Below are 88185 nucleotides of genomic sequence, written 5' to 3' on the forward strand. Positions count from 1 at the left end.
AGCCTTTTCTTTTTAATAATTCCAGCTAGCGCCGATAATAATTAACAAAATAAACAATACAACAATTAACGCAAATCCGCCGAAGCCAAAACCGCATCCACCTACAGGATACGCAGGATAACCACAGTGGCCATCAAATCCATAACCATAACCATGATACATAAACATTCACTCCTCAATTTTTTGTTTCTTTTCATAAGTACTTTATGAACTAGATACTTGACCTGTATGTGCATTCGCCTATATTATGAGAGACAGTGATATTTTTGTAGGTGATAGGATGAAATCAGTATTAAAGAATTTTATTAATGGCATTTTAACCATCGTGCCAATTATTCTCGTTATTTATGTTATTTACAAAACCTTTCTATTTTTGGACGGTATTCTTGGCAATTCATTAAGACCATATCTTAAAAATGATTACATTCCTGGATTTGGCCTTTTAACAACCATAATCCTAATTACCCTGTTAGGATGGATGTCTACTAAATATATAACCGGGAAAATTATTAAAATAATCGACCGCCTCCTTGAGAGAATTCCAGTTGTTAAAACCATCTATTCCGTTATTAAAGATACTGTACAATCCTTTCTTGGGGAGAAGAAAGCTTTTTCTAAAGTCGCGTTGGTGGTCATTCCAGGAACGGGGATGAGAAGCATTGGGTTTATTACATCCGAGGATTTAGAGGACTTTTATTGTCCTTTAAAAGAGCATGTAGCCGTCTATATTCCGCAAACCTTTCAAGTGGCGGGATTTACCTTCTTAATCCCTAAGGAACAGGTGGAAATTATTGATGTGAAGCCTGAAGATGCAATGAAATTTGTCCTTTCTGGCGGGATGACGTCTACTTCAAAACAAAAATCGAATGAAATTTAATGGTTTTAACATGAAAAGGGCGTCCATAGCTTGGACGTCCTTTTTATTTTTCATTAAAGAGCTTGTTAAATTCTCCGTAGCCTTCTTCTTCGAGCTTTTCTTTTGGAATAAACTTGAGTGCCGCTGAGTTGATACAATAGCGTAAGCCCGTTGGCATAGGGCCATCATTAAAGACATGTCCTAAATGAGAATTAGCCGTTTTACTTCTTACCTCCGTCCGAATCATAAAATGACTATAATCCTCTTTTTCCACTACTTCTTCCTCTTGAATCGGTTTGGTAAAGCTTGGCCAGCCGCAGCCTGCATCAAATTTATCTAGGGAGCTGAATAATGGCTTTCCAGATACAATATCAACGTATATTCCGTCTTTCTTTTCATTCCAATATTCATTTCTAAACGGCGGCTCTGTACCATTATTTTGAGTAACCTCATATTGTATAGGCGTTAATTCTTTTTTCAAATCCCTATTTTGCATGTTTGTCCCCCCAGTGTCTTTCAATAAACCCAGCACGGCCTGAACCTATATGGTATGACTCATAATGGGCACGATTTTTCTTATAATAGTGCTGATGATATTCTTCAGCAGGATAAAAGGCCTTCGCGGGGAGTATGGGTGTCACAATCGGTTTTGAAAAACGGCCGCTTTCCTCCAGAAAGTGTTTAGATTTTTCGGCAAGTTCTTTTTGTATTTCATTATGGTAAAAGATTGCCGTCTGGTACGATTGACCACGGTCGTAAAATTGGCCGCCGGGGTCGGTAGGATCAATTTGCTGCCAGAATAATTCCAATAATTTTTCATACGGAAATACCTCAGGGTCAAAAGTGATTTGGACGGCTTCATAATGTCCCGTGGTATCGGAGCATACTTGTTGATAGGTTGGATTCTCAACCGTTCCCCCTGTATATCCAGACACAACCCTTACTATACCTGGTTGTTCATCAAACGGCTTAACCATGCACCAGAAACAGCCGCCGGCAAAAGTTGCTAATTGATGTTTATTTTCCACGTTTCCACCCCTCTTTTATTTACATTAAAGTATACCGAATGTTTTTTCAAAAATAAACTTTATTGCCCCTCTCTTCTCATGGTCCTTCCTTCGTATGATTACGAACACTAGACACATACCTATATCCGTTTGAATAAATTAGGTTGTAAGGAGTTGATAAAAGTGTCTGAAAAAAGAAAACAAACGGATTATCTCCAAAAAGCAACCATGTATGATTTATTAGCTCAGCTTTATAAGTACACTAACCCCCACTTACACATACATTTCTACCTAAAACATTATAAATACATGAATAAAGCAATGAACCTAATGAGATCCCCTGCTCAAGCTGAAAAAGGAGAAGCACAAATACGAATTCTGCATACATCGCCTGATTCCCCGAACATTGATGTTTATATAAATGGGAACTCTGTTGTAAAGGATTTAGCTTTTAAACAAGTCAGCCAGATCCTACACTTAAAAGCTGGAAAATATCACATTGATATTTATCCGGCCGGAAATATGGTTGATAGTGTCTTAAATAAAAAAATAACCATCGAGGAAGGAAAATCATACACCTTAACCACTATTGATTCAGTTAACAAGATGCGGTTATTGGTGTTTCTAAACCAACCGGAAGTTCCTGAAAATGAAGCAAAGGTTCGTTTTATCCAGTTATCTCCGGATACAGCTGCACTTGATATTGCTGTTAAAGATCGGGACGTAATTTTCCCTAAGGTTTCATACAAACAAGCAACCGAGTATTTAGGATTAACTCCAATGACGGTCGATCTAGAAGTAAGAACAGCAGGAACTAAAGACATTCTATTACCGTTGCCAAAGGCAACTTTTAGACCTAATGAAAGTTACACCCTTATTTTATTAGGATTATCAAAGAATACACCCGAATTACAATATATTTATATTAAGGATTAAAAAATAGGTGTCCTAAATCGGACACCTATTTTACTGGGACTAATATTGTAAAAGCAATATCGTCCTTTTTTAAATTAAATTTATCAACCTTAATTTTCAAATCACTTTTAAGCTTTAACTGGGTCATATGAATATAGACTAGATGATCATTTGGTCTAATTTCAACACCTTTTGGAAGCTTATAGTTCTCACTTATAAAGTTTAAAACGTACGAAATGGGTAGATGCAACTTTCCGACTGACATCGACTTTTGTTTTAAGATTAAATCGCCATTTTTTTGTGCCGATGGCTCAAATGTTAATTTCAATTTTAATTTTTCACTAAAAAAAGGAAGTGTTCCATATAATTCCACCTCATCTCCCAATAGAACCCTATAATCTATAGGGGAATCGGCAGCTTCTTCTTTCAGATAATGATTAATAAGTCTATTTAAGTCATACTTATTTGATTTAACATGAAAGGATACATAGTCCTCGTTAGAAATGTTAGTTTTAATGGGTTCCGTCTCTTTTATTGGGGCCATAACTAACGAAAAAAGAATTATTGCAGCTATTACAATGATTCCTGTTAAAGTGAGAAATCCCAGTTTCCATTTATTCTTCATTTAATTCTCCTCAGTACTAACCGTATAAGCCTTTTTCACGAGATTAGGCAATACCTGTTCATCTAATGTCTCATTCAGCCTATGGGCAATTAGTTCATATCCTTTGTTATTAGGATGAAAATTATCAGTATACAAAATATCTTCTTTTGCATTAATAAAAAGATCTTCAATCGAAACAAAATAGGAATTTGAGTATTGGTTTACAACGCTTTGACCTGCTTGGTTCCACTCAGCAACAATTTGATCCATTTCTTTAATATCGGAAAAGTATTTCGAAAAGGGGTTATACACACCCACTAACACAATTGACACGTTGGGGTTTTCAGTAATAATCTCATTAAAAATTTGTGTTAAGTGCTTTCGATAGGATTCTTTTTCCTCAAGAAAATCAGATACCTGCAAGTTTGAGATATTTTCTTTCACAATTTTCATGATATCGTTTCCGCCAATAGTTAAAATCACCATATCAGCACTTTTTATAATGGGCTTAATTTCCTGTGTTTTGAGTCTTTTTAACAACTGTGTCGTACGATTTCCCTTTACACCAAAATTATAAAAATCAACCTCTTGAATGCCTTTATCATTTTCCAGCATACTTTTAAGATATGGCAGATAACCACCTTGGTCTGTACTATCCCCTACTCCTTGCGTTAGTGAATCACCTGCAGATAAAATGGTTATTTTTCGAGGAATAAAATCAGCAGGTATTGGTTCGAAAACTTGTGCAGCAACTTTCTTCTCCGGATGAAGCACTAATGGATTGGAAGGACGGCAAGAACATAATAGCACTATTGAAAGAATTAGAAGGGGGAAAAACTTTTTCAACTCCATTCACCTGCCTTCTAAGTAACTTATTTCCTCAGTTAGCAAACTAAGAGGGGCACTATACTGTTTCTTTATTATAACACGACAATAAATATTCAAAACAAATATGTACTTTAACCTTTTCTTGTAAAAAAAAATAGACCAATAAAGGTCTATTCCAATGTTTTAATATCATTAATAATCTCTTCATAAGGAACATTTTTAAAACCGCTGTATGTCTTTTTAATATGACCATCCTTGTCTACTAAGTAAAGAAAGGTTTGATGAATCACCTGATTTCCTTCCTCAGGTTTTTTGACAATAGTCTTGAAGTTTTGCCCAGCAAATTTCTCAATAAATTCTTGTGAGTATCCAGTCAGGAATGTCCAATTTTTAAAATTCACCCCAAATTGGTTGGCGTAGCGTGTTAAGACTTCAGGAGTATCGACAGTAGGGTCCACACTAAACGAAACTAATTCAACATCCTTCAGATTTTCTTCTTTTAATTTCGTTTGGAGCTTTACCATATTACTAGTCATTGGAGGGCATACATCCGCGCAGCTTGTAAAAATAAAAGCGGAAACCCAAACCTTTCCTTTTAAATCTTTTAGTCCTAATGGCTTGTTTTGCTGTGTAGTCGCTGTGAAATCATTAATTGGCCAATCTACAGCATTCTCAATTTCTTTTTTTCCGCATGCTGAAAGTATTAAAGTAAAAACAAGAACTAATAAAAGCAGTAAACGATTCTTCATCCAATCACCTACAATCTATTTCTTTACTATTTCGTACCTAGTTTAGCAAAGTTGTCGACAGGTTAAAAGTAAACAGCATTTATATTCACAGCTATCTCCTTCCTGCCAAGTAATTATTTAAATAGGAGGAACTTCACCTATTAATGATTTGAAAATTATGATATTATGAATGAGCATTCACTCGGTTTATTAAAATATATGCGAAATAAATGTGAGGTGAAAAAATGAACCGAATTGGTCCTATCATCATTTTAGAAGGCGTCAATTTGAGTAAAGTTCCTTATTCCAGAAGTCTTTATCTCGATTGTTCTGAAAAGGTCTTAATTGATACTGGTGCAGAGGATAAAGTTCTTAAAAGTATCGAGAAAGAGTATGGAGTCCAATTAATCTTAAATACCCATTACCATCCTGATCATACCTTGCATAACCACCTTTTCAAAGATATTACCAAATGGATTAACCCAATTGAGTATGAATCCTCGCTCACCATTGAAGGTGTTGCAAGTGTGAATGGAGTTTATCAGGAGTGGGGTCGAGAGGGTGTTGAAAGATGGAAAAAAACCCTTCCGCAAGAATGGGTGAAAAACCTCGGTGAAATTTCTGGAGCATACCATTATGATGAAGAATATCAATTCGGCAATGTAAAGGTACAATTTTTACACACACCAGGGCATACAAGCGGATTTTCATGTCCCTACTTTTCCGAATTAGGGGTAGTATTTACTGGTGATTATGACATGACCACGTTCGGACCATGGTACAATGGAACCGATGGAGATATTGATGATTTTATTGCCTCTGGTAAACGCCTGTTGACGCTAGATGCTGATACCTACATAACCGGGCACCAGAAAGGTATTTTTTCAAAAAAAGAATTTATTAAAGCAATGAATTTATTTCTGGCAAAGATTGAACAGCGTGATGAACTAATTGCAAAATATGTACAGCAAGGGATGAACTTCGAGGAATTATCTTGTATAGGTGTCTTTTATCCTAAAAAAAGCTTGGAAAACCCCATCCTAAAAACTTGGGAGCGAAGCGGTATTCGTAAACATTTAAATAGACTTGGCTTTCAAGTATTGGAATCCGATAAAGAGGTAGTAAGATTAAAATAAATGGATGACTCCCAAGAGGATCATCCATTTTCTATATACAAAAAGACCTTAAAAGCTAGCAGCCCTTAAGGTCATTACTTATTTATGCTTCTATAACTTCTTCCTTTTCATCGTCAAGTTCCTCATCATGCTGATTTTTCAATTTTTTCCGGTAAACGAACTTGGATAGATTAATGCTCACCTCATAAAGTAGTAATAATGGTAAAGTTACCACAAAATCAGACATAAAATCTGGAGGTGTAATAACAACTGCGATAATAATTAGTACAAAATAAGCGTATTTTCGAATTTTAGCTAAAACAAACGGGTTAATGATTCCAAGAGAGGTTAAAAACATAACCACTACAGGTAATTCAAACAAAACTCCGAATGGAAGGGTCATATTCAAGATAAAACTAAAATATCTTTCCGCAGTGAAATTTGTTACAAACATATCTTGACCAATGTTTACTAAAAAGTTAAGTACCATCGGAAAAATAACAAAATAACCAAATGCTAGGCCCAAAATAAATAGAATAAACAAGGCCGGAACATATGTAACTGTTATCTTCCGCTCATTTGGTCTCAATGCAGGCCTGACAAATAACCATATTTGTAAAGCTAAAACAGGGATTGTTCCAGCAACCGCTACAACACCAGCAAGCATGAAATAAATCCACATGATATCACTTGGTCCAAGAACAAGCAGTTTGGTACTCCCAACAAACCATTTATAGATATCGTCAACATAGATAAATCCAACCATAAAAAAAACGACAAAGGCCAAAGCCGAAATAATAATTCGCTTACGCAATTCTTCCAAATGATCTACTAAGTTCAATTCTTTATCTTCCATGGTACTTCCCCTGCCATTAACATGTTTTTACGCATCCATATAGGTATAAACTTCGTGAAGAAAAGGTGCAAGATAGAATCTTACACCTTATTTAGTCAAATTTTTCTTTTCATCTTTAATATCTTCCATTACATCATCCGTTAGCTCACGGGTTGATTTTTTAAATTCTTTTAAAGTTTGTCCAAAGGCTTTACCGATTTCAGGGAGTTTCTTTGGTCCAAAAATAATTAGTGCAAGCGTTAAAATCAAGATTAATCCGGGTACTCCGATATTAGAAAACATGGATTTACATCCCCTTCGAATGATGTTGTTTATTACTACTATGATTATAGTATTGAAAAAACTCTTTGCGTTAATTATCGTTAATAATTCATAGTTATTTCACAAAATTTGATAAAAATTCATTGAAAGTGATATTTAGCATTTTCACCAATTATAGTTAATCCTATAGACAATTTAACAATTACAACCGCTTAAGTCAATGTTCTAGTAATTAATTAAATATTTTAAATATTTTATATACTACTAAGTCTGCACTGTACAATAGAAAAAGTATCAGTAAAAACTGATACTTTTTCTACTATAGGTTATTTTTTCGGTCGTATATTCTAAATTCATAATCATATGGATTCTTTTCATCTTTAATTCCTTTTTCTATCGAAGTTAAAACCCAATCATCCTGATTAAAATGTGGAAAAAAGGTATCTCCATCAAAGGTTTCTTCAATATAAGTAATATATAATCGATCTGCAAAAGGGAATGTTTCCTGAAAAATCTCAGCCCCGCCAATGACAAAAATTTCATCATTCTTATTTTGACTATTCGTCACAAACTCATCGATCGAGTAAAATATGGTACATTCTTCACATTGATAGCCAGCCTGCCTAGTAATAACTATATTTTCCCGGCCTGGCAATACCCGGCCAATTGATTCATGAGTTTTTCTGCCCATTGCAATTGGATGTCCCATCGTTACTCTTTTAAAAAACTTTAAGTCTTCCGGTAAATGCCATGGGAGTTGATTGTCCTTACCAATCGCCCCATTTTGATCCATTGCCACGATAAATGAAATCATACACTGACAACTCCCTTAATGTGTGGGTGGGGGTCGTATCCCTCTAAGGTAAAGTCATCATATTGGAACGAAAAGATATCTTTCACGTTAGGATTGATTTTCAAGGTTGGCAAAGCCCTTGGCTCCCTTGCTAATTGCTGTTTTACCTGCTCGAGATGGTTCTGGTAAATATGGACATCTCCAAAAGTATGAATAAATTCCCCCGGTTTTAAATCACAGACTTGAGCAATCATTAACGTTAAAAGTGCATATGAGGCAATGTTAAATGGGACGCCGAGAAATACATCCGCAGAACGTTGATATAGTTGGCATGATAACTTTCCATCTGCTACATAAAATTGAAACAAGCAATGGCATGGTGGAAGTGCCATATCGTCAATTTCAGCGACATTCCAAGCATTTACTAGTAATCTGCGGGAATTAGGGTTAGTCTTAATCTGTTCAATTAATTCGCTAATTTGGTCTACTGTCCTTCCATTAGCCCCTGTCCAAGATCGCCATTGGTGGCCATAAACAGGTCCTAATTCACCATTTTCATCCGCCCATTCATTCCAAATCCGCACACCATGTTCCTGTAAGTAGCTTACATTTGTATCTCCTTTTAAAAACCAAAGCAATTCATGAATAATTGATTTAAGATGCAGCTTTTTCGTCGTAATAAGAGGGAAACCTTCCTCTAAATTAAATCTCATTTGATAGCCAAAAGTACTAATGGTCCCTGTACCGGTACGGTCACCTTTTATATTGCCATTAATAAGAATATGTTCGCACAATTGTAGATATTGTTTCAATTAAGACACTCCCTGTTATTCATATTTCTACATTGTAACATGAAAAGCTGCCAGTGATGATGGCAGCTTTCGAATTAATATGTTAAACTTCTAAACCGAAATTCCTGCAAAGAGCTGCTAAACCGCCAGCGAAACCACTTCCAACTGCATTGAATTTCCAATCACCATTGTGACGGTATAACTCGCAAAAGACAACAGCTGTTTCCACTGAAAAGTCTTCACCAAGATCAAACCTTAATACTTCACGTCCCGTTTCCTCGTCAACCAAGCGGACAAAAGCATTTGAAACTTGTCCAAAGTTCTGGTTTCTTGCTTCGGCATCATGGATTGTGACGGTAATGGCGATTCGCTGAATAGGAGAAGGTACTTTACTAAAATCAATTTTGATTTGCTCATCATCGCCCTCCCCTTCACCAGTACGATTATCGCCTGTATGTTCAACTGCTCCTGAAGGATGAATCAATTGATTATAAAAGATAAAATCACTTTCCTGGTTGACTCTGCTGTTAGCATCGGTTAAAAAAGCAGAGGCATCCAAGTCAAAATCAGACCCACCATGATAATGGTTCGTATCCCAGCCAAGACCGACAATCACCTTCGTTAATCCAGGATTCGTTTTCGTTAAGTCTATTCTTTGTCCTTTTGATAAGTTAATTCCCAAAAAAATCACCTCAAGCCAAGCTTTTTTAGATAAAAAGCCAAAAATATTCCGTTGAACATAACAGTCGCAGCGCCTAGGATAATGTTACATTTTTTAACTATAAGAACGAACGACTTCACTTAAGTTCGCTGCATTCGTTCCACTGCCGATAGCAGCAAACTTCCACTCATTACCATGTCGATAAATTTCACCTGTCACAAGACAAGTAAGCCCGCTATAGTTATCTGTTAAATTGTAGTGGAGCAATTCTTGGTTTGAATTAGGATTTACCACCCTGATAAACGCATTTTTAATCATACCAAAATGCTGTTTTCTTTTCACACAATCATATATATTGACTACGAAAACAAGTTTTTGAATGTTTGCTGGAACACGGCTAAGGTCGATCATAATTTGTTCATCATCCCCGTCTCCATCTCCAGTTAAGTTATCACCTGAGTGCTGGACACTGCCATCATTACTTCTTAAATTCCCAAAATAAATAACATCTTTATTGTTTTGTAATTTATCATTCGCCCCAAGCATAATGACGGAAGCATCACAGTCTACATTGGCATTACTAGCCCCGCCGCCAAATAAGCCTCCGAATAAGCCGCCTCCGCCGCTGCTTTGCACTGGATCCCAGCCTAAACCTACCATAATTTTAGTTAATCCCGGATTTCCTTTTGTTAAATCAACCCGTTGACCTTTTTGTAAATTAATTGCCATTTCAATCACCCCATTAAAATATTTGAAAAAGATTAAGATTGTTTTAATTTTTTAAAGTTCTCTTGTAACTGCTCCAGACGTTTCGTACCTTCTAAACGAAGACGTTTATTTTCTTCTTCAATGGCACGTGTTTCCTGCATCCCTTTGATGATAATATTCCAGGATTCCTCAATGGTCTCGATTTTAATGCTAGGTCCCCCCGCAAGTCTTGCGATATCAGTGCTTTGCTGAGAGATGTTCTGAGCATTTCTTAACAGCATTTCATTCGTCCTGCGATCAAGTTCGCTCATCGAATCGGCTACCAGCTTTTGCCTTTTTGCAGCAACAGCTTGGATTAAACCATTTTTAAAAATAGGAATGGTTGTCACAAAGGCAGAGTTAATCTTACCAATAAGCTTTGTATTTCCTCTTTGCAATAATCGAATTTGAGGTGCTGTCTGAAGTGCAACCATCTTGGCCATTTCTAAATCATATATTCGCTGTTCAAGCAGTTCAATTGAATTCTTTAGTGAATCCAACTGCATAGAGGAAAGCTGATCACCTTGAGAAACACGAGCCTCGAGCTGTGGAAGGTTGTTGGTCTTCAATTCTTCTGCTTTTAATTCGCCGGCAACAATGTATTTTTCAAGCGTTAAATAGTATTGATAATTTTGTTCATACATTTGTTCCAACATATTGGTGGCATCGACCATTTCGTGCTGATATTTAGAAATCTCCACATAAACCTTGTCGATTTCGGAGCCCATGGTCTGATACTTGCCAAACAACTTTTCGACCATTTTTTCGCCCTTTTTGAAAAGCTTGCCAAACAGCCCCCCTGAAGTCTTTTGGAAATCCTTTGCATCAAATTTATCCATTATGCGGCCCAGATGTTTCAATAGTTCACCTGAGTCTTCTACTTTCGTTGTCCGCATATTGCTTAGGATTTGATCGGAGAAACGGGATATTTGTACTGCCGGCTCTTTTCCAAACTCTAATATTTGAATTTGATCGCGCTCGTCAATGGTTCGGGCTAAATTTTGAATTTCCGGTTCTTTACGTAATGCCAGTTTTATATCTGATACTTTTGTGTCAGTTAGAACATCATCAGTTGAAACAGGTGTTAAACCATTTGATGGATTTGGTGGTAAGTTCACTGTTTAATCTCCCCTTAAATTTTTTAAGATTCCTTGAAAAAGCCCTTTTTTAAAAAGCGATGGTTCCTTAAACTCCAAATCAAACACCACTTCATCAAGCCAGTGCTTATCAAATAATCGTTCATCGACATAGTTTTCGATATCATTATGGCCCGGAGGATTGTACAAAATGAGATCAATCCCAAATTGATTAAGAAGCAAAAGCAGCGCTGCATCAGACCTTGATAGCGTTCCAGTCGATTCGTTATTGTAAATAATTAATTTAGGGACTGCTTGAGAATAATCAAATCTCTCCATTAACTGAATGACATTCTTAGGCATAAACATTGCCTGTGTAAACAGATATATTTTTACTTCTTCGCTGGTTTCCGCCGACATCGGCTTTAATCCTGGTATTTCACAAATTTTCCCAATGGCATGTGCAATCCCTTTTTGCAGTCCTGATGCTAAAAAGGAGTAGGGCCAATAATGTGATTGCATAACTTTCTCCCCACTTACAAGACCATCCCTGCCAAGAGCGTTCCGGTAATGGTAGCGAAAATCACTAGTACTCGGATTCGTGAATGGCAGCCTTTTTATAAGCAAGCAATGCTCTAAATGACTCATGGTTTGAAGCCGATCCCAATATTCTTTTCGATTTTTACTTACTCCTTGGATTTTAGCAAATATCGACGGGATTCTCACTTCACCGTCCCTCACCGAAAAATCCGGCCGAATCATAGCCCTTTCTTTTGCAAGTATAAACAACTCATCATACGTTGTTTTTAGAGTAATGGAAGATGGAGTATAGTCCCGTAATTGCCATGGCTTATAAAGTCCTGACCCTTCATTATTCAGGATGGACTCAATCTCCTTTGATGCCCTGTAAGCAACGGTTGTTTTCCTGCTGCGCTTTTCCTTAGGGAATGCCTCAGCCTGCTGCTTATTTGGATAATGATAGGTGAATATCTGGTCCTGACCAAGACCCGATAAAATATCGCTTCCTTCCGGATGGAAGATAATAAGATCACAACCTAGCATGATTAAATAAAATAAAAAGTATTGATGACTTTTTTTAAAGTCGCCATACCATAAAAATTTAGGCATAGCTACTTGAGGGTCAGCCTGTTTTAACAATGGTTGTAAATGGTTTTGCGACCATTTTACAAGATCTACAAGAACTCTTCTTAGATCATGATTTTTCAAACCATTTGTTTCGCGGGCAGAAAATAATTCAAGCGTGCTAATCATGGACTCTCTTAGTTTTCGGTGAATGACAGGCACTTTTGATTTTAATAAAAGCTTTTCACCATCAAGAAACGCAGTGAAACGGTTGATTGATAGCTTCTGTTCATTATTAATATTTATGACCTTTTGAATGGCTTGAAAGTGAGTATTTTCTATTGTTTTATCCAGCGAATCCTGACTTAAGAGTTCGAGTTTCCATTCCGGATTATGGACATAATCAAACAGCTGGTTATAATACTCATCCGCGTCTATTGGGACGCCTAAAAACTTTCCAATTACTTGTCCAATCTGAATCGCTCCATTTTCCACTGAATAATTAGGCCGTTCTGGCAGCGACTTTTTTAGCATGCCCTGCCAATTTTCGAATGAAAGGGAGACAGGATGGACGTTTAACTGATTTAATGTTGGATACATTCATAATCCCTTCCCTCTAAAAGCGAAGCTAGTGTCAACGTCTAGAAAATTATGTAAGGTTTCCATTTCATCATATCACAGTTATTTCATTGGTTCATTTGTTTATACGAAAGAGAACTAAATTTGTTTCATTTTTGATCATTTTCCCGCATTTTTCACGTTTTTTCATGTCCCTACATATTAATGGAGTACTCATACTAAGTAGGTGACTCAAATGAGATTTTTATATAAACGGCCAAGACTGGATCAGGTTTCTGAAGAATTAGAAACTTTAATGGAAGTCATGGTTTCTGATCTTTTTATCTATTTAGATTTATTTGTATTTAGCTTTATCTTTACGTTATTCCTTTCTCCAGTCATCCCATCATTAACCATGGTCATTCTGTTTTTTCTAGTATCCTATAGTTTCTTTAGCGCTCTCTATTATTTTATCATTAGTAAAATAATGATTAATAAATAGGATTAAAATGTAACAGCTTACAGACTTGTTGAATAATCTCTTCCCCGGCACTGACACCACTGTTTTTTGTAATAATTGAAGATTCATCTTCAAAGGCTACTGTCCCTAGATGTCTGGCGAGCTCACCATGGTTGGGTATAAAGCGATAATGACAATCCTTTAAGAAATCCCAATCAAGAAGGGAATCACCTGCTCCAACAACGGCTTTCCCCCCTTCTAGTTTACAAATATAATCTAGGGCATTTCCTTTACTAATCGCCTTAGGAACGAAATAGAGCTTTCTCCCTTGAAACGAAATCCTCCAGCCATTTTGGGAAGCTAATTGTTCTATTGATTTTCTTTCAGATTCAGATGGGAGGCAATTTAATATATAGTAGAAAAACCATTCCTCAGCTTGTTTTCTTTCCCCAGCTAAACGGATGCCTTCCCGGTACAAAATAGATAACAGTTCCACTTGCAAAACAGACTCTTGCTTGAGATGTTTTTGAATATGGTTTGACCACTCCATTATTGGCTGTCCTTGCAAAAGAATATTGGCTCCATTTGAGGTAATTGCATACTTTATTCGAATATCTTCAGGAAAAATAACAAACCGTTTGAACTGTGCGGTTGTCCTTGTTGTTACAGGTATGAACAAACTTGTACTTGATAGCTCTTTTAACTGGATATATGCGTTCTCGGTCATATAAGCTACCCAGTTGTTACCCTTTTTTTCAACTGGTGTCAATCTCCATCCTTCAGGCTTACCCAGCTCTTTAATTGCCCGTTCTGAATATATTAATGTTCGGTCAAGGTCTGATGCAAAAATCATAATTGCATCCCCTTGACCTTTTTAATTAGACCACAGCATAAATACTTCATATTTGGATAGACCTGAACTTCTACTCCTTTTTCTTTGGCTAGCATAAGGATATGTTTAACAAATGGGCTAGATGGGTCACGCATTAAAATTTTCCAAGGCACCCTTCGAAGCAGTACCCTTGTCGTTTCACCAACACCCGGTTTAATAAGATGAGTATGATCGATCGAAAATTCCGCTTGAATTTTTTTTACATCTTCCATTCCTAAATAGCCGGTTTCAATTTCTACATTTAACAGCCTAGAAGCCGAATCTTTTGCTTCCTTGGCTACAACAGCAAATTCATCCGAAATCAAATCTATAAATTCCTTTGAAACATCTGACTCTAGAAGATCTTGGTAAAATTTTGCACCGTGAAAATCATTCTTACCTATATATATTTCATTTAATACCGTCCTGCTAACTAATCCAGAAACAGTCGAATTTAAACAAGCACTTGGAATCAAAAAATCCTCCCTCGTACCAAATAATGTGGTACAGTATCCTGGATCAGCAAGTACTGCAAGAGTATCGTCAAGCTTCCACCCATACTTATTCTCATAGTCCTGGCATGCCTTTATTAATTCTAATGAAATAGCTCCTTTACCAGTCCAGCCGTCTACAAATTGAATGCTCCCATTGGGATGCTCTTGCTGAATATAGTGAAGTGCATTTTCATCTATTCCTTTATCACGAATTATAGAAATACTATAGTGCGGTAAGCTGATTCCGTAATGAAGCTCTATATATCGTTTAATTAATATCCCTACTGGTGTGCCGGCCCTCGCAAGTGAAACAAGAATGGTATTTGGTCCCTTTAAATGAACAATTTGCTCAGAGACAATTCCCACACACAAAGCAACTTTTCGTTTATATTGCTTTAATGTAGTCCAGAAGACATCTACATAGTCTTTAGGCGGCTGGTATTCAATCGGCAGCGACTCGCTATAATGACTGCCAGATTGTATCTTTGTCTCCCGATTAATAGCAGTGTCCTCCAGCACGATGTTACTTAAATCCTTTAATAGAAATAAAACATCATTCTCATGATAGGTTCCGATCTTTGCTGGCTTATGGATTATTTTTTGCATTCTATTCACCTCTGTCTTTTGAAAAGGCTCTTTTCGTAAACTTTGTTGCTTTAGGACTTTAATAAGGGGCATTTACTAAGTTTCTAGGCAATTTTCGCATATGTTCGCACGAAAAGATGCCACGAAGCATCTATATTATCGGGTTGAAGTACTTATACGAAATATAATAATCTATGCGAAAATAGCCCTTGAAAAAAAGACAATTTTTATAGTTTGAAAGGATAATTTTTTAAATTCTTCAAGCATTGGCCTTAACCTTTTTTCAGAAACTTCCCTTTCGAAAAAAATAAATAATTCATCATAATAGTTAGGAGGAATATTGTAAACAAAGTGAGTAATTTCCTCATCGTCCGGATTAGGAAAAGTTACCCCGAACCTAGCCCCATATCCATCTACATTTTTAATATAAATTGGACTTCTAGTCGTAGATTGATAATAGACATCTTTGCCGATTTCAGCAGCTAATTTCATTGGAAGATACATAAATTCTCCAGTTCCTATACATAGCGTTCGCTTCCCCGTTCTTTTTTGCCTTATAAATTCAGCAGCATCGGAAATTCTCTCATGAACTACTAAATTTTCAGTGCTCTTTAGACCAAAACGTCCTGTTTCTTTAATGAAAGAGACTCCATTCATTTGTTCTTTAGAAGAATAAGAGGAGGATGTAAAATAACGATCAAGCTGTAAAAATTCCATATAAACCTCATGCTTGGATGTCCAAGTCTTTTTCGAAAGGGTTTCCACCTTATTTAATACCTGGATTTGCACTTGCCCCGATACTAAGCTGACTACATTTATTTTTATTCCTAATTCTTGCTCTAAATTAATAAATTTTTGTTGATCTTCCTTGGAACGCCAATCCAAAATACTTACTACTGTATATACTTGTCTAGGAAACTTTTCATGTATGGATTTAATAATATTTAAGGCTGTATTGCCTGTAGTAATTTCATCATCTACTAATATGATTTCGCGCTGATGATTAATCATCTCTACTGGAATATAACAGCGATGGGATGTTGCGTGGGAATGCTCTTCCTCAAACGTAATCACTGGTATTTCCCCGCTAATGTCCTCTCTCGTTGTATGAAAAAACTCAGCCTCCCGGAAACAATCAAAAAACCCATGACCAAGGGCAGTGGCCGTTTCCGCAAAGCCGATTATGACAGGATTGATGCTTTCTGGAATAAAGGGCAGGCTGTTGAAAGTACCACCCATTAGGAATAATGACCTCAATCTCTCTTTTTCTTTGCATTCTACACCCTTAATTTCTACATATCTTGAACCTAGCAGAGCAGCTATTAAGAGGCCTCTATGCGGTTCGATGGGTAAATGTTTCCCAAGCACTTTACTTACAAATAAAAAAGAGCGCTTTTTATTGATTCTGGCTGCCATTGTAAACAAATCGTTTATGGGAATATGATAGGGATTTTCTAAACTCTCTATTTCCACCTTTATTGAATCAAGGATGTTAAACGTATACTTCTTTTCTGATAAGGTCAATGTTTGTGTATTCTTCATGTAACACCCCGTATATTTGTGATTTTAATAATATTTTCTTTGCCCAAAAATAATGAGGTTTAACTTCATTCATTTTATTCTCAAAATTACTTTTCAAAACCCCATTATTTTCATCGAAAGCTTTTACTATATTGCAAGCATCGATAAATTCTTCATAAGAAACAACATTTAGAGCCTGAACGACCTTAATATGCGAAGGATGGATAATTGTTTTTCCTGTTAATCCATTGCTAATATCCATCAGAATTTCGCGAATGAGTCCATCCATATTCTCATTAATTAGTTTTGCTCTCCATTTAACTCCCTCATCACCATAGCGTTCGCGGAACGGAGTTTGCCGTAACTGCGGCTTTAACATTCTTTTTTTTGATGAAAAATATTCCCATACAGGACCTGAAACAACATATGGATTATTAAATCTTTGAAAAACATTTATAATATCAGAAATGCAATCTCTTAATACAGCAATTTCATAAACAGTTGTATCCATACTTCTTCGTATTCCGTATAAACCACAGAAATCAGTCGCACCTATTCGAACATTCAGAATATAATCCCTATATTGATCTAGTAAGGACTTAATTTTCAATAATTCTTCCATTCTGGTTTCTTTCTGAATGACCATAGCTGATTCAAGAATTGGCATAGCATAAAAAGGATGAGTTTCCGTATGAATATCTCGAACCAAATTTAAAAAGTCCCTGCCATTTTCGGCACTGAACTTAGGAATGACTACTCCAGTTAGGAGATTCAATGCATCTCCTAATTGTTCCATTAGTTGTTTCAATTGGTCGATATGTCGAATTCGAATAAACATGAGAGGTAAATCCTCATACTTCAAAAACCCTTTTTGACATTCAACCTGTAATCTTAACATTTCTCTAACAAGGGAATGTTCTGCTAAATGTAGTTCATTGTCTCCCACAGCGTCCTCCAAATCAATGACTAGTGAGGTCAAACCTTCATGCTTCTTTGAAAGTATTTCTTGATGGATATTTGGACGGGTAGCTGGCATATAGAGGGTTGCCCCTAAACCATAGGACAAAAGTTCACGGTTTGTATATTTGGTAAATGTTCCTGGTCTTTGAAAGAAGTACCGTTTAATTTCATCTTCATAAAAGTATGTAAAAAATTCCATAACCAGTTTCTCCTCTATAAATGGTAAAAAAGAGAGGGAAACAGACTTTCGTCAGCTCCCCACCCTTTAATAAATATTATGAATTATGTTCCTTGCTGCCTTCTTTTTTCTTATTATTATAGTGAACGATAAAAGTAGCACCAAAGGTAAGTAATAAGATAATAAAGAATGTAATATGTCCCATTTCAATATGAAATACTGCAAGAAGCATTTTGATTGCAATAATTAGAATTAAGATATAAGCTGTTGTTTCAAGTTCTGGCACTCGGTCAATCAGTGTTAAGAATACGCCTGCAACCCCCCGCATCATTAGCACACCAAGCATACCGCCAATTAATAAAACCCAAACCTCTTCACTAACCCCAAAGGCAGCCAGAACACTATCAACGGAAAAGGCAATATCCATCAATTCAACTGCCGCAACGGTTCCCCAAAATGTTCCAAATAAGCGAATTAAGAGGCCTTTTTGATTGATACCTTCCTCGTGCTGTTCTTCCTCTTCAGCACCTTTTCGCTTATCCAAGAAGTACTTAATGGATAGCCATGCCAGGTATCCAGCACCTAATATCTTTACCCACCAGAGTTTGATCAAGAACACACCGATACCAATGGCTATAAAACGGAAAACATAAGCACCTAATAAGCCGTAAAAAAGGGCTTTTTTTCGTTTTTCGGGTGGTAAGTGTTTAACCATTACAGCTAAAACTAAAGCGTTGTCTGCAGAAAGCAAACCCTCTAATATCACCAGAGTACCAATCAATCCCCAACTAACAGGATTTGTTAACACCTCTCCCCACATTTCCCAGTTAAAAAACTGTGAGTATGTGTCTAATATATGTTGTAAAACTGACATTAAAAGAATTCCTCCTAGTTTATGAACAAGATTTTGTAAAAAGACCCATCGTCACTGGGTCTTTTTATCTTTTTAAAATTATTAACCAATGGATAAACCAAAATCAGTTGCCAATGCAGCTAGTCCGCCTTGATAACCGCTGCCAATTGCACTAAATTTCCATTCACCGTTGTGGCGATATAATTCACCTACTACAATAGCTGTTTCAATCGAAAAGTCTTCACCCAAATCATATCGAATTAATTCTTCTCCAGTAGCCTCGTTAAAAATACGAGCATATGAATTGCTAACCTGACCAAAGTTTTGGTTTCTGCTATCTGCATCATGTATAGTAATTGTAAATGCAATTCTCTGAATATTTGCTGGAACAGCTGCCAAATTAATATTCACCTGTTCATCATCACCATCACCATCACCCGTGCGGTTATCACCTGTATGTACCACAGCACCACCCGCGCCCTGCTTATTATTATAGAATACAAAATCTGATTCACTTGTTACCTTTCCGTTCTCCCCAAGAAGAAATACGGATGAATCTAAGTCAAAATCATGTCCGCCATCATATTTATTTGTGTCCCATCCTAGTCCAACAACAACACTTGTTAATCCAGGATTTGTTTTTGTTAAATCAACTTTTTGCCCCTTTGATAAACTCACTGCCATTTTACATTCCTCCATTTAAGGTAATAGTTTATTTACGAGTCTCTCTTAAAAAGGTTTCATTTCTTAAAAAAATTTTTTCGAAACCTACTAACTCATCCATTTGGGCGGGGTGTTTTTAGCCCAATAAATGGAGCCCAATTCATGATGACCTTGGAAATCATCGTGATAAGTATGATAATGAAAATTAAACCAGTATCCTGCCTGCGGCGGATTGTCACGTCTGACATGGAAACGTAAGATATCTTTCCCAGAAACACTATCTTTTATATTAAAAATTTTTTCCGAATGTCCAGCACCAGGGTGTTCGGTTATGGTAAGATTCCTTACATTATCTTCTGGAAACTGAGCAGTTGTTTCCTCTAAAGCCCTTTCAATATTTGGAAAAATAATTTCCCGGAATTCATTTTCGATTACTGGCTTAATTCTAGTCCCAAATTTTTGGTAAGACTGATTCTCTGCCTGCTTAATTAAATCTTGAATAAAACTTTCTCTATTAAACTCTGATTCTTCTAAAAATCCATTCGACTGGACGAAGTTTCTTTCGGGAGCTGCAGCTTCAAAACTATCACGGTCATTAATTTTTTCAGCATTCACTTGATTTATTAATTGTGATGGCGTAATTAGCCCAAATGTTAAAATGGATATAGTGACAAAAAGTGATTTACGAAGCCACTTGTTCATTCTTAATTCACACCCTTATTAAAAGAGATTCTTTTATATTAAAGTTTCTTATAAAATATTATACTTCATTTTTTAAAAAATGGAAAAATCAGTTTATCCTATTCTAAACATTACTGTTAAAAAAATAAAAAAACTGAAAGGACGGCTTTCAGTTTTTTTCAATCACTCCAAAATGAAATTTTGCGGTTTTTCTACGCAGGACTTGAAACCCATATTTTTCAAAGCGCTGACTTTTGTAATGGTCTTTGATGACTACTCTTAATTTTGCTACTCTACTTGCTTCATTAACCATTTCATCGTTCAAATCATCATGAATAGCAAAATGGCCTAAAGCTTTTATCCCATCTGATTCTAGAATGGTTTCTTCAAACATTGGATCCAAGTAGACGCAATCAACAGATGCATCTCCTTGTCTTATTAAATAATCAAGCGCTTCGGATTGTATAACGCTGACTCGATTCATTGCCTCATTCATTTCTGTAATTCCGGAATCCCATGATTGAAGCCCTCTTTCAACAATAAAAGCTAAGTATTTTTGACCTTCTAAACCAGTTACCTTACCTTCTTCGCCCACTAAGAAACTTGCAACAATCGTATCTGATGCTAGACCAAGTGTACAGTCAAGAACAGTCATTCCGTTAGTAAGTTTGGCCGCATCTACAAATGGGTCAGATTCTCCCTTTATCAGCCGTTTGATTCGAAACATAGCTGAATTCGGGTGAAAGAAAAAAGGCTCTGAACTGTTTTTCTCAAAAAGCTCCAATCGTTCTTTTCCTATTACGATGCAATCGCCGTCAGCTTGTTGCTGGATAAGTTTAATTGATTTTTTCTTTCTGGGAAGATAAGGGACATGTAAGTACCCAGCTATTTCCATCGCCTTCTTTATCATTTCCTCGCTTGTTCTACCGGCCGTTGTCACAAACATTTCATCATCTCTTCATATTTAATAAAAAAAGGACGTCTATTGACATCCCATTAGCAATGAGCTTCGAATGAGCTCAGCAGGTTTTGCATTACAGCTTCCATTGGCATGCCTTCAATATCATGTCTAGGAATAAAATGAACTACTTTTTTATCTTTTACTAATGCCATTGATGGTGATGAAGGCTCAATTCCTTCGAAGTATTCACGCATTTTAGCTGTCGCTTCTTTATCTTGTCCAGCAAAAACTGTTACTAGGTGCTCTGGTTTTTTCTCACTATTTAACACAGCCTGAGTAGCAGCAGGACGAGCTAAACCTGCGGCACAACCGCATACAGAATTAACAACCACAAGCGTTGTACCATTTGTTTTCTCCATAAAATCCTCAACTTCTTCAGAAGTTTTAAGCTCCTCGAAGCCAGCTCGTGTTAATTCTTCCCTCATTGGTAAAACCATTTGTCTCATATATTCTTCGTATGCATTTGACATTTATATCTTCACTCCATTTCTTCTATATTAGAATACTATAATCAAGTTTATTTTACAAAGTCATTGGTCCAACTTCCTAGATTCTGTCATTTGTTTCCAAACAGAACCTTTCGCTTCCTCGCCGCCCTCAATTCTTTCAATAGCCATTTTAATTTGCATACTGACTTCAAATTCGGGATCATTTTCAGCCTCTTTAAGAGCCGGAAGAGATTTCTCATCCCCCGCTTCAAATAAAAACATGGCTGCTCTCCATCTTACCAGCTTGCTGGTATCCTTTAGTGCTTTTGCCATTTCCTCTGCCGCATCAGGAAAGCCTAAATCTGATAAACAATCGCCTGCTGTTCTGCGGACTGTAACCGTTTTATCTCTTAAAGCCTTATATAAAAGCGGCAGAACTTCTTTATCTTTAATCATACCAAGATATACAGTTGCTAGTCGGCGAATGGAGGGTTTCTCATCTAATAACGCTTTTTCTAGCATAGGTAAATCTTCTAGTTCAGGGTCATCCATTTGTTCAAGCATCTGATAGCGAATTTGCCAGTCAGGATGGTTCAATTCTTCAATGGTGACCTTTTTACGGGCTCGCTTAACTTTTTGGGCAATTTGTGATGGAGTATCTTGAGCTTTTATAACTAAAGATTCTAAGCGTTCCTTTGGATAAGCAGCAATTAATTCCTCAACGACCTCTTGACCAATTTGATCAAAATCTCCATAGCGGACACCTTGATTATGCCATTTACGTAAAAGAATATAATTCTCGTCTGGCAGCTGTGCCTCTTCCCTAGCTTTTAAAAAGTATTCTGGCATTCCAAACCTTCGTTCCGCAGAACTATCGGTTAGTTTAACCTGAAGGGGAATGTCTTTAAACATTTGAATCTCTACCTTGATTTCACCAAAATGCTCATCTATTTTGTTTACTTTAACGATTTTATCTGTTTTTTCACCAAAAGCCTTTCGGACTTGAGGTAGTAATTCCTTCCAATCATATTTTGCATTTCGTTCAACAGCTAAAAAATCAGCGACATGGTATACACCCTTTATACCTTCAATTTTTAGTATAGATTGAATGATAGTAGGTGCATCTTGTGCAGTTTCTTTTTTATAATTACGGCTTTTGCCCATTGGAAGTTCTTGGTCTAAAATAATTTTCATCGTATTTGGACTTGGCGTTGGTTCAATTGCCTTTATTCTCAACAAAATCACCTGATTCTTATGGTTTTCTTTTTTTCAAGTTTAACATAATGTTAATATTCTATTCATTCGATTTGCTTTTAAAAAAAGTACGTCATTTAGACGCACCCTGCTAGTCCGCCTCAGCTATTTCAGCTAAATAAGACCATCGTTCAATTAAATATTCAAGCTTTTCGTTTAATTCCTTTTCCTGCTGCATTAATTCCTGCGCTTTTGTAAAATCACTGCCTGTCTCTGCCATTTCAGCTGCGATCTCTTCGAGTTTTACCTCTGTCTTGGCAATAACTTCATCAATTTCTTCCCACTCCTTCTTCTCCTTAAAGGTTAGCCGCTTCTTTTTTTCTTTTTCTGGTGCTTTAGATGGAGGAGTTGGCTTTACGGCTGTTTTTTGGACTTCAAGCGCTGTTTCTTTTTCAAGGTATTCACTATAATTTCCATAGAAAGAGTCTATTTTTCCTTCTCCGCGAAGAACTAGGAGCTGTTCCGCCACTTTATCTAGGAAGTATCGATCATGGGAAACCGTTATTACTACTCCTGGAAAATCTTCCAGATAGTCCTCCAGTACCGTTAAGGTTTGTGTATCTAAATCGTTAGTAGGCTCATCCAACAGGAGAACATTCGGTGCCGTCATTAGCAGCTTTAAAAGGTAGAGACGGCGTTTTTCCCCGCCAGATAATTTTCTAATAGGCGTGCCATGTGTAAACGGAGGGAATAGAAATCGTTCAAGCATTTGTGCAGCAGAAATTGTCTTACCATCCGATGTCTCTACAACCTCAGCTGTCTCTTTAATATATTCAATCATACGCTTATTCTCATCCATGTCTTCGCTTTCCTGTGTATAAAAGCTGAGTTTGACCGTTTGCCCTATAATAAATTCACCTTCATCAAGCGAGAGCTTTTGAGCTAAAATATTTAATAATGTTGATTTACCGGCTCCATTTTTACCAATGATTCCAATCCTGTCCCCCGGCTTTACCAATAAATTAAAATGCTCAAGAATGACTTTTCTTTCATAACGTTTTGAAGCATCTTTCAGTTCAAAAACCTGTTTTCCAAGACGGCTTCCATTTAAGGAAAGATCTAATTTTTCACTAGATGGCTTTCCACTTGAAAGTTTTTCATCGAGTTCTTCGAAACGTTGAATTCTAGCTTTTTGCTTTGTCGACCTCGCTTTGGCCCCCCGCCTAATCCATTCTAGCTCTCTACGGAATAAATTTTTATTTTTTTCAAATGATGCTGCTTCGTTTTCCTCACGAACTGCTTTCGCTTCCAAAAAGGCAGCATAGTTGCCCTTATAGCTGTATAGATTACCACCGTCTAATTCAAACATCCGATTAGCCACTTTGTCTAAGAAGTATCGGTCATGTGTAACAAGTAAAATGGAACCATTATACCGGCTTAAGTAATCTTCCAGCCACTTCACTGAATCAAAATCAAGATGGTTCGTTGGTTCGTCAAGGATTAATAAATCAGGCTCAGCAATCAATACTTGTGCCAGTGCAACACGCTTTTTTTGTCCGCCAGAAAGTTCACCAATTTTTTTTGTAAAATCTTCTATTCCCAGCTTCATTAAAATAGACTTTGCATTTGTGCTAGCGTCCCAGGCATTTAGCGCATCCATTTGCTTTTGTAATTGAAACATCTCTTCTTGTATCTTTGTATCACTTGGAGAGATATTCAACTTTAATAAAGTCTGCTCGTAACCGCGCATTAATTTTAAAATTGGAGCATCACCATGAAAGACTTGTTCAAGCACTGTTTTATCCAAATCTAACTCGGGCTGCTGGGCTAAATAGGAAATGGAATAGTCTTTAGCAGAGGTAATTTTCCCATCGTCAGGAGCATCCAAGCCTGCAATAATCTTTAATAAGGAAGACTTCCCTGTCCCATTGATGCCGATTAAACCGACACGCTCCTTTTCACTAATAGTAAAGGAAATTTGGTCAAAGAGTAACTTTTCCCCATATGTCTTTGAAACATTTTCAACTGTGAGCATCTTCATAAATCTTGTCCATCCCATTCTTGATAAAATTGATCCAAAAAGGTAAGCATCATTTGCTGTCGTTTTTCAGCCATTAATTTAGCTGTATCAGTGTTTAATAACTCTTTTAATTTTAATAGTTTTTCATAGAAATGGTGTATACTTGTTGACTTTCCTGTTCGATATTCTTCTGGGCTCATTTCTTCCCTAACATGAATATCAGGGTCATAGATTAGCTGTCCCTTTTTACCACCATAAGCAAAAGCTCTGGCAATACCAATGGCTCCAATTGCATCTAAACGATCCGCATCCTGTACAATTTTTGCTTCAACTGTTTGAAGGTCCGTTTTCCTTCCGCCTTTATATGAAATAGTTTCAATAATTTGGATGATATGATCTTTTTCATTATCGGCCATTTCATTTATTTTGAAAAAAGAGTCAAGTTTAGCTTTGCCCTGTTCAGTTGACTTATTTAGTTTTTCGTCAGGAATATCATGGAGAAGTGCTGCCATTTCAATAACAAACGGATCTCCTGCCATTTCACGTTTACATATATACAAAGCATTACGGCGAACACGGTCAACATGATACCAATCATGCCCCGTCGAGTCTTCGCCCAATTCATTACGAACAAATAATTCCGCTTGTTTCATTAAAAAATCCTTCATAAAAAAGCACCTGCCTTCACCCTAGTTATTTTAACATGAATGGCAAACAAAAAATAACCCCGATGTTTCGAGGTTATTTTTTGTTTGCCTGACGGCCGCTTTTTTTCTGGCTTTGTGACTTATTGTTACCTATTTGAAATTCACTGCCTAATTCAACATCATTACTTATATCTTGCTTTTCAATTTGTTCTCGGGTTTGATTGGCATTTTGTCTTCCTTGCTTACTCATGGTGGCACCCCCCTCATTCATACTGACTGACTTTTATAGTATATACAGTCAGAGGGCAAGTTATTTTAAGCCATTAAACCAACTAATCCCAAGGGTATTTTCTCCAGCATGAACGCCAATTACCGCTCCTAATGGGGAGCAAATAATCTTCACTTTCGGAAACTGTTCCTGTAGTTCAAGCTGCCATTCTTTGGTCTGTTCTTCATGCAAGCCGTACAATATATATACCTCTTTAAATTGGTTCTGTTCATAAGCTGTTCGAAAATAATCGAGGATTTTTTCTTTAGCTTTTTTCTCGCCTCTAACCTTTTCTTTTACATTGAGGGCTCCAGCCTCAATAGAAATAATAGGTTTGACATTAAGCATACTACCCAGAAAAAACTGCAATCCCGTCATTCTTCCTCCGCGGTGCAGCTGCTCCAGGCTTCCAACAAGAACATAGGTCTCACAAGTATCCCTTACTCGTTCTAAGTGTTCTATCATCAGTTCGATACTTAGACCATCTTCTAACAACTGCATTCCCTTTTTAATTAATGCGGACATAGGGTACGTAAGAATGTGAGAATCAAAAGTAGTAACCGGAATATCGACAAGAGAGGCTGCCTGTTTACTTGATGAAACCGTTCCGCTAAGCTTCCCTGAAATGAGAACGGTTACAATCCTGTCGTATTGTTTTGATAGCTTTTCATATAAAGATTGAAACGAACCTACGGAAGGCTGTGAGGTTAACGGAGGGTTCTTTATTTCCTTTAGTCTGGTAAATAGCTCTTTAGAAGTCAGGTCTACTCCATCAGAAAATTCCTCACCATCGAGTAAAACGGTTAATGGAATGGTATATAAATCCTGATGGTTGATTAGCTCTTTATCTAAATAGGCTGTACTATCGGTTACCCATGCGGTTTTAACCATGTGTCTCTCCCCTTATTTTTAGTATAAGGTACTAATATCTAACTAATTTAACTTTACCTTCAAAATTAAATATTGTAAACATTTTAACAATAAATAAAACCAGCTAAAAGAAGCTGGTCCATACTTAATCTTTTATAAATCTCATCTCAACATAAACGCTCAAGGGTTGTAATAATAAAATTAGTCATTTCAACCAAATCATCCATCTGGTCCTCAGTAATTAAACGGCCAAAATCAATGGTAAGAAGGGTTGATAAATTTTTGTCGCTTTCTAGTGGATTATAATGACTCGAAAGTGAAATGTCTCTATCTTCTCCCCATATATCCAAAAGAATATGCTTTACCTCTTGATAATTTAGCTCTTTTTCTTGTTTAAGAATAAATTCCAATCTAACAAACACACCTGCCTGCCGTTCATTCTTTATTGCCGGCAAAAGCTCTGCTGCTAAATTGATCATTTTTGAACTTATTTCCACTTTGGCAATAACTGTATCATATGGTAATCGGAAGGATATATCAAAAGAACGTGACATTTTAGCCATATTGAACAAATCATTTCGATCCGTAATAACAATATCACCCTTCAAGTCCAAATCATAGAAGGCTCCCTCAATCACTACTTTCATATTATCAAAGGCTGTTGGATCAAACATAACTTCCTCGACTCCTTTAGAAAAGTCCTAAAGCATTCCCATGTTCATCGACATCCATATTTAAAGCGGCCGGTTTTTTAGGAAGTCCTGGCATTGTCATAACCTCTCCTGTCAAAGCCACGATAAAACCTGCTCCGATTGACGGTTTTAATTCTCTTATGGTTACAGTGAAATCGATTGGTCTACCTAGTTTTGAGGGATCATCCGATAAGGAATATTGTGATTTTGCCATGCAGACAGGCAAATGAGACCAGCCGAACTTTTCAAAATCTGCTAATTGTTTTTTAGCTTTTGGTAAAAACTCTACATCCTTACCGCCATATACGGCTTGTACTATTGTTCTAATCTTCTGTTCAATCGAATCAGAGAGTTCATATAGCGGATGGAAATCATTTTGGATTTTTCCGATAACTTCCAATAGAGTTTGAGCAAGCTCCTTTCCTCCTTCTCCTCCTTTTTCCCAAACTTCCGTTAAGGCAACTGGCACTTTTTCCTTTTCACACCATTCTAACAATGTTTTAACCTCAAGAGCTGTATCGGTAATAAATTTATTAATGGCTACTACTACAGGCAGACCAAAGCTTTTTATTGTTTCAATATGCTTTTGTAAATTGGCCGTTCCAAGTGTGAGTGCTGAAATATTCTCTTTTGCCAAATCCTGTTTTTCCACACCACCATGCATTTTCAAGGCACGGATGGTCGCAACTAACACTACTGCTTCTGGTTTAATGCCTGCACACCGTGATTTGATATGTAAAAATTTCTCTGCTCCTAAATCGGCTCCAAATCCGCCTTCAGTTATAACATAATCAGCTAACTTTTGAGCTGCAGTGGTTGCAATTACACTATTACAGCCATGTGCAATATTTGCAAACGGCCCTCCATGGATTAATGCTGGAGTGTGCTCGATCGTTTGAACAAGATTAGGTTTAACGGCGTCTTTTAATAAAAGTGCTAACGCACCCGCGACACCAAGATCACCTACTGTAACAGGTTCTTTATTTACGTTATAAGCAACTACCATTCGAGATAATCGCAATTTTAAATCTTTTAAATCCGATGCCAAACATAGGACAGCCATGACTTCTGATGCTACGGTAATATCAAAACCATCCTCTCTTGGTACACCTTGAAGCGGTCCTCCAAGTCCAACAACCACTTTTCTTAAGGATCGATCATTTAAGTCTAATGCCCTTTTCCATACGATTCTTCGTTGATCTATGTTTAACTCATTGCCTTGCTGGATATGATTGTCAATTAATGCAGCGAGAGCGTTATTTGCAGTTGTTGTTGCATGAATGTCTCCGGTAAAGTGGAGATTAATGTCCTCCATCGGAAGTACTTGAGAATATCCGCCGCCTGTAGCCCCGCCTTTTATTCCCATAATTGGTCCAAGTGAAGGCTCTCGCATAGCAATCATTACCTTTTTTCCAAGTCTATTAAAGGCATCACCGAGACCCACAGTCACAGTAGATTTCCCCTCACCTGCAGGAGTAGGATTAATCGAAGTAACCAGGATGATTTTACCATCTTCATTTGTCTTTATTTTGTTAAGTGCCTCATTGGATATTTTTGCTTTATATTTACCATATAGCTCCAAATCATTTTCTTCTAAACCGATTTTTGCTGCAATTTCCACAATCGGCTTCATTATGGATGCTTGTGCAATTTCAATGTCTGACTTCATTGATGTTTTCATTGTCACGTTAATCCCCCGCATTGGCATTAAATTATAACCGCACTACCATTGTACCAAATAAGTTTTTTCATTTCCGATAATTATTATATCGAAATTAGCATCTTTCCTGAAATTGCAATAATGTTTATAATGGAACTATCGAATTTTTTTAATATTCACAAACTCCATCTGCAGGTCATTTAATTAATAACCTTGTATAAATAATGGATTGACGAAAGGGGACGGTCACTTGCCTATTAACATACCTAAACAATTACCTGCACGGGAGATACTTGAGCAGGAAAATATTTTTATAATGGATGACGAAAGGGCAGTCAGCCAGGATATCAGGCCTTTAAATATTTTAATCTTAAATTTAATGCCTGAAAAAGAAAAAGCGGAAACACAGTTTTTACGTTTATTAGGAAACTCACCTTTACAGGTAAATGTAAACTTTTTAAAAACCGATTCATATGAATCAACCCATACAAGTAAGCAGCACTTGGAACAGTTTTATACCACTTTTCCACAAATTAAAAATTTAAAGTTTGACGGAATGATTATTACTGGTGCACCTGTTGAATTATTAGAATTTGAACAAGTGAAATATTGGGCTGAATTGAAAGAAATCATGGATTGGGCTGATCAAAATGTCACTTCAACTTTGCATATATGCTGGGGTGCACAGGCAGCACTTTACTACCTATATGGGATCGGTAAATTTGAATTAGAACGAAAATGCTCAGGTATCTATGCTCATCAGATATTTGAACAAAATGATATTTTATTGCGTGGATTTGACGACCAATTCTACGCCCCACATTCACGTTACACAGATGTTGCTATTGAATCAATCATGAAAAATCCCGAATTAAAATTACTAGCTGCCTCAGAAGAAGCCGGGGCATTGTTAATTAGTTCCAGGGATCGGAAACATGTTATGGTGACAGGTCATTTGGAATATGACTCCGATTCACTAGCACAGGAATATGAAAGAGATTTGAAAAAGGGCCTTGAAATTCATATGCCAGAAAACTACTTTCCAAATAATGATCCAACGCAGCCGCCTATTAATCGCTGGCGCTCGCATGGTCATTTATTCTTCTCTAATTGGTTAAATTACTATGTATACCAAGAAACACCTTTTCATTGGGGTTAAAAAAAGGCATCGGACTTCCGATGCCTTTTTACTTAAATGACTCTGTTTATTATTAAGTAAAAATAGCAATAATACATGGGAAAGGAGTGTTCCTATGGAAACTATTACAGCAGTTCATCGAAATCACTTTGGTGAGATTATCAATTTTGTCACTTCGGAAGGGCGGGTTATATCATACCGAAAGGCATTAATGGACGTTGAACAAGGCTTAATACAAGGTATACAAACAATACAAGATTCGAATGGAACATTATCTCTTATGCCTGAAATTGAGCAATCCTTTGAACATTTCCCAAATATATTTTAAAAAACACCTAGCTTCAGCTAGGTGCTTTCTTTTCATCATATTTCATTTTAACCCAGACAAGCGGCTATATAGAAAAATGGAGGAATTAATCTGTTTTTAGAAATTCCATCTATTCATGTTCATTCTGTTTTTGAATTTCCTTTAACGCCTCAATCCTGTTTTGGTCATCTTCAAAGAACTGAACAAGGTCACCAATTCGATCAATGGAATCCCAGCTTAAATGATGTTCAATCCCTTCAACATCATGGTAGATGTTCTCGTCCTTTACCCCAATGATTTTTAGGAATTGTTCAAGTAGTTCATGTCTAAATACTAGTCGTTTACCAATCTTATTTCCCTTTGGTGTCAAGCTTAGTCCTCTATATTTTTCATAAACTAAATATTCATCTTTATCAAGTTTTTGGACCATTTTTGTTACTGAGGAGGGATGAACAGACAACGCTTCGGCAATATCTGATACACGAGCGTATCCTTTTTCTTCAATCAAAATATATATTTGTTCAATATAATCTTCCATACTAGGTGTTGGCATCCCTTAACCTCCAAAAAATTACTCTTCTAAAAGTTTACTATAATAAAAAATGAGTGACAAGGCACATCCTCACATAAATCACAGGATAAATTATTTTGTGGCAGTCTCTTCAAATAAAAATTTTATTCTTTTTTCCTGCTCATCAAGAATTAACCTAGCATTAAATGTTTTGTCCTTATTTGTAAATCCTTCAATCAGTTCTGTTTTTTCTCCGGATAGTAGCAGTTTTACATTTTTCTGTGTAATATTCTTCCCTAGGATTTTTTTTGAAATCGTAAAATTACACTGATTTTTTTTATAATTACTGCAGCCATAGAAGGTTCCTTTATCAATAATATCGCCTTCACATCTTTTGCATCGTCCTAGTTTAGTTGGAGACCTTCTTTTCCCCTTTTGTTTTCCGGGGGTAAAGTTTTGAGTGATTTCTTCTGAAAAAACCCAATTAACTGATTGGTTCCTGCTAGATGAAATTAAATGGAGCACCATTTTTTTTGTTTGATCCATAAAATGTTTTGGTATCGCAGTTCCTTCAGAAATTTCTTTTAGTTTTTGTTCCCACTTTGCTGTCATTTCAGGTGAGGCAAGAATTTCTTGCCCTATCGCTTCTATCAATATTTTTGCTTTGGCAGTTGCATAGACAAGATTCTTTTTTACTTCAATATATAAGCGGTCCTTAAGCATAGTGATAATTCCTGCTCTTGTCGCTTCCGTTCCTAACCCTTCCGTTTTAGAGAGGATTTTCTCGAGCTCTTTATCATCTATATGCTTTCCAGCTGTTTTCATTAACGTAATAAGCTGTCCTTCTGTATAGCGCTTCGGCGGCTGTGTTTGGCTTTCCTTCACATCCACCTTTACAGTATTTCCCTGCTCACCCTTCGTTAGAACCGGCAATTCAGGCTCTTCATCACGTTCTTTGTGATTCAGTACTTTTCTCCAGCCTTCTTCAAGTTGTACCTTACCCTTAGAAATAAAGGATGCCCTTCCTTCTACTAACGTGGTAACGGTAGTATACTCTGCTACCGCCTTGTTATAATGGGCTGCAATTAGACTAGTAACAATTAAATCATAAATCTTCCTTTCTTCAGAGCTAAGCCTATCTAAATTCGGAATTTGTTCAGTTGGAATAATTGCATAGTGATCGGTTACCTTTTTTTCATTTACATAACGTTTGTTCTCTGCAATGGATGCCATTGGAAGTGGGAAATAACTTTCGTAAGCTTTTATATGACTTAATTTATTTAGAATATCAGGAAAGGTATGGGCTTCTTCTTTAGTAACATACCTCGAATCAGACCGGGGATATGAGACAAACCCTTTTTGATAGAGTTTTTGTAAGATATCTAAAGTATTTTTCGGAGAAAATTTATAGCGTTTATTGACCTCCGCTTGTAAAGCTGAAAGATTATATAAAAGTGGAGGTTGAAATTCTTTTCTTTCGGAAAGCACCTCAGCAACCTCAGCCGGCTTGTTTTGACAGAAGAGTGCTACTTTTTCAGCCATCTCCTTGGACTTTACACGAGTTTCCCCATCATTCTGCCACTTACCACTATATTTTTTGCCATTTATTTTAAAATGGCCAATAACCTCCCAAAATGGCTCAGACTTAAAATTCTCAATCTCTAACTCTCTTTTTACAATAAGAGCCAAAGTTGGTGTTTGAACTCTACCTACTGAAAATACATCTGAGAATCCTTTCTGCTGCAATAATAAACTATAAAGCCTTGAACCATTCATGCCTACAATCCAATCCGCACAGGCACGGGTATAGGCCTCATAGTATAAGCTTTTTGTATCCTGTTCATCTAATAATTTATTAAAGCCCTCGCGAATGGCGTTTGGTGTTAACGATGAAATCCAAAGACGTTTCATGGCTTTTTTACAATTCGTTAAGCGTAAAATATTCCGGATAATCAACTCACCTTCACGTCCAGCATCTCCCGCATGAATGATCTCAGTTACATTTGGATCAGATACTAATTTTTTTATGATGGCAAATTGTTTTGCTTTATCTTTTGTTACTTCATATTTAAATTGTTCAGGTATGAGCGGCAAAGTGTCCAAAGACCATTTTTTCCAGCCTGATTCATACTTTTCCGGTGCGACCAGCTGACAAAGATGACCGATTGCCCATGTCACATAGGCCCCCTTTGGAAATGTCTCATTCGGAAAAATTTCAATATAACCATTTTGTTTTTTATGTTTAAATATAGAAGCTAAGGTTGAACCTTGATCGGGTTTTTCAGCAATAATTAGTTTCATTTCGTTTGCTCCTTCTTAAAGCATCCCTGATTCATTTTCCCACTTCAAATTCATTTCGTAAAGGCAAAAAATAAGGCAGATAATGGACAACTTATGAAAAAGGCCGATCCAAGGCATAAAGTCTTCGATAACGTGATTCCTGTTCAACTAATTGTTGGTGTGTCCCGTCCATAGCTATCTTTCCACCCTCTAAGAACAAAACACGGTCCATACTCTCTACACCAATTAAATGGTGAGTAACCCAAATAATGGTTTTACCTTGAAGCGTTTCAAAAATTGTCTTTAATAATTTCACTTCCGTAATGGGATCGAGCCCTACGGTTGGCTCATCCAATAGTACCACAGGGTTATCTTGCAGAAGAATTCTGGCAAGAGCAATACGCTGCCGCTCTCCTCCAGAGAAACGTTGACCTGTTTCCTGCATAATTGTGTCATATCCTTTTGGTAATTGTCCAATCATTTCGTCTAACTGTACAAGTCGAGCTGCCTCATAAACCTCTTCATCCGAGGCTTTCGGATTACCAAGGCGGATATTATTTAGTACAGAAGTATTAAATAAATAGGATTGCTGATTTAAAACTGACATTACATTTGAAATAGATGCTTCTAGTTTATGAACGGCTTGACCATGAACCGTAACAGTCCCTAAGGTTGGAACAAGTGCTCCATAAATCAGCTTTAAGAAAGTAGACTTCCCTGAGCCGCTTCGGCCAATAACCGCTATCTTTTCTCCTTGATTGACCGTTAAATTAATATTCCTTATGACCTGTTCCTCTGCATAAGTAAAAGTTAATCCTTGTACCTTAATGGTGATATTTGAAAGGTCAAGTTCTTTTAATTCATCTATCTGAACCTTTGTATTGAAATCGTCAGCTTGAGTAGTTGTAAGTCGTTTTATCGAATCTTGATAGACGGGAGTATCACTGATTGCGCCTGCGATTGGTAAAAAGGATTCTAGTAACGATAACAAAACAAGGGCGAAGGCGGCGATTAATGTTGGAGGAACTTCTCCAGCTAAAGTGAATTCGCTTGCCGAATAAACAGCAAAAATAACAATTAAACCGAGGATTAATTGATGAAATAAATCACGCCAATTCACAAATGAATGTATTCTTTCATCTACTTTTAGAAGTTTATGCTCATGCCGTATATTTCTCTGGATAAACTGATGGGATTGACCACTGAAGATCAAATCACTGATTCCTAAAATAGCATCAGTAAATTGTTGATAAGATTGGTTTCTACCTTGTTTTAGCTCCTCTTTTCTTGCTTTCATATATATAAGAGAAAAAAACGGGCTAAGAAAAACTATTAAACTAACAAAAATTGCTAAAATCAAGGCGAATGGACGTGATAAAATTCCTGCACAAGTGATCATAATTCCGTAAATTACAATGGATACTGCAGCTGGTAAAATAGTTTTCAAATAAAAGTCTTGTAAATGTTCAATATCATTAGACAAGACGCCGAGAAGATCACCTGTACGAAACCTCGAACGAATGAACAAGGCTTGTGGTCCAACCAATTGATATAGTTTTACCCGAAGTTGAGAAAGAATCTTTAATACTAAACTATGTCCTGTCAATCTTTCTATATAGGTAAAAACAGCCCGTCCTATACCAAAGGTTCGAACTCCTACAATAGGCACATAAACCATTAATATCGATTCTGGTCGTGTTGCTGCTTTAGAAATGAGATAACCAGAGGTGAACATTAATGCCCCGCCAAAAAAAGTGGTAAGCGACGCAAGTAAAATTGAAATGATAAATAACCATCGATACTGGCAGATATAAGGAAGTATCCATTTATCCTTATTCATAACATTCCCTCCATTTGTTGACGGACAAGCTGATAATATGTTCCGCGAAGGCCCATGAGATGTTGGTGTGTACCTGATTCAACTAATTCACCTTGTTGAAGGACCAGAATCTCATCCATCTGGAGCATTCAATGTAAGCGATGGGTGGCAAAAAACACGAGCTTATCTGAAAAAAGTTTCAGCATTGTTTCTTTTAATTCGGCTTCTGTTTCAATATCTAAATGGGCGGTCGGCTCATCAAGCACCACGACAGGTCGATTCCCTATAAATGCCCGAGCAAGAGCCACTCTCTGTTCCTGCCCGCCACTGAGCACTCTGCCTCCCTCACCTATTATGGTATTCATTTTTTCAGGCAGCCTCTCAATCAGCTCTAATAACCCCGCTTGTTTAGCTGCTTCTTTCACCTCTTCATCTGATGCCTCTGGAAGATATAGGCGGATATTGTTTTGAACAGTATCGTGAAAAATATAGGGGTGCTGGGGAATATAGATTACTTGATTCCGCCAATCTTGAACAGATAAGGACGATAATATATATTCCCCTAGCCAAAATTCTCCAGATGAAGGGGTTAAGAAACCACTTAATAGATCAATTAAGGTTGATTTTCCTGCCCCACTGGCACCAATAATTCCAATTTTTTTGGCACCTGTAGTGGTAAGATTAATATTTTTTAAACCCGCCTGTGGATTTTCCAGAAACCGAACATTCACATTATGAAGAGAGAGTGTTTTGAAGATTTCCCGGCTTGGGGCAGCCAGCTGTATCAGCTTATTCTCTGTTTGTGCAAGTATTGTCTCCACCTTTTGTCCAGCATTTTTACCATCGAGTGTGGCATGATAATCAGTACCTAACTCTTTTATTGGCAAAAAATATTCAGGTGCTAAAATGAGAATAGTTAACGCGGGATAGAGAGACATCGTTCCGTTTATTAATCCCATTCCCAGAAACACAGCAACCGTAGCAATTGATAACATAGTAAAGAAGTCAAGAGCAAAAGAGGAAAGAAACGCCATCTTTAATACCGCAATTGTTGCACGTCTGTATCTTTCACTAACTAAGATAATGTTTTCTACATGCTGCTTACTTAGGCCTAAATATTTGAGTGTCTCTAATCCTCTTAATGAATCAACATAATGATTGGATAGGAGATGGTAGGAATTATATTGTTGATCCGCTTTATTTTTTGCCGCTAAGCCCAGTAATACCATAAAGATAATAAGGATGGGTAGGGCAAGTAAAAGGATGAACGCAGAACGGGTATCTTCAATAAAGATGATCACTAAGATCGCAGAAGGAATGAGGAATGTATTCATTGACTTTATAAATATTAGTTCCAAGTAACGGCGAAATTTAAATAACCCTTCCATAACCAAAGTAACCGTCTGTCCTGATCCTTCTTTTCTTACAAACCCAGGGCCAAGATTAAATAATTTCTGCAGTAATTCTTCACGCAGCGTTTCACACGTTTTGGCAGCAAAATTAAAAGCAATCGTTCTTTTCCATCCATTTAATACATGTCGGCCTATAAGGGCACATAAGAAAAACAGCAGTTTTTTAACTACATTACGAAACAAATCTCCCCCAAAAAGGGAGGAGATTGTTTCTGCCAGGGAAAAGGCTTGGATGATAATAAATATGCTTTGAATAACAGTCAGAATGGTTAGCTTCACTAGTATCGGTTTTACACCCTTAAGAGTGAACAATGTTTTATCCATTAGTAGGTTAGATGCTCCTTATCTGTCACACGTTTCCGAAAAATATAGTAACTCCAAATTGTATATCCTAAAACAAAAGGTAAGACTGAGAAAGCCACGATTGTCATAACTTTTAGTGAATAAGCACCACTAGATGCATTATACACAGTCAAGTCAAATGCCTTATTTATAGAACTGATCATTACCCTTGGGAAGAGTCCAACGAAGATTGCTGAAATCGTTGCTGCCAAACCTACTCCGGACATCGTAAAAGCCAACCCTTCTCGTTTTTTACCAATAAAGAACCAAGCTGCTCCATAAGCAACAACAATTAAACCAACAAGGGAAAGTTCTGGTATAAGCCGGACTTTAAAGATATCAGTCATATTCCATGACAAGACAACAAATATAACCAAAGATATCAGAACAGCCACAACTATTTTTTTATTCAAGATCACAGCACGATTTCGAATGATTCCTTCGGTTTTTAGGGTAAGGAAGCAAAGTCCATGAAATAAACAAAGCAACGTTACCGTTAAACCGCCCCAAAGTGAGTAAACATTAATAAAATCCGTAAAACCAGCATTCATATTCATATCACTTTGGATTGGCATTCCTTTCAACATACTTGTAAAAAGAACACCCAATAAAAATGGCGGGAGAATACTGCCAAAGAAAAGCACCCAATCCCATACATTTGTCCACTTGGGATGATCTACCTTACGGCGAAATTCAAATGATACGCCCCGGCCAATTAAACAGAGGAGCACAGCTAATAAAGGCAAATAGTAGCCGCTAAACATGGTTGCATACCAATGTGGAAACGCAGCAAAGATTGCACCACCGCCTGTCAGGAGCCATACTTCATTGGCATCCCAGAAAGGACCAATCGTGTTGACCATAATTGTCCGTTCCGACTGGCCTCTTGCCAAAAAGCGTGTCGACATTCCGACACCAAAATCAAAACCTTCTAGGAAGAAAAAACCGATAAATACAACGGCGATTAAGATAAACCATAGTTCACTTAATTCCATTCCCTAAGCACCTACCTTACTAAAAGGATCCGTGGATTCATGAACACCAACGTTATGGTGAATTTCCGGACCTTTTTTTATTTCACGAATAATCAAGTAGATCATGACACCTGCCAGAATGGTAAAGACCAGTATATACAAAATGATGGAAAAAAGGATCGTTCCTGCCGGTACATTCGGTGAAACAGCATCGGATGTTGTCATTAAGCCAAAAACAGTCCATGGCTGGCGGCCCACCTCAGTCATAACCCATCCAAATGTATTAGCAAAAAATGGAAAGGAAATAGTGGGAAGAAGCAATTTTAAGAACAGGCGGCTATTTGACAACTTCTCTTTTTTCCATAAATAAATGCCAGCAAGTCCTAACAAAATCATTGCCATTCCAAAACCAACCATCAATCTAAAACTCCAATAGGTAGTTTTGACGGGCGGGATATAATTTGTTCCTTTACCAACAACAGAGTCATATTTTTTTGAATACTCTTTTTGAAGGGTTTCCATTCCTTTTAGACTGCCTTCAAATTTTGAATAGGCCAGAAAACTCATTGCATAGGGAATATTAACCTCAAAGCTGTTCTCTCGTTTTTGGCTATCAATAATCGCAAAGGCAGACCAAGGGGCTGGATCTTGTGTATCCTTCCAGATACCCTCGGCTGCTGCCATTTTCATGGGCTGGGTCTTGACCAGATATTGCGCTTGGGTATGCCCGCTGAAAGCCGTACCAAGACTACCAATTAAGCCAATAACAAGCGCAAGTTGTAAAGACATTTTATAGAATTCCACATGTTTCTTTTTTAATAGGTTAAAAGCACTTATACCAGCAACAAAAAAAGCGGCCGTACATAGTGCCCCTGTGATCACATGCGGGAATTCCACTATTAATTGGCCATTAGTAATGAGTGCAAAAAAATCAGTCATCTCTGCACGGCCATTATTCATTTTAAATCCTGTTGGTACTTGCATGAATGAATTCGCTGATAATATCCAGAATCCAGACAGAAGTGTACCAAGCGAGACAAGCCATATACAGGCTAGGTGGAGTTTTTTAGATAACCGTTCCCAGCCAAATATCCATAAACCAATAAACGTGGACTCCATAAAGAAAGCTAAAAGTGCTTCAATCGCAAGCGGTGCTCCAAAAACATCTCCTACAAATCTTGAATAATCGGACCAGTTCATCCCAAATTGAAACTCTTGGATGATACCCGTTACAACACCTACGGCAAAATTTATTAAGAAAATATGTCCCCAAAATTTTGCCATCTTTTTATACAGTTCCTTTTTTTTCACAACATACATCGTTTCCATTAACGCGACCATAAAAACCAGTCCGATCGAAAGTGGAACGAAGAAGAAGTGAAAGATGGTTGTCGATGCAAACTGTATTCTGGCCAACAACACTTGATCCATTATTTACTCCTCCATTCTTTTTTTGTGCATTTTTTCACATACTTAATCATAAAAATAATTTTGCCAACATGGCATATGTAAATAACTAAGGTATATTAATAATTATTATTTTATAATAATCAATATTATCAATTACCTTTATTCTTATCTTAACAAACTTTGTCACGAATTCTCCTATATTTTTCGACTAATTTGTGACAAAAGTCGGAGATAATAAAAAATCCCCCATCGTTTGTGGGGGGGATTTTTGACTATTTGCTTGGCTTAATAGAGTTCTTTTCCTGAACATACCAATTTTCCTCAGGAACGATATTAGAGACAGTTAAAATTAACGAAGGTATTCGCTCCACATCAAACACAATCGCCCCAATCTTCTTAGTAAACATGATAAAGGCATCCCCATGAGAAAATTCAGCCAGATCATTTCCTATATGGAGCAATGACATTAATATGGCTTGCTTTTCATCTGCTTCAATTAAGACTTGTGGCGAGAATCTTAATATCCAATCTTCACCAGCGATTGAAAAACGGTACATGGGCTCCTCCACCTCATAAAGAAAAAGTTATTAATTATACATATGAGGAAGAGCCTACATTATATTCATCGAAGAATTATATTCATTTTTATTAATAAATTATTCAGAAACGGCAGATTTTCAGGAAAAAACCACCTGCCATTCCTTGACTGTCCAATTTCATTATTGTATATTTAAAGCATCATGTAACCGAATAATATTTTCCTGTACATGATAATATTTAACTTGGTACCGAATAGGTGCCACGAAAGGCTTAGGAGGAAGAAGTACATGCAAAACGGTAAAGTAAAATGGTTTAACAACGAAAAAGGTTTTGGTTTTATCGAAGTTGAGGGCGGAGACGATGTATTCGTACATTTCAGCGCAATCCAAGGCGACGGCTTTAAATCATTAGAAGAAGGTCAAGAAGTTTCTTTCGAAATCGTTGAAGGAAACCGTGGACCACAAGCTGCTAACGTAGTAAAACTTTAATCATTTCATAATAATAACCATTCAAGGCTGACGATTTTACGTCAGCCTTATTTATATGTTTTCAATTTAATTTTTTTCCATACTCCTGAAGTTGTTCTCCGACTGTACATTGTGTAATACAAAAACGATGCGCGGCTCTTCTTCCATCTTCCCTTTTCAGATATTTATGCAAAAAACAGCCATTACAATATTGATTCATCAAGCCTTCGACTTGGCTCAATAGTTCCTTTCTCATGGAAGGCTTCATGATTGTTTGCACCTCTTCTAAAGAATTAATGTTTTTGCGAAGATATCTTTACCTTCTAACGCTTGGGTTGCCAATTTATCCGCTTCTTTGTTTTCTTTACGTGGGATTACCGTAAATTTTGGAAGCAATCCTAATGTTTTCATTTTTTCTTCAATCCTGTCAAGCCACTTGTTGAGGGTCTCTTCATAGCAAGGCCATTCCCCTTCAAGCTGCTTTAAAACACCCTGAGAATCCCCCTTGAACTCGCATGATAAGTGGTGGACACCCAAATCTTCTAAAATATTCAGCGCAAAATAAAATGCAGCATATTCCGCTTCGTTATTAGATTCCATTTCATCAAACCGTTGATTGGCACGAATGCGATATTTCTTTTTCCCTTGCTTAAAAAAAATAACGGCCCCAAGCCCTGCTTGATTCGTTTCCTTTTGAAATCCGCCGTCAAAATAAACAGTAATTTCATGAGGATCCTCTTCGACTTCCGCAAGCAGTTTCTTCATTTCCTTCAAAATCCATGAAGTCCCTGCTTCATCATAGAAATATAACTCTGTTACTTTTCCAGTCGCCTCTAATTCTTCAGCAAATTGAACAGCTAACTCGCCCGTTATCCAATCGGAAGAACATTGAATTTTATCATTACTTTTCACTTTATACAACCACTCAAGCTTATATTTCATATTTGTCAGCCTTTCAATTGTTTTCTTCGTCTTAACAACTAGCTTATTCAGTTAAATAAAAAATATCGATATTTTTATCCTTTCCATTTGTAAAGTAGAAAAAATATTTCCCTGCATGTCTGTGTTAAAATATGTTAAACTTTTTTAGTAAAGTGCAACTTTTATCATTGAGGAGGATACAGCATTGATTGAAGTCTATATTGATGGAGCAAGTGCTGGTAATCCTGGACCAAGCGGGGCCGGGATTTTTATTAAAGGAATTGGTACTCCAGAAAAATATTCGATACCACTTGGAACCATGTCAAACCATGAAGCAGAATTTCATGCATTTATACAAGCTCTGGAAATATGCGATAAAAAAGGATTCGCCCATTCTATTATCTCTTTTCGTACAGACTCTGAATTAGTAAATATGTCTGTAGAAAGAGAATTCACAAAAAATAAATCGTATGCTCCGTTACTTGAAAAGGCATTAATTCTTACAAAAAAATTTGATTTATTCTTCATGAAGTGGATCCCAAGTGCCGAAAACAAAGTGGCTGATGAACTGGCAAGGTTGGCGATTCAAAAAAATACCGATAAGGAGAAAAAGTAAACACCATGAAAAAGCCTTTGATTGCCGATTTAAGTCTACTGTTCGTTACATTTATATGGGGGACCACGTTTGTATTGGTCCAAAATGCCATTGATTTTCTTCCGCCATTTGCTTTTAATGGCATTCGTTTTATTCTTGCAGCAATTCTTTTATTTATCTGCCTTCTCTTATTTGATGTTAAGCAATTAAAACTGATAGACTTGAAATTACTTTCATCAGGGGTATTTATTGGATTTTGGCTCTTTCTAGGATATGTAACCCAAACGATTGGCCTCTTGTATACCACGACTTCAAAGGCAGGTTTTATCACTGGACTAAGTGTTGTATTAGTCCCACTATTCTCCATGTTTCTACTTAAGCAATATCCGAGTAAAAATGCCGTCTTTGGTGTTATAACAGCGACGATTGGTTTATTTTTTTTGACATTAACTGATGTCTCCGGATTAAATATCGGTGATGGGTTTGTTTTTATATGTGCCATAAGTTTTGGTATGCACATTATTATAACTGGAAAGTTTAGTAATAGATACCCTACTCTATTATTAACTGTTATCCAAATTTCAACCGTTGCCCTTTTATCCACTATTGCTTCTTTCATTTTTGAGGATATAAGAACGTCCGTGAGAATGGAAATTTTATTATCAAAGGATGTTTTGATCGCTTTAGTTGTTACCAGCATCTTTGCTACAGCCATTGCTTTTTTTATTCAAACTAATTTCCAAAAGTATACCTCAGCCACAAGAGTTGCATTAATCTTTGCTATGGAGCCCGTATTTGCGGCAATTGCAGGCTATTTTTGGGCCCATGAACGTTTGTCGATTAGTGCTCTTTTGGGATGTATCCTAATTTTTATGGGTATGATTTTTGCAGAACTGCCCGCAGGAAAACTCTCTTTGTTGAAGAAAAGTAAAGGTTTGGAAAGTTAACAAGCTCCCTTTTGTGCAGGGAGCTTGTTTAATGTATTAAATCGTGATTAATTCATTTTCCTTCACGTATTGTAATGCAGCTTTTCTTGATTCTATATTATTTGCTGTTAACATCTCAAGCAAGGCTACATAGAAACTCCCATCAAAACGTTTTTGCGCTTTTAAAGTCAGTTCTATAGCGGTATTAATAATCTCATCGGAAGCATTTGTATAGTGTTTTCCGAAGAAAATAAAACCAATTGCATCCTCTTGAAATTGAAAGCCCTTCTCTTTCAGGAAATACAAATAATCTTCAACTGTTAACACGGTTTAGACCAATCCTCTCCCACACATATGAACAGTTAAAATCTTAACTTAAATATCGACAATTTTCTATCTTTTTTTGTGCATAGATGGCCTATGACACCAACCAACACTCCAAATATTGCTCCTCCAACAACTTCCTCTGGTTGGTGGCCTAACACTTCTTTCAGCTTTTTTGGAGCTTCTTGCTTATATTCGAGGCTTTCTTCTTTATGAATTTTTTCAATTAAATCATTCATTGAATTTACTTTAAGTGTTAATTCCCCAGTCTGCCTTCGAACTCCCTGGGCATCATACATGACAATTAAGCCATAGACAAGAGATAGAGCAAAGTCAAAGGTTGGCAATCCTCTTTGCAGCGCAATATAAGTAGTCAAAGTGGAAACACCCGCAGAATGCGAACTAGGCATTCCACCTGTACCAAAAAACAAGTCAGGTCTCCATTCTTTCTTCTTGAAGTAATGAATCGGTATCTTTACTCCTTGAGCCAAACCGATACTTAAAAGGGCTAAATAAACACCTTTGTTCATCATATCACCTCTATCCATTATTGTTTAGAAAGTGGAGTTTTATTATTCCTTGTGGAAATACTAAAAAAAGTGGGAGGTGATGTGTTTTGACTAAAGAAGGAAACGGCCGGGGAGTAAAAGCTCCAGGCGTAAATCCGCAAGGCTACGGACAAGATGCTGAAATGACAAAGGATCCAAAAAGTAAGTTGGAAAATAGAGCAAAGAAAAGCAATACTAAAATATAAACATCTGCTGGTATGAGTAAAGGGTGTCCCCATGATTAGGAACACCCTTTTACTTAAGAAATAATAGCTTCATTCAGTGGAAGGAGACGCTGCAGTCCGCGAAGTTCAATTTCCATCAACTTATTTAAAGCTTTCTCCTTTGAGATTCGCAAGCCTGCTTTTTCAAGTTCACACGTTACCGGTACATCACATTTAATCTCCGCTAATATCCTAGACAAATGAAGCATGTCTAAATCCTGTTCAATCTTAGATTTATGGGATTTTGATAAGCGCTCTAGATTAGTAATTATTCCTTCCACATGTTCAAACTCTTTTAAAAGTTTAAGGGCTGTTTTTTCACCTATCCCTTTAACACCAGGATAATTGTCGCTTGGATCCCCCATAAGAGCCTTTAAATCAATCATCTGTCTTGGCATAATCCCTTTTTCTTCAAAGAATGTTTGGGGTGTATGGACATGGTAATTGCCATACCCCTTTTTAAGCAAAATAACTGAAATATCCTCGTCTAGCAGCTGTAGAATATCTTGGTCACCCGTTAATATAGATACATGTGCAATATCCTTCATTTGATGGGCAATAGTTCCTATACAATCATCTGCCTCAAATCCAGACATTCCAATATTGGGAATATCAAAGGACTCAACAACCTCTTTGACCAAATCAAATTGCGGGATTAGCTCAATCGGTGCCTCACCGCGATTCCCTTTATAATCAGCAAATATTTCACTTCGAAAAGTTTTGCTTCCCATATCCCAACAAACCGCTAGGTGGGACGGCTTAAATGAAGAAACAGCCGTAAATAAGTGTTTAACAAAACCATGGATTCCATTAGTAGGAATCCCCTTTGAATTTATCATAAATTGACCTGTTACTGCCGTGGCATAAAAAGCACGGAACAACAGCGCCATACCATCAACAAGCATTAATGAAGGCTTTTGATTTTCCAATTCCATCGTCCTCCTCATGTCATTCTAATAAAAATCACGTTTACCATTATAACATAGGATGACTAATTTGATGATTCAATTTTATTTTCTTCATAAGAAATCCAGTCACTAAAACTTCCAACATAAAGTTTAACATTTTCATAACCAGCTTCTTTTAGCGCGAGATAATTAGGGGCTGCGGTTACTCCAGAACCGCAATACACAATAATAGGCTGGGTTGAGCTAAATTCAGAGAATCGCATAAATTGTTCAGGGATTTCTAAATACTGCCCTCCTCTGAATCCTTCCATCCACGGTTTATTAAGCGCACCTGGAATATGTCCTGCTTTTTTATCAATAGGTTCTTCTAAACCAAGGTACCTTTTTGCTTCACGTGAATCAATTAAAACCTTGCTTTGTTTCTTGACAGCATCTTTAACCTCTTCATAAGTTGCAAGCAATTCAGCTCTCAAATTTGTCCGAAAATCCGCCTTTTTAAAGGTTGGAATCTTATCGGTTAGCGAAAATTCCGCTTCCAGCCAACCCTTAAATCCACCATCTAGTACAAACACATTGTCGTGTCCAAGATATTGCAAAAGCCACCAAAAACGAGCTGCAAATGCGCCTTCCCCATCATCATAAGCAATGACCACAATATCATTACCGATTCCCGCGTTTTCAAGCTTTTTAACGAAGACATTTATATCTGGCAATGGATGGCGTCCACCGTGATTACCCACCGTTCCTGATAAATCTTGTGCTAAATCAAAGTAAACGGCTCCTGGCAAGTGATTTTGTATATAATTCAGTTTTCCCTTTTGTGGGTCAGCTAATGAAAACCGGCAATCAATAATTCTTACATTTTCATCATTTACATGTTTCACTAACCATTCACGGTCTTTTACATACTTCATGCTTTCATTCCCCCTATTTATTTTGAAAGCTTTTCCTCTATTTCCATCAGAAGTTCTACGGAAACCCCTCCGTCTAAAGCCGAAAGCACACTTAAGTAAAAATCCTCAGCCTGGTCATCTATTAATTTTAATAAAAGACTGAAATTATCCTTTAGTTCGGTATCATAATAATGATTTAGCCGAACAGCTTCATTCTTTAGATAATCATCCGCAAGTGTATTCAGCATTTGATACAGCTCATCGCTCATTAACTTCTTATCATTTTTCTCAAAAAAGGACTTAGGATTTTTAAAATAAGAAAGTGCTTTGCTAAAGAGCTGCTGATTTATATTCTTGAACGCAATCGGGAAATCAATATCGTTACTTTCCTTTTTTTCAAACAATGAAAAGGATAAGTCTTGATTTATTTCAAGGAAATTCCGAGTAAGCCGTTCTTGATAATCTGTAAACAGTTTATCAAGAAACCGATCTAATCTTACAGTTGTTGCTCTAAGTTCTTGTGCAAAATCATAGCCAAAGCTTTCAAGAAATTCATCAAGTCCAGCTTGTAAAGCTTTTTTCAGATTGCGGCCATCATCCCTTAAAGTAGACGGGTTAAAAGCCTCCTTAAAGAAATCGCCAAATCGTAAGAAGACTCTTTGCTTAATATAGAAAATTAATTCTTCTGCTTCTTGAGTCAATCGATTTTGTAGTGGTGCAACTGTTTCGTTCTCAAGAAGAACCTTAACCTTGGCTTTTTGATTTTCAATTTCAGCTCGTTTTTGTTCTTTCATTACCTGGTCTTGTTGAGAATTTGAAATAAGTGTCTCGACCAATTCATGGACCCTTGACAATTCTTTTTCTGCTGAAGAGATGGCCATTTCTGTAAGGTCATTCGCAATAAAGTGATAAAATGCCTCCTCAAATGGCTGCATACCTGATGATCCATTAAAATCGGGATTGGTTTTTTCCTTTAATGCCAAAAGACTTGATAAGGAATATAGATGTGGGTTTCTTATCCCATACTTAACTAAATGTTCTTCAACATAATTGGCAACAGACTCTTTTTCTTCCTCGTCTTCAGCAAGGTCAATCGCATTAATGATAAAAAACATTTTATCCATTTGAAACGATTCCTTTACACGTCCAAGCTGAATTAAAAATTCACGGTCTGCTTTAGAGAAGGCATGATTATAATAAGTGACAAATAGTATCGCATCCGAATTTTTAATATAATCGAAAGCTACACCAGTATGTCTGGCATTAATGGAATCTGCTCCAGGTGTATCGACTAATGTAATTCCCTTTCTTGTCAACTCACAATCATAGTAAAGCTCAATCCATTCTACATAACATGATTTTTCTTCTTGAGCTACGAATTCATGAAAGTCAGCTAAATCGGTTGTCTTTATGGTACCTAGTAATTCTGCAAAGGAGTTAAATCCCTTTTTAAATGCATGCAAAAAGGCTAAATGTGTCTTTTCTAGTACTCCCTGTCCATGCTCAAGTATTATTTGATCGATCCTGCTTACAGCCTCTAATAATCCCCCAGCATGAAGATCAAAAACCTTTAAGGACCGATTGACATCTTCAAGCATACTATTTGTCTCTTTAAACTTTACTAGAACAGTACCATGAGGATGTTCACCCGTGACGGGTTTGATTTTATTAATTGCAGCAGTCGTTGGGTTCGGAGAAACAGGCAGGACCTTTTCTCCCATTAATGCATTGGCAAAAGAAGATTTACCAGCACTAAATGCCCCAAATAGAGCTACTGTAAATCCTTTATTAGCAAGCCTATCAGCCTTTTCGGTTAATTCTGATGATATTTTACCAAAACCAGGCAGGTCCTTTATAAGGTTGGATGCACGTTTAAGTTTAGCTGTTGTTAGCTGTAAATGATCACCAGTAAGTTTTTTATCTTTTTTATTTACTGCCTGATGTACTTTGGCTTCCCTTGGTTTCTCGGGCTTTACTTTCACCTTATTTACCTCTCCACTGGAATGAACAACTTCATATTCCTCTTCTTCAGAAGTAAAAAGATGGTTAGTATCTTCCATTAAGGATTCCGTTTTTGCTAACAGTTCATTTATTAATTTTTCACGATTAAGATTTGCTTGTTCATACATTTTCAGCTCATCTAATGCATTCACATATTTTCCGAGGTCTTGGAATTCCAGTTCATATTTTTCCTTCAATTTCGCACTCTGTACTTTTAATGCTTCAATTAATTTTTCTTTAAAGTCAGTTAATTGGTTTCTGGCTAATCTCTTAATCTCATTCGCGACATCTTCCGTATAATGAAGGACATAGTCTCCAGTCACACGAGCCCCTTGCTTAACTAAATTGCTTATTAGTTCGGATGGAATAGGTATAGAGAAAGATTGTGCTAAGCCTTGAAGTTCTGGCTGGTCAAGTTCAGTTAACTTAAGGGTGGAGAGTAAATATTCACGTAAATGCCACTCAAGCTGAGTTCTTGTTTTCTCAATAAGATCTTGATGAAAACTGGTTAACCTTTTATTCCTCTCCTCTTCTGTTTTTTGTTTTGAAAAAATAAAACCAACTTTAAAATCCTGTTGACAACTTTCCAAATACTTTTCAGCTAATTCCCTCGTCTGGAATGGCATAAGATAGGCATTCTTCATGATTTGAGCAATCTCTAAATCGAATTCCTTTTCTTTTTCTACAAGTCCCTCTTTCACATTATTAAGGTTTGACACTATTCTTTGGTAGTTTGATAAAAGGTCCTGTTTTTGCTGCTCTGATAAATCATTCAGTACATCCATTGAATTAGAAATCTCTTGAGCATTCTGCTTTTTTACATAACTTAAATGATCAAAGGTGATTTTCTTTAATGAATGGAAAACAGATGGGACGATTAATTGGTCTTTCTCAGCCAGTTTATCAGCAATAAATGCTTGTAACTGTTGATATTGGTTAAACGGATGGCTTGAATCTTTTAAAGAAGTATAAAAAATCCTTGCTGGTTTCACACCCCATGATGCAAAGGAGTCAACGACACTCTTTTTGAAATCTTGAAAAGTTAATTCGTCATCATTATGTTTATCAATTTGATTGATGACAAGATATACCTCTTTACCTGCCTCTGTTAATTCCTTGGTAAATAAAAAATTTAATTCAGCTTGAACATGATTATAATCCATTACATAGAAAATCAAATCGGCTAGGTGGATGGCAGATTCTGTTGCGATCCGGTGAGCATCATCCGCGGAATCAATCCCAGGGGTATCCATGATAATCGTATTGGATGGTAACTTAGAATCACTGTGACTAATTTCCACTGCCTCAATCTTGTCGCCATCCTTGCAATATTTTTTGACTAAATCATAATCATAGGGAGCTAAATAAAGCCTTGGTTTTTCATTCTTAAAAAATACTTTTGCATAATCTTCACCGGATTTTACTTTTACTAGATTGGCACTTGTTGGAATGGGGCTTGATGGCAGCAGATTCTCCCCTACTACCCGATTGATCATCGTCGATTTTCCAGCTGAAAAATGGCCGCAAAAAGCGATAGAATACTCACGGTTCTCTAACTTTTTTGCGAGCTGTCTAACTTTTTCGGCCTGTACTTGATCCTGTTGATTTCTTAAATATTCGTAAACCGAAACCATTTTGCTTTTTAGTGTTAGAAAAGTTTCTACCCGTTTAGCTGTTTGAACCATTTACATATTCCCCTTAACATTGTAGTAATATTTTTTATTTTATACGATAATTCAAACATTTCCTATTATGACTTAGCATTTACCATGAAAAATTCTCTAAAAACAATAAAAACCAAGGATTTCTCCCTGGCTTTTGAAAAAATTTACTATTGAGTTACATGTTTCAAGACGTGCTTCATGACAAATGCGTAAATAATCACCGTTCCACCAACAAAAGCAAAAGTCATATGTAACACCTTCCTCCGTCAAAATCATCTTGAGAATGATTTTCATTATTGTTGTTATTTTAGCATGATTGATAATCATTTTCAATAATCTATTTATAACTGTCACATTTATTTAACAATCTTCGGAATAAATCGATGACAATCTCGAAAGGTTTCTTCATATTCAGTTAGTGATTTTAGGGCTTTTTCTTCAATAGGGATGCGAATCATTAACATCAAGATATTTAAGCCTGTGAAAATAATGGCTGTATAATAAGAGCTAAACAGCATAGGAATAGCAGCCATCTCAATGGCTACCACAAGATAATTGGGATGCTTTAAAAAACGGTAAGGACCCCTTCTAACAATCTTTGCATTTGCTAAAACAAGTATTTTTGTATTCCAAAATCTCCCCAGTGAAATTATTACCCATATTCGTAACATCTGTGCAAAACAAAATAAACTTATAAATAAAGGCCATAGGGATGAAGTTCCTCGTTTAAGCACAAACGTTTCCACTAACAGGGAAACGAAAAACATGCTATGTAAAAGAACCATATACTTATAGTGTTTTTCCCCAAATTCCACGGCACCTTGCTGTTTCATCCATTTCTCATTACTTTTTGCAACAAAAAGTTCGATAAACCGCTGAAGGATGATGAAGATTACTAACAAAAGAAAGGAAATCCCGTTAATCATTTATTGCCACCTCATAAGGAGAAATTCTGAGCTAAACCCTGGACCAAGCGCTGTTGCAAGTCCCAAATCACCTTGAGGAACATCAAGTTCCATAAAACGCTTTAACACATACAGAATAGTTGCTGACGACATATTGCCATAATTCTTTAAAACATCAAGTGAGATTTCATTCATCGAAGCAGGAATTCCTAATGATTTAACATAAGCGTCTAATACTTTTTTTCCGCCAGGGTGGGCAATAAAATGATTAATTTGTGACAGTTCCATATGATGCTGAGATAAAAAACCAATCACATTAGGTCTAAGCCAGCCTTCAATAATATGTGGTATATCACGGGAGAACACCACATATAATCCTGAATTTCGTATATCCCAGCCCATTACCTCTAAAGAATCAGGCATTAGTGTGGATTGGGTCGCTAAAATGGATGGTGAAGCTGCCTTTTTACTATAAGTATCTTTTCTAACTTCATCGCCTATGACCAATGCGCACGCAATCCCATCAGCAAATAGAGATGTTCCAATCAAATTACTTTTTGAAAGGTCATTTTTTTGAAATGTTAAACTGCAAAGTTCAACGGAAAGGACAAGGACCTTCGCCTTAGGGAAAGCGGAACAGTATTCAAAAGCTCTGGAAAGTCCAACGGCGCCACCTGCACAGCCCAGCCCCCAAATCGGCACCCGCTTTATATGAGGATCAAAGGTTAATTGGTTAATGATTCTCGCATCAATACTGGGAGTTGACATCCCTGTTGTTGAAATAAAGAAAATGGCCTCTACCTCTTCAAAAGGGATTTCCTTTTGAAGAAAACTGTCATTTTTTAAGCATTTAACAATTGCCTTTCTACCGAGGGCAACTGCTGATTCAATATAAGCATTGTTTTTTTCTTCAAAGGTATGACTTTCTCTAAACCATTCTAAACTTTGAACAAAGTGTCTTTTTTCAATTTGCCCGTTCTGAAAGGCTTTTAATAGTCTCTCGATATCCTTAAATGAGTTTGCAAACAGCTCTCGCGCAAACTCAGATGCTTGGTCTTGATTTACTTGAAAGGGTGGAATAATTTCAGAAACGGAAATAATGGCAGGCATCACTCTATCTCCTTAAACATGAATAAAGGTATTTTTTCCGTTGCTGATGAAATTATTCCCAGTTATTAGAGGTAAAAAAAATGCTTCCCAAGAACGGGAAGCAAACGTTTTGAAGGTTGTTGTTGTGCACATAAATTATATCGCGGTTTGAAAATTACTTCATTAGATAAACTTTTCCAATTCTCATAACTTTATCTATTCTTCCTGTTTTCATTTTTCGGACTGCTTTTGAACTTCAATCTTAATTTTTTTATTGGCCAGTACACCGCACACCTTGCAATACTCAACTTCATTATATAAAAGGCGACAATTCTCGCAATAATATTTCTCCATCTTTACCACTCACTTTCCTAAATTTTAGCAATATATGATTATCATATTTTTAGAAATCAAGTTTGTTCCGTAGTTATATTAAAACAAGCACTCACAGATGAGTATGTTGAATTCACAGTTTATTCACATTTCTTGAAGAGGCTAGTGACATTAATCACTGTTGCATCAAGTTTTTATCATTAACATAGTAGATAACTAAGGAATGAAGAATTTGTGAACTTCACAAATTGATATTTTTCTTTCGCAATAGTTTTGTATTATGAAAGAGAGAAATGATTAATTTAATTTTAATTTTCTGAAGGGAGTGCTAGGGGGATGGCAAAAGCGGAACTAAAAACAAAACAAAAAACAGAAGTGGAAGACAGCTCTTCTCTTAAAGGGACATTGGCGTCCGTTTTCTTTTTGGGAGCGTTTATTATTGTGACTTGGGTAAGTGTGTATTACCTATTCGTAGAACGTTTTTAATTGATTAAGGGGGGGAAGATATCATGCACATGCATAAATATGAAAAAATCTGGCTGACCTTTGGAATTGGCTGCCTTGTTGTTTTTCTATCAGTGGTAGGTGTCAGCGCTTTCTACCTTGGGAACAAGCCGGCAAGCTGTTTAACTACCATTAATTCTGAAAAAGTTGATCAAACTAAGCCTTTTGATAAACCCGGTTTGCATAAGGTGGAAGGAAAAGATTGGGACTATGAATTAGTTTTTGTAGCATCTGCTTTCTCATATAATCCTGCACAGGTTAAGGTACCGCTCGGTGCGAAGGTAAAGGTTATTGCTACAACTAAGGATGTTATACACGGCTTTGAAATGGCTGGTACAAATATAAATATGATGTTAGAGCCAGGGTATGTCAGTGAATATACGACTACATTTGACAAGACGGGCGAATTTTTAGTTATTTGTAATGAATACTGTGGTTCTGGACACCACTTAATGAGTGCAAAGATAGAGGTGGTTAAATAATGGCGAACGATAATGCACGATTCAAAGTAGACCCGCGTGATGCAAAGCTTTCAATGGCACACTTTTTCGTTGCCTTTTCGGCTCTTGCTCTCGGCGGATTAATGGGACTCCTTCAAACCCTTGTACGATCTGGTAAATGGGAACTTCCTTGGGGAATTGATTATTATCAAATTTTAACAGTCCATGGTGTTTTAATGGGACTTGTATTAACAACCTTCTTTATAATGGGGTTCCAATACGCCGCTGTAAGTAGAACTACGGGTGGTCATTCCACTGCGGCAAGACGAACTGGATGGATCGGTTTTTGGGTGATGTTAATTGGTACTGTAATGGCAGCAACCATGGTTTTACTTAAAGAAGCGTCCGTACTATATACATTTTATGCACCACTTAAAGCACACTGGATTTTTTACTTAGGATTAACTTTTGTTGTAATCGGCAGTTGGGTTGACGGTGCAGCACAAATTATGACCTATGCAAAATGGCGAAAGAATCATCCAGGTAAACCAAGTCCATTATTAAGCTTTATGGCTGTTATCAATACCGTTCTTTGGATTGTCGCAACATTAGGTGTAGCTGCAACCGTTTTATTCCAGCTTCTTCCTTGGTCACTTGGATTAGTTGACACTGTTGATGTTTTAGTCAGCCGTACATTATTCTGGTATTTTGGTCACCCATTAGTTTACTTCTGGCTGCTGCCAGCGTATATGTGCTGGTATGCAATTATCCCGAAAGTAATCGGAGGAAAGATCTTTTCAGACTCTTTAGCAAGACTTTCGTTTATTTTATTCTTACTCTTCTCCATTCCGGTTGGTTTCCATCACCAATTAACGGAGCCTGGTATTGATCCGGCATGGAAGTTCTTACAAGTTATTTTAACATTTATGGTTATTATCCCATCATTAATGACTGCTTTCTCATTATTTGCTACTTTTGAGAGATACGGCCGCTCCAAAGGGGCAACAGGTCTTTTTGGATGGTTCAAAGTATTACCATGGAATGATGCCCGCTTTACTGTTCCATTTATTGGTATGGCTTCCTTTATTCCAGCCGGTGCCGGTGGTATTATAAATGCCTCAAACCAAATGGACCAGGTCGTTCATAATACGATTTGGGTTACAGGCCACTTCCATTTAACAGCTGCAACATCTGTTGTATTAACATTCTTTGGTATTTCCTATTGGCTAGTGCCGCATTTAACTGGACGAAAGTTAACAAAATCTATGAATAAATTGGGTATTATCCAGGCATGGATTTGGTTTATCGGTATGGTATTCATGTCAGGCGCAATGCATATTGAAGGTCTGCTTGGCGGACCAAGACGTTCTGCATTCTCAACCTATGGTGGAGCGAAGCAAGCAGCGGAATGGATTCCTTACCAAATTGCTCAAGCTGTGGGAGGAACCATTTTATTCCTGGGGATTATTTTAGTCATTATTATTTTTGTTAATCTTGCCTTCTTTGCTCCTAAGGGAGAAGAGGAATTTCCAGTTGCAGAAGCAGAAGCTGGTGAGGAACAAGCACCAATGGTATTTGAAAATTGGAAATTATGGCTTGGCATTACAGCAGCACTTATTTTATTTGCCTACACGATTCCATTCATTGATATCATCCAAAACGCTCCTCCTGGTTCTAAAGGATTTCAAACTTGGAGTAAATGGTAAGTTTCGTTGATTATGCAAAAGGCTTCAATCCTCCAGATTGAAGCCTTTTTATCTATTTCCGCATCAACTCATTTGATAAACATCTTTATACTTTTCATAAAGATAATCAATTAAATAATTTGGATTTAGTCCTTCCCCAGTCACATTCTGTAAAATTTCAAGCGGTTTTTTCATTTTTCCGAATTGATGAATCTTTTCAGACAGCCATTCTTTTATTGGCAGAAGTTCTCCATTCTCAACCAAACGATCAAAATTTGGAATCTCCTCAAGCATTTTATGTTTAAACTGTGCTGCATACATATAACCTAATGCATAGGAAGGAAAATAACCAAAACTTCCTCCGGCCCAGTGAACATCCTGCAAGACTCCCTCTGCATCATTATTCGGTCTGATTCCCAAGTATTCCTCATATTTTTCATTCCAAATTTGAGGTAGATTTTTAACATCCAAATCCCCATTGAATATTCCTTTTTCAATTTCATAGCGAATAATTACATGGAGTGGATAAGTTAGTTCATCAGCCTCAATTCTAATAAACGATGGTTTTGATTCATTAATCGCCCTATAGAAATCCTCTAGTCCTACTTCATCAAACTGACCATTTGCGTATTGTTTTAAAAGTTCGAAGTTGTTTTTCCAAAACGCATAGCTTCGTCCCAAAATATTTTCATAGAAAAGGGATTGTGATTCGTGAATTCCCATAGAGGTCCCTGTACAAAGCGGTGTACCGATTAATTCTTTTGAAATATTCTGTTCGTATACTGCATGGCCGCCTTCGTGAATAGTACCAAAAACAGCGGTGCGGAAGTCCTGTTCATTATAATTGGTGGTGACACGAACATCTCCGGGATTGAGTCCGGTGGCAAAAGGATGAACCGTTTCATCTAGTCTTCCAGCAAGAAAATTGTATCCTATTTTTTCAAGTATTTTTAAACTTAGCTCACGTTGGTTCTCCTTAGGAAAATATTCAAATAGAAAATCCGTCTTTGGTTTAAATGGTGATTCAGAAACAGCTTTAACCAAAGGGATAATTTTATCTCTCAGCTCGCCGAGTACTTGATCTAAAATACTCACGGTCATTCCAGGTTCGTACATATCTAATAAAGTATCATACTTCGTTTCATGATTTCCCCAGTAGTTGATAAATTTTTTTGTCATTTCCACTAGTTTTTCTAAGTAAGGACTAAACAAGGCAAAATTAGATGTTGCCTTTGCTTCCTCCCAAACAGTTTCGGCTTTGGATTGGAGGATGACATATTCTTTATACTCTTCTTCTGGTATTCTTTTGTTCCGTTCATATTCCCGTTTGCATTCTTGCAGGACTTTGCTAGTCTTTTCTGAAAGAGATTGTTTAGATAAATTTGCTATGTATGCAGCCATCTCCTCGGATGTGGACATTTTAAACACTTCGGAAGAAAGCATTCCAATTACTTCTGAACGTTGTTCAACTCCTTTTTTTGGAGCCCCGGTCCTTAAATCCCAATAAATCAGTCCAAGTGCCTCATTGTAAGCTGAGATTTTTTTTACATAATCTAAAAATTCCTTTTCTAATTGTACAGTGTTCATACCAAGCCCCTCCTATTCATTAGTTAAATTTTAACATATAATTGAACTAAGAGTGATAATGTCATTTATCAAACCTCAACATAATTCTATTTATATATTGTGAAAGGTGGATTGTTCATGAAGGAATTGGTGGGTGTTTGTTCAGAATGCGGGAAAGAAGTATATTGCTTAGATGGATTTTTGAATGGTGTTCATACCCCCAATAAAGAACTTTATTGTTTCGATTGCTTTGAAACACATGTCCTGCAAAAAAAAGCACCGCAAAGCTAGCTTTGCGGTTTATTTCTTTTATTCATCTTCCACTGCTAAGTCTTTTACAGGAAGCTTTTCTCCCTCATTATGTGTAGGTTTTCGTAAATGGAACAATGCCTTTAAACAGAATAACAACAATACCACAACCCCAATAAGGAAAATGGTGTCAGGCACCGCACGCCAGGTTAATAAGGTTTGGACCAAGTCTTTTTGCAGGAAGGCTGCAGAGCGGGATGCAGCATATCCATGATGGAAGGCTTCTTTAATTTGAATAAATCCGACAGGAAGTAAGGATAAAAAGACCATCCCTGCCAATCCCACATTTAACATAATGCAGCTAAATTTAATCCATTTATCGTTCCAGAATTCAGGTTTAACGATATTACGCAGTGAGTATAGAAGAACGGCAATTGCAAACATACCGTATACACCCATCATGGAACCATGGCCATGTGCTGGTGTTAAAAATTGCCCGTGTTCAAAATAACTTACTGCCGGAAGGTTAATCAGGAATCCTAAAACTCCAGCCCCTACTAAGTTCCATATTGCGACTGAGATTAAAAACCAGAAAGTTCCCTTATATGGGAAATCCACCCCACCCTCACGCATCATTTTGTATTGTTCGTATGCTTCAAGAATTAATAGAGTTAATGGAATAACTTCTAAGGCTGAGAAAACAGCCCCAAGTCCAAGCCAAACCTCTGCTGACCCATTGTAATAATAGTGGTGTCCAATTCCAATCACACCACTGCCTAATAAAAGAATTAATTGGAAATAAAGCTGTCTTACAGTAGATTTTTTCGTTACAAGACCTAACTGAACCATCAAGAATCCAATGACGACAACCGCAAACACTTCAAAAATTCCCTCTACCCATAAATGGATAATCCACCAGCGCCAATAATCAGCAAATGTAAAACTTGTTCCTGGGTTAATAAATAAGGCAAAGATGTAAAATGCCGGTACCGCAATAGCCGAGTAGAATAATAGATGGATAAGACCACCCTTATCAGGCTCTCTTTTTAAGCCTGCCCGAATTCCACGATAAACAATAAACAGCCAGATAAGCATACCTACAATCAGAATAAGCTGCCAAATGCGTCCCAATTCAATATATTCCCAGCCATTGTTTCCGAGCATGAACCAATTATTCCCTAAGTATCCTTTCGCTCCCAGCCATTCTCCTGCCATACTTCCAGCCACCAGAACAACCAGTGCCCAAAATAAGATATCGACTAATAGACCTTGTTTCTTAGGCTCGTAACCGCCAACAAGCGGAGCAACATAAATCCCCATACCCAGCCAAGCAGTAGCAATCCAGAAAATGGCCAACTGTAAATGAAACCCTTTGGTTATATTGAATGGTAGAATATCGTGAATCCACTTAATACCGAAGAAGCTGTCTGGCTCAATATAATAGTGGGCCAGTAATGCTCCAAACATACATTGGACAAAAAACAGGGCAGAGACAATCACAAAATATTTTCCGCTTTTTACTTGTGAACTTGTCACTGGAATTTTTCGTAAATCAATCTTAGGGAAATGACCTTCTTTATATGCTTCCTTCATACCAAACTGGTAGCGATAAAATACAAATAATATAACCCCTACCATTAAAACAAACAAAGTAATACTTGCCCCGCTCCACCAAACCGCAGAAAAGGAAAGATGGTTTCCTGCATCTTCGTAATAAGGCCAGTTATTTGTATAAGTGATGGTATCCCCTTTACGGACCGTACTTGACAGCCATGCCGTCCAAAAGAAGAAATCAGATATTTGTGTAATCTGGTTACCCTTTGCCACATATGCACGATTCTTTTCCGGCATATCCGCTTCTTTAATTAGATTAGCTTTTAAGCCCCAGCCGTCACCTTTTGTAAAAACTTTTTTGTAATGTTCCTTTACTTTCTCAAGCCCAAATACTTGGGCATCCGTTAACTTCATTGTATCTTTAGTGCTGTCATAGCGATTTTTGCGCATCTCTTTAATAACATTGTATTTGATTGCAAACTTTTGATCTTCTGTCAAGGCCGCAAAATCTTTACCGTATTGTTTGTTGGCTTTGAAATCCTGCATACCCTCCGTATAAATTTTTAAAGCTTCAGCCGTATAATCCGGTCCCATATAAGAACCATGGCCCAGCACAGTTCCGTAATCCATCAAACCGTACTTTTGAAAAACTGCTTGGCCTCCCATAATCGACTCTTTTGTAAAAAGAACCTCCCCCTTTTCATTTGTTACCTTTAATGGTCTTGGTGCTTGTTCCTTGAAAATCCAATAGCCCCCTGCAAGTAAAACCGTAAAACTTAATAAAATGGTAATCATTAAAACCGATTTTAATAAGCCATTCCGATTCGTCTTTACCACTTTATTCAATACTGTCCCCTTTTGAATTTCCATCTAAATTCATCCTTTCTTGTTTCTTCACATTTGGTATTGTATCGTTGATATCAAACCAATAAAGTGAAGTTCCTCAACGAATTCAAGTGATTTTTCTCACATTAGTGAGAATTATTTTCAGGAAAGTTATACTGCTATGATGGAGGTCACATAAAAACAAAGTAAACATTGCTACAATGTAACTAATACCGTGACTTACTAGATGAAGGTGATATTAAATGGAACAAGAGGTTATTATTAGACGATTATCGGAAGTACCCATATTTAAAGAATTATCAGCTGAGGAACTTGATCCGATTGTAAAGATAGCCCAAACCCGTTTTTATAAACATAAAATGTATGTCTTTATGCAGGAAGATCCTCTAGATCGTGTATTCTTTATTCATTCAGGAAAAGTAAAGATCTATAAGTCTGATCAAATGGGGAAGGAACAAATAATCTCTGTCATAGAACCAGGCGAAATGTTTCCCCATGCAGGTTTTTTTAGGAAGGGGAAATTCCCTGCTTATGCTGAGGTTTTAGAAGATGCCCACCTTATCGTAATTCCAATCGATAGATTTGAAAAAATCCTAATATCCTATCCAGAACTTTGTATAAAGCTTTTTAAAGTACTAGGAGAAAAAATTGTAGATTTGCAAGGAAGGTTAGAAGCCCAAGTACTTCATAATACTTATGAACAAATTATTTTACTGCTTATCAGGTTATGTAAATCTAATGGGGAAAAGGTTGGAGGACTTTACAAACTTACTACCCAATTCACTAATCGCGAATTAGCCAACATGATTGGAACATCGAGGGAGTCTGTCAGCAGAACTATCACGCAGGTAAAGAAAAAACAACTGGTTTCTCTTGACGATAATGGTTTTTATTTAATTAATCGCGAAGCACTCAAACAGGAATTATTCTATTAAAAAAATAAAGCGGAAGCAATCTAACCTTCCGCTTTACTCGTTGTTTAATTTTCAATTGGCATGGTAGGCAGGATAGCTTTTATTTCTTGCAACACATTAAGGTCAATATCTTCATCCAAGAGAATATGAACGGTGCCTTGATCTTTTTCAGTCCTAATTAACCGCCCTATTCCCTGACGAAGCCGGAGAAGCATATAGGGTAAGTCCACTTCTATGAAAGGATTGTCCATACCATTTCTTTTTGCAGTAAAGACTGGGTCATTGGGCGGAAATGGAAGAGAAAAGATAATAACATTCTCTAATGATCTTCCTGGAATATCTAGGCCCTCCCATAAATGCATGGAACAAAGCACTGCATGTTCATCATTTTGAAATTTCGAGACTAGTGTACTTATCTCTTCGTCTCCTTCAAAATAAACTGGGTAAGGAATGACATTTGATAACTGCTTTTTTAAATTTAATAATTCTTCCATGTTATTAAGAAGAATAAGAGCCCGGCCCTCAGATTCGTGAATTTTACTGATTAAATATTGAACCTTCTCTTCCGTACTTGCTTTTGGAAAGCGTGGCAGATATACTTTCATTTTTTCATCATAATCAAATGGTGAATCCACTGAAAAGGATAGATACTCCCTGACCCCAAGACTATTGGCCATATAATCGAATGACTTTTGATTTGAAAGTGTGGCTGAAGAAAAAATGAATGGCTTCTTCTGGGAGAAAACCTCATCACGCATGACCTCCTCGACCATTTTAGGCATGATCACAAGTGTTCTTTCTCCACCCTTTTCTTCAAACCACGTAATCCCGTTTAGCTCTTGAAGAAATAGTGATAGTGAATAAGTAATTTGTTCTAAATACTCCTCAACAATTTTCAAGTCATACTCATTAATAACGTATAGCTCACTCTCAAAAACGAGTTCCTCTTCAATTGCCTGTAGTTTAGATAACAGTTTCCGGCATGTTTTCATCACTAATGGATGCTTGGTGATCACTTGTTTTTCGGAACCTACTGACTGAGAAGAAAATTGAGAAATCGAATCAAAAAATGCTTCATTTACTAATAAAGCCTCTTCAATTGTATACAGTGTCTTTTCACGCACTTCGTTTTCCATTAGTCTTGTTAGTAAAGTATCCAATGTATAGTCAGTAAAACGATAGCTTAATGCTTTCTGTGCAGCGTATTCGAGAAGATGACCTTCATCAAAGACTACGGAGGAATGATCAGGCAGTAATGGCAGCTGGCCTTCCCGCTTTCGTGATTCCTTTGTCCAAATATGTTCCATATAGAAATCATGTGAACAGATAATTAAATCTGTCGCATGTCGATAATACTCACGGTGCAGCGTTAAACCGCAACGATGGCGCTTATCACAGGAAAAACAATCTTGAAGGGCATCCCAATTCACATTTCCCCATACTTCATCAGACAGCCCAGGATATTCCCTCCGGTCGCCATATCGTTCAAAAGACTGCATGGATCCAACAGAATGGACAAAATCCGGAAGATTTTCATAAACCTCGAGAATTTCATCCGAAAATTTCATATTCCTTCCTTGGTCAAGCTTTTTTAAACAGAGATATTGATCTCTAGATTTTGCCAAACGAACATCAATCTGCAGGTCTAAAATCTTCTCAAGTTTTGCAATATCTCCTTCTTTTTTCACCAGCTGCTCTATTAATGTTTCATCGGCACAAGCAATCACTGCAGGCCTATTAGTATAACGAGCATACATAATTGCATATAGTAAATAAACAATCGTTTTCCCTGTCCCTACTCCGGCCTCCGCAAACATCACTTTTTTCTCTTTAAAGGCTTTCTCTAATTGAAAAGCCATATAAATCTGTTCGTCTCTTAGTTCAAAACCGGCTTCTGGTAAGACATCATAAAATAAATCACCTATCCATTCGCCTAACTTGTCATAAAAAGACTCTGTTTTGGAAATTTCAAACGGCATTTTCTTCTGCATGAAAAACCCCTCCCCCATAAATCATCATTGAATCCTTTATTGACGCGGGGGTTTTTTGCCCCAATATTGATAAAGGTCAGTCCGAATGAAACCATTAAATAACTTTCGTTTCTTGGTTGCCGGTTTACCATAGAATTCCTCAAATTCTTCATTCGAAGTCATCATATAAATGGACCAGGTATCCAGCTTACTAAAAGCCTGTCCCATTTCTCTATACATTTGCTCCACTGCCTTTTTCTCCCCCAAACGCTCACCATATGGAGGATTACCAACAATTACGCCATACTCCTTACTTACTGAAATATCACGAACCTGCATTTGTTTAAAATTAATCAACTCGCCAAACCCGGCTTCTATGGCATTTCCTTCCGCAATTCTAACCATACGATGGTCTATGTCAGAGCCCGTAATATCTAATGGCTGGTCGTATTTTGCCAAATCCTCTGCTTCCATTCGGGCATCATCCCATACTTTTTCGGGTATCCATTTCCAAGCTTCAGACACAAATTCTCTGTTAAATCCAGGTGCGATATTTTGTCCCATCATAGCTGCTTCAATAGGAATAGTTCCAGAGCCGCAAAAAGGATCAATGAAGGGACGGTCTGCCTGCCAATTAGTCAGCATCACAAGTGCAGCAGCCAATGTTTCCTTTAAAGGTGCTTCCCCCTGGTCAATCCGATATCCACGTTTATGAAGACCACTGCCACTAGCATCAATTGTAATTGTCGCTACATCCTTTAACAGTGCTACTTCAATCCTGGATAATGCCCCGTTTTCTTCAAACCAAGTATTTCGTCTATAATGCTTTTTCAGCCGTTCAACAACAGCCTTTTTTACAATCGCCTGACAGTCTGAAACACTAAATAGTTTAGATTTAACAGACTTTCCAATGACAGGAAATTCAGCATCTTCAGGCAAAAATTGCTCCCAGGGAAGTGCCTTTGTCTTTTCAAACAATTCATCAAATGTAAAAGCCTTAAATTCTCCAACTTTTATTTTAATACGGTCAGCTGTTCGCAGCCATAAATTACTACGAGCAATTGCAGCCTCATCTCCAATAAATGTAACCCGTCCATTTTCTACTTCACAATTATAGCCAAGAGAGCGGACCTCTTTAGCAACTAAAGCCTCTAACCCCATCGCTGCTGTTGCGATTAATTGATATTTTCCCATATCTTCACCCTTAAATAATTTCAAATATGTATTGTCATTCTTATTGTTCAAACTTATCGCTTACATTATTGACCAAATGGTGGAAACGAATGCAGTTATTTACAATAAAAAAGCTCCCCATATTAGGAGAGCCCTTAATATCCAGCATTTTTACATTAATAACGTTCTGTAAGCCATGTTCTGTACCATAGTACTGCAAACGACCATTCGGTCTCGTACTTAGGTGGTAATCATCTATCTACAGATTCTATAGGAATCTGTCTTTCTCCTTGTTCAATTCCTCAGAGAAAGCGCCCCTACCATAATTTGGGTTTCTCGCTCGTGGGGTTTACCCGTTCCACCCTTTCTGTTTCCAGAAAGGCTACGTCACTGTGGCACTTTTATAGGTATTCATACCATGTCCAAATGGATTTAGGTATTTTCCCGGCCGTCAACTGAATGCTAGACTCAGCTGCCCTAGCTTATGAATTCACTAGGCACGAACACTACGAGCATCTCAGCTCGTGCGAGCATGGACTTTCCTCAACGATTCGCTTTTTAGAAGCTACCTCGCAGCGATTACCCGAACGTCATTAATGATACTTTTTTATTATATGTATTTCTCGTCCAATATACAATGGTTTTTATTAGGAAAGTACGGTATAAAATGTTAATCGTATAGTTTATTCCCAAAAACATGTTTTTCTAGATTAGACAGTCTTTTTAAGATATCAAAATTAGTGGTTCCCGCTGGTTGTGACACCGGCTGCCTTTTTGATGTCTCTTCAAGCTGTTTACGCAGTCTAAGATTTTCTTGCTGAAGATCGTCAATTTCTTGATGGAATGTTTCATAATCTTTAATTATTAGATCTAGGAATTTATCAACATCTTCTTGTTTATAACCACGAACACCCGTTTTAAACTCTTTTTCTAAAATATCCTTAGCAGTTAATTTGACCTTATCAGCCAACATCCAAATCACCTCAAGTTTAGCCAATCATTACCTATTATTTTTCCAAAAATAAATCCTTTTGTCAATTTATATACAAGATTTGTGCAATCATTACATTATATAAACGAAACCTATAAAATATTCCCTAATAATCAGATTGCTTTAACTGTTCTTCTTCGACAATCATTTGTAAATCATAAAATGTAATTAAATCTAATTGATAGTCGTGATTTTTTTTATATTCTAATGCTGATTCATATAAAAATTTAGGACTTCCTTCCTTTTCTTGATCGTATAGAAGCAGCAGTCCATCACTTTTTTCAATAAAAAATTGATTTTTCAGGCGGAACTGCCATGGCTTTTCATATGGCTTTTTCGTGATAGAATCAACGAAGTCCGCTTGTATTAAAATTTCAGCATACCACTCTTTATTCGTTTCATTCCATTTTGATTCTTGTTCCAAAAATGGGGTAATAACAGCAAGCTTTATCTCGGGATACTCCTGTTGAAGGTCAAATATAACTTCGGCACCCCAAAGTTCTACCCCTAGCTGGCCACTAATCAATATCCATTCTAATCCTTCTTCAATTAATGGCAGAATGGCTTTTTTAATTGCGGCCTTGATATATAATACCGAAGGATGATCCTTTTTAAATATCCCTAATTCAAAAGGTTTATATCCCGAAATAGCTAAAATTTTTACCAAGCTCGTTCTCCTTTTTAAAATTTTTTAAAAATTAGGACAAACATTTTAATACAAGCAACATACCATATAATAAAAAGAAAAAAAACAAGGGCTAGTCAGCCCTTGCAAAACAATCCAATTCATTAAGGTCTGCGGCGCATAAATGGTCCAGGTGCTGGTGCAAACCCTGGTGCTCCTCCTGGTGCTCCTGGTCCAAATCCTGGTGCTCCTGGACCAAATCCTGGTGCTCCTGGTCCAAATCCTGGTGCTCCTGGTCCAAATCCTGGTGCTCCTGGTCCAAATCCCGGTCCGCCCATTCCAGCAAAACCTGGTGCATTTGGCACTGCATTAGCCACTGGCGCAATTGGGGCCACTGGAGCAGGTGCACAAGGGTTACAGCAGTTAATGTGCTGATTGCACACTTCTTCTGCACATGAGGCTGTGTGCGGGCAGTAATGCTTGTGTTCAAACATGTGATGGTTCACAGTTGTTGTATGAACCGGATGAATATGTGGCACCACGGTTGTTGAAAACGTATGGTTCACAATTTGTTGTGTCGGATGAATGACTGGAGGTAAAAAATTAGTTCCTAGATACATATAATATTCTCCCTTCAAATATTCTGTTTACATTAACAGCCTATGTAAAAGGAGCTACTCTTGTACTAATGAAAATACCTATTTTTTTCGTTATGGGGTTTTTTAGCTATACGTTTTTATAACATTGTATAAAAGCTGTCTTTTAAACTTGTAAACACAACGGCAGTCAAACAGACGACAATAAAAAATAAGAAAAGAATTGCTTTATACATACTACCAGCTCCATAAGTTTTATAGTCGTTTTTTTCTCAACCCAATTTTCAATTTTACCTTTTTCAACTCTGATAAACAATATGGAAATGCTGGTTTTCTTTATAAAAATGTTAAAAATTTGTGCCAAAAAAACGGAACAAGCAAATATTGAAAATTATAAACTAATATCGGCCCACTATAAGGTTATCTCGAAACATTCGCATGTTTTTTTTCTAAGCGATTAAGTCTAAGCTCCAGCTGGTCCAATGTCGGTTTTTTTATTTTCGTAGAATCAGATAAGACGGTGTTAATGGCTTCCTGGCAATACCTGATGGCTTTAGGGATGTCTATAAGTCTATGTTCATATATTTTAGCTAGCTCCATACAGGCTTCTGCCCTCATTTCAAGATTTTGTGATTCAACAACCTCTAGGAACAAGTCTCGCGCCTGTCCCCAGTTATGCTCTTTTTTTTGCTGATAGGCAAGTATTCGTTTGGCCTGAATTGATGTTATATCCTGAACATTTGTGAGTGTTGATAAAATCTTTTCTGCTTGTTGTGTTTCTCCTAAACTGGCAAACCAACGTCCTACTTCATAAGTTTCAGGCCTTGATTGACTCAGGTCTGTCCTGCAAAGTTGAAAAGTCAAATGGGTATATAAAGTAACTAGGGATAAGATGTCAATTTCATTATGTTTAAGAATTCCAAGCATTCCATCAGGTTGTTTACTTTCAATAAAATCAAAATAAATAATGGGAGCCAAATATCCTGGAATATCATCCACCCGCTCTACCCCTAACACCTCTTTTTCAACAATTGATAATTTCATCTTGTCTAATTTATGTTTCCAAAGTCTTCTAGCAGCATGAAAAAGGTCAAAATGTCCAAACGCTGGCAGTTTTGGGACATGCTCTCTAATAAGTGTATGACGCGTTTTTACTTGCGGCCAATCGAATGATTTCCCATTGTAGGTAACAAGTGTTCGGTAGTTTACTTTTTCCAAAAAACTTTGATAAAGAGGAACTTCAGCACCTGGATTAGGAAGAATATGCTGCCTTAGAATTAGCTCATTACCTCTAACACTGGCATAACCAAGAATAAAGATTGTATTTCCGACCCCTCCGCCAAGTCCGGTTGTTTCTGTATCAAAAAAGAATAACTCTTCTATATTATGTCCTTTCGATGAAAGTGGGTGATTAATAGAGTTTTGGTTCCAACAATTAACCGCAGTCTGTAAATCTTGAAAACAGTAATGCCCATGTTTATGTGACAAAGGGAACCTTACTTCTCTGATTAAACAATAGTTTTCATCTGAAAAATAAGGAAAAACATTTTCTTTTTCCCATTTATCACGAAAAGGTATGTCTATAGTAACGGTTGATTCCGGCATTTTTAATTCATTTTCAGATTGATTCCCTATCGAAAGATGGGACTTTAAACGATTCAGTTTATTTTTTAAAGACATGTATGAACATCCTTACCAGCAAAAGGTGTATGCATTAACATCTCAAGAATATTAACTGTATCTTTTTTTGCTGATTCGTTGACAGCATCTGTGCCAATACAAGACGGACATCCTGATTGACATTGGCAATGGTTTATCATCCGTAATGTCTCCTCAAAGACTTCCGACATGCCTGTATGAATTTTCTCACTTAGCCCAATACCTCCTGGATAGCGGTCGTAAAAGAAAATAGTTGGCTTTTCATTATGGTCAGCCTTTACTTGGGGAATGACATGAATATCTTGCGGATCAGCCATGACAAATAAAGGGGCAATATGATTAAGTGCATGTGCTGCTCCAATCAGGCCCTGCTCGAGGCGCTCTTGTCCCATTTCAGCTAACGGTTTATTCATGGAAATCCATGCAGCACTGGTATGCAGCTCCTCCTCTGGGAGGTGAATTGGACCAGAGCCGATATTTTCATGTGTCTCAAATTTTATCTTTTTAAAAATAGTAGCCATCGCTCTTACACTAACATCACCGTAGCCTATTTCGGCTTCCGGGAGTGTATGAAATTTATCAACTTCTAAAACCTTTAATTGAACGGCCAAGTTGGCATCAGTAAAATAGTCCACGTCTACCTCGCGAACAAATGCCTTTTTCTCATCCCAATCCAGCTTTTCTACCTGGTATTGTGTACCTTGATGTAAATAAATGGCTTCATCATGGAGCAGTGTCATCGCAGAAAACCGATCCATTTCACCAATCACCCTAACATTTGCAACATCTGATTGATCAACGATGATCACATTTTCTTGTGAGGCTGATCGTAAACTAATATTATGGGCAGGGAAGGAATCATTCATCCAATAAAATTTATTTCCGTTTCGATATAGTACCCGTTCTTCTGCTAAGTATTCTAATAACTCTTCTGTTTCTACATTTCCAAACTTATCACCATTCTTAAACGGCAGCTCGTAAGCGGCACATTTCATATGATCAATTAGAATAATAAGATTGTCCGGATTAATTCTCGCAGTTTCGGGGCTTTTATTAAAAAAGTAATCAGGGTTTTGAATAATATACTGATCAAGCGGGCTTGAACTTGCCACCATGATCACCAAAGCCTCACCATGTCTTCTTCCAGCTCTTCCTGCCTGCTGCCAAGCACTTGAAATGGTCCCAGGGTAACCAGTCATAATGCAAACTTGAAGTTGTCCTATATCCACTCCCAGTTCAAGAGCATTCGTACTGACAACTCCATAAATGTCACCTGAACGCAAGCCCTTTTCAATTTTTCTACGTTCTGTTGGTAAATATCCGCCACGATACCCCATAATTGATTTTGCTCCTAATTGGTTTTTTACTAATTCTTGCAGATATGTCAAAATAATTTCCACTCTTACTCTGCTTCGGGCAAAAACAATCGTTTGAATTTTATTTTTTAATAGTTCTCCCGCTAACTTACGAACTTCTAAAGTAGCACTTCTGCGAATATTTAGCGGCTTATTGACTATAGGAGGATTATAGAAAAGAAAATGTTTTGTCCCACTTGGTGCACCATTATTGTTAATCAGGGTCATTTTTTCTTCAGTTAGTTTCTCCGCCAGCTCGAGTGGATTGGCAATAGTGGCAGAGGTGCAAATAAAAATCGGATTGCTGCCATAATAGCGGCAGATTCTCTTTAACCTTCTAATTACATTAGCCACATGACTGCCAAAAACTCCTCGGTATGTATGGAGCTCATCTATTACTACAAATTTAAGATTTTCAAATAATGATACCCATTTTGTGTGGTGAGGCAAGATTGCGGAGTGAAGCATATCAGGGTTGGTTATGACGACATGCCCCGCTTTTCTTACCTTCTGACGAATATTTGCAGGTGTATCCCCGTCATACGTATAGCTGTTAATATCCGCACCTGAAGCTTCTATGATCTCATTGATTTCACTTTTTTGATCCTGTGCAAGTGCTTTAGTTGGAAAAATATACAGTGCTCGAGTATTTGGATTCGTCAGTATCGTTTGTAAAACCGGCAAATTGTAGCAAAGTGTTTTTCCGGAGGCAGTTGGTGTAACAGCTACAATACTATGGCCGCTGATGATCTTTTCATATGCTGATTTTTGATGGGTATAAAGTTGATTTATCCCTCTAGTATGAAGAGATTCCTTTAGAACGGAATGCAGATCATCAGGTAACGAAACAGTCCGGGCTGGCTTACTTTCAATTGTATTCCACGTGACAATATTCTCTTTGAACTCATTATTTATTTTTAAATCTGTTAGGATTTCCTGCAGACTTTTTTTCACCTTCATATTCTCACCTCATTACTTCTATTTTACCGAATAGACGTTCGTTATTAAAGCAAAAAAATAAAAATAAATGATTGTAACGTTTTTCCATCAAGATTTTATAAAAGATCGAATCATAGTTTGTTAAAATAGAAAAGAAGGAAATGGAATTGAAAGGTGATTATATGAAAATTGAGGATATTAAACGGGTACTTGGTGATTTTACCCTTTTCCGCGAATTAAGTGATTTTGAACTTACAAAAATAGCTAATATTTCTATCGCAAGGGAATGGAAAAAGCATAGTCATGTTTTTCTCCAAGGTGATCCACTTGAAAATGTTTATTTTATCTTCGATGGTAAAATAAAAATTTATAAAAGTGACATCAGTGGTAAAGAGCAAATTGTTGCCATTGCAAAAAAGGGTGAAATGTTTCCACATGTAGGATTCTTTCGAAAGGGTGATTATCCTGCCTACGCAGAAGTGCTAGAGCCCTCAACACTTGTTACGGTTCCAATTTCAAAATTTGAAAAGGTCTTAATTGAAAATCCCGAGCTATGTATAAAAGTATTTAAGGTACTAGGAGAAAAGATTGTTGATTTACAAAATCGTTTGGAAGAACAAATCTTAAATAATACATATGAACAAATCGTTAAGCTGCTTATTCGTCTTGCTCAAAAACATGGCATTGAACAAGCAGATGGATCGCTCCTTCTAAAATCTGAATTTACAAACAAGGATCTGGCCAATATGATCGGAACCACACGAGAAACCATTAGCCGGACAATAACAAAAATGAAAAAAGAGGAATTAATTGTAGTGGATCCTGATGGGCACATGATACTTGACGTAAACATCCTTATGGGTGAATTAAATCTATTATAAAAACACCGCAGCCTTTTAGCTGCGGTGTTTGATCGTTTACAGCTGAAGCATTTCTTCCATGTCTTCTTTTGCTGTACCGATTAATTTTAAATTAAACGTATCTTGAAGGACTTGAAGAACTCCTTCAGAGATAAATTCAGGCGGTTTTGGCCCAATTCTTATGTCCTTAATTCCTAAACTGAAAAGTCCAAATAAAATAGCTACTGCTTTCTGCTCAAACCAAGATAAAACAATACTTACTGGCAGTTCATTGACTTCACAGCCGAAGGCATCCGCTAAAGCTAATGCAATTTTTACCGTCGAACCGGAATTATTACATTGACCCAAATCGATATATCTAGGGATGTTTGTTCCAGGTACAACCCCATAATCAACATCGTTAAATCGGAATTTTCCACAGGAAGTAGTCAAAATGACTGTCTCTTGCGGAAGTGATGTAGCTAGTTCACGGTAGTATTCCCCGCCTTTACCAGGTGCGTCACATCCTGCAATTACAAAGAAACGTTTAATTTTTCCTGCCTTCACAGCATCAATTACCTCTGGTGCTAACCCTAAAACTGTTTCATGGTGGAAACCAGTAAGTAATGTTTCATCCGATTCTATCGCGGCTTCAGGAAGTTCTAACGCCCTGTTAATTAATGGTGCAAAATCATCATTGATAATTTTTTCCACATTTTCTAGCCCTGCAACTTCATATGAGAACATCCGGTCAGCATACGTACCCTTAATTGGCATTACACAATTCGTTGTTGCTAGAATAGCTCCAGGGAACTTCTCAAATAATCGACGCTGGTCGTACCAAGCCTTACCAATATTGCCTTTTAGATGAGCATATTTTTTAAGTGCAGGGTAGCCATGGGCAGGCAGCATTTCAGAATGAGTATAAATATTAATACCTGTCCCTTCTGTTTGCTTCAATAATTCCTCTAAGGCAAACAAATTATGACCTGTTACTACAATACACTTACCCTCAATTTTATTTTGACTAACACGAATCGGCTCTGGAATACCTAAACGTTTTGTATGTGCTTCATCGAGTATTTCCATTACCCGTACAGCCGACTTTCCAACCTTCATAGCCATATCAATATGTTCTTGTACATTAAAATTGGAATTGGTTAATGTCATATAAAGTGCTTCATGTGTGGTCGCATCCACAAACGGGTCTGTTACCCCTAGTTGATTAGCATGTGTTCTGTATGCCGCAATTCCTTTTAACCCAAAAATAATTGTATCTTGTAAACTGGCAATTGTTTCATCTTTACCACAAACACCAATAACTTTACATCCACCAGTAGGTGTTTGTTCACATTGATAACAGAACATGTTTTTTCCCCGCTTTCATAATAGTTCTTCATTAGAGTACAAATTTATTCACTCAATCATTGTGATTTACATCACTCCAATTATGTTTGTAACAAAATGTTCAAGGATTTGTGACGAACTTATGGCGGCACCTACCTATTTTCTCAGCATATGATATTAAGTGAAATAATGGAAAAAGAGAGGGATTGTCCATGTCATCCATGCTTCCAAATGATAAAAATAACCCTAAAAATCAGCTGCCAGAACCTTTCCGGGAAATTATTAAAACAATGAATGATTTCTTTACTGACAAACCGATGCGGGGATTTTTACAATCAATTGATGAATTTTTCAAACAACCTTTCCCTACAGGGGCAGGTTTTCATGTCGAAACAGTTGAAACGGGAAAAGAATACCTTATTACTGCAGAACTTCCAGGAGTCAATAAGGAGCAAATCCAATTAAACATAACTGGAAACTATTTAACTATTTCCGTAGAAAATAAGGAATTAGAAACGGAAGAAAACGACCTTACCCACGTCTACCGCCGGAAATACGTCAGGCAGCAAGCTGCGAGAACGATCGCGCTTCCTCATGCTATCAATGAAAATTTGATTAAAGCTTCATACCGGGATGGATTATTGCAAATCCGTATTCCTCAAGAAAAAGGCAAGGTTATCGACATTGAAGAATAACTCAAATTGATCTCTTTAAACATATGAAAAGACGGCTTCCAACGGCCGTCTTTTTTATTCATTTTTTAATATTCATTTAACTTTTAAATATCCCTCCAAAGCCTTTGACTAAGGATGAAACTTGATTAACTGCATTCATCATTTGACCTGCTGTGTTCATCATTTTATTAATGTCTACAGATCCATCTTGAGACTTGAAGGAATTGATTAACGATTGCATGCCGCCTGGTTGTTTTGGCATAAAACTGTTTTTAGGGTAAGGGTTCATAGCTGGGTAACCATTCATTGGCAAATATGGCTGTTGAACCATGTCATCCTTTGGCTGAAGTGGATTTTGAAATAGAAACTGGTTATCCTTTTGAGAAAACTGTGTTTGATAATTCATATTTTGTGGTACAAAGCCCTGTTGAAAGGATTGACCAAATGTTTGCATTTGAGGCGGATAATAAGGGCTGTTCTGATAATAGGGCATCATATTATAGTTCTGTGATGTGGTCTGATATGGACTCGGCTGATTTCGGTGGATGAAATGTTGTGGGTATACTTGGTGATTCATTGAATCTTGGTGCATCATTTGCCCCGAGTATCCATGATGAACATAATGATTTGGTCTTGGTTTACCAAACATGGGCAAACATCTCCTCTTTATTATTCTCTATTACACATTATGAAACTAAGAAATAATTGGTGATTCTTAGTCTCAGTTTGTCAATGTCAAAATCAGAAGAATTTTGTCTAAAGTTTAAATATTTTAAAAACTAGGAAACCTATTATTTCATGTTACGATAAAAAAAAGGATGAAGGAGGAGCTATTATGGACATTCGCGAATTAAAAGGCAAATTTATTCAAAGTCGGGATTACAGTACAGATGATGTTAATACCTTATTGGATTTTGCAAAGAGAGCGTATATTCTGAATGAGATTGGAATAAAAGAATATCGCGTTCTTGTCCGCGAGCTTGAAAATCTAGGCGCGGTTATACCTGAAGCTGCTATTGAAGACTCCCTCATCGAACATTCATAATTTCGGCAGCATTCTTTCTTGCGCCGTACAACTGCCGTCATTTTTGGCAGGTTAATCCATACTAGAAATAAAAGAGATGCAAAAACTGCATCTCTTTCTATTTTCTTAGCTCCCTAACTACTTCCGACAAAACGTATTCTACCGCCCGATGGAAATTTAAAAACCTAGACTTACTAGTCTCCGGGAAAAAGGATTGTACTGAAAGTTGTTCAATATGCGAAGAGGTTGTATCAATCTGTTTCAGATGAAGGTATTGGGTATCTACTTTTGGAAGCCATTCTTTTATGGCTCTATTCCATTGATCATTAATTTCCTTTACTTCATCTACAAATGGTTTAATCACTTCATTGAAATCATGTGTAATTCCTGTCTCTCTGCCTGCTTGATAGTTCTTTAGGAATAATTCATTATATTGTAAGAGTTTTTCCGTTAATTGAAGTATTTCTTCTGACATGTCCCTATCCCTTCTAAAATGCAAAATAAAAAAGTAGCAGGTTAATGATGCTACTTTTGACATATTATTATTTTAGCTGTATTTAAAAACCTAATTCAAGTTTTAAGGATTTAGGAACTGGGCCAATACTGGTGTCAAGAATTTCTTCGTAAGTTATAGGATTCACTTGTTCCGCTGATTTCCCCCCGATATCTGCAAGTCGATGAAGTGTTAGGGCTATTTTTTCTTGTTCCTCGTTATTCAGAAGATGGCGTTGGTCGGAAAAGGAAGCTTCTAGAACAGACTCCAATTCTTCCAATTGATCATATATTTCAGTTAGCATCGTAAGCATTCTCTCTTTTTCGGACAATGGTATATTCATTAATTATCCCTCCTCATGAATATCTATTACGTATTATTCTCCTTCTTTTGCCAGCTTCCTTCCAGCTTGACAAAACTAGAAGCAATTCGCCAAAGAAAGTGTTAATCCTGCATATCGATATTCTTTTTCGACATGTTTATAAGACCGCATGAAAAGTCACTGAACCGCACATGATAGTAATGGAGGTGTTTTTTATGGCGAAAAAAAATAATCCAACAAGCAAGCAATCAAAAGCTGTTACAGAACAAAAAACTGGCTATGGTGATAAAAAGCTTGAAGGACCAAATCGTCCTGCGGAGTAAGAGAAAAAGCAAGGAGAAATCCTTGCTTTTTTATTTCCACTTTTCTAACTTAAGTGAATTCTGAAACGATAGTAATAATTGAAGTTGATTGGATTTATCATAGTACCAATCAGTAAGATGAATAGAATGGTGGTGGCGGGCTGGAAGAAACAGCCATGCCGGAGAAATAATTCGCTGTGTACTCCAATCTATATGATTATTTTGATGATGGGCAATCACGGGAAAGGTAGTTCTTAGCAGAGGAGTTTTCCGACCAGTCTTTATTTTAAAATATTGCTCATAATCGTTTCGTGAACCAGTATGCGGTGTCTTTTCTGCAAACTCAAGAAAGTAAGGAAACAGACGTGGATGAAAAAGAATACTAGCCAATCTCTTCCCTAGATTGATTCGCTTGGAAAGTGATTTAAATCCATTAACGCTAGCCCCATAAACCTCTCCCCCGCAGGTAGGAAAAAGAACACAGCTAAAATGAAGCCAATCTTGAAAAGAAAAAAGGAAGGAGTGAAAAACCTTCTTCTTATAAACAGGATGTTCAATAACAGGGGTTTGAATCACATTTTGCTCATTAATTATTAAAGCCGTAGTTAACCTTTTCTTATCCTTTTCCTTCCAATAGCGTTCCCATTCTTTTTGAATAAAAGCTGAAACATTGAAATTTGGGAGTAAATGAAACATTGAACGATTTAATTTCGTCGAATATTGATAGAGCAGAAGTTGGGGATATGCATCCTGAAAGATGAGCCAATTTGCCCGTTCATATGTTAAAAAAAGTTGCTTTCTTAATGGCGGCTCTAATAATTTGGAGAAAATGTTGCCTTCGAGGTCACACATATTCCATCCGCCGTTGCGAGAAACCATACTTGCAAGAAACGACCAAAAAATATCCGGATTTTGTTTAAAATATGAAAAATAAGCATCCGTTCTAGAAATATTATCAACATTTCTCTTTTTAGTTTCACTTGCAATTTGACGAATGATTGATTGTTCCTGTATTGTAAGATGATTCATATTCATCTTCCTTACTTTTTAATAGAGTATGAAATTGTGTGAAAATCCTTACGAAAATGGAATCATGCTCAAGTTTGTCATTCACGGTACAATTATTATTATTAGAGTGTGTAAGCAAAATTTATTTTATACACCCCCATAAGAGCGAAGATTTGGTATGATAGGGAATAGCTTAAAGAGGTGTAAACAATGAATCTTAATTATCCGAATGGAAAAAAATACAGGCCAAAAGAAGTATCAATAGGTACAAGAGGAAAAAATAATAAGAATAGTTCCTATAGTAATCGGGGTATGACATTAGAGGATGACTTAAATGAAACGAATCAGTTTTACCGGGAAAGAAAAATAGCTGTTATACATAAAAAGCCTACCCCGGTTCAAATTGTTCAAGTGGATTATCCAACTAGAAGCGCTGCTGTTATAAAAGAAGCGTACTTTAAACTGGCCTCTACGACCGATTATAACGGGGTATATAAAGGAAGATATATTGATTTTGAAGCAAAGGAAACCCAAAACGCCACCTCATTTCCATTAAAGAATTTCCATCAACACCAAATAGAGCATATGGAAGAGGTTTTGGATCAAGGAGGAATTTGTTTTGTTATTCTGCGTTTTACAAAATTTGAAAAGGTTTATCTGCTCGAAGCTCAACACTTATTGAAGTTTTGGGAAAGAATGAGGAATGGAGGCAGAAAATCTATCACGAAAGAAGAAATTGAACAAAAGGGACATTACATTCCACTTGGATTTCAACCAAGAATTGACTATATTAAAATAATAGACCAACTTTAGAAAGCTTCATTTTTTCATAGGATAAGAAAGGAAGGAAATTATTATGTCTGATCAATACCAATCAAGAGAGGAGCGCAGGAAGCAACTCCAAGCCAAAGACACGAAAAAGGCACAGAAAAAACCACGTGGACTTTTTAAAAAAATCTTTCTAAGTCTAGTTGTCCTCGGAATAGTTGGCATACTTGCCGGAGTTGGGACTTTCGCCTATTTAGTTAAAGATGCTCCCAAATTGGACCCAAAATTATTAAAAGATCCTATTCCTTCAAAGATTTTAGATAAAGATGGCAAACTAATTACTGAAGTAGGTGCTGTAAATCGAGAATATGTAGCCTATAAAGATATCCCAAAGGTTGTCGAAGATGCCGTTTTAGCTACGGAGGATTACCGTTTTTATAAGCACCACGGAATTGATCCAATTCGTCTCGGAGGCGCCATTTTAGCCAATTTCCAACATGGTTTTGGTGCAGAAGGCGGTAGTACCATTACACAACAGGTTGTTAAAAATGCCTTTTTAACTCAAGAAAAAACTTTAAAACGTAAAGTTCAAGAAGCATGGCTTGCCTATGAACTTGAGCAGCAATATACAAAACATCAGATTTTTGAGATGTATGTAAATAAAGTGTATGTTTCAGAAAACAGCCACGGTCTAGCTACTGCGGCAGAAATTTATTATGGTAAAGAATTAAAGGACCTTACCTTGGCCGAGGCCGCACAGATTGCGGGGATGCCCCAAAGTCCTAACAACTATAATCCGTTTAACCATCCAGATTTAGCAGAAAAAAGACGCAATATTGTATTATCATTAATGTATAAGCATGGATATATCTCAAAGCAAGAAATGGAAGAAGCCCAAAAAGTTTCTGTTGCTACTGATGTGTTGAAGGAAGAGAAACGTAAGGTTGATGATAAACCTTATGAATCATTTGTAGATGCTGTTATTGATGAGGTAGACGACACAACTGATTTTGATATTTTTACAGATGGACTAACCATCTATACTACACTAGACAAAGACGCTCAAACACATGTAAACGAAATCCTAAATACAAAGGATTCAAGCATCATCCCTTACCCAGATGATAAATTTCAAGCAGGGATCGTCCTCCTTGATACTAAAACGGCAGAAATTCGTGCAATTGGCGGAGGAAGGAACCAACAGGTACAACGCCCTTTTAATTACGCCATTGATACGAGACGACAGCCTGGTTCTACAATCAAGCCGGTTCTAGATTACGGCCCTGCTATTGAATATTTAAACTGGGGCACCTACCAGATGATTGACGATAAGCCGATAACTTACTCTTCCGGTAAGAAATTTGGTAACTGGGATCAAAAATATAAGGGACCAATGACGATAAGAACGGCACTCCAATTATCGCGGAACAGCCCGGCCGTTCAAGCACTGCAACAGGTTGGCTTAGATAATGCGAAGGACTTTGCCGTTAATTTAGGGATTCCTTTAAAAGAAATTTACGAATCATATGCTATTGGTGGGTTTCAAACTGGGGTTTCCCCACTCCAGATGGCCGGTGCATATGCTGCATTTGGAAACAATGGATTTTACACCAAACCACATGCTGTAAGAAAAATTAAGCTTCGCGATGGAACAATGATTGATACAGCACCAAAGCCAAAAGTAGTAATGAAGGACTCTACTGCTTTTATGGTTACTGATATGTTAAAGAGTGTTCTAGTATCACCTGGAACAGGGGTAAGGGCCAAAGTACCTGGACTTCCGATAGCAGGTAAAACAGGAACAACCAATTACACAGATCAAGAAATGGAAGAATGGAATATAAAGAGCAGCTCTGTTCCTGATGCATGGTTTACAGGTTACACAACTCAATATACTGCATCTATATGGACAGGTTACGAGAGCCGAAAAACTCCAATTACAGCCGTAGGTAGCAACCAAAGAATTTCTCAGCTGCTATTTAAAAATTTGATGGCTTATGTATCAAAAGACATTAACACTCCTGATTTTACAATGCCTAATAGTGTCCAAAAGGTAAGAATAGAAAAAGGGACTATGCCTGCAGTATTGGCTAGCCAATATACACCTAGCAGTCAAGTATCGATTGAATACGCGGTTAAGGGGCATGCACCGAAAAGGGTTTCTGAAAAATATAACAAACTTTCAGCGCCTTCCAATCTAGCCGCCACATATGACAAGACAAACGGTAATGTTGTCGTAACATGGAATTACAACAATACCGCGAATAAAGATATTCAGTTTGATATTACAATCGATGGAACTAATCCTAACCATTCTGTTCAGATAGGTAACAGCTTTACCTTTAAGACTAATCCAGGTGAAAAATATACGATATCCATCTATGCATTTAGTGGAACGAACAAGAGTGATACAGTCCATACCTCTATTGATATTCCACAACCTGAAGGTCAAACAGACCAAGGAACTGGTACTAACCCAGGTGATGGGACTGGTAATGACGGCGCAACTGGTAATGGAACTGGTAATGGAAACGGAACAGGCAATGGGACCGGGACCGGCAATGGGACTGGGACCGGCAATGGGACCGGGACCAACAATGGGAACGGGACCAACAATGGGACTGGGTCCAACAATGGGACTGGAACCAACAATGGGACTGGGACCAACAATGGGACTGGGAATAATAATGGCACCGGGGGCGGTGACCAAGGTGGTACAACTCCACCCGTTTCAACCCCTGTCACCCCGCCAAGCAGTCAGAATACCGAAACACGAGAGGAACCAACAAACTAATAAGACTAAAAATCGTCTAGGTTATAACCTAGACGATTTTTTTACAATATTGCTCTTAACAAACTGTTTCTCTTGCTCATTCATTAATTCAGAAAGCTGTCGATATGAATGATATAATCCCGGTCTTGATTGAATAAATTCTAATCTCTCCTCCAAATTAACTGGTTTAAACGACAATTGATGATAGGATATTTTTTGATTAGGTGTTGAATTATCATGATTAGTTAGATATAGAAATTGGAGAAAAAGGTTTATGCCCTTTTCAACCCATTCCTTTGTATTAATCAGGTTCCGCGCATGAAATAGTGGTTCAAGTTGGCCCTTAATGTCCTCCCATTCAGCAAGGATTTCAGCAGCTGCCTCTAAACGATTATTCATTAATTATGGCCTTCCCCTTCATTCTCTTTTTGCCTTCCCGGCATAACTCTAATAAAGGACAGCTAGGGCATTGAGGATTTTGCGCTTTGCAATGATATCGGCCAAAAAAGATCATTCGATGATGTGTCAAAGACCACTCAGCCTTTGGCACCTTCCTCATTAACGTTTTCTCTACCTCAAGTACAGAATCTTTCCAACGGCATATACCAAGACGTTTACTAACCCTTTCCACGTGTGTATCAACCGCAATGGCTGGAATATCAAAAGCTACTGATACGACTACATTAGCTGTTTTTCTGCCGACCCCAGGAAGCTTGGTCAGTTCATCTCGATCCATAGGAAGAACACCCTTATATTCTTCTAATAATATTCGGCATAAACTCTGTATATTTTTTGCTTTGTTTCGATATAAGCCGATGGAACGAATATCATTTTGAAGCTCTTCCAGCGATACATTTAAGTAATCTTCCGGGTTTTTATATTTTTCAAATAACCCCTTCGTTACTTTATTAACGAGAGCATCTGTACATTGTGCCGATAAAGATACAGCAATAACAAGTTCAAATGGATTGGAATGGTTTAATTCACAATGTGCTTCTGGAAACATTTTACCCATTTCATCTAAGCAATAACGAATTTGTGTATTATTCAGCAATGAATTCACCTACTACATTATAAAATAAAAGAAAACGAGAGATTCATCCCTCGTTAAATGACAATTTATTGCTCTAACCAGTTATAAAAAGGGACGGCGGACTGTTGGGAGTTTTCTTGGCCCTGGGTTCTATCTGTTTGCTTTTGCCTAAATTTGCGCCCATGATTTTTTGCTTGTTCAATTGTTTTAATCCCATTTTTCTTCCACTCAAAAAGAATTCGATCAATATAGCGGAAATTTAATTTTCCTGACATGACTGCCTCACGAAGTGCTGCTTTTATGATAATAGGGTCATGATGATCATCGTCCATCCACATCCCTAGAGATTCACACTCAAATGGTGAAAGTGGACGGCCAAATTCTTTCTCAAAACAAGTATAAACATCTGTTTCCTCTGTTTTCTTTTCTATTTGTCTCGATACCTGATGATTTAATAAAAACCGATCAACAAGTTTTTCCCATAAAGGATTAACTGAATATTTTTCAAACCGTATACCTTCATTCGAATACTGATCCATTATTTCAATAAAGCCTCGTTGTATCAGCCTTCGAAGCATTTCATTGCATTCCGCAATAGTAATTGTCATTCTTGCTGAAAGCTCCTCGGGGGTTGGAAATTCATTTCCTTTTTCAATGAAAGTAATAATATTTAATAAAAGGACAAGTTCCGTTTCGTTTAAGTTCAAATTTCGATATTCAGAGAAAAGCAAAGTCGGAATCGAAACATTTCCTTCCTGCATCCAAGCTACTATATTTGATTTCATCTTTCTACACCTCTTGATTAGTATAACACGAACGAACTATTCGAGTAAGAGTATTAGGAATCCATCTTTGGAAAGGAAAAACAAAAAGCCTGCATAAAGCAGACTTCTTAGTGAGTTAGAAACGGACTCTATGTTAGCTGTTAACTTTTGCTGTAACGAATTCACCCATTCGTTCTACAGCCCTTTCTAATTGTTCCAGTGATGTTGCATAGGATAGACGAATATTATCTGGAGTTCCAAAACCTGAACCTGGAATAACAGCAACCTTAGCTTCAACGAGCAAGGCTTCAACAAAATCATCAACATTATTAAAACCTGTCATTTCTGCAGCACGCTTAACATTTGGATAAAGATAAAAAGCACCCTGAGGTTTCACACATGTAAAACCTGGAATTGCAACTAATTTATCATAGATAATCTCTAATCTTTTCTCAAATGCCTGTCTCATTTCTTCCACCGGTTCTTGAGATCCATTGTAAGCAGCAATGGCTGCGTATTGTGCAGTTGTCGTTGGATTGGATGTACTATGACTTGCAAGGTTCGTCATTGCCTCCACGATTTGTTTATTACCTGCAGCGTATCCGATTCTCCAGCCTGTCATCGAATGAGATTTGGATACACCATTAATAACAATGGTTTGCTCTTTCAATTCAGGAGAAAGCTCTGCAATGGAAACATGTTTGGCACCAGAGTATACCAGTTTTTCATAAATTTCATCAGAGACAATTAAAATATCTTTTTCCAGACAAATTTTACCTAACTCAAGAAGTTCTTGCTCTGTGTATAAAACACCTGTTGGATTACTTGGTGAATTAATAATAACTGCTTTTGTTTTATCAGTTATCACTTCTTTTAATTGTTGTGGAGTAATCTTGAAATTATTTTGCTCCAGCCCTTCTACATAAACCGGTACCCCGCCCGCCAACTTGACCTGTTCGGGATAGCTGACCCAATACGGTGTTGGAATAATGACTTCATCACCATCATTCAAAATAACTTGGAACAATGTATAAAGAACATGTTTCGCTCCATTACCAACAATAACTTCATTAGGTTTGTAAGTTAAACCTTGATCTGTTTGAAACTTATTGATGATGGCCTTTTTTAATGCAGGCAATCCCGCAGAAGGAGTGTACTTTGTATGACCTTCGTTCATTGATTTTACAGCGGCATCTAAAATGTGCTGTGGGGTATTAAAGTCAGGTTCTCCTGCCCCTAGTCCAATGACATCTTCCCCTTTTTCTTTTAATTCCTTGGCTTTGGCTGTAATAGCTAACGTAGTAGATGGCGTAAGTGCCATTACGCGATTTGCAAGTTTGATTGTCATATCTCTTTCCTCCAGTCTCCAAAAGCTATAGATTTTCAATTTTCTTTAACCATTCACCGGTTTCAAAGTGAACATAGTAATAATTTATTAAATTATTTTCAGAACGGTAGTAGATTTCCCATAATGGAATATTTTTTTCCATTCCTAATCGTACTGAAATAATTTTCTTAGGTTGTTTTTCTTGCATTAATTTTTGAATCGCTTCTTCTCTAGTGATGCCATCTTTCGCCTTTCTAATGTAGACTTTTTTGCTTTTGTCAGGGATCCACACTATGATCTTATCGCCTTTTTTATTTTTACCTTCAATCACATTAACTGTCTCAATACCGTTGTAAATATGAAAGTCATCTACCTCACTAAATTGAACCTTTTCCTTGGCTAGGGACACAGCCTTTTTTTCAGCCGCTTTAACCGGTTGAACGGAGGAAAAATATATTTTTACCAACAATCCAAATATGACTACAACTACTATTAAAGGAATAACAATCCACTTTTTCATTTTTATTTTCACTTCTTTATGTACATTATTAAAGGTCTAACCTAATTTGTGAAGAATCTTACTAAGTTATTATAACAGGATAAATCAAGATGTGTTATGAATCTTAATCAATTTAGAAAATTTTTTTCATTTTTGTGATAAGGCTATTCCTCTCCCTTAAGAGGTATCGTAATAATTTCATAATTTGATTCTGTAAATTTAATCGTGACAGTCCCGTGTTTTTTTGTAAAATAAACCTCCGACCAAATTCCTTGCAAATCATGCAGCAAATCCTGATTAATTTGTTTTTCTTCTGCTCCAAAAAGGATCGATATCTGCGGGTTAAGTGTTTGGATGAATTGATCGGATAATGAATCTTTTTCAAGATTTGCAGGAATTTTAAAAACATGAATATCTTCTATGTTCTTAGTTAAAAATTTTTGTTCCGCACGTGGACTAAAAGAAGTCATCAAAAATAGGTTGTGTTTAAAAAAACGCAGCATCAGGTCCATGCCTTCATTTTCCTCATTACCTAGAAATTGAACGTCAGCAAACATTTCAGGTATGATTTCTTTCTTTGTTCCCTCTTTCCAAACTGTAACTGGTATAGGATTGGATTGTTCACGTGTTATTAACGTTGACAACTCCGGGGTGGTGACAATCTCTTTAATATTGTATTTTTGAATAAGCTCCTCAGTTTTCTTTATAGATAACTCATGACCATCGTTCGTTAGGATTAGAGTAGAGAGATTCTTAACGTCATAAAGGGCCAGCCACCCTTCTAACTCAGCAATATCTCCTTGGCCTCCGATATTTATTAAAATATTTTTTCCATTTGACCCTTGAATTAACGTTGCTTCACCTGTAGTTAGTCCTAAAAAGGTGACAGCCGCTTGATGTTCCGCTAGTTTCACATCTATTTTTTCAACCTCTGTCGGCAAAGTCGTTTCTGCCTTAGCCGTTATACTGCTAGGAATCAATAAAGCCAATATTATAAGCAATATTCTCATAAACACATTCCTCCCAGATATTTATAGGATGCGTCTTTTTCCAAAAATTATCATAACCATTTTTGTATAAACTCGGCCAATTCCAACATTTTTCCTTTTTTCACCGGGATTTGAGGGATAGATTTCAAAAAAGATTTTCCATACTGGGTAGTAACAATTCTCCTGTCAAATACAATGATAATCCCGCGATCTGTTTCAGTTCTAATTAACCGGCCAAACCCTTGCTTAAAACGAAGAATGGCCTCCGGAAGGGAATAATCATAGAATGCATTCCTTCCTTGCTGAACGGTCAATTGGCATTTAGCCTCTGTCAATGGTTCATCTGGAGGACTAAATGGAAGTCGTACAATGACAAGGCAAGATAAATCTTCGCCTGGTATATCGACACCTTCCCAAAAGCTGCTTGTCCCTAATAAGATGGCCTTTTCATATCGTTGAAAATTCCTTGTCAGCCTAGAACGGCTTCCACTTGATATACCTTGAGCCATTAACACATATTCATTCAGAAAACCACTTTCTTTAATTAATTCGTATGTTTTTTTTAACATGTCATATGCTGTAAAAAGAATCAAAAGCCTTCCTTTTGTTGCCTCTGCAATCGTAATGATATGTTCCGTTATAGATATAACGTATTCCTCAAGTGAAACCGAATTAATCTCCGGCAAATCATCAGGTATAAGAAGCTGCACCTGTTCTCTATATTCAAATGGAGAGGGAATAGTCAATTGAACGGTTGAATCCGCTTCTAGCCCGATTTCTCTCATGATAAATTCAAACGAACGATTCACTGATAAAGTTGCGGAAGTAAGAATTACAGCTTTCTTAGTTTGGAAAAATTTCCTTCTTAGCTGCTCAGCTACAGTAGCTGGCTGAGCCAAAAAGGTGGTTACGTTTTGTGGCGAGCGGGTATCCATTTCAATCCACTTTACTTCGTTAGAGTCTTTAATAAAACAGCTAATCAATATATTTCGAAATTCTTGCAACTCAGCTGAAAATCCAGCGATTTCCTCCAATTTATTAGAATCTGGAATGGATAAAGAATCTTTCTCTGCTTTAAGCCAATTGAGACGTCCCTTTATGGAACTGAGTATATCCTTAAGCAAAAAAGCTAATCTCTCAGCACTATGGAAAAGTGCCTTTCTTTCTCTTCCAAACTCTGTGGAAATAAACCGTACTTTAATACGATTTGTTCCTTTCTTATTTGCCGCTTTTGTTTTGGCATAGTGAGCCATTAATTTAAAAAATTCATCAAGCTCGTAATTTAGATCTAAAACTAGTTGATTTAACTCATAGGTATGTAACAGCTTTGTTTCTGAAGCTGGAAGCCTTGAGAGAATTTGCTCGATTTCATAAAAGAACTGTTTTTGCTCATAGGTGCCAAATTGACTAATTAGTAATCGGGCGGATAAATAATCTAATGAATAACCAAAGAAACGGCTCGCAGCCTTTTCTAAGTGATGACCTTCATCAATTACAACATAATCTGATGGAGGCAAAATGGAACCATCACCCTTAATATCACTTAATAATAATGAGTGGTTAGTAATAATGATATCTGCTGATTGTGCATTTCTTTTCGCTCTTTGATAAAAATCTCTTTCCTGCCAACATTTCTTCGAAAAGAGAACGGAAGGTTCCTCCTTTATTTTATTCCAATATAACAAGCCGCCGCTTGATAGGTTCAATTCATCCCTATCACCAGTCTCCGTCTCCGTTAACCACACAAGGATCTGCATTTTGGTTAAGGTGGTATCATAATTATCATTTTCATCTAATAATGTTTGAAGAAATTTTTCTAGATTTAAATACTGATTTCTACCTTTCAATAGAACAGCCTTTATTTCAAAAGGAATAATTTTGGTCAACAATGGTATTTCCTTATTTAAAAGTTGTTCTTGCAGCTGAATCGTATGGGTACTAACTATAATAGGCTGGTTATTATGCTTTGAAAAATAAGCTAGAGGTATTAGATACCCAAGCGATTTACCTACGCCTGTTCCCGCTTCAATTAGTGTATGCCTTGATTGCTGTAAAGAATTATAGACAGTGTCCATCATCTTAAATTGCCCAGCCCGCTTCTTAAAAGTCACAAAACCATTACGAAGTATTGAACTCTTTTCTTCTTCACTTTCAGGAAACTTCGATATTTCTTTATTAAGGTTTTCGTCATTTTTTTCAGAAGATATCCTTTTTAGCCCTAAGCCGTTTACAATTTCAATTGAATCTAAAACTGGCGTTTTTTCAAATGTATCCATAAAATCCTCAAGAAACAGCTGAAGGTCGCTTTTTAATCCCCCAGATAACTGAGTTAGCTGTTTAAGAGTTACTTGCGGCAATAAAGATAAACGTTTAAACAAGATTAAGAATAGTTCTGCTGTGACTAACGCATCACTATCAGCCTGATGTGGTCTGTCATGTGTTAGATGTTCTTTCTCTGCTAAATCCGATAGCTTATAGCTGTCAGCAGTAGGATAGAGGATCCTTGCCATTTCTACAGTATCTAATACAGAACCATAAAAACCTTCTGAGCCTGCTTGAAGCAATTCTTCTTGAAGGAACGATAAATCAAATAATACATTATGAGCTACAAAGTAGGCGCCTTCCAATAATGTTTGAACCTTTTCGGTAATTTCAGTAAATACTGGCGCGTCCTTAACCATTTCATCATTAATTCCAGTTAGTTCTTCAATAAAGACTGGAATAGGTTTTTGTGGATTTATTAGGGACGAGAACTGTTCAGTTATTTTTCCGTTTTCAATCACTACAGCTGCAAATTGAATAATTCTATCACCCTTCTTTGGTGTGTTCCCCGTTGTCTCTAAATCAATCACAACAAATTTATTTAACATTTTGTTACACCCCAAACCTCGTTCATTAAACGGTAACATAGCTTTATAGCAAGGCGTGTTAAACTTGTATGTTGATTTCCGCTCCAGGCGCTTCGCTTTCCGCGGGCGTGCCGGGGAGCCTCCTCGGCGTTAAAAACGCCTGCGGGGTCTCCCCTGCCCCTTACTCCCGCAGGAGTCTCGCACCTTCCGCTCCAATCAACATAATTACTCATCAATAATGACCTTTAACACAGCCTTTAACAAAAATAAAAAGCTGATAATGATTTAAATTCTACCATTGTCTATGGGATTTTAAAAACAAAAGAAAAAATCCCCAGATAATGGGGATCCTACATAATCGTATGTGCTGGTTCTGCATGAAGAAGATCTCTAATCCGATTGTTCTCATCCATAATAGCAACTTTTGGTGTATGTGTTTTAACTTGTTCTTCTAGTACCAATGCATAAGAAATAATTATGACTGTATCACCAACTTGTACAAGCCGTGCAGCAGCACCATTTAAACAAATTACACCGCTTCCTCTTTTGCCGGGAATGATATAAGTTTCTAATCTTGCACCATTATTATTGTTAACAATTTGGACCTTTTCATTTGCTGCCATTCCTACAGCATCAATAATATCTTCATCTATCGTAATACTGCCAACGTAGTTCAAATTCGCTTCAGTAACTGTGGCACGATGGATTTTACTGTTCATCATGGTACGAAACAAGTGGATTCCTCCTCATTTTGTAAAACTTTTTAATCTATTGCAATAATCATATTATCTATTAATCTTACCTTCGAGAATTTTACTGCAATCGCTATTATAATGGTACCTTCTATTTTTTCCACTGATTTTAATTGCGGATAAGAAAGCATTTCAACATAATCAATCTCCCCATTCGTTTCACTTGTTATCAACTCTTTAATCATTGATGTTAGTATGTGAGGATTTTGTTCACCATTTTCAATTGCTTTCTTTGCTTTTTCCAGGCTTAAATAAATGGCTGGAGCCTGTAGTCTTTCTTCTGGTAATAAATTAACATTTCGTGAACTTTTCGCTAATCCATCGGCTTCTCGAACAATGTCAACAGGTATTAACTGAACAGGAAAATTCAAATCTGAAATTAATCCATCTATAACAGCAACTTGCTGGGCATCTTTCTTTCCAAAATAAGCTCTAGTAGGCATTACAATATGAAATAACTTAGTAATTACTGTAGCAACCCCATCAAAATGACCAGGTCGTGATTTACCACATAATACTTCAGTTCTTTCTTGAACTATTACCTTAACAGAAGGCTCTTCGGGATACATCTCTTCTACTGAGGGATAAAAAAGGTAATCTGCCTTTTCCGCTTCTGCTAAGGCACGGTCTCGGTCAAAATCACGAGGATAGGTTGAAAAATCCTCCTTAGGTCCAAACTGTAATGGGTTAACAAAAATACTTAGGACAACAATATCATTTTCTTTCCTTGCCTTAGAAATTAGTGTTAAATGACCTTCGTGCAGAAAACCCATTGTTGGAACAAAACCGATTGATTGTCCCGACCCTTTATGTTTCAGAATTTCATTCTGCATCTCATTAATGGTTGTAATGACCTTCATTTTGTACCTCCATAAAGAACTTTCAGTTCCTCTTCCTTCATGGTAAATGAGTGTTTATCTTCAGGAAATTGATTATTTTTTACTTCAGACGTATACGCTTGAATGGATTCAATCATAAACGGATTGACCGAATGATATTGCTTAACAAATTTTGGGACTCTGTCGACACCATAGCCTAAAACATCGTGATAAACTAAAACTTGTCCATCTACATAAAGACCTGCGCCAATTCCAATTACAGGAATAGCGATGGATTTAGCAATCTTTTCTGCCAGCTGTTTTGGCACACATTCTAGGACAAGTGCAAAGGCACCTGCTTCTTCTACTTTTTGGGCATCGTCCAACAATTTCTGGGCAGCATGGGCATCTTTCCCCTGAACTTTATAGCCGCCCAGTACTCCAACTGATTGTGGAGTAAGTCCTAAATGACCGCACACAGGTATGCCAGCTTGAGTTAGAGCTGTTATCTTTTCTAGTACGCTATCTGCACCTTCAAGTTTAACAGCATGGGCTCCTGCATCTTGCATTAGTCTGCCTGCATTGATCAGCGTATCCCTAACGGATAAATGATAAGCTAAAAATGGCAGATCTGTTACTATAAAGGTATCTTTAGCTCCACGTTTTACCGCTTTTGTGTGGTGAATCATATCTTCCATCGTAACAGGAATTGTAGAGTCATAACCTAATACAACCATTCCGAGTGAATCCCCCACAAGGATCATGTCCACTCCACCCTGTTCAGCTTGTTTTCCTGATGGATAATCGTAGGCGGTGAGCATTACAATTTTTTCATTGTTTTCTTTCATTTTTAAAAAGTCAGTGGTTTGCTTCATCAGTATTCCCTCCTTTAATAATGGGAGAGGTGATAAAACGCTTATAGAGAGCAAATAAAAAAGATCCTTCTTTTAGGCAGAGGATCTTATCATTACTCATGTGCATGTTCATCCCTCTGTCCCGGTCCGTCATACGGATCTAGGCAGAAACCTTTTTAATTTTTATTGTCATTTCCTTAAAGGTGCAGTTCTAAGGAGATACTGCCCAAGGAAATTATAGCATGTTATCAGAAAAGCGCAAGCGCCT

The 88185-nt window shown here is 37.1% G+C and carries 89 protein-coding genes, 1 other RNA gene and 1 pseudogene; 20 read left to right on the top strand and 71 right to left on the bottom strand.

The genetic code is table 11. The annotated features are described in order from the left end of the window. Positions 1–12 precede the first annotated feature (12 nt). Positions 13–168 (bottom strand): YjcZ family sporulation protein, encoded by a 156-nt coding sequence (locus CVD27_RS29090; protein WP_142384101.1) that lies wholly within the window; start codon positions 166–168, stop codon positions 13–15. A gap of 112 nt (positions 169–280) precedes the next feature. Between CVD27_RS29090 and CVD27_RS14030 the strand changes: the two genes are divergently transcribed. Beyond that, on the top strand, positions 281–877 hold the full coding sequence (locus tag CVD27_RS14030; protein WP_101648536.1) for a DUF502 domain-containing protein: 597 nt from the start codon (positions 281–283) through the stop codon (positions 875–877). A 43-nt stretch (positions 878–920) separates the two neighbouring features. On the opposite strand, the gene msrB is transcribed toward CVD27_RS14030, so the two are convergent. Further along, positions 921–1352 (bottom strand): peptide-methionine (R)-S-oxide reductase MsrB, encoded by a 432-nt coding sequence (gene msrB / locus CVD27_RS14035; protein ID WP_101648537.1) that lies wholly within the window; start codon positions 1350–1352, stop codon positions 921–923. Beyond that, positions 1342–1833 carry a peptide-methionine (S)-S-oxide reductase MsrA gene (gene msrA, locus CVD27_RS14040; RefSeq protein WP_374703076.1) on the bottom strand — a complete coding sequence of 164 codons (492 nt, stop codon included), beginning with the start codon at positions 1831–1833 and terminating at the stop codon, positions 1342–1344. Before msrA ends, msrB begins: the two co-directional genes overlap by 11 nt. 213 nt (positions 1834–2046) lie before the next feature. Here msrA and CVD27_RS14045 point away from each other — a divergent pair, with 213 nt between their 5' ends. Next, positions 2047–2799 (top strand): DUF4397 domain-containing protein, encoded by a 753-nt coding sequence (locus CVD27_RS14045; RefSeq protein WP_101648539.1) that lies wholly within the window; start codon positions 2047–2049, stop codon positions 2797–2799. Positions 2800–2824: 25 nt separating this feature from the next. On the opposite strand, the gene CVD27_RS14050 is transcribed toward CVD27_RS14045, so the two are convergent. From CVD27_RS14050 to CVD27_RS14060, 3 genes are all read right to left on the bottom strand, one after another. After that, positions 2825–3403, bottom strand: a complete 579-nt coding sequence (locus tag CVD27_RS14050; RefSeq protein WP_101648540.1) for a YpmS family protein — start codon at positions 3401–3403, stop codon at positions 2825–2827. Then, positions 3404–4234 carry an SGNH/GDSL hydrolase family protein gene (locus CVD27_RS14055; RefSeq protein WP_257984364.1) on the bottom strand — a complete coding sequence of 277 codons (831 nt, stop codon included), beginning with the start codon at positions 4232–4234 and terminating at the stop codon, positions 3404–3406. It lies immediately after the preceding gene. A 146-nt stretch (positions 4235–4380) separates the two neighbouring features. Continuing rightward, positions 4381–4959: an SCO family protein gene (locus CVD27_RS14060; RefSeq protein ID WP_101648541.1), complete on the bottom strand. Its 579-nt coding sequence runs from the start codon at positions 4957–4959 to the stop codon at positions 4381–4383. A gap of 224 nt (positions 4960–5183) precedes the next feature. On the opposite strand from CVD27_RS14060, the gene CVD27_RS14065 reads away from it, so the two are divergent. Then, positions 5184–6074, top strand: a complete 891-nt coding sequence (locus tag CVD27_RS14065; RefSeq protein WP_101648542.1) for an MBL fold metallo-hydrolase — start codon at positions 5184–5186, stop codon at positions 6072–6074. Positions 6075–6156: 82 nt separating this feature from the next. On the opposite strand, the gene tatC is transcribed toward CVD27_RS14065, so the two are convergent. From tatC to CVD27_RS14105, 8 genes are all read right to left on the bottom strand, one after another. Then, a complete protein-coding gene (tatC, locus tag CVD27_RS14070) occupies positions 6157–6909 on the bottom strand; it encodes a twin-arginine translocase subunit TatC (protein ID WP_101648543.1) in 753 nt (250 codons plus the stop codon). 87 nt (positions 6910–6996) lie between these two features. Further along, positions 6997–7191, bottom strand: coding sequence for a twin-arginine translocase TatA/TatE family subunit (tatA, locus tag CVD27_RS14075; RefSeq protein ID WP_101648544.1), 195 nt, complete (start codon positions 7189–7191; stop codon positions 6997–6999). 298 nt (positions 7192–7489) lie between these two features. Further along, positions 7490–7984: a dihydrofolate reductase gene (locus CVD27_RS14080; protein ID WP_101648545.1), complete on the bottom strand. Its 495-nt coding sequence runs from the start codon at positions 7982–7984 to the stop codon at positions 7490–7492. Next, complete coding sequence (locus CVD27_RS14085; protein ID WP_101648546.1) at positions 7981–8775, bottom strand: thymidylate synthase; 795 nt, start codon at positions 8773–8775, stop codon at positions 7981–7983. The genes CVD27_RS14080 and CVD27_RS14085 overlap by 4 nt, the downstream gene beginning before the upstream one ends. A gap of 82 nt (positions 8776–8857) precedes the next feature. Further along, complete coding sequence (locus CVD27_RS14090) at positions 8858–9436, bottom strand: TerD family protein (protein ID WP_101648547.1); 579 nt, start codon at positions 9434–9436, stop codon at positions 8858–8860. A 93-nt stretch (positions 9437–9529) separates the two neighbouring features. Next, complete coding sequence (locus CVD27_RS14095) at positions 9530–10144, bottom strand: TerD family protein (RefSeq protein ID WP_101648548.1); 615 nt, start codon at positions 10142–10144, stop codon at positions 9530–9532. Positions 10145–10176: 32 nt separating this feature from the next. Beyond that, complete coding sequence (locus CVD27_RS14100) at positions 10177–11280, bottom strand: toxic anion resistance protein (protein ID WP_101648549.1); 1104 nt, start codon at positions 11278–11280, stop codon at positions 10177–10179. A gap of 3 nt (positions 11281–11283) precedes the next feature. Then, positions 11284–12921, bottom strand: coding sequence for a YceG family protein (locus tag CVD27_RS14105; RefSeq protein WP_101648550.1), 1638 nt, complete (start codon positions 12919–12921; stop codon positions 11284–11286). A 214-nt stretch (positions 12922–13135) separates the two neighbouring features. Here CVD27_RS14105 and CVD27_RS14110 point away from each other — a divergent pair, with 214 nt between their 5' ends. Further along, positions 13136–13381 (top strand): hypothetical protein, encoded by a 246-nt coding sequence (locus CVD27_RS14110; protein ID WP_101648551.1) that lies wholly within the window; start codon positions 13136–13138, stop codon positions 13379–13381. Here the strand turns inward: CVD27_RS14110 and CVD27_RS14115 are convergent. The 16 genes from CVD27_RS14115 to CVD27_RS14185 all read right to left on the bottom strand — a co-directional run bounded on the left by CVD27_RS14115 (position 13371) and on the right by CVD27_RS14185 (position 28906). Beyond that, entirely contained in the window at positions 13371–14192 is an 822-nt protein-coding gene (locus CVD27_RS14115) for an HAD family hydrolase (protein ID WP_101648552.1), read from the bottom strand. The genes CVD27_RS14110 and CVD27_RS14115 overlap by 11 nt on opposite strands. Continuing rightward, complete coding sequence (locus CVD27_RS14120; RefSeq protein ID WP_101648553.1) at positions 14189–15310, bottom strand: cysteine protease StiP family protein; 1122 nt, start codon at positions 15308–15310, stop codon at positions 14189–14191. The genes CVD27_RS14115 and CVD27_RS14120 overlap by 4 nt, the downstream gene beginning before the upstream one ends. Positions 15311–15481: 171 nt before the next feature. After that, positions 15482–16831 carry a phosphoribosyltransferase family protein gene (locus CVD27_RS14125; protein WP_180960283.1) on the bottom strand — a complete coding sequence of 450 codons (1350 nt, stop codon included), beginning with the start codon at positions 16829–16831 and terminating at the stop codon, positions 15482–15484. Next, positions 16782–17969 carry an HpcH/HpaI aldolase/citrate lyase family protein gene (locus CVD27_RS14130; RefSeq protein ID WP_101648554.1) on the bottom strand — a complete coding sequence of 396 codons (1188 nt, stop codon included), beginning with the start codon at positions 17967–17969 and terminating at the stop codon, positions 16782–16784. The genes CVD27_RS14125 and CVD27_RS14130 overlap by 50 nt, the downstream gene beginning before the upstream one ends. A gap of 76 nt (positions 17970–18045) precedes the next feature. Beyond that, a complete protein-coding gene (locus CVD27_RS14135) occupies positions 18046–18822 on the bottom strand; it encodes a TerC family protein (protein ID WP_101648555.1) in 777 nt (258 codons plus the stop codon). A gap of 81 nt (positions 18823–18903) precedes the next feature. Then, positions 18904–19485 carry a TerD family protein gene (locus tag CVD27_RS14140; RefSeq protein WP_101648556.1) on the bottom strand — a complete coding sequence of 194 codons (582 nt, stop codon included), beginning with the start codon at positions 19483–19485 and terminating at the stop codon, positions 18904–18906. Between the two features lie 87 nt (positions 19486–19572). After that, on the bottom strand, positions 19573–20166 hold the full coding sequence (locus CVD27_RS14145; protein WP_101648557.1) for a YpjP family protein: 594 nt from the start codon (positions 20164–20166) through the stop codon (positions 19573–19575). A gap of 148 nt (positions 20167–20314) precedes the next feature. Beyond that, on the bottom strand, positions 20315–21091 hold the full coding sequence (locus CVD27_RS14150) for a class I SAM-dependent methyltransferase (protein ID WP_101648558.1): 777 nt from the start codon (positions 21089–21091) through the stop codon (positions 20315–20317). Positions 21092–21141: 50 nt separating this feature from the next. Next, positions 21142–21576: a BrxA/BrxB family bacilliredoxin gene (locus tag CVD27_RS14155; RefSeq protein ID WP_101648559.1), complete on the bottom strand. Its 435-nt coding sequence runs from the start codon at positions 21574–21576 to the stop codon at positions 21142–21144. Positions 21577–21636: 60 nt separating this feature from the next. After that, complete coding sequence (locus tag CVD27_RS14160; protein ID WP_101648560.1) at positions 21637–22770, bottom strand: conserved virulence factor C family protein; 1134 nt, start codon at positions 22768–22770, stop codon at positions 21637–21639. A 109-nt stretch (positions 22771–22879) separates the two neighbouring features. Continuing rightward, positions 22880–24769, bottom strand: a complete 1890-nt coding sequence (locus CVD27_RS14165; protein ID WP_101648561.1) for an ABC-F family ATP-binding cassette domain-containing protein — start codon at positions 24767–24769, stop codon at positions 22880–22882. Further along, the gene (locus CVD27_RS14170) at positions 24766–25401 is read right to left on the bottom strand and encodes an HD domain-containing protein (RefSeq protein WP_374703075.1); all 636 of its coding nucleotides are present in this window, start codon (positions 25399–25401) and stop codon (positions 24766–24768) included. The genes CVD27_RS14165 and CVD27_RS14170 overlap by 4 nt, the downstream gene beginning before the upstream one ends. Before the next feature lie 88 nt (positions 25402–25489). Then, positions 25490–25645 (bottom strand): hypothetical protein, encoded by a 156-nt coding sequence (locus CVD27_RS28155; protein WP_180960284.1) that lies wholly within the window; start codon positions 25643–25645, stop codon positions 25490–25492. 60 nt (positions 25646–25705) lie between these two features. Next, on the bottom strand, positions 25706–26554 hold the full coding sequence (locus CVD27_RS14175; protein ID WP_101648563.1) for a DegV family protein: 849 nt from the start codon (positions 26552–26554) through the stop codon (positions 25706–25708). A 146-nt stretch (positions 26555–26700) separates the two neighbouring features. Beyond that, positions 26701–27207: a hypothetical protein gene (locus CVD27_RS14180; RefSeq protein WP_101648564.1), complete on the bottom strand. Its 507-nt coding sequence runs from the start codon at positions 27205–27207 to the stop codon at positions 26701–26703. Positions 27208–27223: 16 nt separating this feature from the next. Continuing rightward, complete coding sequence (locus CVD27_RS14185; protein WP_374703077.1) at positions 27224–28906, bottom strand: formate--tetrahydrofolate ligase; 1683 nt, start codon at positions 28904–28906, stop codon at positions 27224–27226. 229 nt (positions 28907–29135) lie between these two features. On the opposite strand from CVD27_RS14185, the gene metA reads away from it, so the two are divergent. Next, the gene (gene metA / locus CVD27_RS14190; RefSeq protein ID WP_101648566.1) at positions 29136–30044 is read left to right on the top strand and encodes a homoserine O-acetyltransferase MetA; all 909 of its coding nucleotides are present in this window, start codon (positions 29136–29138) and stop codon (positions 30042–30044) included. A 94-nt stretch (positions 30045–30138) separates the two neighbouring features. Next, positions 30139–30351 (top strand): DUF3892 domain-containing protein, encoded by a 213-nt coding sequence (locus CVD27_RS14195; protein ID WP_101648567.1) that lies wholly within the window; start codon positions 30139–30141, stop codon positions 30349–30351. A gap of 109 nt (positions 30352–30460) precedes the next feature. Here the strand turns inward: CVD27_RS14195 and mntR are convergent, their stop codons facing one another. The 7 genes and pseudogenes from mntR to CVD27_RS14230 all read right to left on the bottom strand — a co-directional run bounded on the left by mntR (position 30461) and on the right by CVD27_RS14230 (position 39635). Continuing rightward, entirely contained in the window at positions 30461–30883 is a 423-nt protein-coding gene (gene mntR, locus CVD27_RS14200; RefSeq protein WP_101648568.1) for a transcriptional regulator MntR, read from the bottom strand. Positions 30884–30973: 90 nt separating this feature from the next. Further along, the gene (locus CVD27_RS14205; protein WP_101648569.1) at positions 30974–33142 is read right to left on the bottom strand and encodes a DNA topoisomerase III; all 2169 of its coding nucleotides are present in this window, start codon (positions 33140–33142) and stop codon (positions 30974–30976) included. A gap of 91 nt (positions 33143–33233) precedes the next feature. After that, complete coding sequence (gene cydC, locus CVD27_RS14210) at positions 33234–34961, bottom strand: thiol reductant ABC exporter subunit CydC (protein WP_101648570.1); 1728 nt, start codon at positions 34959–34961, stop codon at positions 33234–33236. After that, positions 34958–36676: pseudogene (gene cydD / locus CVD27_RS14215) on the bottom strand (thiol reductant ABC exporter subunit CydD). Before cydD ends, cydC begins: the two are co-directional and overlap by 4 nt. After that, positions 36676–37689 carry a cytochrome d ubiquinol oxidase subunit II gene (gene cydB / locus CVD27_RS14220; protein WP_101648571.1) on the bottom strand — a complete coding sequence of 338 codons (1014 nt, stop codon included), beginning with the start codon at positions 37687–37689 and terminating at the stop codon, positions 36676–36678. Before cydB ends, cydD begins: the two are co-directional and overlap by 1 nt. Before the next feature lie 3 nt (positions 37690–37692). Next, positions 37693–39099 (bottom strand): cytochrome ubiquinol oxidase subunit I, encoded by a 1407-nt coding sequence (locus tag CVD27_RS14225; RefSeq protein ID WP_101648572.1) that lies wholly within the window; start codon positions 39097–39099, stop codon positions 37693–37695. Between the two features lie 251 nt (positions 39100–39350). Then, positions 39351–39635, bottom strand: a complete 285-nt coding sequence (locus CVD27_RS14230; protein WP_101648573.1) for a hypothetical protein — start codon at positions 39633–39635, stop codon at positions 39351–39353. 270 nt (positions 39636–39905) lie between these two features. Between CVD27_RS14230 and cspD the strand changes: the two genes are divergently transcribed. Beyond that, a complete protein-coding gene (cspD, locus tag CVD27_RS14235) occupies positions 39906–40106 on the top strand; it encodes a cold-shock protein CspD (protein ID WP_071459908.1) in 201 nt (66 codons plus the stop codon). A 61-nt stretch (positions 40107–40167) separates the two neighbouring features. On the opposite strand, the gene CVD27_RS14240 is transcribed toward cspD, so the two are convergent. Both CVD27_RS14240 and CVD27_RS14245 read right to left on the bottom strand, forming a co-directional pair. Further along, positions 40168–40341 carry a zinc-finger domain-containing protein gene (locus CVD27_RS14240; RefSeq protein WP_257984365.1) on the bottom strand — a complete coding sequence of 58 codons (174 nt, stop codon included), beginning with the start codon at positions 40339–40341 and terminating at the stop codon, positions 40168–40170. A gap of 29 nt (positions 40342–40370) precedes the next feature. Continuing rightward, positions 40371–41027 (bottom strand): reverse transcriptase-like protein, encoded by a 657-nt coding sequence (locus CVD27_RS14245; RefSeq protein ID WP_101648575.1) that lies wholly within the window; start codon positions 41025–41027, stop codon positions 40371–40373. Positions 41028–41211: 184 nt separating this feature from the next. Here CVD27_RS14245 and CVD27_RS14250 point away from each other — a divergent pair, with 184 nt between their 5' ends. Then, positions 41212–41622 (top strand): reverse transcriptase-like protein, encoded by a 411-nt coding sequence (locus CVD27_RS14250; protein ID WP_101648576.1) that lies wholly within the window; start codon positions 41212–41214, stop codon positions 41620–41622. 5 nt (positions 41623–41627) lie between these two features. Beyond that, on the top strand, positions 41628–42548 hold the full coding sequence (locus CVD27_RS14255; RefSeq protein ID WP_101648577.1) for a DMT family transporter: 921 nt from the start codon (positions 41628–41630) through the stop codon (positions 42546–42548). 36 nt (positions 42549–42584) lie between these two features. Here the strand turns inward: CVD27_RS14255 and CVD27_RS14260 are convergent, their stop codons facing one another. Together CVD27_RS14260 and CVD27_RS14265 are read right to left on the bottom strand one after the other, a co-directional pair. After that, positions 42585–42854, bottom strand: coding sequence for a DUF6123 family protein (locus tag CVD27_RS14260; RefSeq protein ID WP_101648578.1), 270 nt, complete (start codon positions 42852–42854; stop codon positions 42585–42587). Positions 42855–42889: 35 nt separating this feature from the next. Continuing rightward, positions 42890–43381 carry a divergent PAP2 family protein gene (locus tag CVD27_RS14265; RefSeq protein ID WP_101648579.1) on the bottom strand — a complete coding sequence of 164 codons (492 nt, stop codon included), beginning with the start codon at positions 43379–43381 and terminating at the stop codon, positions 42890–42892. 86 nt (positions 43382–43467) lie between these two features. Between CVD27_RS14265 and sspL the strand changes: the two genes are divergently transcribed. After that, the gene (gene sspL, locus CVD27_RS14270) at positions 43468–43605 is read left to right on the top strand and encodes a small, acid-soluble spore protein L (protein WP_101648580.1); all 138 of its coding nucleotides are present in this window, start codon (positions 43468–43470) and stop codon (positions 43603–43605) included. Positions 43606–43658: 53 nt separating this feature from the next. On the opposite strand, the gene CVD27_RS14275 is transcribed toward sspL, so the two are convergent. From CVD27_RS14275 to CVD27_RS14295, 5 genes are all read right to left on the bottom strand, one after another. Continuing rightward, positions 43659–44552: a 5'-3' exonuclease gene (locus tag CVD27_RS14275; protein ID WP_101648616.1), complete on the bottom strand. Its 894-nt coding sequence runs from the start codon at positions 44550–44552 to the stop codon at positions 43659–43661. Positions 44553–44614: 62 nt separating this feature from the next. Continuing rightward, positions 44615–45445: a sulfurtransferase gene (locus tag CVD27_RS14280; RefSeq protein WP_101648581.1), complete on the bottom strand. Its 831-nt coding sequence runs from the start codon at positions 45443–45445 to the stop codon at positions 44615–44617. A gap of 17 nt (positions 45446–45462) precedes the next feature. Next, positions 45463–49110 (bottom strand): dynamin family protein, encoded by a 3648-nt coding sequence (locus tag CVD27_RS14285; protein WP_101648582.1) that lies wholly within the window; start codon positions 49108–49110, stop codon positions 45463–45465. Between the two features lie 335 nt (positions 49111–49445). Continuing rightward, positions 49446–50015: an isoprenylcysteine carboxyl methyltransferase family protein gene (locus CVD27_RS14290; RefSeq protein ID WP_101648583.1), complete on the bottom strand. Its 570-nt coding sequence runs from the start codon at positions 50013–50015 to the stop codon at positions 49446–49448. Then, entirely contained in the window at positions 50016–51104 is a 1089-nt protein-coding gene (locus tag CVD27_RS14295; RefSeq protein ID WP_101648584.1) for a type III polyketide synthase, read from the bottom strand. A gap of 648 nt (positions 51105–51752) precedes the next feature. Between CVD27_RS14295 and CVD27_RS14300 the strand changes: the two genes are divergently transcribed. The 3 genes from CVD27_RS14300 to CVD27_RS14310 are packed head-to-tail and all read left to right on the top strand — an operon-like array spanning position 51753 to position 54066. Further along, complete coding sequence (locus CVD27_RS14300) at positions 51753–51902, top strand: cytochrome c oxidase subunit 2A (protein ID WP_101648585.1); 150 nt, start codon at positions 51753–51755, stop codon at positions 51900–51902. 23 nt (positions 51903–51925) lie between these two features. Then, complete coding sequence (locus CVD27_RS14305) at positions 51926–52402, top strand: cytochrome c oxidase subunit II (protein ID WP_101648586.1); 477 nt, start codon at positions 51926–51928, stop codon at positions 52400–52402. After that, positions 52402–54066, top strand: coding sequence for a b(o/a)3-type cytochrome-c oxidase subunit 1 (locus CVD27_RS14310; RefSeq protein ID WP_101648587.1), 1665 nt, complete (start codon positions 52402–52404; stop codon positions 54064–54066). Before CVD27_RS14305 ends, CVD27_RS14310 begins: the two co-directional genes overlap by 1 nt. 63 nt (positions 54067–54129) lie before the next feature. On the opposite strand, the gene CVD27_RS14315 is transcribed toward CVD27_RS14310, so the two are convergent. Next, positions 54130–55632 carry a carboxypeptidase M32 gene (locus tag CVD27_RS14315; protein WP_101648588.1) on the bottom strand — a complete coding sequence of 501 codons (1503 nt, stop codon included), beginning with the start codon at positions 55630–55632 and terminating at the stop codon, positions 54130–54132. Between the two features lie 117 nt (positions 55633–55749). On the opposite strand from CVD27_RS14315, the gene CVD27_RS28160 reads away from it, so the two are divergent. Further along, entirely contained in the window at positions 55750–55902 is a 153-nt protein-coding gene (locus CVD27_RS28160; protein ID WP_180960286.1) for a hypothetical protein, read from the top strand. 18 nt (positions 55903–55920) lie between these two features. Here CVD27_RS28160 and CVD27_RS14320 read toward each other — a convergent pair whose 3' ends face one another. Continuing rightward, positions 55921–58284, bottom strand: a complete 2364-nt coding sequence (locus tag CVD27_RS14320) for a nitric-oxide reductase large subunit (RefSeq protein WP_101648589.1) — start codon at positions 58282–58284, stop codon at positions 55921–55923. Positions 58285–58502: 218 nt separating this feature from the next. On the opposite strand from CVD27_RS14320, the gene CVD27_RS14325 reads away from it, so the two are divergent. Further along, complete coding sequence (locus CVD27_RS14325) at positions 58503–59195, top strand: Crp/Fnr family transcriptional regulator (protein WP_101648590.1); 693 nt, start codon at positions 58503–58505, stop codon at positions 59193–59195. A 44-nt stretch (positions 59196–59239) separates the two neighbouring features. Here the strand turns inward: CVD27_RS14325 and CVD27_RS14330 are convergent, their stop codons facing one another. The 8 genes from CVD27_RS14330 to CVD27_RS14365 form a co-directional block, all read right to left on the bottom strand. Then, positions 59240–61165, bottom strand: coding sequence for an ATP-dependent DNA helicase (locus tag CVD27_RS14330; protein ID WP_101648591.1), 1926 nt, complete (start codon positions 61163–61165; stop codon positions 59240–59242). Between the two features lie 36 nt (positions 61166–61201). Beyond that, on the bottom strand, positions 61202–62338 hold the full coding sequence (locus CVD27_RS14335; RefSeq protein ID WP_101648592.1) for a THUMP domain-containing class I SAM-dependent RNA methyltransferase: 1137 nt from the start codon (positions 62336–62338) through the stop codon (positions 61202–61204). A gap of 164 nt (positions 62339–62502) precedes the next feature. Next, positions 62503–62908: RNase P RNA component class B (gene rnpB, locus CVD27_RS14340), an RNA gene on the bottom strand. 79 nt (positions 62909–62987) lie between these two features. After that, entirely contained in the window at positions 62988–63290 is a 303-nt protein-coding gene (gene gpsB, locus CVD27_RS14345) for a cell division regulator GpsB (RefSeq protein WP_101648593.1), read from the bottom strand. A gap of 124 nt (positions 63291–63414) precedes the next feature. Further along, positions 63415–63975 (bottom strand): DUF1273 domain-containing protein, encoded by a 561-nt coding sequence (locus CVD27_RS14350; RefSeq protein WP_101648594.1) that lies wholly within the window; start codon positions 63973–63975, stop codon positions 63415–63417. Positions 63976–64097: 122 nt separating this feature from the next. Continuing rightward, positions 64098–64553 carry a CotD family spore coat protein gene (locus CVD27_RS14355; RefSeq protein ID WP_101648595.1) on the bottom strand — a complete coding sequence of 152 codons (456 nt, stop codon included), beginning with the start codon at positions 64551–64553 and terminating at the stop codon, positions 64098–64100. Positions 64554–64949: 396 nt separating this feature from the next. Further along, positions 64950–66209 carry a ribonuclease H-like domain-containing protein gene (locus CVD27_RS14360; protein ID WP_101648596.1) on the bottom strand — a complete coding sequence of 420 codons (1260 nt, stop codon included), beginning with the start codon at positions 66207–66209 and terminating at the stop codon, positions 64950–64952. Continuing rightward, entirely contained in the window at positions 66200–68503 is a 2304-nt protein-coding gene (locus CVD27_RS14365) for a DEAD/DEAH box helicase (RefSeq protein WP_101648597.1), read from the bottom strand. Before CVD27_RS14365 ends, CVD27_RS14360 begins: the two co-directional genes overlap by 10 nt. Before the next feature lie 161 nt (positions 68504–68664). On the opposite strand from CVD27_RS14365, the gene CVD27_RS14370 reads away from it, so the two are divergent. After that, a complete protein-coding gene (locus tag CVD27_RS14370; RefSeq protein WP_101648617.1) occupies positions 68665–69363 on the top strand; it encodes a Crp/Fnr family transcriptional regulator in 699 nt (232 codons plus the stop codon). Between the two features lie 36 nt (positions 69364–69399). Here the strand turns inward: CVD27_RS14370 and hcp are convergent, their stop codons facing one another. After that, positions 69400–70689, bottom strand: coding sequence for a hydroxylamine reductase (gene hcp / locus CVD27_RS14375; protein WP_101648598.1), 1290 nt, complete (start codon positions 70687–70689; stop codon positions 69400–69402). Positions 70690–70880: 191 nt separating this feature from the next. Here hcp and CVD27_RS14380 point away from each other — a divergent pair, with 191 nt between their 5' ends. Then, a complete protein-coding gene (locus tag CVD27_RS14380) occupies positions 70881–71363 on the top strand; it encodes an Hsp20/alpha crystallin family protein (RefSeq protein WP_101648599.1) in 483 nt (160 codons plus the stop codon). 76 nt (positions 71364–71439) lie between these two features. On the opposite strand, the gene CVD27_RS14385 is transcribed toward CVD27_RS14380, so the two are convergent. Continuing rightward, complete coding sequence (locus tag CVD27_RS14385; RefSeq protein ID WP_257984366.1) at positions 71440–71991, bottom strand: YppG family protein; 552 nt, start codon at positions 71989–71991, stop codon at positions 71440–71442. A 186-nt stretch (positions 71992–72177) separates the two neighbouring features. Between CVD27_RS14385 and yppF the strand changes: the two genes are divergently transcribed. Next, entirely contained in the window at positions 72178–72387 is a 210-nt protein-coding gene (gene yppF / locus CVD27_RS14390; RefSeq protein WP_101648600.1) for a YppF family protein, read from the top strand. Positions 72388–72484: 97 nt separating this feature from the next. Here yppF and CVD27_RS14395 read toward each other — a convergent pair whose 3' ends face one another. From CVD27_RS14395 to CVD27_RS14405, 3 genes are all read right to left on the bottom strand, one after another. Beyond that, positions 72485–72841, bottom strand: coding sequence for a YppE family protein (locus CVD27_RS14395; RefSeq protein WP_180960287.1), 357 nt, complete (start codon positions 72839–72841; stop codon positions 72485–72487). An 82-nt stretch (positions 72842–72923) separates the two neighbouring features. Continuing rightward, positions 72924–73202, bottom strand: coding sequence for a hypothetical protein (locus CVD27_RS14400; RefSeq protein ID WP_101648602.1), 279 nt, complete (start codon positions 73200–73202; stop codon positions 72924–72926). A 332-nt stretch (positions 73203–73534) separates the two neighbouring features. Further along, the gene (locus tag CVD27_RS14405) at positions 73535–74512 is read right to left on the bottom strand and encodes a DUF2515 domain-containing protein (RefSeq protein WP_101648603.1); all 978 of its coding nucleotides are present in this window, start codon (positions 74510–74512) and stop codon (positions 73535–73537) included. A 189-nt stretch (positions 74513–74701) separates the two neighbouring features. On the opposite strand from CVD27_RS14405, the gene recU reads away from it, so the two are divergent. Beyond that, positions 74702–75304, top strand: a complete 603-nt coding sequence (gene recU, locus CVD27_RS14410; RefSeq protein ID WP_101648604.1) for a Holliday junction resolvase RecU — start codon at positions 74702–74704, stop codon at positions 75302–75304. Between the two features lie 43 nt (positions 75305–75347). Next, positions 75348–78053 (top strand): PBP1A family penicillin-binding protein, encoded by a 2706-nt coding sequence (locus CVD27_RS14415; RefSeq protein WP_101648605.1) that lies wholly within the window; start codon positions 75348–75350, stop codon positions 78051–78053. A 21-nt stretch (positions 78054–78074) separates the two neighbouring features. Here the strand turns inward: CVD27_RS14415 and CVD27_RS14420 are convergent, their stop codons facing one another. From CVD27_RS14420 to panB, 10 genes are all read right to left on the bottom strand, one after another. Continuing rightward, positions 78075–78431 carry a YpoC family protein gene (locus CVD27_RS14420; RefSeq protein ID WP_101648606.1) on the bottom strand — a complete coding sequence of 119 codons (357 nt, stop codon included), beginning with the start codon at positions 78429–78431 and terminating at the stop codon, positions 78075–78077. Further along, positions 78424–79086: an endonuclease III gene (gene nth, locus CVD27_RS14425; RefSeq protein ID WP_101648607.1), complete on the bottom strand. Its 663-nt coding sequence runs from the start codon at positions 79084–79086 to the stop codon at positions 78424–78426. Before nth ends, CVD27_RS14420 begins: the two co-directional genes overlap by 8 nt. A 65-nt stretch (positions 79087–79151) precedes the next feature. Next, complete coding sequence (locus CVD27_RS14430) at positions 79152–79850, bottom strand: DnaD domain-containing protein (protein WP_101648608.1); 699 nt, start codon at positions 79848–79850, stop codon at positions 79152–79154. A 133-nt stretch (positions 79851–79983) separates the two neighbouring features. Further along, on the bottom strand, positions 79984–81171 hold the full coding sequence (locus CVD27_RS14435; RefSeq protein WP_101648619.1) for a pyridoxal phosphate-dependent aminotransferase: 1188 nt from the start codon (positions 81169–81171) through the stop codon (positions 79984–79986). 31 nt (positions 81172–81202) lie between these two features. Beyond that, positions 81203–81676, bottom strand: a complete 474-nt coding sequence (locus CVD27_RS14440) for a cell wall elongation regulator TseB-like domain-containing protein (RefSeq protein WP_180960288.1) — start codon at positions 81674–81676, stop codon at positions 81203–81205. Positions 81677–81819: 143 nt separating this feature from the next. After that, entirely contained in the window at positions 81820–82665 is an 846-nt protein-coding gene (locus CVD27_RS14445; RefSeq protein ID WP_101648609.1) for a hypothetical protein, read from the bottom strand. A 50-nt stretch (positions 82666–82715) separates the two neighbouring features. Beyond that, the gene (gene dinG / locus CVD27_RS14450) at positions 82716–85514 is read right to left on the bottom strand and encodes an ATP-dependent DNA helicase DinG (RefSeq protein ID WP_101648610.1); all 2799 of its coding nucleotides are present in this window, start codon (positions 85512–85514) and stop codon (positions 82716–82718) included. 329 nt (positions 85515–85843) lie between these two features. Continuing rightward, positions 85844–86227 carry an aspartate 1-decarboxylase gene (gene panD / locus CVD27_RS14455; RefSeq protein ID WP_101648611.1) on the bottom strand — a complete coding sequence of 128 codons (384 nt, stop codon included), beginning with the start codon at positions 86225–86227 and terminating at the stop codon, positions 85844–85846. 29 nt (positions 86228–86256) lie between these two features. Next, positions 86257–87105 (bottom strand): pantoate--beta-alanine ligase, encoded by an 849-nt coding sequence (panC, locus tag CVD27_RS14460; protein WP_101648612.1) that lies wholly within the window; start codon positions 87103–87105, stop codon positions 86257–86259. Continuing rightward, positions 87102–87938: a 3-methyl-2-oxobutanoate hydroxymethyltransferase gene (panB, locus tag CVD27_RS14465; protein ID WP_101648613.1), complete on the bottom strand. Its 837-nt coding sequence runs from the start codon at positions 87936–87938 to the stop codon at positions 87102–87104. The genes panC and panB overlap by 4 nt, the downstream gene beginning before the upstream one ends. Between the last annotated feature and the right edge of the window lie 247 nt (positions 87939–88185).

The organism is Neobacillus cucumis (assembly GCF_002860255.1).
GTDB lineage: Bacteria > Bacillota > Bacilli > Bacillales > Cytobacillaceae > Neobacillus > Neobacillus cucumis_A.

What these genes read in the sequence shown, in the direction of transcription:
- CVD27_RS14105 (WP_101648550.1), bottom strand. Translation starts at nt 12,921, where the DNA reads ATGTATCCAACATTAAATCAGTTAAACGTCCATCCTGTCTCCCTTTCA.
- CVD27_RS14385 (WP_257984366.1), bottom strand. Translation starts at nt 71,991, where the DNA reads ATGTTTGGTAAACCAAGACCAAATCATTATGTTCATCATGGATACTCG.
- recU (WP_101648604.1), top strand. Translation starts at nt 74,702, where the DNA reads ATGAATCTTAATTATCCGAATGGAAAAAAATACAGGCCAAAAGAAGTA.
- CVD27_RS14195 (WP_101648567.1), top strand. Translation starts at nt 30,139, where the DNA reads ATGGAAACTATTACAGCAGTTCATCGAAATCACTTTGGTGAGATTATC.
- CVD27_RS14165 (WP_101648561.1), bottom strand. Translation starts at nt 24,769, where the DNA reads ATGAAGATGCTCACAGTTGAAAATGTTTCAAAGACATATGGGGAAAAG.
- gpsB (WP_101648593.1), bottom strand. Translation starts at nt 63,290, where the DNA reads ATGTTGGCTGATAAGGTCAAATTAACTGCTAAGGATATTTTAGAAAAA.
- CVD27_RS14245 (WP_101648575.1), bottom strand. Translation starts at nt 41,027, where the DNA reads ATGAAATATAAGCTTGAGTGGTTGTATAAAGTGAAAAGTAATGATAAA.
- CVD27_RS14265 (WP_101648579.1), bottom strand. Translation starts at nt 43,381, where the DNA reads ATGAACAAAGGTGTTTATTTAGCCCTTTTAAGTATCGGTTTGGCTCAA.
- CVD27_RS14335 (WP_101648592.1), bottom strand. Translation starts at nt 62,338, where the DNA reads ATGGGAAAATATCAATTAATCGCAACAGCAGCGATGGGGTTAGAGGCT.
- CVD27_RS14380 (WP_101648599.1), top strand. Translation starts at nt 70,881, where the DNA reads ATGTCATCCATGCTTCCAAATGATAAAAATAACCCTAAAAATCAGCTG.
- msrA (WP_374703076.1), bottom strand. Translation starts at nt 1,833, where the DNA reads ATGGTTAAGCCGTTTGATGAACAACCAGGTATAGTAAGGGTTGTGTCT.
- dinG (WP_101648610.1), bottom strand. Translation starts at nt 85,514, where the DNA reads ATGTTAAATAAATTTGTTGTGATTGATTTAGAGACAACGGGGAACACA.
- CVD27_RS14185 (WP_374703077.1), bottom strand. Translation starts at nt 28,906, where the DNA reads ATGAAAACATCAATGAAGTCAGACATTGAAATTGCACAAGCATCCATA.
- CVD27_RS28155 (WP_180960284.1), bottom strand. Translation starts at nt 25,645, where the DNA reads ATGAGTAAGCAAGGAAGACAAAATGCCAATCAAACCCGAGAACAAATT.
- yppF (WP_101648600.1), top strand. Translation starts at nt 72,178, where the DNA reads ATGGACATTCGCGAATTAAAAGGCAAATTTATTCAAAGTCGGGATTAC.
- CVD27_RS14180 (WP_101648564.1), bottom strand. Translation starts at nt 27,207, where the DNA reads ATGTTTGATCCAACAGCCTTTGATAATATGAAAGTAGTGATTGAGGGA.
- CVD27_RS14140 (WP_101648556.1), bottom strand. Translation starts at nt 19,485, where the DNA reads ATGGCAGTGAGTTTATCAAAGGGGCAAAAAGTTGATTTAACAAAAACA.
- CVD27_RS14310 (WP_101648587.1), top strand. Translation starts at nt 52,402, where the DNA reads ATGGCGAACGATAATGCACGATTCAAAGTAGACCCGCGTGATGCAAAG.
- CVD27_RS14445 (WP_101648609.1), bottom strand. Translation starts at nt 82,665, where the DNA reads ATGAGAATATTGCTTATAATATTGGCTTTATTGATTCCTAGCAGTATA.
- CVD27_RS14130 (WP_101648554.1), bottom strand. Translation starts at nt 17,969, where the DNA reads ATGGAATTTTTTACATACTTTTATGAAGATGAAATTAAACGGTACTTC.
- CVD27_RS14125 (WP_180960283.1), bottom strand. Translation starts at nt 16,831, where the DNA reads ATGAAGAATACACAAACATTGACCTTATCAGAAAAGAAGTATACGTTT.
- CVD27_RS14240 (WP_257984365.1), bottom strand. Translation starts at nt 40,341, where the DNA reads ATGAGAAAGGAACTATTGAGCCAAGTCGAAGGCTTGATGAATCAATAT.
- CVD27_RS14400 (WP_101648602.1), bottom strand. Translation starts at nt 73,202, where the DNA reads ATGAATATACCATTGTCCGAAAAAGAGAGAATGCTTACGATGCTAACT.
- CVD27_RS14170 (WP_374703075.1), bottom strand. Translation starts at nt 25,401, where the DNA reads ATGAAACAAGCGGAATTATTTGTTCGTAATGAATTGGGCGAAGACTCG.
- CVD27_RS29090 (WP_142384101.1), bottom strand. Translation starts at nt 168, where the DNA reads ATGTTTATGTATCATGGTTATGGTTATGGATTTGATGGCCACTGTGGT.
- CVD27_RS14355 (WP_101648595.1), bottom strand. Translation starts at nt 64,553, where the DNA reads ATGTATCTAGGAACTAATTTTTTACCTCCAGTCATTCATCCGACACAA.
- CVD27_RS14205 (WP_101648569.1), bottom strand. Translation starts at nt 33,142, where the DNA reads ATGAAACTAATTATTGCTGAAAAACCCGATCAAGGTTCAACCTTAGCT.
- cydC (WP_101648570.1), bottom strand. Translation starts at nt 34,961, where the DNA reads ATGAATAAGGATAAATGGATACTTCCTTATATCTGCCAGTATCGATGG.
- CVD27_RS14150 (WP_101648558.1), bottom strand. Translation starts at nt 21,091, where the DNA reads ATGTTTGTGACAACGGCCGGTAGAACAAGCGAGGAAATGATAAAGAAG.
- CVD27_RS14080 (WP_101648545.1), bottom strand. Translation starts at nt 7,984, where the DNA reads ATGATTTCATTTATCGTGGCAATGGATCAAAATGGGGCGATTGGTAAG.
- CVD27_RS14370 (WP_101648617.1), top strand. Translation starts at nt 68,665, where the DNA reads ATGAAAATTGAGGATATTAAACGGGTACTTGGTGATTTTACCCTTTTC.
- CVD27_RS14290 (WP_101648583.1), bottom strand. Translation starts at nt 50,015, where the DNA reads ATGATTAACGGGATTTCCTTTCTTTTGTTAGTAATCTTCATCATCCTT.
- CVD27_RS14405 (WP_101648603.1), bottom strand. Translation starts at nt 74,512, where the DNA reads ATGAATCATCTTACAATACAGGAACAATCAATCATTCGTCAAATTGCA.
- CVD27_RS14050 (WP_101648540.1), bottom strand. Translation starts at nt 3,403, where the DNA reads ATGAAGAATAAATGGAAACTGGGATTTCTCACTTTAACAGGAATCATT.
- CVD27_RS14305 (WP_101648586.1), top strand. Translation starts at nt 51,926, where the DNA reads ATGCACATGCATAAATATGAAAAAATCTGGCTGACCTTTGGAATTGGC.
- cspD (WP_071459908.1), top strand. Translation starts at nt 39,906, where the DNA reads ATGCAAAACGGTAAAGTAAAATGGTTTAACAACGAAAAAGGTTTTGGT.
- panC (WP_101648612.1), bottom strand. Translation starts at nt 87,105, where the DNA reads ATGAAGGTCATTACAACCATTAATGAGATGCAGAATGAAATTCTGAAA.
- CVD27_RS14065 (WP_101648542.1), top strand. Translation starts at nt 5,184, where the DNA reads ATGAACCGAATTGGTCCTATCATCATTTTAGAAGGCGTCAATTTGAGT.
- CVD27_RS14440 (WP_180960288.1), bottom strand. Translation starts at nt 81,676, where the DNA reads ATGAAAAAGTGGATTGTTATTCCTTTAATAGTAGTTGTAGTCATATTT.
- CVD27_RS14255 (WP_101648577.1), top strand. Translation starts at nt 41,628, where the DNA reads ATGAAAAAGCCTTTGATTGCCGATTTAAGTCTACTGTTCGTTACATTT.
- CVD27_RS14395 (WP_180960287.1), bottom strand. Translation starts at nt 72,841, where the DNA reads ATGTCAGAAGAAATACTTCAATTAACGGAAAAACTCTTACAATATAAT.
- CVD27_RS14155 (WP_101648559.1), bottom strand. Translation starts at nt 21,576, where the DNA reads ATGTCAAATGCATACGAAGAATATATGAGACAAATGGTTTTACCAATG.
- CVD27_RS14135 (WP_101648555.1), bottom strand. Translation starts at nt 18,822, where the DNA reads ATGTCAGTTTTACAACATATATTAGACACATACTCACAGTTTTTTAAC.
- tatA (WP_101648544.1), bottom strand. Translation starts at nt 7,191, where the DNA reads ATGTTTTCTAATATCGGAGTACCCGGATTAATCTTGATTTTAACGCTT.
- CVD27_RS14230 (WP_101648573.1), bottom strand. Translation starts at nt 39,635, where the DNA reads ATGTACCGTTTTTCAATCGCTGGTGAAGATTGGATATTAAGATTCTCG.
- CVD27_RS14330 (WP_101648591.1), bottom strand. Translation starts at nt 61,165, where the DNA reads ATGCAGAAGAAAATGCCGTTTGAAATTTCCAAAACAGAGTCTTTTTAT.
- CVD27_RS14175 (WP_101648563.1), bottom strand. Translation starts at nt 26,554, where the DNA reads ATGGTTAAAACCGCATGGGTAACCGATAGTACAGCCTATTTAGATAAA.
- CVD27_RS14110 (WP_101648551.1), top strand. Translation starts at nt 13,136, where the DNA reads ATGAGATTTTTATATAAACGGCCAAGACTGGATCAGGTTTCTGAAGAA.
- CVD27_RS14285 (WP_101648582.1), bottom strand. Translation starts at nt 49,110, where the DNA reads ATGGTTCAAACAGCTAAACGGGTAGAAACTTTTCTAACACTAAAAAGC.
- CVD27_RS14280 (WP_101648581.1), bottom strand. Translation starts at nt 45,445, where the DNA reads ATGAAGTATGTAAAAGACCGTGAATGGTTAGTGAAACATGTAAATGAT.
- CVD27_RS14295 (WP_101648584.1), bottom strand. Translation starts at nt 51,104, where the DNA reads ATGCCTGCCATTATTTCCGTTTCTGAAATTATTCCACCCTTTCAAGTA.
- CVD27_RS14145 (WP_101648557.1), bottom strand. Translation starts at nt 20,166, where the DNA reads ATGAACAAGTGGCTTCGTAAATCACTTTTTGTCACTATATCCATTTTA.
- CVD27_RS14030 (WP_101648536.1), top strand. Translation starts at nt 281, where the DNA reads ATGAAATCAGTATTAAAGAATTTTATTAATGGCATTTTAACCATCGTG.
- CVD27_RS14120 (WP_101648553.1), bottom strand. Translation starts at nt 15,310, where the DNA reads ATGCAAAAAATAATCCATAAGCCAGCAAAGATCGGAACCTATCATGAG.
- CVD27_RS14365 (WP_101648597.1), bottom strand. Translation starts at nt 68,503, where the DNA reads ATGAAGGTGAAAAAAAGTCTGCAGGAAATCCTAACAGATTTAAAAATA.
- CVD27_RS14360 (WP_101648596.1), bottom strand. Translation starts at nt 66,209, where the DNA reads ATGTCTTTAAAAAATAAACTGAATCGTTTAAAGTCCCATCTTTCGATA.
- CVD27_RS28160 (WP_180960286.1), top strand. Translation starts at nt 55,750, where the DNA reads ATGAAGGAATTGGTGGGTGTTTGTTCAGAATGCGGGAAAGAAGTATAT.
- CVD27_RS14055 (WP_257984364.1), bottom strand. Translation starts at nt 4,234, where the DNA reads ATGGAGTTGAAAAAGTTTTTCCCCCTTCTAATTCTTTCAATAGTGCTA.
- panB (WP_101648613.1), bottom strand. Translation starts at nt 87,938, where the DNA reads ATGAAGCAAACCACTGACTTTTTAAAAATGAAAGAAAACAATGAAAAA.
- CVD27_RS14060 (WP_101648541.1), bottom strand. Translation starts at nt 4,959, where the DNA reads ATGAAGAATCGTTTACTGCTTTTATTAGTTCTTGTTTTTACTTTAATA.
- CVD27_RS14315 (WP_101648588.1), bottom strand. Translation starts at nt 55,632, where the DNA reads ATGAACACTGTACAATTAGAAAAGGAATTTTTAGATTATGTAAAAAAA.
- CVD27_RS14430 (WP_101648608.1), bottom strand. Translation starts at nt 79,850, where the DNA reads ATGAAATCAAATATAGTAGCTTGGATGCAGGAAGGAAATGTTTCGATT.
- CVD27_RS14225 (WP_101648572.1), bottom strand. Translation starts at nt 39,099, where the DNA reads ATGGATCAAGTGTTGTTGGCCAGAATACAGTTTGCATCGACAACCATC.
- CVD27_RS14420 (WP_101648606.1), bottom strand. Translation starts at nt 78,431, where the DNA reads ATGAATAATCGTTTAGAGGCAGCTGCTGAAATCCTTGCTGAATGGGAG.
- CVD27_RS14325 (WP_101648590.1), top strand. Translation starts at nt 58,503, where the DNA reads ATGGAACAAGAGGTTATTATTAGACGATTATCGGAAGTACCCATATTT.
- CVD27_RS14115 (WP_101648552.1), bottom strand. Translation starts at nt 14,192, where the DNA reads ATGATTTTTGCATCAGACCTTGACCGAACATTAATATATTCAGAACGG.
- mntR (WP_101648568.1), bottom strand. Translation starts at nt 30,883, where the DNA reads ATGCCAACACCTAGTATGGAAGATTATATTGAACAAATATATATTTTG.
- cydB (WP_101648571.1), bottom strand. Translation starts at nt 37,689, where the DNA reads ATGGAATTAAGTGAACTATGGTTTATCTTAATCGCCGTTGTATTTATC.
- tatC (WP_101648543.1), bottom strand. Translation starts at nt 6,909, where the DNA reads ATGGAAGATAAAGAATTGAACTTAGTAGATCATTTGGAAGAATTGCGT.
- CVD27_RS14095 (WP_101648548.1), bottom strand. Translation starts at nt 10,144, where the DNA reads ATGGCAATTAATTTACAAAAAGGTCAACGGGTTGATTTAACAAAAGGA.
- hcp (WP_101648598.1), bottom strand. Translation starts at nt 70,689, where the DNA reads ATGTTCTGTTATCAATGTGAACAAACACCTACTGGTGGATGTAAAGTT.
- CVD27_RS14415 (WP_101648605.1), top strand. Translation starts at nt 75,348, where the DNA reads ATGTCTGATCAATACCAATCAAGAGAGGAGCGCAGGAAGCAACTCCAA.
- CVD27_RS14320 (WP_101648589.1), bottom strand. Translation starts at nt 58,284, where the DNA reads ATGGAAATTCAAAAGGGGACAGTATTGAATAAAGTGGTAAAGACGAAT.
- CVD27_RS14300 (WP_101648585.1), top strand. Translation starts at nt 51,753, where the DNA reads ATGGCAAAAGCGGAACTAAAAACAAAACAAAAAACAGAAGTGGAAGAC.
- msrB (WP_101648537.1), bottom strand. Translation starts at nt 1,352, where the DNA reads ATGCAAAATAGGGATTTGAAAAAAGAATTAACGCCTATACAATATGAG.